Source organism: Streptomyces katrae (assembly GCF_000717655.1).
Classification (GTDB): Bacteria; Actinomycetota; Actinomycetes; order Streptomycetales; family Streptomycetaceae; genus Streptomyces; species Streptomyces katrae_B.
This window is the reverse complement of record NZ_JNZY01000043.1, coordinates 1-112,385: the sequence shown is the minus strand read 5'-3', so window position 1 is coordinate 112,385 and position 112,385 is coordinate 1. Positions and strand designations below refer to the sequence as shown.

Below are 112,385 nucleotides of genomic sequence, written 5' to 3'. Positions count from 1 at the left end.
CGTCCGCTCCTGGACGCGCCCAAGCCGCTGCCCCGGACCCACCTGATGCTGAGCGTGGCCGTGGGCGGGGAGACCTACCTCGCCGACGTGGGCTTCGGCGACGAGGGCCCGCTGGAGCCGATCCTGGTCTCCGACGGGATCGTCTCCGAGCAGGGCGGCTGGGTGTACCGGCTGGCCCGCGAGGAGGGCACCGACAAGGAGTGGGTGCTCTCGCTGAAGCGGGACGACGGCTGGTTCCCCCTGTACTGGTACGCCACCGAGGCGCACCACCACATCGACTGCGTGGTGGCGAACTACTTCATCTCCACGCACTCGAGCTCGCCGTTCACCGGCCGGGTCTTCCTGGAGCGGATCGCGGAGGACTGGCGGCTGAACCTCAACCACCGCAAGCTCACCCTGACCCGGGCCGACGGCACGGTCGAGGTCCGGCACGTGGCGGACGGGGAGGTGCGCGAGCTGCTGGCCAAGCAGTTCGGGATCGAGCTGACCGAGGAGGAGGCCGCGGTGGTCGTCGCCGCCCTGCCGGCCCCCGAGCCCTCCTGAGCCCGCCCGTACGGACCCTGCGGGGCCCGTGGCGCGCACCCGGCCGGTGCGCCCCGCGGGCCCCGTTCCGTTGCCCGGGCAGGCGCTGGGCGCCGTACGCGACGAGGCATGCGCGACAAAGCCGTACGGGCCCGGCCGGGGGGAGCCGGGCCCGTACGGCGGACGCCTGAGGGGGGGCGCCGAGGGGGTGGAGCGCGGTGCGGGGATGTGCGGGGGAGGTGCGGGGGTCAGCGGGGCTGGACGGCGATGCGGGTGGCCTTGCCGGTGGAGGCGCCGCTGGTGACGAAGGAGCCGTCCAGGTTGTTGATGGTGAACGCGAAGTCGAAGTTCGCGGTGTTCTTCCCCGTCACCGAGATGTTGGCCTTGAAGGTGATCGTGGAGGCGGCCTTGCCGTCCGCGCCGATCAGGAAGGCGACGTCGGTGTCGGAGTAGGTGCCGCAGCCGGTCTGGCGCCACTCGCCGTGCGAGGCGGTCGTGGTGTTGTTCGGCGAGGTGAAGTTGACGACGCCGGAGGTGGCCGTGGCGCTGCCGTAGTAGCTGCCGAGGAAGATCTCGTGGGTGTTGTCGTCGACGACCTTCCAGCTGCCCGGCAGGGTGTAGCAGCTGCTGCCGCCCTCGACCGCGGCGTTCGCGGAGCCCGTGACGGCCGTCGCGGTGGCGAGCGCGGCGACGCCCGCGAAAACGGCGACCTTGATACGGGTGCTCTTGCGCATGTGATTGTCTCCCATGGAATGGATGAGTATTCCTGCAATTCCCATGATGGCCCGTCGAATTCATAAGAGGTATGGACCAGGTGCCGATTCGTCAGGTCGACAGAAAACCCCTGCGCCGCACGCGAAAACGCGCGGCACAGGGGCCTGTCAATGAGAAAGGGGAATTCAGTCGATCTGCATGACGATGCGCACAGCCGGATCGACGTCCGGCTGCTTCGGCATGGCGGCCGGGTCGATGACCAGGCCGAAGTCCTCCTCGTACGCGGCGTGCAGGGCGGCGTCGTCCGCCAGCTCCACCGTCACGGTGCCGTTCTCGTCCGTACGCGTCAGCTCCCGGCCGTTGACGGTGACCCGGCCGGCCTCGTTCTGGATCGAGCAGATGAGGTTGTGCAGGAACACCGAATCGGGCGCCGTGCGGTACCACCACAGGGTCGGGTAGAAGTCCTCGATCCGCACCGGCCGCTCGTCGAGCCGGTACTGGATCTCCCCGTTCAAGTGGACCTGCAGGAATCCCTCCTCGGGCCGGGTCACCTGGTAATCGCCGTGCGGGTCCTTCTGGACCTCCGCCGATCCGGTCTCCAGCGGGAACCGGCTGTTCTTGCCGAAGCCCACGTCGATCAGCCAGTCCCGGTCCTCCAGGCGCACGCGCAGCGCCAGGTGGCACAGCGGGGCGCCGAACTCGCCGCCGAGGAAGACCTGGCCGGCGAGGATCTCCACGGAGAAGCCGAGCGCTTCCAGGAGGTGCCCGAAGGCCGGGTTCAGCTCGTAGCAGCCGCCGCCGCGCCGACGGGTGACGATCTTCTCGTACAGGAACTCCCGCTCGAGGCTGAGCTCGGCGCCTTCGACGTGGTAGTCGACGTTCTCGAAGGGCACCGACAGCACGTGGCGCTCCTGGAGGTGCCGCAGCGCGTGGATGTCGGCCTTCTCCGGCCGGCGCGCGCCGATGCGCTCCAGGTACGCGTCCACCATCGCATCGCTGAGCATGGTCTTCGTCCTCTCCTCGGTCATCGGGACCACCCGGTCGGCGGGATGTTGTGGTTCACGCGGAACACGTTCTGCGGGTCGTACGCGTCCTTGACCGCGACGAGCCGGGCGTACGTCGCCTCGTCGTACGCCGAGCGCAGGTGCCCGGGCGTGCTCTCCAGGGCGCTGATGAAGCTCAGGAACGGGCCGCCGATGCGCCAGGGCTCCATCGTCTCGATCAGCCGCTCCTGGAACTCCCGTACGTCCTGGATGTGTTCGGGCCAGACCGGCGCGCCCGCGAACAGCGTGTACGCGGTCTCGCGGTGCGGCAGCGCGTTGGGGTGCTCGGGCTGCCGGCCCAGGGCGCCGCCCAGGTGGCGCAGCTCGATGCCGGGGCGGACCGCGTCCACCCCCTCCTTGATCAGCGGCAGCAGGGTGTCGATCGCCGCGTCGTCGAGCTCCCGGATGCGGGTGGAGCGCTCGTAGTAGACGAACGGGACGGTCGGGTCCATGTTGATCTCGGCGACCCGGGTGTACGGCATGTCCGCGACGGTGTCGAGGACGGCCGGCGCGATCTCCCGCAGCGGCCGCACCAGTTCCTCGCCCTCCGCGACGGGCCCGTTGTAGGCGATCCGGATGTGCGCGAGGAAGCGGCCGCGGACCGGCTCGGGCAGCACGTCGATGTCGGGGAAGCGCATCACGGCGATCGAGGACTGCATCGCGTCGGGGACGGTGCGCGTCCAGTCGCGCCAGGTGCGCAGGATCTCGTCGATGTGCTCGCCGGGGAGGAACAGGCCGCCGCCGTAGAGCCGGGCGACGGGGAAGAGGCCGATCTCGATGGAGGTGACCACCCCGAAGTTGCCCTTGCCGCCGCGCAGCGCCCAGAACAGGTCCGGGTGCTCCTCGGGGGACACGAACCGCAGCTCGCCGTCCGCGGTGACCAGGTCGATGTTCTTCACGTGGTCGGCGGAGTAGCCGTACGAGCGGCCGAGCGGGCCGAGGCCGCCGCCCAGGGTGTACGAGACGACGCCGACGCCCGGGGAGGCGCCGTTGAGCGGGGCCAGGCCGAAGGCGGCGGCCTCCTCGATGACCCGGCTCCACTGGACGCCGGGCTCGATGCGGGCGGTGCGGGTGCGCGGGTCGATCCGTACGCCGTCGAGGTTGCGGGTGTTGATCAGCAGGGCGCCGTCGGCGGGCAGTGCGACGCCGTGCCCGGTGGCCTGGACCGCGACCGCGATGCCGTGGCGCGCGGCGAAGCGCACCGAGGCGAGGATGTCGGCGGTGCCGTCGGCGAGGACCACTGCGGCGGGCCGGGCGTCCGGCAGGATCCGGTTGAAGCCGAGCGCCTCTTCCTGGTACGCGTCGGTGCCGGGCAGCAGCAGCGGCCCGCGCAGCTCGGACGCGAGCGCGGCGAGGTCGTCGGTGGTCACGGCGGTGGTGGTCACTGAGGTGGTTCCTTTCGCGGGCGGGATGCTCACTCGGCGGCCTTGCCGGCGGTGCGCAGGCTCGGGAGGGTGAGCGCGGTGAGCAGCACCACGACGCCGCCCAGCCAGGCCACGGTGATCAGCTCTACCTGGTCGACGATCAGACCGCCGACGAGCGCGCCGAGGGCGATGGCCAGGTTGAAGACCGACACCCACAGGGCCGAGGCGGCCTCCATGGCGTCGGGCGCGGACTTGAGCATCCAGGTCTGCAGGCTGACGGAGACCCCGCCGAAGGCCAGGCCCCACAGGACCAGCAGGGCGATGCCGCCGGCCTGGCTCTTGCCGAGCAGCGGGAACAGCAGCATCGCGGCGGCCAGCGCGACGATGATGACGGCCATCGTGCGGCCCAGGTTCTTCGCGACGGCCGCGCCGGCGACGAAGTTGCCGATGATGCCGGCGACGCCGAAGCCCAGCAGCAGGACGCTGATCAGGTCCTCGTCGATGCCGGAGACCTGCTGGAGCATCGGGCTGACGTACGTGTACGCGGCGAGGTGCCCGGTGACGATGAGGGCGGTGGCGATGATGCCCGAGCGGACGCCGCGGTTGGCGAACTGGCCGATCAGCTCGCGCACGCTGACGGGCTTGGTCGCGGGCAGCGAGGGCAGCAGGACCAGCAGGGCGACGAGGACAGCGAAGGCGAGGACGCCGAGCGTGGCGAACGCGGTGCGCCAGCCGGCCAGTCCGCCGATCAGGGTGCCGGTCGGCACGCCGAGCACGTTGGCGGCGGCGACGCCGCCGAAGATGAGCGCGGTGGCCCGGGGGATCGCCGCCGGCTGCACCAGCCGGAACGCGAGACCGCCCGCGACGGCCCAGAAGCCGCCGATGGTGATGCCGACCAGGACGCGCGAGGCGAGCAGGATCCCGAAGTTGGGCGCGAGGACGGTGACCAGGTTGGCGACCGCCATCACGGTCATCAGGCCGACGAGCAGGAAGCGGCGGTCCATACGGCCGACGATCACCGGGATCAGCGGCGCGGACAGCGCGGCGACCAGGCCGGGCACGGTCACCATCAGGCCGGCCGTGCCCTCGGAGACGTGCAGGGCGCCGCCGACCGAGGTGAGCAGGCCGATGGGCAGCTGCTCGGCGGTGACGAGGGTGAAGATGCCGACGGCGACGGAGACGACGGCCAGCCAGCTCTTCAGGGAGGTGGGTTCCGGCGCCTGCGCCGGTGCGGCGGCCTCGGCGGGTGTTTCGAGTGTTGCCATGACAAGAACCTCATTCGTGTCTCTGGGGGCGGGGGGCCGCGCCGCCGGGAGCCGGCAGGTCGGCCGCGGGGCAGGTCAGGTGCGCGGGACCCAGCCGGACTCGTCCCAGAACCGCAGCTGCCGCAGCTTCGACGTGGTGGCGATCTCCGCGACCTGCTCACCGCCGAGGACCAGCGTGCTGGGGTGCTCGGGATCGAAGACCGGCCACGCGGGGCTGCTCGGGCCGGTGGGCACGCCGTCACGGGCGAAGGCGGCCACCAGGTCCATGAAGGTCTCGGAGACGGCGCGCTCGTGCGGCCCGTCGTGGAACAGCGGCATGCTCTCCGGCACCGGGTAGGTGGCGGAGATGGCCGCCGGGTCGCCGTACGTGCCGAACAGGAACGGCGAGGTCGCCTCGTGCGGGGTGCCGTGGTGCGGCGGCCGGACGGGGTACGCGAACTCCATGACGTACTGCGGCGAGCGGCCGTGCCGGGCGTGCCGCTCGGACAGCCGCATGATCTGGTAGCGGAACAGCGCGTCGCCCCAGATCTCCGTCCACAGCGACAGCGGGTCCAGCGGGAGCCCGTCGGCCTCGGCGGCCTCCCGGTAGGCGGCTATGCAGGCGTCGGCCAGCTCGTACGGGGCCTTGTCCATCCCCTTCTCCAGAACGCCGCGCACGGCTTCGCGGAGCTCGGCCGCGTCGGTGGGCGGCGGGGTGGGGGTGGGCTGCGGCGGGCAGGGGCCGGTGTAGAACGAGCCCTCGGTCCGGGCGTGCACCGCCATGACCGGCACCTCGGGGGTGGGCAGTTCGTAGTCGAAGGCGCTCATCCAGCGGCCGTCGACGACCGGGCCGCGGAACTCGCGGCCGCTGCCGACCTCGCGCTCGCCGGGCAGCCCGCCGAACACCTCCTCCCAGGCGCCCATCAGGGCGGCCGCGGGGACCTCCCGCAGGCCCGGCACCGTCGTGCCGAGCCGGCGCGCGACCGACTCGTACGCCCGGCGGGAGTCGGCCGGGGACAGCGAGGTGGACGGCTCCCACACGTGGCAGGCGCTGATCGGGACGATGCGGCGGATGATGCCGCGCAGCTCCGGCAGGAGGGCGAGCTGCCAGGTGCTCGCCCCGCCGGCGGAGGTGCCGGCGACGGTGATGTTGCCGGGGTCGCCGCCGAAGGCCGCGGCGTTGTCGTGGACCCAGCGCAGCAGCGCCACCTGGTCCTGGAGGCCCCAGTTGGCGAAGTCGCCGGTGTCGGGGTCGGTGAACTCCTCGTGCAGGCCGAAGCCGAGTGCGCCGAGGCGGTAGTTGAAGGTGACGACGACGAGGTCGCCGCGGTCGGCGAGGCGGGCCCCGTCGTAGACGGGCAGGCTGCCGCCGCCGACCATCCAGCCGCCGCCGTGGATGTAGACGAGCACGGGCCTGGCGCCCTCGGCGTCCTCCTCGGCGGTGGCGCCGCCCGGCGCCTGCGCGGTGGGCGCGGCCGGCGTCCAGACGTTGGCGTACAGGGAGTCCTCGGCGCTGCCGGGGATGATCGGCTGGAGCGATTCGGGGGCGAACGCCGTGGCGTCGCGCACCCCGTTCCACGGGACGGCCGGCCGCGGCGAGGCGAAGCGCAGGCCGCCGACCGGCGGCGCGGCGTACGGGATGCCGCGGAAGACGGACAGCCGTCCGCAGCGCTCCCCGGCGATCACGCCGGCGCTGGTGTGCGCGAGCACGGACCCGGCTTCGGCATCGTTGTCTGGCGAAGGGCGGTGGGCGGCTGAGGTGGCCATTGCCGTGGGTTCTCCATCGTCATCGGCGGGCGGTCAGTCACGCCGACTCCACGGTGCCCATTCGGACCGAATGTGCCGCGTCGGATGACTCCGGACCATCCGATGCTGGTAACCGCGCGAGAACCCCGCAACAAACGGAACGGCACTGTGTCAGGTACCGGGTTGTCCGTCAGATCGATTCGGCAACGACGGGTGGCCGTGTATTTTCATTCGGCGTACGCTGCCGGGTTCGAATCGTCAAGGAGAATGCGATGCTGGACGACGCAGGAGTGGCCGAATACCTCGGCCGGATCGGCGCGAAAAGGCCGGATAAAGCCGATCTCGAGGGTCTGCGCCACCTTCAGGAGCGGCATGTCCTCTCGGTGCCCTTCGAAAACATCGACTACCACCTCGACCGCGAGATCCACCTCGGCGAGCAGGTCGTCGACAAGATCGTGCGGCAGCGCCGCGGCGGCGGCTGCTACGAGGTGAACACGGCCTTCGCGGTCCTGCTCGACGCCCTCGGGTACCGGGTCGAGATCCTGCCGGGCCGGGTCTACCGGCCGGACGGGCTGGGGCCGGCCATGTGCCACCTCGCGCTGCGGGTGACCCTGGACGAGCCCTGGCTGGTCGACGCCGGATTCGGCCGCAACAGCCGCCACCCGCTCCGCTTCGCCACCACTGACGTGCAGCGCGACCCCAACGGGGCGTACCGGGTCGCGCCGGCCGCGGCCGGAGGCTTCGACGTGTCCCTGGAGGGGAACGCGCTCTACCGGATCGACGACCGCCCCTGCCGCCTCGAGGACTTCGGGCCCACCCTGTGGTGGTGGCGCACCAGCCCCGACTCGCCCTTCCTCCAGGAGCTCTTCTGCTCGCTGCCGCTCGCGGACGGCCGGGTCACGCTCAAGGGGAACCGCCTGGTCAGGGTCGAGGGCGGGGTGCGCACGACCGAGCAGCTGGAGGGCGACGAGCAGATCCTGGCCGCCTACCGCGGCCACTTCGGAATGCTGCTCGACGAACTCCCGAAGACGGTGGCGCAAACCGGACCGTCGGGATCCAGCTGACCTGACACAGACAGTTGACGGACTCACCCGAATACCGTGGACCGGCTGCTGCAGCGGGGCGCACGATGCGAAGAGTACGGCGTTACTCCGTATCCGGAAGGAGCATTGTGTCCATCGTTGATCCCTTGCTGGAATTTCCACTCGACACCCAGCCGGACCCCGACGAATTCCTGCGCGCCGCCCTGCGGTGGCATTTCTCCCCGGAAACGGGTTCGCCGTTCTGGCTGGAACGCGCAGGAACTCTCGGATTCGATCCGCTGAGCGACATCGGCGGATTCGCCGACCTCGGCAGGTTCCCCAACCTCGCCAACGAACTGCGCCACGTACGGGCCGAGGACCTCATACCCCGCGGTTACGGTGAGAAGCCCGAGGTCGTGGGCGTCTACGAGAGCGGCGGCACCACCGGCGCCCCCAAGCGCATCGTCCTGCTCCGGGAGTGGCTGGACCGGCTGCTCGCCTGGAGCAGCGCCCAGCTGGACCGCCACGGCGTCCCGCAGGACGTGAACTGGCTGGTCGTCGCCCCGACCGGGCCCCACATGGTCGGTGACGTGATCAAGCGGCAGACCGCCTTCCGCGGCGGCCTCGCCTTCACCGTCGACCTCGACCCGCGCTGGGTCAAGAAGCTGATATCCGACGGCAAGGGCGCCGAGGCGGGCGCGTACGCCGAGCACATCGTCGACCAGGTCGCCTTCCTGCTGCAGACCCAGGACATCGGCGTCCTGATGTGCACGCCGCCGGTCCTGGAGCGGCTCGCCCGCCGCGACGACCTCGCCAAGCTGATCGACGAGAAGGTCAAGGCGATCAACTGGGTCGGCACCCAGATGGACGCCGACACCCGCTACCTGTACCGCACCGAGGTCTTCCCCAAGGCCCACCTGTACAGCGGCTACGGCTCGACGATGATCCTCGGCAACGCCAGCGAGCGCCCGGGCCTTTCCGACGACGACCCGTGCATCTACGACCCGTTCTCCCCCCACATGATCTTCGACGTGGTCGACCCCGAGTCCCGCGAGACCGTCCCGTACGGCGATCGCGGCCAGGTCGTCATGCATCACATCAGCAAGAGCCTGTTCATGCCGAACAACCTCGAGCGCGACTACGCGACCCGTGTGCCCGGCCCCGAGGGCATCTGGCAGCTCGGGGACTCCGTGGCGGACATCGCGCCGGTCCAGGAGTTCGACAACGAGACCGTCATCGAAGGGGTCTATTAATGAGCGCCGGGAGCGCCGGTCTGATCACGCTGGACGCGCTCGGGCCCGCCGGACCCTTCCGCGCCCGCAAGCGCATGACCGTCACCGACGTGACGGGCGCCCCGGTCGCCGAACTCAGCCTGGTCCCGAAGCTGTTCGTGACCCGCGCGATGGACGCCCTGCGCAAGGCCGGCTCGCTGCCGGCCGACGAGCGGACGGCGGCGCTGGCCCGCGCCGGGAAGATCTTCGCCGAGGAGACGATCGACGGGCTGTCGTTCGCCGAGTACGAGCACACGGTCGCCCGGGTCTCCGGCGTCCCGATCGGCGTCGTGCAGGCCGCGACCGCCGCCATCATCGAGGCGACCGAGCAGTCCCGGTTCGCCGCGTACCAGGCCCGGCCGACCGGCGCGGTGGACGACTGGCGCGCCGGGGAGACCCGTACGGGCAGCGCCGTGTGGACCCGGCGCGGCGACGTGTTCGCCGTGCACGCCGCAGGCAACCACCCTGGCCCGCACTCGCTGTGGGTCGAGGCCCTCGCCCTCGGCTACCGCGTGGCCGTACGGCCCTCGCGCCGCGAGCCGTTCACCCCGCACCGGCTGATCTCGGCGCTGCGGGCCGCGGGCTTCGGCAACGACCAGGTCGTGCTGCTGCCCACGGACTACGAGGCGGCGGACGAGATCCTGCGCAGCGCCGACTACGGCCTCGTGTACGGCGGCGACGACGTCGTGCGCAAGTACGCGGGCACCAACGTGCTGCCGCAGGGCCCCGGCCGCTCCAAGATGCTGGTCCCGGCCGGTGTCGACTGGCGCGACCACCTCGACACCATCGTGGACTCCATCAGCCACCAGGGCGGTGTGGCCTGCATCAACGCCACCACCGTGCTCATCGACGGCGACCCGGCGCCGCTCGCGCAGGCCATCGCCGAGCGCCTCGCCACGATCCCCAGCCTGCCCCCGGAGGACCCGAAGGCCGTCCTCGCGGTGCAGCCGGTGGAGGGGGCGCGCGCGATCGAGAAGTTCCTGCTCGCCAAGGCGGCCGGGACCACCGCGCACCTCGGCGGCGACGGCATCGTGGAGGAGCTCGGCGACGGGAGCGCCGTACTGCGCCCGGCCGTGCACCAGCTCGAGCGGCCGGACGCCGAGCAGGCCGGCATCGAACTGCCCTTCCCCTGCGTGTGGGTGGCCCCGTGGTCGCCCGCCGACGGGATCGGCCCGCTGCGCAACTCGCTGGTGCTGACCGCGTTCACCGAGGACGAGGCGCTGATCGACGCGCTGCTCCAGGAGCCCACCATCAGCAACGTCTACCTGGGCGACCACCCGACGTACTGGATCCGGCCGGGCGTTCCGCACGACGGCTACCTCGGCGAGTTCCTGATGCGGACCAAGACCGTCATCCGCGACTGACGTACCCGAGGGGTCCGGGCCCCGGCCCGGACCCGCTCGCGTACGGCGCACCGCCGCGCGGGCACGGGTCTCCCGCCTTCCCTTTCTTCCCGTCACCCACTCATCCCGTCACCCACAAAGGAGCGTATTTGTCATGTCCATGAATGGAACGGCCGGGTCCAGACCTGTGGGACCGCCACGGCTCCCCTCGCTGACCGGACTCCGCTTCCCCGCGGCCCTCCTGGTCTTCTTCTTCCACGCCTCCCTCGGGGTGCCGTGGATCCGCCTCTTCGAGGACGACGCGGCGAACGACGCGTTCGCCAAGTACGCCTCGCAGGCCGGCGCGCTCGGCGTCACGTTCTTCTTCGTGCTCAGCGGCTTCGTCCTGACCTGGTCGGCCCGCGACCAGGACACCATGCGGGCCTTCTGGCGCCGCCGCTTCGTCAAGATCTACCCGAACTACGTGATCACGTGGGCGCTCGCGCTGCTCACGTTCGCGGCGGTCATGACGAAGCCCTGGCAGGCCGTGGTCAACCTGCTCATGGTGCAGGTGTGGGTGCCGGACTTCGCCACCAACTTCAGCGTGGACCCGCCCAGCTGGTCGCTCGGCGCCGAGGCGATCTTCTACCTCGCCTTCCCGGTGCTGTTCCTGCTGATCAAGAAGATCGACCCGGCGCGCCTGAAGTGGTGGATAGCCGGCGTCGTCGCCGCCATCTGCCTCACCCCGACGCTGACCTACGCGGTCATCCCCGGCGGCGGTATGCAGATGCCCGGCGCCGACGGCACCTCGACCGTGCAGTACTGGTTCGCGTACGTCCTGCCGCCCGTCCGGCTGCTCGACTTCGCCCTCGGCATCCTGGTCGCCCGCGCCGTGATCGCGGGCCGCTGGCGCAACATCGGCACGACCTGGTCGGCGCTGCTGCTGGCCGTGAGCTACGCGGTCGCCATGAACGTGGAGCACCTGTACGCGCAGCGCTCGGTCACCCTGGTCCCGATCGTGCTGCTGATCGCGGCCGTCGCCACGCGCGACGCGGAGAACAAGCCGACGCCGTTCAACAACCGGTTCATGATCTGGCTCGGCGAGATCTCCTTCGCCTTCTACCTGCTCCACTACATCGTGCTGGCCTACTCCCGGGAACTGCTCGGCGACGCGCTCTACTCGACCCCGGTCGGCATCGCCCTGATCGCCGCACAGACCGTCGTCGCGGTGCTGCTCTCGTGGGCCCTGTACGCCTGGGTGGAGGCGCCGATCACGCGCCGCTTCTCCAGCTCCCGGAAGGCCAGGGCGGCGAAGGCCGCGGCGGCCGAGGCCGCCGTCCGGGGCGCCGGCCCGTCCGACTCCGAGGGCCGCACCCTCGAGACCGTCTGACCGTCTGACCGCGGTTCCGCTCCACCGCACGGCTGCGCCGTCCCCACCGGCGCCCCCACCGGCCCTGCCCTGCGCCGCCCTTCGGGTTCCCGGGACCCCGAAGGGCGGCGCCCTGCGTACCGGGTACTGCCTCCTTCAGGCGGCCCCGGCCAGCAGCCGGTGGCCCGCCGCGGGCAGGCCCAGGCCCACGTACGGGCGCAGCTCGCCGTACGCGCGGGCGTCACCGACGAGGATGCCGCCGAGCAGGGTGCTGCAGTCCGCGTCCAGCACGAGCTTCGCGTACGTCCCCGCCGCCTCGTCCAGCCGGCTCAGCTCCACCGCGCCCTCGGCGGCCGCATGGGCGTCGCCGAAGCTCGCCACCTCCACGCCGAGCAGCTTGAGGCGGGTGGACAGGTCCGCCTCCCCGAACGGCTCCCCGCCCAGGCCCAGCAGCTGCCGGGCGACGGAGGCCGCCATCCGGTACCCCGGTGCGGCCAGCCCGTGGCAGCGGCCCGACACGGCCGCGCACTCGCCGATCGCCCAGATCCGCTCGTCCTGCGTCCGGCACAGCTCGTCCACGAGGAACCCACCGCGCCCGCCCGTGGCCAGGCCCGCCGGGCCCGCGAGCTCGTCCCGCGGCCGCACCCCCGCCGAGAACACCACGACGTCCGCCTCGAGGGAGCTGCCGTCGGCCAGCACCACCGAGGCCACCCGGCCGTCCGGGCCCGCCGTGATCGCCGCCGTCGCCACACCGCAGTGGATCCGCAGCCCGCGCTGCGCCACGCGCCGCCCCAGGACACCGCCGCCTGCCGCGTCCACCTGCAACGGCATCAGCCGCGGGGCCAGTTCCACCACGTGCGGCTCCATGCCGAGCAGCCGCAGCGCGTTCGCGGCCTCCAGGCCGAGCAGCCCGCCGCCGATCACCACGCCGGGGCGGCCCGGCACGGCGGCGGCGCGGATCGCGTCGAGGTCGCCGAGCGAGCGGTAGCCGAAGCAGCCGGGCAGGTCGTGGCCCGGCACGGGCGGCACGAACGGCCGCGAGCCGGTGGCCAGGACGAGCGCGTCGTACGCGACCACATGGCCGGCGGTGGTGGTCACCGTGCGCGCCGCCCGGTCCACGGCGGCCACGCCGGTGCTCAGCCGCAGATCCAGCAGCGGATCGTCCAGGAACCCGGGCCCGGCCAGGGCCAGCTCCGCCGCGCTGCGGCCGTCGAGGTACGAGGACAGCGCGACCCGGTCGTACGCGGGATGCGGCTCCTCCCCGAGCACCACGATCCGCCAGGCACCGGCGGCGTCGAGACTCCGCAGCTCGGCGACGAGCCGGTGCCCGGCCATGCCGTGCCCGGCGACGACGAGGGTTCGAGCGGTACGGGTCATGACGTGCTGCCCCCTTCGGGCCGTACGGCTGCACACAGCGCGCGGACGACGTCCGTACAGCCGCCGCAGCCGGTGGTGGCGCGGGTGGTCGTGGCGATCTGCGCCAGGTCGGCGGCGCCGGCCCGGCAGGCCTCGGTGACGGTGTGCTTCGTGACGTTGTTGCAGCGGCAGACGACCGCGTCGCCGGGGAGTTCGCCGGCCCCCGGCGCGGCCGGTGCGATGCCGAGCAGGAGCTCCAGGCGTCCGGCCGGAACCGGCAGGCCGAGCTCGTACAACCGGCTCACGGCGGCGATGGCCCGCGGCAGCCCCAGCAGGACCGCCCCGGTGATCCGCTGCCCGTGCAGGGTGAGGCGGGCGTACCGGCCGCGCGCCGGATCGTTGAACGCGACCACCTCCGCGCCCTCGGCGGCCGCCCCGCCCCGCCCCAGGGCGACCAGGTCGAGGCCGGGCACCCGCAGCCGGGTGATCTGCCGGGTGCCGCCGTACGCCGGGGCGGCGCCGGTGAGCTGCCGGGCCAGCGACTCGGCCTGCGCCCACGCGGGTTCGAGGTGCCCGGCGGTGTCGCCCGGGTGGGCGGCGCAGTCGCCGATGGCGTGGATGTGCGGGTCGTCGGTGCGCAGGAGGCCGTCGACGACCACGCCGGTGCGGACGGTGAGCCCGGCCCGGCGGGCGAGCCCGGTCTCGGGGACCGTGCCGGTGCACAGCAGCAGGGTGTCGGCCGCGAGCACGCGACCGTCGTCGAGGGTGAGCTTGCCGGGGCAGTACGCGGCCGCCGTACGGCCCGCATGGACGTCGACCCCGAGGCCCTCCAGGCGCCGGGTGAGCAGCGCGCCCGCGGCGGCGTCCAGCCGCCGGTGCAGCGGATGCGGCCCGCGGTGGACGAGGGCCACCTCGTGCCCGGCCCGGCGAAGCGCGGCGGCGGCCTCGACCCCGAGCAGCCCGCCGCCCAGGACGACGGCGGCTCCCGGGGGCGCCGCGGCGCACCGCGCGGCATCGGCGAGGGTCCGCAGCGCCGTCGCGCCCTCGGCCGGCAGCCCCGGGATCCGGGGGACGGCCGGGCGGGACCCGGTCGCCAGGACCAGGGTGTCGTAGCGGTGCACGGAGCGGGCCGTGCCGTCGGTGGCGTGGACGAGCCGGCGCGCGCGGTCGATCCGGGTCACGGTGACCCCGGTGTGCAGGCGGATGCCCGCGGGCAGCACGGGCAGGGCGAGGGCGGGTGCCGGCAGCGTCCCGTCCAGGACGGAGCCCAGCAGCGCCCGCTGGTACGGGGCCTGCGGCTCGGCGCCGAGCACGGTGATGCCGCCCCGGTGCCCGTGGTGGTGCAGCCGCTCCGCGAACCGCTGTGCGGCCGGGCCGCCGCCTACCACCAGCACCTCGCCCGCGCTCACGACCCCGCCCCGGCCGGCTCGATCCGTACCGCGCACACCTTGAACTCCGGCATCTTGCTGCGCGGATCGAGCGCCGCACTCGTGATCAGGTTGGCCCGGCCCGCCCCGGCGAAGTGGAACGGCAGGAACACCGTGTCCGTCCGCAGCGAGGGGACCAGCCGGACCCGGGCGAGCGTGCTGCCGCGCGCCGAACCGACCTCGGCCCACCCGCCGTCGGTCAGCCCGTACCGCCCGGCCGTGTCGGGGTGGACCTCCACGAACGCCTCCGGCGCGGCCGCGGCCAGCTCCGGGACCCGTCGGGTCTGCGCACCGGACTGGTACTGGGCGAGCACCCGCCCGGTCGTGGCGTACAGCGGGAACGCGGCGTCGGGCGTCTCGGCCCCGTCGCGGTGCTCGACCTCGGCGAAGCGGGCCAGCCCGTCCGGGTGGGCGAAGGCGTCGAGGAACAGGCGCGGGGTGCCGGGGTGCGCCGCCCCGCCCCCGGCGGTCTCGGGGCACGGCCAGTGCAGCGCCTCACCCGCGTCGAGCCGGTCGTAGCTGATGCCGGAGTAGTCGGCCCGCCCGCCCTGCGAAGCCCGCCGCAGCTCCTCGAACACCTCGCGCGGCGCGGTCGGGAAGCGGCCCGCGGGCTGGCCGAGCCGGACCGCGAGGCCGTGCAGCACGTCCAGGTCGCTGCGGGCCTCGCCGGGCGGGGACAGCAGCCGCCGCCTGCGCAGCACCCGGCCTTCGAGGTTGGTCATCGTGCCCTCCTCCTCGGCCCACTGGGTCACGGGGAGGACGACGTCCGCCAGCTGCGCGGTCTCGGACGGCACGAAGTCGGCCACGACCAGCAGGTCCAGGGACTTCAGCCGCTCTCCGATCCGGGCCGCGTGCGGCGCCGAGACCACCGGGTTCGAACCGAAGACGAGCAGGGCCCGCGGTCCGCCCTCCGTGCCGAGCGCGTCGAGGAGTTCGTACGCACTGCGCCCGGGGCCCGGCAGCTCATCGGGCTCCACCCCCCACACCGCGGCGACGTGGGCGCGCGCGGCGGGGTCGCTCAGCATGCGGTAGCCGGGCAGCTGGTCGGCCTTCTGGCCGTGCTCGCGCCCGCCCTGGCCGTTGCCCTGGCCGGTCAGGCAGCCGTAGCCGCTGCCCTCGCGGCCGGGCAGGCCGAGGGTGAGGGCGAGGTTGATGAACGCGGCGACCGTGTCGGTGCCCTTGCTGTGCTGCTCGGCGCCGCGCCCGGTCAGCACGTACGCCCGCTCCGCGCCGGCCAGCAGCCGGACGGCCTCGCGCATGTCGGCGACCGGGACCCCGGTGACCCGCTCCACCCGCTCGGGCCACCAGGCGGCGGCGCGCGCCCAGGCGGCGTCGAAGCCGGTGGTGCGCTTGTTCAGGTAGCCCCGGTCGGCGTGTCCCTCGACGACGGCGAGGTGGAACAGGCCCAGGGCCAGCGCGAGATCGGTGCCGGGGGTCGGCTGGAGGTGCAGGGCGGCGCCCTCGGCGGTGGGGGTGCGGCGCGGGTCGATCACGATCAGCGCCGCCCGGTTCAGGTGGCGCATCAGCGGCGGCATGGTCTCGGCCGGGTTGGCCCCGGCCAGCAGGATCACGTCCGCGCCGCCGAGGTCGGTGACGGGGAACGGCAGGCCCCGGTCCAGCCCGAAGGCCGCGGAGCCGGCGGCGGCCGCCGAGGACATGCAGAACCGGCCGTTGTAGTCGATCTGGCTGGTGCCCAGCGCGACCCGGGCGAACTTGCCCAGCTGGTAGGCCTTTTCGTTGGTGAGTCCGCCGCCGCCGAACACGCCGACCGCGTCGGGGCCGTGCCCGGCGCGGATCTCGCGCAGCCGGGCGGCGATCGTGTCGAGCGCGGCCTCCCAGGTGGCGGGGGCGAGCACGCCGTCCGCGCCGCGCACCAGGGGCCGGGTGAGCCGCCCCGGGGTGTCCAGCAGCGCGGGTGCGGTCCAGCCCTTCTGGCACAACCCGCCCTGGTTCACCGGGAACTGCGTCGGCTCGACGGTCGTACGGCCTGCCGCGCGCGTGAGCCGCGTACCGCACTGCAGCGCGCAGTACGGGCAGTGCGTGACGGCCTCGGAGGAGGCGGTGGTCTCAGACACGGGAGGCCCCGGTCCGTACGCGCTCCGGCACGCCCCCGCCGGCCGGCCGCCTGCGCAGGTAGACCGCCCGGGTGACCAGGATGCACACCAGGTAGAAGCCGAGGAAGGCGGCGAAGGCGGGCTCGCCGGACCCGGCGGGGCCGCTGTACGCACTGCGGAAGACCAGGTTGACCCCGACCCCGCCGAGCGCGCCCACCGCGCCCGCGATGCCGATGACCGCACCCGACAGCCTGCGGGCCCGGGCGAAGGCCGCGCTCGCGTCGTGGCCGGAGGTGACCTCCTCCTCCGCCTGCCGGGCGAAGACGGCCGGGATCATCTTGTACGTCGAGCCGTTGCCTATGCCGGTCAGCACGAACAGGACGGTGAAGCCGGCGACGAAGAGCCCGTACGAGCCCTGCGCCGAGGCCAGCAGCAGCACCGTGGTGCCCGCCGCCATCGCGCAGAACGTCAGCAGCGTGACCCGGGCCCCGCCCCACCGGTCGGACAGCAGCCCGCCCACCGGCCGGAACAGCGAGCCGAGGAGCGGCCCGAGGAAGGTGTACGAGGCGGACTCGAGCGGGGTGGCGCCGAACTGGCTCTGCAGCACCAGCCCGAAGGCGAAGCCGTAGCCGATGAACGAGCCGAAGGTGCCGACGTAGAGGAGCGAGATCCACCAGGTGTGCGGGTTGCGGGCGGCCTCGCGCTGGGCGCCGGGGGCGCTGCGCACGGCCGCGAAGTTGTCCATCTTCAGGGCGGCGAGCAGCGAGGCCGCCACGATGAGGGGGAGGTAGACGGCGATGACGTACGCGGGGTGGGTGCTGCCCGCGGTGGCGATGACGAGCAGGCCGATCAGCTGGATCGCGGCGACCCCGAGGTTCCCGCCGCCCGCGTTGATGCCGAGGGCCCAGCCCTGCAGGCGCTGCGGGAAGAGGGCGGTGATGTTGGTCATCGAGGAGGCGAAGTTGCCGCCGCCGACCCCGCCGGCGGCGCCGATCAGCAGGAACACCCACAGCGGGGTGCCGGGGCGCTGCACGAAGTACAGGGCGGCGAGGGTGGGGACGAGCAGGACGCCCGAGGCGAAGACGGTCCAGTTGCGGCCGCCGAAGCGGGTCACGGCGTAGCTGTAGGGGAGCCTGAGGGCGGCGCCGACGAGGGTGGGGACGACGACGAGCAGGAACTTCTGGGCGGGGGTGAAGCCCAGGCCGATCTCGGGTGACATGAAGAGCACGAGGACCGACCACATGCTCCACACCGAGAAGCCGATGTGCTCGGAGAGGACGGAGAGGATCAGGTTGCGGCGGGCGGTCTGCTTGCCGGAGCGCTGCCAGAACTCCTCGTTCTCGGGGTCCCAGTCCTCGATCCAGCGTCGGGTTGCCGGCCGTGCGGGCCGTGCGGGCGGCGTCATGGCTTCTCGGCTTTCTGTTCGGCGGCTGACTCTTTGAACTATACAGTTCAGTTCAGTTAACCGCCATGGCCGATCCGGGGATTTCGGATTTCAGTTCGGCCGGGTCAGCGCGCGGTCCACCAGCGGGCCCGCGCCCCCGGTGTACGTACCGGGATCGCACAGCCGGGCCAGCTCGTCCGTGCTCCGGTGTCCCTTGAACACCGGCTCCTCGGCGAGCAGTTCGTACAGGGGCCGGCCGCTCTCCTCGGCCGCGGCCGAGACCCGGGTCAGCAGCTGCTTCGCGGCTGCCTTGCCCAACTCCGGTGCGAGCACGGCCGCGATCCGCTCGGAGACCACCTGACTGCCGGTCAGCAGCAGATTGGCGCGCATCCGCTCCGGCCGGGCGGTCAGCCCCTCGGCGAGCTCCACCGCGGTGTGGGCGGCGCCGCCGACCAGCCGCAAGGACTCGCGCAGCAGCTGCCATTCGGCGTGCCAGGCCCCGGCCGAGCGCTCGTCCTCCGAGACCAGGCACTGCACGAGCCCGGTGGCGAGGACGGGGACCTGGAGGGCGGCGCTGCGCAGCAGCGTGCTCAGGACCGGATTGCGCTTGTGGGGCATGGCCGAGGAGCTGCCGCGGCCGGCCACGGCGGGCTCGGCGACCTCGGCCACCTCGGTCCGGGCCAGGTTCTGCACGTCGACCGCGATCTTCCCGAGCGCGCCGGCGGTGAACGCGAGCGCGGCGGCGAGATCGGCGACCGGGGTGCGCAGTACGTGCCAGGGCAGTTCGGGGCGGGCGAGTCCGGTCTCGGTGGCGAAGGCCCCGACCAGGTCGTCCAGGTACGCACCGGGCTCGAGCGGGGGCCCCGCGCCGTCGATCCGGGCGTATTCGAGGTAGCCGGCCAGCGTGCCCGCCGCGCCGCCGAGCGACACCGGCAGCCCGTCGTCCTGCACCCGGGCCAGGCGCCGTTCGGCGTCCAGGACCAGCTGCCGCCACCCGGCCGCCTTCAGCCCGAAAGTGGTGGGCACGGCCTGCAGGGCCAGCGTGCGGCCCGCCATCGCCGTGTCCCGGTGCTCACCGGCCAGCCGGGCCAGGGCCTCGGCGGTGCGGGCCAGGTCGGCCCGGATCAGGCCCAGGGTGCGGGCGGCGACCAGCATGGCGCCGGTGTCGAAGATGTCCTGGCTGGTGGAGCCGCGGTGCACGTACTCGGCGGCTCCGGTGCCCTGCGTGTCCTGCTCCGCGACCACCCGGGTGAGCGCCTGCACCAGACCGACCACCGGGTTCGCGGTCTCCCGGGCGGCCAGGGCCAGGGCCCGCAGGTCCAGGTTCTCGGCCCGGGCCGCCCGGGTGATGGCCTCGGCGGCGGCCTCCGGGAGGGTGCCGAGTCCGGCCTGGGCCCGGGCCAGGGCGGCCTCGGCGTCGAGCATGGCCTGGAGCCAGGCCAGGTCGGAGACGGCTTCCTCGGCGGGGGTGCCGGCCCGTACCGGCGAGAGCAGGCCCGCGTCGGTGAGCGCGTCCTGCGCCGCCCGGCTCGTACCAGCCGTGCTCATACCAAGACTCCGGTCAGGTCGGTCTCGGCCGGCAGCGGCGCGACACCGCTGGGGACCACGCTCGCCGCCGGGAGGGCCAGGACCGAGCGGGCGATGGCGTCGGAGTCGCCGAGGGTGACCGAGTCGACGCCCGGGCGGATGCCGGCCGCGGTGACCCAGTGCACGGACTCGGTGGGCACACCGTACGCGAACCGGCGCGGGTGGGCCCGGCCGCGGGCGTCGAGCAGCCGGTACGGGCGCTCGGTGACGGCGAGGCCACCGGACTCGTAGCTGCTGCCGTCGGCGCCGGCGATGCGGTACGTGGTGCACTGCTCGGTGTCGAGCAGGTGGCGCAGCAGCGGGTCGTCGGTGCGCCGCAGGTCGGGCTCGGGCAGCCGGGCCTCGATCAGGACGGTGGCGCGGACGGCGGGGCCGGGCACGGTACGGGACTGGGCGATGAAGGTGGCGTCGGCGCCGGCGGCGGTGTCGACGCGGATCTCGGTCCCCGGACCGGTCAGGACGAGCACGCCGGCGTCGATGAGGGCGATCATCTCCTCGATCCGGGAGGCCGGCGGGCCGATGGAGAGGAAGGCGTTGAGCGGCGTGTACCAGCCTTCGAGGTCGTCGCGGTGCGAGTCGCCGTCCAGGCCGCCGTGGTCGACGGCGAGGCGGATCTCGTTGCGCAGGTCGCGCATCACGTCCAGGGCCGCCTTGAGCGGGCCGCTGAGGTTGCCGGCCCTGGCCTCCGCGACGTCCTTGGCCAGGTACGCCACCAGCCAGTCCCGGAACTCCTCGCGGCTGGTGAACTCGCGGTCGCCGTACGGCCGGGAGAGCTTCTCCCAGTCCCAGCGCTGCTCGTCCTCGATGCCGTAGACGTCCAGCAGCGAGCCCCGGTCCTGCGCCGAGGCCAGCGACAGGTAGCGCTTGGTGAAGCCCTCGCGTTCGGCGCCGCGGCCGCGGCTCTCCAGGAGGGTGCCGTAGTACACGCTCTCCGTCTCGCGGGATATGAGCGGCCACAGGTCCGCGGAGAAGCTGATGCCCTCCCCGTCCTCGGAGCGGCGGCGCATCTCGGCGATCTTCTGCGGGGTCAGCAGGCGCGGCAGGTAGCGGCCGTACGCGCCCTTCTCGTTCTCACCGCGGGCGTGGTACGGGATGCCGCGCCGCGAACTGGCGTACAGGACGGGCTCGTTGCCGGAGGGCCGGTAGACCAGGCGACCGTCCTCGGCGCGGCCGAAGGTGCCGCCGCGGCCGGCGGTGAAGAGCGCCATGTGGTCGAAGAAGTTGAGACCGAGGCCGCGCAGCAGGACGTTCTCACCGGGCCCCACCACGTTCAGGTCCAGGTCCGCCGGGTTGGCGGGCGTGACGTACGTGAGGTGGTGGATCCGGGCCAGGCTCGCGGTCTTCGCCTCGCGGGGGGTCAGCCGGGCCGGTACGTGGCCCTGCGCCATCACGATCGCGTCGAGGTCGTTGAGCCGGGTGCCGTTCTCGAGGCGGACGCCCTGCTGCCCGCCGGTGGTGCCGTGCGTGTCGGCCATGGCCACGGCCCGGGAGCGGTGCACCTCGACGGTGACGTGGGCGGGGGCGTTGCCCACGACGCGCTCGAAGGTGGCGCGCAGGTAGCTCCCGTAGAAGGCGCGGGTGGGGTAGGTGTTCGGGCCCAGCCGGCGGGCCTCGGCGAGGGTGGCCTCGTCGGCGGAGTCGCAGGCGATGTCCTTGGCCCATTCGTACAGGCTCGGGCCGGGCTCGATGGGCCCCTCGGTACGGACGCTGTCGTCGGTGTAGATGGTGATCTGGGAGGCGACCGTGTTCATCAGCAGGTGCTGGGACTGGTCGGAGCGCCAGACCTGGCCGGCGCCCGGCGCCGACGGGTCGACCACGTGGACGGTGACCGCGGAGTGCCGGGGGTTCCTGCGCTCGTTGGCGCACAGGCGCTCCAGGACGGAGAGGCCGCGCGGGCCGGCGCCGATGATGGCGACCTGGTGCCGTCCCTGCTTCTGACCCTGGTTCCGGTTCATCGCTGCTCTCCGTTCGGGGCGGTGTTCTCGGTGGACTGGTCGCGTGTGCGGGCGCCGTGCATCCAGGCCACGTAGTCGTGGAGCTCCTCGGGTGTGTACGAGGACAGCTGGTCGTTGCGGGCCGAGGCGGCGGCTCCGGAGGTGTGCCAGAGCTTGATGCTCTCCCGGGCGAGGAGCTGGATCCGGGCCGTGCGCTCGCGCCGCTCGGCGTTGAACTTCTGGAAGCGCTCGGGGAGTTCGTCGCTGCCGCAGTCGAGCAGGTCGCCCAGGATCACGGCGTCCTCGAGGCCCTGGCAGGCGCCCTGCGCCACGTAGTGGAGCATCGGGTGGGCGGCGTCGCCGAGCAGGGCGACCCGGCCGTCGGTCCAGGTGTCGACCGGGTCCCGGTCGACCAGCACCCAGGACTTCCAGCCCTCGCCGAGGGCGAGCAGGCGCTGTGCGTCCTCGCCGAGGGCGGCGAACTCGCGGCGGATGTCGCCCGGGGAGGCGGGGACCCCGGCGAGCGTCTCGGTCGCGTTGTTGTCGCTGCTGGCCGCGAGGTTGAGGTACTTGCCGCCGGCGATCGGGTAGTGCACGAAGTGGCAGTGGGGCCCGGTCCACCAGGTCACCGAGGTGAGGTGGCGCAGCTCCTCGGGGACCTGCTCCATCGGGATGACCGCCCGGTAGACGGTGATCCCGGAGTTGCGGGGTGCGCCGTCGCCGACGAGCTGGGCGCGGATCGCGGAGTGGATGCCGTCGGCGCCGATCAGGGCGTCGCCGGTGATCCGCTCGCCGTCCTCGAGGAGGACGCTGGCGCCGGTCTCGTCCTGCTCGTACCCGACGGCGGTGACGGCGCTGCGCAGTTCGATGGAGTCGTCGGCCCGGCAGGCCTCGAGCAGCTTGGTGTGCAGTTCGGCGCGGTGGACGACGGCGTACGGGTTGCCGAACCGGGCGCGGTAGCGCTCGGTCAGGTCCATGCTGACCACGTGCCGGCCGGTGACCCCGTCCATGAACCGGAGCTCGTCCATCTGTACGGCGGTGGCGCGGACGGCGTCCCCGAGGCCGAGGCGGTCGAGGGCGTGCAGGCCGTTGGGCGCGAGCTGGATGCCGGCGCCGATCTCGGCGAATTCGGGGGCGCGTTCCAGGACGAGGACGCGGTGTCCCTGGCGGGCGGTGGCGAGGGCGGTGGCCAGCCCGCCGATTCCTCCGCCGACGATGATCAGCTTCGACATCAGACGTTCTCCTCGGTGCGGTCGGCGGTGGCGCCGGCGGTGGCTCCTGCGGTCAGCAGCCGGGCGAGCTCCAGCCGCTTGATCTTGGTGGTGGCGGTCTGCGGCAGTTCGGACTGGCGCCACTGGACGGGCTCGGCCATCGGGGGCAGTCCGGCGACGGCGGCCTTCCAGGCCTCGGCGTCGAGGGGCTTGTCGTCCTTGGTGCAGACGACGGGGACGGCGCGGCCGCTCTCGTCGGGGATGATGATGACCTCGGCGAGCTCGTCCAGCCGGGTGAAGAGGGTGTCCTCGGCGGCGAGGGTGGAGCCGAAGCCCTCGATCAGGTCGACCTCGCGGTCGAGCAGGTGCACGCAGCCCCACTTGGTGCGGTAGCCGACGTCGCCCATCCGCCACCAGCCGTCGTTGACCTGCTTGTCGTAACGTTCCTGCTCGCCGAGATAGGTGACGATCCGGCCGTCGCTCTTGACCTCGATGAAGCCGGGGTTGGTCTCGGAGGGCGGCAGCCCGTTGCGGCTGACGACGCGGACGTCCGTCATGCCGGGGAAGGGCATGCCCACGCAGCGGCCGTCGGCGTCGAGCCCGCGGCGCTTGGAGAAGGAGCGTGCGACGGCCGGGCCGATCTCGCTCTGCCCGTAGAGCTGGCCGAAGACCGGCGCCTTGCGCTTCGTCGCGCCCAGCAGCCGCTGCACGGTGCGCGGGTGGATGGCGTCGAAGGTGCTGCTGAAGAGCTTGACGTTGGCCAGCGGCCCGCGGGGGTCGTCGGCCATCTCCTCCCACTCCATGAAGGAGTTGGGGTGGGCCTCCAGGATGCCGGGGCGCAGCCGGGCGAAGAGGTCGGCGGCCTGCTTGGGGTCGGAGTCGGCGAGGACGACGATCGGGAAGCCGCGGAAGAGGGAGATGGCGAGGGCGGTGATGAGCCGCGAGTGGACGAAGGAGACGTGCATGGCGATGGTCTCGCGGCCCGGTATGAGCGGCTTGGTGATCGCGGCCTGCGGGCGGTAGCGCGCCTCGAGGGTGGCGCCGGTGTGGACGGCGAGCTTGGGGGTGCCGGTGGTGCCGGAGGTGTGCGTGATCAGGGTGGGGTGCTCGGGCGGCATCGTCACGGCGGGGACCCGGGGGACGCCGGCGAGCGAGGCGAGCTCGGTGGCGTCCTGGTAGCTGCCGGAGGTGAGCAGGACCTGCCCGGCCTCCTGGAAGACCGAGGAGGGCAGCTCCGTCTCCAGCTTGTTCTGGTCGGTGAGCAGGTAGGGCTGGTCGGTACGGCGTACGAGTTCGGCGACGGTCTCGCCGTCGAGCTTCGGCGACAGCAGCACCGGGACGGCGCCGATGCGGGCGACGGCGCAGGCCAGCAGGGTGATGTCGAAGCCGTCGGACTTGTAGACGACCACTCGGCGGCCGGGCCGTACGTCCGCGGCCCAGAGCCTCGAGGCCATGTCGTCGATGAGGTCGGCGACCTCGGCGACGGTCGCCCGGCGCCCCAGGCCCGGGGCTATGTCCAGGTCGTGATCGAGGATCACGACGTTCGACGGGTGCTTTCTCGCGGCCCGCTCGAAGAGCGTGCCGAGCCGGATTCCCTTGTTCCCGATGCGCTGCAGAATCATCGCCTGGACCTTTCCCGAGTAAGTTGCAAGGACGATCAGTTACGGAAGAGCAGAGGAAGAGAGAGAAGGCTCAGGAGGCGGTCGCCGGCCGTTCCGTCTCGATGACGGCCTTGATGCGCTCGAGGGTCGCGGCGAGGTCGCCGGCCACCTTCTCGCCCCACTCGGCGAAGAACTGCTGCTTCTGCTCCTCGTCCATCTCGGCGGTGATGCCGCGGATCCCTTCGGTGGCGGAGCCCATCCGGAAGTGGTGGACCAGGAGGCTCCCCTTGCCGTCCGCCTCGATGGAGAAGCCCCAGACGCTGTCCTGCTTCTCGCCGGAGCTGTTGTGCATGGCCCACTGGAAGGTCCGGCCGGGCTCGGCGGCGACGACCTCGGCGTACGTCGTCCACTTGCCGCGCACCACCGGCGCCCAGGAGACGACGTCCTCGCTCCGCTCGTTCTCGCCGCGGAACACCGAGCCGACCGCGCCGGGGGCGCCGGTGGTCCACTCGCCGCCGAGGCACTCGGGGCTCCACTCGCCGCTCCGGGCCAGGTCGCTGACGACGGCGTAGACCTCGGCCGGCGTGGCGGAGACGTGGACCTGGGCCCGGGACCGGAAGAGGGGAGTCTGGGTGCCGCTCATGGGTGACCTCCTGTGGCTGAACCGTGGTGAGTGCTTGCTGCTGCTGGTCTCAACTGCGCTGTCGGGCGCCGTGTTTGGCGCTCTCAGCTAGATGAACCATACAGTTCAGTTCAACTGAACGCAACGGTACAGTTCAGTTGGGTCCTAGACTGGACCCGCACCTTCGAGGAACAGGGACCGACATGACCGCAAGGACCAGCGCCACCGAAGCCCAGCAGCAGCCCGTGCCCACCGGTGCGCGCGCAGCGCGCAAGCGCGAGGCCATCCTGGAGGCGGCCCGCACGGTGTTCCTGCGCGAGGGCTTCGGAGCCGGGGTGGACCAGCTCGCCGCCGAGGCCGGCGTCTCGAAGGTCACCATCTACAACCACTTCGGCAGCAAGGAGAACCTGTTCAACGCCGTGATCGGGCAGACGCTCGACGAGGCGCTGGAGGTGGCCCAGTCGGTGATCCAGGCCCGGCTCGCCGAGTCGGACGACGTCCGCACCGACCTGCTGGAGGCCTGCCGCACCTGGGTCGCCGGTCTCACCACCCCGGAGGTGCTGGCGCTGCGCAACGTGATCGCGGGGGAACGCCACCGCTTCCCGGAGCTCGGCGCCACCTGGCAGGAGGAGGGCCCCGGCCGCCAGCACGCCGCCCTGGCCGCGGCCCTGGGCCGCCTCGACGACCGCGGCCTGCTGCGCATCCCGGACATGGAACTGGCCGTCCTCCAGCTCTCCGGCCTGGTCCTCTCCCCCCACCTGGTCTACGGCGCGTACGGCACGGCCCTGGACGAGGACCTGGCGGAACGCCTCATCCAGGGCGGGGTGGACATGTTCCTCCACCAGTACGCGGTCAACACGTAGCCTTCGACGGGGAATCGACGCCGAACGAGGGTGGGGTCGCATGCAGCTGAACGTCGTGGTCGCCGAAGGGGACTGGGCGGCGGTCGATTACGGGACGTACAGCGGCGGGGCCGCGAGGACCCTGGAGTGGCGGCTGAGACTCCGCAACTTCGGGGCCGATGCGGGACTCGACCGCTGGCGAGCACTCGACCGGCGCATCCACGGGGAGGTCCTGGCGGTCGACGTTCCCGACGCCGGCTCGATCGACGTCCGCACCCTGAAGGTCCGCTGCCTGGACGAGGCTCGGCGCGCGGGGACCCTCCGTCCGGAGGCCGCTTCCGACGCTGATCGGCCGCCGGACCGGAACCCCGTCCTGGGCACCTGGCTCACCGACGCGGCGACGGACGAACGCCTGCCGGATGCATTACCCCTGCGGAGTACGGAGCTGTCCGATGGGGATCTGATCGTGCTCTCCGTCCTGCACCCGGCCCAGGCCGACTACATGCTGGCCGCGCCTTCCCACGCGGACGAGCTGCTCAGCTGGCTGCCGCTGGCGGAACGGGCGGTGGCGCCCGCCGGCGGCCCTCGCCTGTGGGGTGTCCTGCTCTACACCGAGGCCGACGCCGAGCTGGCCACGTACGTGCGGACCCACTTCGACGACCTGAACGTCCTGTCCGGCCCCGCCACCCGGGTCTTCGCCGTGGAGCGGCGTGCCGACCGGGCGGCGGCCAGGAAGTACTGGCGACGCCACATGGAGCCCGAGCTGTACCGGGTCATGAACGCGGTCCGCTGGCTCCGGTGGACTCCGTACGATCCGCAGGGTGCGTACGAGATCGCTTCCCGACTCGGCATCGGATCCGAACGCCTCCCCTGCCTGGCGTTCTTCCACGCGCTCGACGGCCCGGTCCATGAGGGGGAGAAGATCGTCTTTTCGATCGAGCAGACCTCGACCGCATACTTCCGGCTCCTCTTCGGCGGCATCAACCGGGTCCTGAGTTCCGTGGAAGCCGCGGACGGGCTGTCCCCGCGCTCGAACGATGCGGCGGCCTTCGCCGCTGTCCGCCGGGCCGAGGGCGCGATCAAGGCCGCCCTGCGGCCGGCCGTCCCCGCCACCGGCAACGTCGTCGTCATCTCAGGAGCAGGAATGTCGGAGAACTTCTACTTCCAGGGCGAGAACACCACGTTCATCAACCGGCCCCAGGACATTGTCGTCAGGGACTTCCAGAACAACCACGCCACGACGCCCGGCGGCGACGACCTCACCCGGCTCCTCGAGCTCGTCCTGACGAGCCGCGACGTGCCCGATCCCGACAGGGAGGAGGCAGCGGCCGCCATCCATGCCCTGGCCCGCCAGGCCGCGGAACCGGAACCGGACGCTCCGGCGGCCCTGACCCGCATTGACCGACTCCGTACACTGCTCTCCGCCGGCGCCGACATCGCCCAGCCCGCTCTGGCCCGAATACGCCCAGTATGCGGACGCTCCTCCGCCTTGCGATGCACCGCATCCGACGCCGCGCGCTGATCCACCGGGGATTACGGGACAGCCCTTAGACGGGTGCTCCGCGGTCCGGGCGCCGACGGGATCCGGTGCGGATCTCAGTCCTCGTAGCGGCCCAGGCGGTCCGCCGCGTAGTCGTCGAAGGCCTGGTCGATCTCCTCCGGAGTGTTCATCACGAACGGGCCGGCGCGGAAGACCGGTTCGCCGATCGGCTCGCCCGTCAGGAAGAGGAGGTCGGCGCCGACCGGGCCCCCCTCGACGCACACCGTGTCGCCGTCGTCGCCGAGTACGGCCAGTTCGCCGTCGGCCAGCTCGCTCGAGGCGACCTTGCCGCTGCCGGACAGGACGTACACCGCCGCGTTGCGGCCCGCCGGCGCCGGGAGTACCGCGCTCGCGCCCGGGGCGATGGAGGCGTGCACGACCGTCACCGGGACCTGGGTGTCGAAGGGTCCGGTCACGCCGAGCGCCGAGCCGGCGATGACCTTGAACCAGGAGCCGTCCACGTTCCGGACCACCGGGATCTGCGCAGCGCCGTGGTTCTGGGTGCGCGGGCGCAGCCCCTTGCGGGCGGCGGGCAGGTTCACCCAGATCTGCAGGTTGTGCTGGAGGCCCCCGGCCGCGCGGAAGGCGTCGGTCGGCTGGGCGGAGTGCACCACGCCCGCGCCCGCCGTCAGCCACTGGACCCCCCCGGGCGGTACGACCCCGCGGTTGCCGGTGGAGTCCGCGTACTCGATGTCGCCCTCCATCACGTACGCGATGGTCTCGAAGCCGCGGTGCGGGTGGTCGGGGGCGCCCTTGGGTTCGCCCGGGCCGAGGTCCACCGGGCCGACCTGGTCGACCATCAGGAAGGGGTCCAGCTGCGGGATCTGCGGCGTGGGGAAGGGGCGGCGGACCGGGAAGCCCTCGCCCTCGAGGGTGTGGACCGGCTGCAGTACGTCGATCACCGAGCGGGTCGCGGACGTGGTCGCGGCGGTGGTCTCGACAGCGGAAACGTGCGTGGTCATGATGCCTTCTCTCCCTCGGCGAATGAACCGTACAGTTCAGTTCAGTTCGTGTGTCAGTTATACGGGAGGTCCCGTCCTCGATCAAGCCCTGCGGACCGTCCCGTCCGCCGATAACTGACAGATACCGCCCACCGCCGTTGTCGGCGCATCGCCTGCGCGGACAGACTCCTGCCCATTCACCGACGTTCACCTCGCAGGGGCGTGCCGGACACGGCATTCGCTGCGCATGTCACCTTTGCGGAAGGACAGTTCATGCCCGAGCTCAAGATCCTGGCCATCTCCGGCAGCCTGCGCGGCGCCTCGTACAACAGCGCCCTCGTGCGCGCCGCCCAGAAGTTCGCCCCCGGTGACCTGGCCATCGAGATCTACGAGGGCCTGCGCGACATCCCGCCCTACGACACCGACCACGACGTCGAGCCCGCCCCGGTCGCCGTGGCCGACCTGCGGCGCCGCATCGCCGAGGCGGACGGCATCTTCATCGCCACCCCCGAGTACAACTACGGGATCCCCGGTGTCCTGAAGAACGCCCTGGACTGGGCGAGCCGCCCGGCCCTCAACTCCTCGCTGACCGGCAAGCCGATCGCGATCGCCGGCGCCGCGCAGACCAACTTCGGCACCGTGCGCGCCCAGCTCGCGCTGCGCCAGATGTTCCTGTGGACGGACTCCAAGGTCGTCGGCAAGCCCGAGCTGATGATCTTCCGCGCCCAGGAGCGCTTCGACGACGGCGGCAACCTGACGGACGAGACCACCATCGAGATCCTGCAGGGGCTGCTCTCCGCGCTCGGTACGAAGATCCGCGAGACCCGCGCGAACGCGGCCGCCAACCTCTGAGCCCGCACCACCCCCACCGGCCGGAGTCGCCAGCTCCTGCTCGATCCCCCCTCTCCGAAGGGCCGCTCACACCCCCCGTAGCGGCCCTTCGGTCTTTCCCGGGTCCGCCGGCACCGGGAGTTGACGAAGCCTTCGCGGCGCTCTGCGCGAACCCGGGAGCACTTGCGAGGATCGCCTCATGCGTGCAGCTTTCATCGAAGAACTGGGCCCCGCCGAGAACATCCGCTACGGCGAGATGGCCCCTCCGGCCCCCGGCCCGACGGACGTCCTGGTCGAGGTCGAGGCGGTGTCCGTCAACCCGGTGGACACCTTCGTGCGGTCCGGGCTGTTCCGCACCCCCGTCGAGTTCCCCTTCGTGATCGGCCGCGATCTGGTGGGTACGGTCGTGTCCGCCGGCCCCGGCGCCGCGGGCTTCGCCCCCGGGGACCGCGTCTGGTGCAACAGCCTCGGCCACGGCGGCCGCCAGGGCGCCGCCGCCGAACAGGCCGTGGTCCCTTCCGACCGCCTCTACCGGCTGCCCGCCGCCACGGACGCCGCCGAGGCCGTCGCGGTCGTGCACCCCGCGGGCACCGCGTACCTCGCGCTGTTCACCCACGGCCGGGTCCGTCCCGGCGAGACCGTCCTCGTCGCCGGCGCCGCCGGGAACGTGGGCAGCGCCCTGATCGTCATGGCCGTCGAGGCCGGCGCCCGGGTCGTCGCCACCGCCGCTGCGCGCGACGCCGAGCACTGCCGGGCGCTCGGAGCCGAGACCGTCCTCGACTACGGCGACCCCGAACTGACCGCCCGCATCCGGGAGTCCAGCCCGCAGGGCATCGACGTCCACATCGACACCTCGGGCACGAACGACCTGGCCGCCGCCGTCGCACTGCTCGCCCCCCGCGGGCGGATCGTGCTCCTCGCCGGCGCCCGCTCCCAGCCGGTCCTGCCCGCCGGTCCGCTCTACATGAAGGACGGCTCCGTCGTCGGCTTCGTGATCTCGCACGCCACGTCGGCCGAACTCGCCGAGGCCGCCGTCTCGATCAACCGCCTGCTGGCGAACGGCAAGCTGCGCGCCCGTTCCATCGAGCGGGTCCCCCTGTCGGAGGCGGCCCGTACGCACCGGCGCATCGAGGACGGCGAGCTGCACGGCAGCCGCGTGGTGTTGCTGCCGAAGGAATCCTGACGGCGGAAGCGCCGGAAGCGCCGGGAGCACTGGTGGCAGAGGCGGCCGCAGAGGCGCCGGCAGACCTGACGGACTGGCCCTGCGGCGCCTCCCGCCGCTGATGCCGACTGCCAGACTCGCGGCATGGACGACTCCCCAGAGGCCCAGGCCCAGGCCCGGGTGAAGGCCCAGGCCCATGCCCACGCCGAGCCCCTGGCCGCCCCGCCTCCGCGGAACACCTGGGCGCGGTTCGCGATCCTCGGCGCCCTGCAGCTCATGCTCAACGCCTCGGTGTCGGTGACGTTCGCCGCCGGTCCGGCCATGCAGCGGGAACTCGGCCTGAGCCGGATCGACCTCATCATCGACAGCGCCGCGTACGGCCTGGCCTTCAGCGGGCTGCTGCTGCTCGGCGGGCGGCTCACCGACCGGATCGGGCAGCGCCGGCTGTTCACCCGGGGCACGGCCCTGTTCGCCGTCGCCTCCCTCGCCGCGGCGCTGGCCCCCAGCTCGCACACCGTCCTCGCCGCCCGTTTCCTCCAGGGCTGCGGCGCCGCCCTCGCCGCCCCCGCGGCCATGGCCCTGCTGCGGGTCGTCTTTCCCGAAGGCAAGGCCAGGGCCACCGCGCTGGCCCGATGGGGGCTGCTGGCCAGCCTGGGCGCCGCCGTCGGCATCGTGCTCAGCGGGGCGCTCGTCGCCTGGCTGAACTGGCGGTGGAGCTTCGGACTGCTCGCCGCCGCGGCCGCCGCCGTACTGGCCCTCACCCCCCGGTCGCTGCCGGCCGGGCCCGCGCCCGTACGGGTCCCCGTGGACCTTCTCGGCGCCGTACTCGGCACCCTCGCGCTCTCCACCCTCGGCTACGGCTTCGTGATGGTCGGGCCGCACGGCTGGGCCGCGCCGCAGGTCCTGGCCCCGCTCGCGCTGGGCGCGGTCCTGCTCGCCGTGTTCGTCGCGGCCCAGCAGCGCGTCCGCGCGCCCCTGCTGCCGCCCGGCTTCCTCGCCTCGCGCTACCGGGCGACCGCGCTGGTCTGCGCGCTGCTCGGCCCGGCGATCGGCGCGAGCACCGCCTTCCTGCTGGCTCTCTACTTCCAGCAGGTACGCGGCTATTCGGCGCTGCAGAACGCGCTGGCCTTCATCCCGTACAGCGCGATGCTGCTGGGTGTCGGCTTCGTCGCGGGCCGGATCGTCGCCCGCCTCGGCATCCGCGCGGTGGCGGTGGGGGGACTGGCGGTCATCGCCGCCGGCCTGTTCCTGATCGGCGGCGTGGGGCTGCGTACGGGCTCGACGCCGTGGGTCCTGTCGGGCCTGGTCGTCCTGTCGGCCGGCATCGGCACGCTGATGTCCGCCGCGGTGCCGGGGGCCGTCAGCGGGGTCCCGGAGGAGCAGTCCGCCCTGGCCGGGGCGGTGGTCAACACGGCCATCCTGGCCGGACCCACCATCAGCCTGGCCCTGATCACCTCGGCCGCCGACGCCCGGACGGCCTCCCTGCTGGCCGCCGGGGACCCGGCGGCCGCCACGGGCGGGTACGCGTTCGCCTTCGAGGCGGCCTGTGCGGTGTTCCTGCTGGCCATCGGCCTGGCGCTGTACGGCCTGGCGCCCGCCCGCCGAGACCGCCGACCCCGCCGGGGCGACCGGGCGGGCCGGATCGGGCAGGCCGGCCCGAGGACCGCCGACCGGCAGGCAGAGCGCTCCTCCACTCCGGCCTGACCAAGGGGGGCAGGCCGGGGTGGGGGTCCGACAGCCGTCGCGATCACTCAGGGTGAGGGTGTCACGAGGGTGCAGCACAGCTGAAGGGTGAAGCGATCAGTGCAGGTCACAGGGTGGGGAGCGCCGAATTCAAGGCGTTTCGCCGGGGTGTGCGGGCCGGTCTCCGGTTGCCGGATGTGACGGAGTGGCCGTGAGTGGACAGGGGCAAGTCCCGTGCCCCCGACATGTCCCGTGTCCCACGTCCCATGTCACCACTCTGCCTCTGAACAGGAGAGAGAACTTGCACCGCATCACCCGCTACACCCTCCCCGCCGCCCTCTGCGTGACGCTGCTGTCCGCGTCCCCCGGCCTGGCCGGGGCGGCCAACGCCCCCGCCAAGCCGTCGGCACCCGTGGCGAAGAAGTCCATCCCGGGTACCGAGGCGCTGACCGCGCAGGTGCAGGCCCTGGGCTCCGCAGGCGTGCTGATCACGCCCGTCACCAACTTCCTCGGGGAGGTCCTGAAGTCGCCGGACGGGAAGCTCCCGGAGGCGACCCTGGCCGCGCACAAGCAGAAGATCGACGCGGCGCTCGCGGGCCTGAAGCAGACGTTCGCGGCGGCGGCCCCGGCTGCGCAGGCCAAGCCCCCGGCCGACACCCCGGCGGAGCCGGTGGTGCTGCCCAAGCCGCCCGCGGAGGTGGCGAAGCCTCCGGCCGATGCGGTCAAGCCCCCGGCGGAGGCAGCGAAGCCGCCCGCCGAGGCGGCGAAGCCTCCGGCGGAGGCGGCCAAGCCCCCGGCCGAGGCCGCGAAGCCGGTGGAGGCGGCCAAGCCTCCGGCCGAGGCGGTCAAGCCGGTGGAGGCGGCGAAGCCCCCGGTGGAGGCGGCCAAGCCTCCGGCCGAGGCCGCGAAGCCGGTGGAGGCGGCCAAGCCTCCGGCCGAGGCGGTCAAGCCGGTGGAGGCCGCGAAGCCTCCGGTGGAGGCGGCGAAGCCCCCGGTGGAGGCGGCCAAGCCTCCGGCCGAGGCGGTCAAGCCGGTGGAGGCCGCGAAGCCCCCGGCCGATGCGGCGAAGCCTCCGGCCGAGGTCGCGAAGCCGGTGGAGGCCGCCAAGCCGGTGGAGGCCGCCAAGCCCCCCGCCCAAGTGGCCAAGCCCCCCGCCGAGGTCGCCAAGCCCGTCACCCTCCCGGCCGCGGTCCCGGCGCCCCTGCCCGCCGTCGCCCCCGTCTCCGCGCGGGCCGGCAGGGCCGGTGCCCCCCTCGACGCCGTCGCCGCCGCGGTCGACCACCTCAAGGCCTCCGTCGACGAAGTCGCCAAGGCGGCCGGCCCCTGCGGCTGCACGACCAACGCCAAGGACAAGGCCTCGGACGTCGTGAACGACCTCGGCACCACCCTGGTCGCCCTGTTCACCGGGCTCGGCCTGCCCGGCATGCAGGCGGCCGCCCCGGCCCCCGCCCCGGACCCGGCCGAGTAGCTCCGCGCCGAGTCCCCGTCCGCCCCCGGTGTCCCTGCGACCCCGGGGGCGGACGCGGGTACCCCGTACGACCCCCCGTACGACCCCCCGTGCGACTGCGCGACCTTGCAGACACCCTTGACGCGCCCCGCGCCCGGATGGACGCTCCCGGACCTCGCATCCGAACGGTTGCAGCTGGGGGGCCGGTATGCCGGAGCAGTCTGTCGAGCCCGAGTCCGATTCTGTCCAGACGGCGGGGGAGCTGCGCGCGCAGCTCGTGCAGCACGGAGCGCGCTGGTCCGTCATCGAGCACCTCGCCGACGAGGAGGCCGTGCCCCGGCCCTCCCTCGGCCTGGAACCCGGGGCGAACCTCACGCCCGCCGAAGAAGCAGGAGCCATCGATCTGCGGGGGCTCATCGGGCACGAGAGCGGCAATCCGCATCTCACCCGCCGCCGCGCCGCCCACGGCCTGCTGCCCGAAGCACGACGGGGGCCGGTCGCCGGAGCGCGCCCCGCCGCCGTCGACTGGCGGACCCGCTGGGGCTGGCCCTGGATCACCAAGGTCAAGGACCAGAACCCGTGCGGCTCCTGCTGGGCCTTCGGGGCCGCGGGCCTCGTCGAGTCCATGGCCCGCATCGAGCACAACGTCTGGGCGGAGCGGTCCGAGGGGGACGTCCACGACGGTCTGAAGTTCACCTGCGGCCAGGGCTCCAACCCCGAGACCGCCCTCGACTGGGTCAAGACCAACGGCGGCCTCGCCGATCCGGACTGCTGGCCCTACTCCCCGCCCCCCTCCACCGTCCCCGCCGACCGCCGCGATGCCTGGCGGGCCGAGTACACGCCCAGCTGGGACCGGTCCGGCCGCACCGTCCGGATCACCGACTACGTCCGCCTCGGCGACGTCGAGCAGCAGAAGGTCTGGCTCGACACCGTCGGCCCGCTGACCGCCTGCTTCGACGTGTACGACGACTTCTTCGGCCTCGGCTCCGGCGTCTACCACCGCACCAGCGACCGCCTCGCGGGCGGCCACTGCGTGCTGATCGTCGGCTACGACGACGCCGCCGGCTGCTGGCTGTTCAAGAACTCCTGGGGGCCGGGCTACCACGTCGGCGGGTACGGGCGCATCGCCTACGGCGAGGTCAACATCGACCACTGGGCCAAGTGCGGTCTGCGCGGCACCAACGTCGACCCGTGGAGCAAGCGCCGCCTGCACGCCGGCAACGTCTACGAGAGCGGGAACGGCCGAGCCCACCGCAACTTCGAGATGCTCGCCACCGCCGGCGGCGGCCGCCTCCAGCACTGGTGGCGCGAGGGCGACGCCCCCTTCCGGTGGGCCCGCGCCAAGTCGTACGCGAACGACGCCTCCGGCCAGCCCGCCTTCACCGGGACCACCTACAACCGCAACATGGAGTCCCTGCACGTGACCACCGGCGGCCGGCTGCGCCACTGGTACTACGAGCAGTCCGCCGGCGTCTGGCGCGACGGCGGCGCCTTCGGGCCGGGCGACGCCGCGATCGGCTCGACCCCGGCGTTCATCCAGAGCGACTACGGCAAGCCGGGCAACTTCGAGGCGGTCGTCCGCACCGCCGACGGCCGGCTGGGCCACTGGTGGCGGATCAACGGCGCCCCCTGGACCTGGAACGACGGCGGCCGTTTCGCCTCCGGCATCGCCCATTTCGGGCCCGCCCTCGTCCAGACCCGCAGCCGCCACCTCGACCTCGTCGCCACCCGTACGGACGGCCGGATGCAGCTGTGGTGGCGCGACGACCCGAACGGGTTCGCCTGGCGCCCCGGGGAGGTCTTCGGCAGCGGGATCACCTCCGCGCCCTGCCTGATCGAGGCGCAGTACGGGGCGGCCGACGAGGACACCGCCGGGAACTACGAGCTGTGCGCGGTCGTGGCGGGCGGCCGCATCGAGCACTGGTGGCGGGGCAACGCATCCGGCTCCGCCTGGAGCCGCAGCGCCGTGTTCGGTCACGACGCGCTCGCCGTCACCGGGATGCTCCAGGGCAGTTTCGGGTTCATCCTGGAGGTCATCGTCCTGCGCACGGACCGGCAGCTGCAGCACTACTGGCGGGACGGCGCGGGCTGGCACGAGGGGCCGGTGATCGGCCCGGCCTGAGCGGGGAGGTCGTCGCGGGTGGAAGTGCGCAGGGTCGCCCTCGGCGCCGGTGAGTCGTACGAGCTGCGGCTCACCGGGCGCGGGGCGCGCGGGTACGTGTGGACCTGGCAGGTCACGGGGGACGCGGACGCCGTCTCCGTGAGCGACGTGAGCGGGGCCCCGCCGCCGCCCGCGGAGGTCCTCCCCGGCGCTCCGCTGGAGCGCACGTACGTCGTCCAGGGCCGCTGTCCGGGCGGGCGGGCCCGGATCCGCTTCGCGCAGATCCGGCCGCCGTACCCGCAGGAGGCCCCGTACGACGAATTCCTGCTGGAGGTGGAGGTCACGAGCGCGGCCCACGCGGGCTGAGCGCCCAGTGCTGTACGGCCTCCAGCGGGCCCCGGTCGAAGCGGCGCAGCCAGAGCCCGGAGCCGGCGGCCAGGACGAGGCTCACCGCCGCCCACAGGCCCATCACCCACCAGGGCCCGCTCCCGCCCAGCCGGTCGGCGAGGCCCAGCCCGATGCCGTAGCAGAGCAGCATGCAGAGCAGGTTCTGGCCGACGTAGCAGGACAGGGCGGTCCGCCCGACGCAGCCGAGGGCCCCGGCCCCGGGGACCCGGAACCGGTCCAGGGCGCAGCCGATCAGGCCGATGTACCCGACGGCGATCAGCGGGGCGATGCCGTACCGGCCCAGGGCGAAGAAGTCGGCGCCCCCGAGCGCGGCGGCGGCGCCCAGCGGCAGCCCGAGGCCGAGCCCCCATCCGGCCATCCGGACCCGGAGCCGACGCCCTTCGGCGCTCGCCCCGAAGGCCCCGGCGCGGTAGAGCCGGACCCCCAGCAGGAACAGGAAGACCAGGAGCCCGAAGGAGAAGACGGGCTCGATGCGCAGGGCGGGGGCGTGGCCGAGCCGGAACGCGATCTGCTCGAGGTAGCCGCCGTGGGCGTACAGCCGGACCGCGGCCGGATCCGGGGCCTGCGGCGGCCCGGATTCCGGCTCGGCCAGGTTCCCGAGCGTCAGGAGGCCGATCAGCGTCAGGTGCACCCCGCCCGCGGTCCACATCGCCACGCGCCGCACCTTCTCGGAGCGGGCCAGCAGCCAGGCCACCAGCAGGGCGGTGACGGCGTACCCCATCAGCACGTCCCAGGCGAAGACCAGGACGAAGTGGACGGTTCCCTCCAGGAAGAGGAACGCGGCGCGCCGAGGGTAGCGCCCGGGCCACGGCTCGCCACGGCGCACGGCGGAGTCGTACTGGATGGCCAGGCCCACCCCGAACAGGATCGTCAGGAGGGACAGGAACTTCCCGTCGGCGAGGAACCGGAACACGGTCTCGGCGATGGTGGCGGCGGACGGGTCGGCGACCGGGTCGGGCAGGTCCAGGCCGCCCTGGAGCACTCCCCACTCGGAACCGGGGGAGGCGAAGATCCAGACGTTGGTCATGAGCGTGCCGAGGATGGCGGCGCCGCGCAGGACGTCGAGGAGCGGGAGCCGGGTCGAGGTCGCCGGGCGGGCGACGATGGTGGTGTGGGCCATGACTTCAGCGTCGCGGCGCGCGGGGCCCCGTACGTCCTGCGGGCGGACGAAGCCCCGGTACATCCTTCGATGCAGCGGCGCGGGGCGGCCGTCCACATCCCGGACGGAGCGACCGGTGCACCCCTCATGTATCTATCCTGTGCGCATGCCGCCCGCCGCGCCCGCCGCCCCACCCACTGCCACGGCCGCAGAACGCGTCTACCGACACGTCAAGCAGGCCGTACTGATGGACCGTCGCTACGAGGGCGGCACCCTCCTCACCGAGGGCGAACTCGCCGACGCCGTCGGGGTGTCGCGTACGCCGGTCCGCGAGGCGCTGCTGCGGCTGGAGACCGAGGGGCTGCTGAAGCTGTACCCGAAGAAGGGCGCGCTGGTGCTGCCGGTCTCCGCGCAGGAGATCACCGACGTCATCGAAACCCGGCTGCTGGTCGAGGAGTTCACCGTGCGCAGGGCCGTGCCGGCGCCGCCCGGCCTGCTGGAGCGGCTCGCCGAACTGCTGGAGGAGCAGCGCCGGCACGCCGCCGAGGGCGACCTCGCCGCGATGATGGCCGCCGACCGGGGCTTCCACGCCGAGATCGTGCAGCGCGCCGGGAACGCGATCCTCTCCCGCCTCTACGACCAGCTCCGCGACCGCCAGCTGCGGATGGGCGTGGCCCTGCTGCACGCGCACCCCGAGCGCGTGGAGCGGACGCTGGCCGAGCACGCGGAGATCCTGGCGGCGCTGCGGGCCGGGGACGCGGAGACCGCGGCCGCCGCCGTACGGGGCCACGTGGGCCGGGTCGAGGCGCTGGTGCGGGGCGCGGGTGCGGGCCGTCATGACCGGTGACCCGCGGGGCGGCCGCACGGCGGTGGCGGTCTGGTCCATAGGCGTCGCGGTCTACTTCGTCGCGGTGATCTTCCGTACCAGCCTGGGCGTGGCCGGCCTGGAGGCGGCGGACCGCTTCCACGTCAACGCCTCCGCCCTCTCGACCTTCTCCCTCCTCCAGCTCCTGGTCTACGCGGGCATGCAGATCCCGGTCGGCCTGCTGGTGGACCGGCTCGGCACCAAGAAGGTGCTGACGCTGGGCGCGGTCCTCTTCACGGCCGGCCAGATCGGCTTCGCGCTCGCGCCCTCGTACGGGATGGCCCTCGCGGCGCGCGCCCTGCTGGGCTGCGGCGACGCGATGACCTTCATCTCCGTGCTGCGCCTGGGCACCCGGTGGTTCCCGGCCCGGCGCGGCCCGCTGATGGCGCAGCTGGCGGGCCTGGTCGGCATGGCCGGCAACCTGGTCTCCACGCTGGTGCTGGCCCCCGTCCTGCACGGGGTCGGCTGGGTCCCGGCCTTCGCGGGCAGCGCGGTGGCGGGCGTGGCGGTCCTGATCCCCCTCGTCCTCTTCCTCAAGGACCACCCGGAGGGCCACGAACCGGCGTTGGCACCGTCCGGGGACGGGGGCTTCGTACGCCGCCGGATCCGGGACTCCTGGAAGGAACCCGGTACCCGGCTGGGCCTGTGGGTGCACTTCACGACCCAGTTCCCGGCGATGGTGTTCCTGCTGCTGTGGGGGATGCCCTTCCTGGTCGAGGACCAAGGGCTGGCGCGGACCACCGCGGCCGGACTGCTGACGCTGGTGGTGGCCTCGAACATGTGCTTCGGGCTCCTCTACGGCCAGCTGATCGGCCGCCGCCAGTCGGCCAGGATCCCCCTGGCGCTCGGCACGGTCGCCTTGACGGCGGTGCTGTGGGCCTCGGTCCTGGCCTACCCCGCCCCCCACGCCCCGATGTGGCTCCTGGTCACGCTGTGCGCGGTCCTGGGCACGTGCGGCCCGGCGTCGATGATCGGCTTCGACTTCGCCCGCCCGGCGAACCCGGCGGAACGCCAGGGCACCGCGTCGGGCATCACCAACATGGGCGGCTTCCTGGCGTCGATGACGACCCTGCTGGCGGTCGGCCTCCTGCTGGACGCCACCGGCGACGACTACCGGATCGCCTTCTCGTCGGTCTTCGCGGTCCAGCTCCTGGGCCTGACCCAAATCCTCCGCCTCCGTCCGGCGGCCCTGCGAGCGGAACGCACCGGCCCTCCGGCCGCCGCAGCAATCCGCCCCGCCCCGGACTCCACCCCGACCCCGGCCTGACCGGCACAGTCGCCCGACGGCCCGGCGACTTCAGGGGCGAGGATCGCCCCCACGCCGTACCCGCCCGCGATCCGCTGCACCGGCAGCCGTTCGACCCGGGCACCGCGGAGCGGCATCGCGTCGCGCGGAAAGGACAGGATGATCGCCGGACCCGGCTCCCCTCCACGTCCGGGACGGCCACCGACTCCATCGGCAGCGAGGTGTCCCGGAGCGCCACGCTCTCTACGGGGTGACGGCGAAGTTCGCCAGGATGGCCGCGGCCAGCTCCGGGTCGCCCTCCGTCTTCACGCGGTCCGCGACGGCGCCCGGCCGGACGCGCCCCGCCGCGAGGCGGACGTACGTCTCCCAGTCCATCGTCAGCGTCACCGCCGGGCCCAGCGACGGCGTCCCGTCCACGGTCCCGCGCCCCTCCGCGTCCACCCGTACCGTCCGCATGAACTCCACCGGGCCGTGCACGTCGATCACCACCGCAGAGTTCGCCGGCGCACCCGCCAGCTTCGCGACCACCTTCGGCAGCCCGGCCAGCAGGATGTCCCGCGCCACGTACGCCCCCGGCGAGTCCCAGTTCCCCGGCACGCCCAGCGCCGCCCGCAGGTCCTGCTCGTGGATCCACACGTCGAACGCCCGCAGCCGCAGCGCGAACTCCAGCGTCACCTGGTCGCCCAGCGGCCCCCGCACCATGGTGTCCGGGTCCCGCTTCTCGTTGCGCAGCTGACGCGACCGCCGGATGATCGTGTACTCGAGCTCCGAGGTCATCTCCGGCGCGGTGTGGTGGCGCCGGACGTCGACCTGCACCTCCATGTACCGGGTGAACTCGTCGACCACGTGCCGCAGATCCCGCGCCACGGTGTGGATCGGCCGCGGGTCCCCGAGCTGCTCGCACTCGATGCCGATGATGTGTGACACCACATCACGGACGGACCAGCCGGGGCACGGCGTCGCCCGGTTCCACTCGCCCTCCGTCAGGGGGAGGACCAGCTCGGATATCGCCTCGATGGAGTGCGTCCACGCGTCGGCATAGGGCTGGAGGCTGGGATGCGGCTGGACGGTCAACGGGACCCCTCGCGTGCTGTTCAGTGGCGCGTTTTCTGGAAGCAGTGTGGACTGCGTCCAAAACTACGCTGCCGGTGAGCACCCCGGCAGTGCTTTCGTGTGACGATCGTAGGCCCGAGTTGACGGCTTGAATGCCAGGACGGTGGTACTGTGCGCGCCTCGCTGATCCAAATCGCGGTGACCGACGGGGAGTCGGTCGCTTCCCGACGCGCCCGGGTGGCCGATCTCGTACGGGATCAGGCCGGCTCGGATCTGGTCGTCCTGCCCGAACTGTGGACGGTGGGTGCCTTCGCGTACGAGCAGTTCGAGACCGAGGCCGAGCCGCTGGACGGCCCGACGTACGAGGTGATGTCCAAGGCGGCGAGCGACGCCGGGGTCTGGCTGCACGCCGGATCGGTCGTGGAGCGCGCGGGCGACGGCTCGCTCTACAACACCGCCCTCGTCCTCTCCCCGTCGGGCGAGCTGGCCGCCACGTACCGCAAGATCCACCGCTTCGGCTTCGACCAGGGCGAGGCCGTGCTGATGACGGCCGGCGACTCCCTGACCACCGTGACCCTGCCGGAGCAGACCCTCGGCATCGCCACCTGCTACGACCTGCGCTTCCCCGAGCTGTTCCGCGGCCTGGTCGACGCCGGGGCCACGACGATGGTCGTGGCAGCGGGCTGGCCGGCCCGCCGCCGCGCCCACTGGACCCTGCTGAACCGCGCGCGGGCCGTGGAGGACCAGTCGTACGTCCTGGCCTGCGGACTGGCCGGTACGCACGCGGGCGTCGAGCAGGCCGGGCACAGCCTGGTGGTGGACCCCTGGGGCGAGGTCCTGGCCGAGGCGGGCCCCGCCGAGGACGTCCTCACGGTCGACCTGGACCCGGCGAAGGTCACCGAGACCCGCGACCAGTTCCCGGCCCTGAAGGACCGCCGCCTGGGACGCTGACCGGACGGCCCTGCACGGTGTCCTCGCGCTCCTTCTCGGCCATGCGGATCACGCCGGCCGCTGGCGTCCAGTTCCGTGCCCTCGGCCGGCGTCACGAGGTAGTGGTTGCGCAGCAGGGAGAGCCGCTTGCGGCGGATCACGGCGAGCCGGCGCTCGTCCCGCTCCAGCGTCATCGCGTCGCGCAGGCCGAACAGCTTCTCCCGCAGCGTGATCAGGATGTGCCCGTCCGGGTCCTTCAGCTCCAGGGTGTCCCGGACGCGCAGCGCCTTCCCGTCGACGAGGAACGCGTGCCTCCCGTCCTCGTCCTCGATCCAGCAGTCGTCCCCGAGGGCCGGCATTTTGTCCCGAACCAGGTATTTCATGCCCGCATCGCTGCCCGCGATAGGTTGCGGCCATGCCTCTGCTCTATGTGACCGACCTGGCGTATCCGGCACGCGGCCGCCGGTACTGCGACGAGGACATCCTCCTCACCTCCCGCCTGCGCGAGCACTTCCCGCTGGCCCTGTGCCATCCGCTGGACGCGGCGGGCATGATGGCCGGCTTCGACGCGGTGATCGTCCGCAACAGCGGTCCCGTCCTGCACTACCAGGAGGCGTACGACTCCTTCCGCGCCGCCGCCCTCGCCGCCGGCACCCGCGTCTACAACCCGCTCACCGGCCGCGGCGACATGGCCGGCAAGCAGTACCTCCTCGACCTGACGGCCGCCGGGTACCCGGTGATCCCCACGATCGACGACCCCGCGGACCTCGCGCTGCTCCCCGCGTCACCCTCGTACGCGGTGAAGCCCAAGCAGGGCGCCGACTCCATAGGCCTGACCTTCACCCCCCACCCGGCCGGCCCGGCGGGCGAGAACCTCATCCAGCCGCGCATCGACTTCGCGTACGAGGTCTCCTTCTACTTCGTCGACCACGCCTTCCAGTACGCCCTCCACGCCCCGGACCCGGCCCGCCGCTGGGAGCTGAAGCCGTACGAGGCCACGCCGGCGGACCTCGACTTCGCCCGCAGCTTCATCGAGTGGAACACCCTCTCGCACGGCATCCAGCGGGTGGACGCCTGCCGCGCACCCTCGGGCGAGCTGCTCCTGGTCGAGCTCGAGGACCTGAACCCGTACCTCTCCCTGGACCTCGTGTCCCCGGCGGTGCGGGAGGCCTTCGTCACCGCTCTCACAGAATCCCTTCACTCCTTCGTCACCGTCTGATGTCAGAGGCAGATGCCACGCTTCCCCCATGGACAAGCAGACGTTCTGGAAGCTGATCGACACGGCCCGGTCCGAGGCCGGACCGGACCAGGTGGCGTCGCGCACCGCGGAGTTGCTGGCGCGCTGCCCCGAGGCCGAGATAGCCGCCGCCCAGCAGGTCCTGTGGGACCTGCTGGCGGAGTCGTACCGCAGCCCGCTCTGGGCCGCGGCCTACGTGATCAACGGCGGCTGCTCGGACGACGGCTTCGACTACTTCCGCGGCTGGCTCCTGACCCAGGGCGAGGAGGCCTTCGCCCGCGCCCTGGCCGACCCCGACTCCCTGGCGGACCACCCCGCGGTGCGCGAGGCGGCGGCGGAAGGCCTGGAGCTGTGGGACGAGGAGGCCCTCTCGATCGCCTGGACGGCGTACGAATCGGCCACGGGCCGCGAACTCCCGTCGGACTCCTTCACGATCAGCTACCCGCCGCTGGACCCGGCTTGGGACTTCGACTTCGACGACACGGCGGAAACCTCCACCCGCCTCCCCCGCCTGAGCGCCCTCTTCGACTAGAGCCGCCGGTGTCGAGATTGATTCCGAACGGCTCCGGCAGCCGGACGGTCTCGCCGAACGGATGCGGCCCGTCGACCCCGCTGTACCCGAACCGCGCCGGCCCGGAGAACACGGTGACGGTCTTGTCGAGCCGCGGGTGGGCCGCCGGGCCGGGACGGCGGGATGGCAAGCTTGAAACATGAACGATGCCGCCCCGGCGCCCACCCCCGCGCCCCGCCGTGCCCGTCTCCGTGCCCCCGAGCTGATCGGCAAGGGTGGCTGGCTGAATACAGGGGGGAAGGATCTGACCCTCGCCGACCTGCGGGGACGGATCACCATTCTCGATTTTTGGACCTTTTGCTGCATCAACTGCCTGCACGTCCTGGACGAGCTGCGGGAGCTTGAGGAGAAGCACCGGGACACCGTCGTGATCATCGGGGTCCACTCGCCGAAGTTCGTGCACGAGGCCGAGCACGCGGCCGTCGTCGATGCCGTCGAGCGGTACGAGGTGCACCACCCCGTGCTGGACGATCCCGAGCTGGCGACCTGGAAGCAGTACGCCGTACGGGCCTGGCCGACGCTCGTCGTGATCGACCCCGAGGGGTACATCGTCGCGCAGCACGCCGGTGAAGGGCATGCGCATGCCATTGCGCGGCTCGTTGAGGAGCTCGAGGCCGAGCACGAGGCCAAGGGGACGCTGCGGCGCGGCGACGGCCCGTACGTGGCGCCCGAGCCGGTGGCGACCGACCTGCGGTTCCCCGGGAAGGCGCTCGTGCTGCCGTCCGGGAACCTGCTCGTGTCGGACTCGACGCGGCACCAGCTCGTGGAGCTCGGCGCCGACGGCGAGAGCGTCGTACGGCGCATCGGCAGCGGCGAGCGCGGCTTCGGACCGGGCGCCTTCAGTGAGCCCCAGGGCCTGGCCCTGCTGCCCGAAGGTTCCGTCGTCGTCGCCGACACGGTCAACCACGCGCTGCGCCGCTTCGACCCCGCGACCGGCGCCGTCGAGACCGTCGCCGGCACCGGGCGGCAGTGGTGGCAGGGGTCCCCGACCTCCGGGCCGGCCCTGGAGGTGGACCTGTCGTCCCCGTGGGACGTGGCCTGGTGGCAGGGCAAGGTGTGGATCGCCATGGCGGGCGTGCACCAGCTGTGGACCTGGGACCCCGAGGCGGGGACCGTGGCCGTCGCCGCGGGCACGACCAGCGAGGGCCTGCACGACGGGCCCGCCCTCGAGGCCTGGCTCGCGCAGCCGTCCGGGCTCGCGGCCGCCGGGGACCGGCTGTGGATCGCCGACTCCGAGAACAGCGCCCTGCGGTACGTGGAGCCCGACGGCGACGGGTACGCCGTACGGACCGCCGTCGGGACCGGCCTGTTCGACTTCGGGCACCGCGACGGTGACGCCGGCCAGGCCCTGCTCCAGCACCCCCTCGGGGTGACCCCGCTGCCCGACGGCTCGGTCGCGGTGTGCGACACGTACAACCACGCGCTGCGCCGCTTCGACCCGGCGACCGGCCAGGTCTCCACGCTGGCCACCGACCTGCGGGAGCCCAGCGACGCCGTGCTGGTCGGCGAGGACATCGTGGTCGTCGAGTCGGCCCGGCACCGGCTGACCCGGCTGCGGCTGCCGGAGGAGGCCGTACGCGTCGACGCCGTCGCGCACCGCACGCAGCGGGCCGCCACCGAGGTCGCCCCGGGCACGCTCCGGCTCGACGTGGTGTTCCAGGCGCCGACCGGGCAGAAGCTCGACACCCGCTACGGGCCGTCGACCCGGCTGCTGGTCTCCTCGACCCCGCCGGAGCTCCTGGTGGCGGGCGAAGGGGCCGGGACGGACCTGTTCCGGGAGCTGGCCCTGAACCCGGACGTCACCGAGGGCGTCCTGCACGTCTCCGCCATGGCGGCGTCGTGCGACGACGACCCGGCGAACGAGTACCCGGCCTGCCACGTGCACCAGCAGGACTGGGGCGTACCGGTGACCGTCACGGCGGAGGGTACGAGCCGCCTCCCGCTCGTGCTGGCCGGCATGGACTCCTAGGAGTGCTTTGTTGGGTGGTGTCCGGCTCGGGCCCCGCAGCGGGGCCCGAGCCGGACGGGCTCGGCCTCCGCGCTTCCGGTGCTGCGCCTTCTCGCTCTTCTCGACGCCGGCGGCCGGCAGGTTCGGGTCGGTGCCCGTGAGGAAGGCGGCGCTGGGGACGTAGACCGTGAGGTGGAGGACCGCCACCGAGGCGGGGCCGGACAGCCCCGTCCTCGGGTCCGCGACGGCGGGCAGGGTCACGAGGAGCCGTCTTTCGCCGCGCCGTTCCACCGCCCGAAGCCCGGGTCCGGGCCCACCGCCCGAGCCCCGCCCGAGCCCGCGCCCCGTACGGCGGCGCGGTGGCGTCAGCCCTCCAGGAAGGCCACCAGCGCGTTCGCCAGCAGGTGCGGGTCGTCCGCACCGCACAGTTCGCGGGCGCTGTGCATCGAGAGGATCGCGACGCCGATGTCCACCGTCTGGATCCCGTGGCGGGCGGCCGTGATCGGGCCGATCGTCGTGCCGCAGGGCATCGAGTTGTTCGAGACGAAGGTCTGCCACGGCACGCCGGCCCGCTCGCACGCCGCCGCGAACACCGCGCGCCCGCTGCCGTCCGTCGCGTACCGCTGGTTGACGTTGACCTTCAGGATCGGGCCGCCGTTGGCGCGCGGGTGGTGCGAGGGGTCGTGCCGCTCCGCGTAATTGGGGTGCACGGCGTGGCCGGTGTCCGCGGACAGGCAGACGGTGCTCGCGAAGGCTCGCGCGCGGTCCTCGTACGTGCCCCCGCGCGAGAAGACGGAACGTTCCAGCACGTTCCCCAGCAGCGGGCCGTCCGCGCCCGTGTCCGACTGCGAGCCGGTTTCCTCGTGGTCGAACGCGGCCAGCACCGGGATGTGTTCCAGCTTGTCGGAGGCCGCGGCGGCGGCCAGCGCCGCGACGCCGGCGTGCACCGAGAGCAGGTTGTCCATCCGCGGGCCGGCGACGAGCTCCCGGTCGCGCCCCAGGTACGACGGCGGCTCGACCGAGTGGACCATCAGGTCCCAGCCGGCCACCGAGCCCTGCGGCAGGCCCTCTTCCTCCTCCAGGAAGGCGATGAGGTCGCCCTCCTGGACCTCGCCCAGGCCCCAGATCGGCTGCATGTGGCGCTGCTTGTCGAGCTTGAGGCCGTCGCTGTTGACCGACCGGTCCAGGTGGACGGCCAGTTGCGGGACGCGCAGCAGTGCGCGGTCCACGTTCACCAGCCGCTCGCTGCCGTCGCGCAGGCTCAGCCGGCCCGCCAGGCCCAGGTCCCGGTCCAGCCAGGTGTTGAGCAGGGGGCCGCCGTAGATCTCGACGGCGATCTGCCGCCAGCCCTGTGATCCCGTGTCAGGCAGCGGCTTGACGCGGAGGTTGGGGGAGTCGGTGTGCGCGCCGATGATCCGGAACGGGGTGTGCGCGGCCGCGCCCTCCGGGACGAACCAGGCGATGAGTGCTCCGCCGCGGAGGACGAACCGGCCCCCGCTGCCCGAGTCCCAGGCGTCCGTTTCCGACAACTGCCTGAAGCCTGCCTTTTCCAGCCGCTCGGCCGCGTTGGCCACGGCGTGGTACGGCGACGGGCTGGCCGTCAGGAAGGTCATCAGATCGTCGGTGTGTCCGCGGTCGAAGCGGGCGGGAGAGCTCATGTGGTTCACCTTAACGACGGTCGTGTGCGCCATGGTCGGACTGCGGCGGATAGCCGGATCGCCGGGGCCGCGGGCTGTGTGGTCCACTTCCCGGCGGCTTTTCAGCCCGGCGGGCGCTCGAATCGGCGCTGCAGCTGCCGGCGCTCGCCCCGGCGGATGCGCGGGAGCATCTCCGGGGTCGTCGCGGAGCGCTGCGCGCGTCTCTTGCGTCCGGCGCAGAAGATACAGGCCTCACCGGGCGGCGCGTCCGGATCGATGGGTGCGCCGGGGTGTTCGGAGCAGCCGGAGGCGTTGCGGGGGCGGGACAGTTCGCGGGCCACGATGAACGCCCGGTGGAGATCGTCGGCGATCCGTACGAACTCCTCGGCGGGGGAGGAGAAGCCCAGGTGGAAGCGGCGGTCCTCGACGGTGCGGAGGTGGTCGCGCAGGGCCTGCAGGGTGTACGGGGGGTCGGGCACGGGATAGCCCAGCCGGCGCTGTTCCCCGGCGGGCGGGGCGGCGGCGGCCGCGCGGGCGCCGCGGCCGCCCTGGGAGCGCAGCCCGAGGCGGCGCCGGTCGTTGCAGATCAGGCAGCGGCCCCAGCCGTCGGGTGCCTCGGGGTCGAGGGCCCCGTTGGGGTGCTCGGAGCAGCCGGTGTAGCTCTTGGCGGGGGCGAGCCCGGCGGCGGTCTGGAACGCGGTGTAGAGGGCATCGGCGACGGCCTCGTACTCGGCGGGGTGGGCGCCGTCGTACAGCTCCCGCAGATGGTCGCCGAGGCTGCCCAGGGCGGCCTGCAGCTCCTTGAGGGCGTACGGCCGCCCGGTCGGGACGGAGTACCCCCTGCTGTTGCCGTGCTGCTCTGCTGGGCTCATGCCTACGAGCGTCCCACGAACCACCGACAACCTGTGAATGCCGCCGGTGGGCCGCCGGTACGCGGGCCCGTACGTGCCCCGCGCGCGGGCCCGTGCCCGGCCGGTACGCCGACGGCCGGACCCCCTGCAGAGGGTCCGGCCGTCGGCGTGCGCGTGCCGGTGCGGCGGCGCAGCCGGGTGACTAGAACGCGGCCTCGTCGAGCTCCATCAGGGAGTTGTCGACGCCCTCGGCCAGCGCGCGGGCGACCGAGACGTTCGGCAGGACCTGCGAGGCGAAGAACTTCGCGGCCGCGATCTTGCCGGTGTAGAACGGGACGTCCTTCGCGGAGGCGCCTGCCAGCTTCTCGGCGGCCACGGCCGCGCCCTTGAGCAGCAGGTATCCGACGACCACGTCACCGGACGCCATCAGCAGGCGGGTGGTGTTCTGGCCGACCTTGTAGATGTTCTTGACGTCCTCGCCGGTGGCGGTGAGGTCGACGATCATCTGGCCGACGATGGCCTCCAGGTCGACCGCGGCCTTCGCGAGCGCGTCGCGGGCGCCGGCCAGCTCCTCGCCGCCGGCGGCCTCGGCCAGGAACTTCTTGATCGTCTCGGAGAGGACGTTCAGCGAGGCACCCTGGTCGCGGACGATCTTCCGGAAGAAGAAGTCCTGGCCCTGGATCGCCGTGGTGCCCTCGTAGAGGGTGTCGATCTTGGCGTCCCGGATGTACTGCTCGATCGGGTATTCCTGGAGGTAACCGGAACCGCCGAAGGTCTGCAGGGACTGTGCGAGCTGCTCGTACGAGCGCTCCGAGCCGTAGCCCTTCACGATCGGCAGGAGCAGGTCGTTCAGGCCGATCTCGGCGGAGGCGTCCTCGCCCGCGGCCTGCTTGACCTGGATCGCGTCCTGGACGGAGGCGGTGTACAGGACCAGGGCGCGCATGCCCTCGGCGTACGCCTTCTGCGTCATGAGCGAGCGGCGCACGTCGGGGTGGTGCGTGATGGTGACCTTGGGCGCGGTCTTGTCCATGAAGTTGGCCAGGTCCGGACCCTGCACGCGCTCCTTGGCGTACTCCAGGGCGTTCAGGTAGCCGGTGGAGAGCGTCGCGATGGCCTTCGTGCCGACCATCATGCGGGCGAACTCGATGATCATGAACATCTGGCGGATGCCGTCGTGCTTGTCGCCGATCAGCCAGCCCTTGGCGGGGTGCTGGTCGCCGAAGGTCATCTCGCACGTGTTGGAGGCCTTGAGGCCCATCTTGTGCTCGACGTTCGTCGCGTACACGCCGTTGCGCTCGCCCAGCTCGCCGGTCTCCCAGTCGAAGTGGAACTTCGGGACGAGGAAGAGGGACAGGCCCTTGGTGCCCGGGCCGTGGCCCTCGGGGCGGGCGAGGACGTAGTGGAGGATGTTCTCCTCCATGTCGTGCTCACCGGACGTGATGAAGCGCTTGACGCCCTCGATGTGCCAGGAGCCGTCCTCCTGCTGGATGGCCTTGGTGCGGCCGGCGCCGACGTCCGAACCGGCGTCCGGCTCGGTGAGGACCATGGTGGAGCCCCAGCGCTTCTCGACCGCTATCTGCGCGACCTTCTTCTGCGCCTCGTTGCCCTCTTCGAAGAGGATGCCGGCGAACGCCGGGCCGGAGGAGTACATCCAGATGGCCGGGTTCGAGCCGAGCAGCAGCTCCGCGTAGGCCCAGATCAGGGAGCGGGGCGAGGTGGTGCCGCCGATCTCCTCGGGCAGGCCCAGACGCCAGTACTCGGAGTCCATGAAGGCTTCGTAGCTCTTCTTGAAGGAAGCCGGGACGGGCGCGGTGTTGGTGGCCGGGTCGAAGACCGGCGGGTTGCGGTCGGCGTCCGCGAAGGATTCGGCCAGCTCGTTCTCGGCGAGGCGGGCGATCTCGGACAGGACGCTCTTGGCGGTGTCGGTGTCCATCTCACCGAACGGTCCGGTGCCGTACAGCTTGTCGCGGCCGAGCACCTCGAAGAGGTTGAACTCGATGTCGCGGAGATTCGACTTGTAGTGCCCCATGGCGACGGCTCCGTTAAGGCTCGGGAAGACAGGTTCCTCGTACATACCGATCGGTAATGTCATGATGCTACCCGCGGGTAATAAGGCGCAACCCCCTACCCGCCGACTGTGACCAGGGTCAAGCCGCAACCCTGGCGGGAATGCGCGTCCACGGGGCGCGGGGCGCTCGGTAGGCTTCGCCCCATGTACGGCTACGACCAGAACGTGAGCGCAGGGCAGCAGTACGCCGCCCCGCAGCAGATGGCCGGCGGGTACGGCGAGCAGCCGCTGTACCCCGAGCCCTCGCCGCCGTCGCTCGCCGACGCGGTGCGGGCCTTCACGACCGGGTCGCTGTCCGCCGAGGACTTCCAGCAGATCTTCGCCACGTCGAAGGTCTACTGCCCGCGCGGCGAGACCCCGGGGTTCCTGGCGCTGCACAACACGCAGCAGCCGGTGATCCCCATGTTCACCACGCTCAAGGAGCTCCGCCGGTACGCCGGCAAGGAGTCCAAGTACTTCGTGATCACGGGCGCCGAGGTGATCGACCTGCTGCCGACCGGGTACGGCTTCGTCCTCGACATGGAGGGCGACCACCGGATGGTCTTCGACGCGAAGGCCGTGGAGCAGATGGTCGACTTCGCGATGCGCCGCATGTACGGCTAGGCCGGGCGCCGTAGGTGCAGGTGAACGGCTTCGGGCCCCGGGGAAATATCCCCGGGGCCCCTTCTGTTCTGTCGGGTGTGGCAGAAAGTTCGAGTTTCAACTAAACTCGACGCAGAAGGAGGTTCCGACCATGCCTGCAGTGACTGTGGAGAACCCGTTGACGCTCCCCCGCGTCGCCGAGCCCGCCCCGGAGACCGCCGCCCGCAAGGTGCTGGCCGTCACGACCGCTCCCGGTGGGTTCGAGGGCGAGGGGTTCCCGGTGCGCCGCGCGTTCGCCGGGATCAACTACCAGTACCTCGACCCGTTCATCATGATGGACCAGATGGGCGAGGTGGAGTACGCGCCGGGCGAGCCCAAGGGCACCCCGTGGCACCCCCACCGCGGCTTCGAGACCGTCACGTACCTGATCGACGGAACGTTCGTCCACCAGGACAGCAACGGCGGCGGCGGAGTCATCAACGGCGGTGACACCCAGTGGATGACCGCCGGCTCGGGCCTCCTGCACATCGAGGCCCCGCCGGAGTCCCTCGTCGTGTCCGGCGGCCTCTTCCACGGCCTCCAGCTGTGGGTGAACCTCCCCGCCTCCGACAAGATGATGCCCCCGCGCTACCAGGACATCGGCGGCGGCCAGGTCCAGCTGCTGTCCACCCCCGACGGCGGCGCCCTGCTCCGCGTGATCGCCGGTGACCTGGACGGCCATGCCGGCCCCGGCATCACCCACACCCCGATCACGATGATCCACGTGACCGTCACCCCGGGCGCGCAGGTCACCCTCCCGTGGCGCGAGGACTTCAACGCCCTCGCGTACGTCATGGCCGGGCGCGGCAGCGTCGGCACCGACCGGCGGCCCCTCCACACCGGGCAGACGGCGGTCTTCGGCGAGGGCGGCTCGATCACGGTGCGGGCGGACGAGTCCCAGGACTCGAACACCCCGGACCTGGAGGTCATCCTCCTCGGCGGGCGCCCGATCCGGGAGCCGATGGCGCACTACGGGCCGTTCGTCATGAACAGCCGGCAGGAGCTCCAGCAGGCCTTCGACGACTTCCAGGCGGGCCGGCTGGGGACCATCCCCACCACCGCCCGGGAGCGCACGAAGTCGGCGGAGCAGCACTCCTGACCTCGGCCGCGTCGGCAGACCCCGGCCGACCGCGCCCGGCCGCGCTAGCGGCGCAGGGCCTCCGCCGGCTGCGTACGGGAGGCCCGCCAGGCCGGGTACAGGCCGGCCAGCACCCCGGTGACCAGTCCGATCAGCGGCGCCACGGCGACGGTGAGCGGCGACATCACCGGGGTCCAGTCGCGCAGCGCCGACACCCCGACCACGGTCAGGGTGCCGAGCGTGGTGCCCACCAGGCCGCCCACCGCACCCTGGGCGGCGGACTCGGCCAGGAACTGGGCGGTGATGTGCCGTCCGCGGGCCCCCAGGGCCCGGCGCAGCCCGATCTCCCCGGTCCGCTCCAGCACCGCGACGAGCGTGGTGTTGGCGATCCCGACCGCGCCGATGACCAGGCAGATCGCCGCCAGCAGCAGGAACAGCTGGTCGAGGTCGGAGGTCACCCCCGCCCGCAGGGTCTTCGGGTCCGGCGGCGGCGCGGGCGTCAGCCAGTCGGGATGGTCCGGGCGCAGTGCGAGCGGGAGTTCCGAGGCCACCTGCCGGGCCGCGCCGAGCTCGGTCACCACCAGCATCCGGGCCCGCTGGGCGTTGTCCGGCGGCCCCCACAGCTTTTCTGCGGTGCCCCGGGGCACGATCACCGACAGCAGCAGGTCCGGCTTGCGGTCCGCCCCGCTCGCGATGCCGATCACGGTGAACGGGTGCTCGCCGATGAACACCGCCGGGCGGCTCTCCAGCGTGGTGATGCCGAGGCGCGCCGCCATCGCCGAGCCCACCACCGCGACTTGCTCGGTGCGCCCGTCGTGGAAGGCGTCGTACGCCCGGCCCGAGCCCAGCGTGAGCCCGGCCGCGCGCAGCATCCCCGGGGAGGCCGCGACCACCGGGATCCGCTCGCCGGCCGCCCCCGCGACCGGGGCGGACCGTACGGTGGTCTCGCCCAGCGGAACCGGCCAGAACACCCCTGCGGCGCGCACCCCGTTGAGCGTGGCCGCCCGGGCGTCCGCGTCAGCGGGGAAGGCGAGGGGCACCTGCCGGGCGAGCTGGGGATCGCCGCCGCCGGCGGTGTCCTGGACGCCGACCTCGGTGGCCGTCAGCGCGTTGAAGCGGCTGTCGATCTGCGAGGAGGCAGTGGCCGTCAGGCCCAGGATCGCCACGAAGGTGCCTACCCCCAGGACGGTGCCGAGGCCGGTCAACGCCGAGCGGGCGGGCCGCTGGAGCATCCCGGCCAGGGCCTCGGAGAGCAGGTCGCGCAGGGACAGCCGGGACGGCGTGATCGCGGTGTCGGCCCGCCTCCTTCGCCCGGTGGTGCTTCCGATGCTCCTCATGCGGGCACTGATGCTCCTCATGCCGGGACGACCTCGCTCAGGACCCCGTCGCGGATGGACACCGTCCGCCGGCCGCGGGCGGCCACGTGGGGATCGTGCGTGATGACCAGCAGGGTCAGCCCGTCGGCGTGCAGTGCGTCCAGCAGGGCCAGTACGGCGCCCGCCGTGGCGGTGTCCAGGTTCCCGGTGGGCTCGTCGCACAGCAGCAGCGAGGGTTCGGCGACCAGGGCGCGGGCGATGGCCACGCGCTGGCGCTCGCCGCCCGACATGCGGGTCGGGAGATGCCCGGTGCGGTGGCCGAGGCCGACCCGCTCCAGCGCCGTACGGGCCCGGTCGTCGCGCTCCGCGCGCGGGACGCCGTTGTAGACCATGGCGAGGCGGACGTTCTCCAGGGCGGTGCGGTGCGGCAGGAGGTGGAAGGACTGGAAGACGAAGCCGATGCGCTGCCCGCGCAGGGCGGTCCGGTCGCGGTCGCGCAGGGAGCCGGTGTCGATGCCGTCGAGGAGGTACCGGCCGGTGGTCGGGGCGTCGATGAGCCCGGCGACGTTCAGGAAGGTGGACTTCCCGGAGCCGGACGGGCCGACCACGGTCACGTACTCGCCGCGTCCCACGGTCAGTTCGCAGGGCCGCAGCGCCTGGACGGGCGGCGGTCCGGGGTAGGTGAGGCCGACGCCCTCGAAGCGGACGACCGGGGCGGGATCGGGCGCGGCGCCCGGCGCGGCGTCCGAGTAGGCCTCCGCGGCGGCCTCCGCGGCCGGGTCCGCGTCCGGGCGGGCGGCGGTCACGGCTTCGCCTGCGCGACGAGCACCCGGTCGCCGTCGGCGAGCGTGCCGCCGCCGACCGGCTCGACCTGGACCATCCCGTCGGCGGACATCCCGGCCCGGACCTCGACCCGGCGCCGGGCGTCCGCGGCGGCGGGGTCCTTGCCCAGCACCGTGACGGTGGTCCGGCCGTCGGCACCCGCCGAGACGGCGGAGAGCGGTACGACGAGCACCGGCTCCCCGGAGGAGGCCGCGGTCACGGTGAGCCGTACGCCCTGTCCGGAGAGCCGGGGGCCGAGGGCCTGGTCGGGCTTGACGGTCAGTGCGTAGCCGCCGGAGTCCTGCGTGGCGGTCGGCGGGTTCTGCCCGGAGCCCGCGCCGGAACCCGAGCCGGAGCCGGAGCCGCCGCCCGTTGGCGAGCCTGCCGCGGCCGGGGTCGGGTCGGTGGCGACCGAGCCGACGGTCCCGGTGGCGGTGAGCCCGGTGGCCTCGGACAGCACCTCGACCTTCATCCCGGCCTTGACCAGGTCTTTCTGATGCGCCGGAAGCGAGGCCCGGATCACCGGGGCGCCCGCCGAGAGGGTCAGCAGCCCGTCCGGGACGGGTTCGCCGACCGCGGCCTTGACCGCGTCCACGCGGGCCGGGAAGCCCTTGACGAAGACGAGCTCGTCCGCCGGGACCATCGGACCGGCCGCAGCCCGGGCCGCCTCCAGGCGGGTGGTGGCCTTGGCCAGGTCCTGCTGCGCGAAGGTGAGTTGCTGCTGCGCCTCGGCGGTGTCGCCGCCACCGGCCGTCTTGGCCTTGGCCAGGGCGGTCTTGGCGGTGGTGACCTGCCGCTGGGCCGTGTCGGCGGCGTCCTCCGCGGCCTGGAGCTTCTCGGCGTCGCCGGGGTCGGCCGGCCGAGGGGTGTAGCCGAGCGCGGCGTAGAGCGCGGTGACGGCGGCCTTCGTACCGGTGCCGTACGTGCCCGCCGGATCCTTGCCGGTGGCGTGGCCCAGCGCCTTGAGCCCCTCCTGGAGCTGCCCGACGTCCTTGCCGGTGGCCCCGGGCTTCAGATCCCGGTAGACGGGCAGGGCCCCGGCCAGCGCGAACACCGGCCGCCCCGACACCTCGACCAGTACCTCGCCGGCCTGTACGGCGGCCCCGGGCTGTTTGCCGACCCGGGTGACCACGGGTTTCCCGCCCGCCCCGGTGGCAGCGGCGGCCCCGGCCCCCGGGGACACCGTCAGCGACTGCTCGGCGGTGACCGTGCCCCGTACGACCACGGACGAGGTGAGAACCCGCCGTTCGACCCGGTCGGCCAGGACGGACGCGGGCGGCGCCGCGGCATCGGCCGCGACCTGGGCGGGGGACCGGATGGCGCCGGCGAGGACCACTCCGGCCCCGGTGAGGGCGACGGCGCCCGCGACGACCCCGATCAGGATCCGGCGCCGCCGGCTGAGCGAGGCCCGTACGTCCCCGGTCCCGCCTGCGGCGTCCGGCTCCTCGGCGGCGTCCTTCTGCGCGGCGTCGTTCTCGGCGGCGTCCGGCTCCTCGGGGGCGACGGCCTCTTGATGTTTCACGTGAAACCCACTTCTTCGTTCAGCAGTTCTCGCCGAGCACCTCGAGGGAACTCACCTTCCACGGCGCGCCCTCCTTCTCGCGGGTCAGCGTGAAGGCGCCCATCTGGGTCGGCTTGTCCTGGAGTTGGTCGACGGGCTGACCGGTCTTGGCGTCATGGATGAGCCAGCGGTCCAGATCGACGCAGTCGTGCAGGATCCGGGTCTGTGCGCCGGGGGCTTCCACGCCGTCGATGCGGTGACCCACCTCGCCGAGCAGTACCTGGCCACCTGTCTTCGAATGGGCGAGGTTGTCGCGGAGCTCCTGCAACTGCTGCCCGGTGGCGACCCGTTCGACGGCTGAATCCTGGGGATCGGGCGCCCGGTTCGCCGCGAGCCAGGTGGCCCAGTACGTGTCGTACGCCTGCTGCACGTCCGGGCTCGGCGGTTCCAGCGCCGACCGGGTGCTTGCACCCGCCGGGGAGGCGGAGGGGGCCGCGGATTCCGCGGTGCACCCCGTGGCCAGGAGGAGCGCCAGAGCCGCCGTGACGGCCGGCAGCAAGCCGGAAACCGCGGCCCGAGGGCCGGCCGGGGCCCTCACGCCGAGCCGTCCTTCAGGATCTTCTCCGCATATTTGACCTGCTCGTCCAGGCGCTTCTTCTCCTGGTCCAGATCCTGCTTGCGCCGTTCGATCAGGCCCTTCTGGTAGGCCGTCAGGACCGCGTTCCAGGTGTCCGTGAGCTTCGTCTTCTGCTTGCAGGACACGTCCGTGGTCGCGGCGGTGATCTCCTCGGAGGTGACGGGCCCGGTCCACCGGGTGCCCTCCATCTGCTGGAGCTCCCAGGGCGTCTTCACCTGGAACCCCGCGTCGCGCATACAGGTGCTCCACTGCGTGATGCCCGCGACGATCCGGCTGTCGCCGCGCGCCCGGTCACCGGCCTGCTGTGTGAGCTGGTCGACCAGGCTGTTGCCGGCCGGGGCCGCGGAGGGGCCCGTGGTGGTCCTCGGGTACAGCTTGCGGTCTGCCTCGCCCGAGCAGCCGCCCTCCGGGGCGCCCGGATGGGCGGGTCCGCCGTCCTGCGGGCCGAACAGGGCAGCCGTCTCGTTCGGGTCACGCTTCTTCTCGCCGGCCGCGTCGCGGTCCGGCAACGCGCCGGTCCGGTACCCGTACTTCTTCGCGGATTCGGCGTCGACCAGGCCGATTCCGGTGGTGGCCCGGTGCGCACCGGCGCTGGTGACGTAGGTGCTCGCGTTCTTGAAGGAGGCGAAACCGACGCGGTGCATACAGGCCTCGGTGAGCAGGTCCTGCGCCTGCCGGAGCACCTTCGCCTGGTTCTGGTCGAAGGCGTAGGCGTCGAGCGGGAGGACGGCGTTCGCCGGGTCCGCCTGAGGCGTGACGCTCACCTGTGGTTCGGCCGTGGGACCGTCCGGTCCCTCCTGTTTCGCCGCCGGTTCGGCGGTGCAGGCGCCGAGCGCCAGGATCGCGGCGGCACCGGCCAGCAGCAGGGGCAGCCGTTGGCGTGCGTGGAGCACGATCAGCCTTTCCGTGGTGGTCTGGTGGTCGTACACTGCCCGGCACGCCCGGGGCCGGGACCGATTCCAGCGGTCCCGGCCCCGAGCGGCTCAGAGCGCCGATCAGCAGTGATTGGCCGCCCACTTGGTGAGCAGGGTCATCGAGCTGTAGCCGGTGACACCGGTGTTGTTGTTCTTGTGCCGGTCCCACCACTGGTTGCCGTTGATCACGGTGCCCGACTTGTAGCAGATGGGCGTGATGGTGTGGCTCCGGTAGCCGAGGCCGTTGACGGAGGACGAGGTGGTGGAGTTGGAACGGATCCGGACCCCGTCCTCGGTGTAGTCGCCGGCGTGGGCCACGGACACGGAGCCCATGACGATCGTCGCGGCGGAGAGTGCCACTGCGGTGAACCTTGCTGCCTTGCGCACGCTGTCTCCTCTTGGATATCGGACACGTCGTGGTGCAGCCGAGAGGAAGACTCCGCGGCACAAGTGCTGCAGCGGCCCCCCGGTCCGGTGAATGACGATGGCACGAAGACGAATGCCGTACCAGGGGGATCCGGGCGTGCGGCGGAGACCGGCTTGAATGCTGCGTTTCGGGGCGCGTGGCCGGTTACACGGACTCTTCAGATCCTTTTGGGCATTTCCGCAGGAGGGGGCCGTGGCCGGAAAACGGACGCCTCGGGTTCTCCGCGAACGGATGATCGGGGACCGCTTCGCGGTTGTCCTGAAACCCTCGTTACTCCGGCTCCTCGTGTTCCTCGGGGCGCTCGGCCCCCGCGTAGCGCCCCCGGAGCTCCGACACCACGCCGAACGCGGCCGCCGTCAGCGGTACGGCCAGCAGCATGCCGAGGATCCCGGCGACGCTGGCGCCCGCAGCGATGGCGAGCAGGACCACGGCCGGGTGCATCTGCACGGTGCGGCTCTGGATCGCCGGCTGGAGGACGTGCCCCTCCAGCACCTGTACGGCGACCACCACGCCCACGGCCCACAGGGCGATGATCCATCCCCGCTCGGCGAAGGCGACGAGGACGGCCACCGCGCCCGAGATGAAGGCGCCGAGGTACGGGATGTACGCGCCGACGAACACCAGGGCGCCGAGGCCGACGGCCCCGGGGACGCGGAGCACGAGCAGACCGATGGTGATGCAGACCGCATCGATCAGGGCGATGAAGGTGGTTCCGCGCATGAAGCCCTCGACGGCCGCGAAGGCGCGGCGGGCCATGGCCTCGACGGTGTCGCCGGTGGCGTGCGGCGCGAGCGAGCGCAGCGTTCCGGCGGCGCGGTGGGAGTCGCGGAGGAAGAAGAACATCAGCAGCAGGGCGAGGACGGCGGTGGCGAGCATCTCGCCGACGACGCTGATGCCGGTGATGACGCCGGAGGCGGCCGTACCGCCGAACTTGGCCAGCAGCTCCTTGGCGTGGGAGGCCAGGTCCTCGAGGGAGGTGCCGGCGGCCCCGAAGTGCTCGGCGAGGCCCTGCCCGGCCTGCTTGAGGGAGCCGGCGATCTGGTCACCGGTGCTGATCAGAGCGTGGACGACGACGTAGGTGGCGCCGCCGAACACCAGGAGCACGGTGAGGCAGGTGAGCGCGGCGGCGAGCGAGCGGGGCACGCCCGTCCTCACGAGCCGCCGGTGCATCGGCCCGAGCAGGGCCGCTCCGAGCAGTGCGAGCAGTACGGGCGTGACGGCGGCCTTGAAGGTGATGCACAGCCACACGCCGACGGCGACCACACCGGTGACCAGCAGCGCGACCGTGCACCAGGCGGCCAGCCGCCTGACCGGCGGGGGAAGCAGAGTCAGCATCAGAAGTCGTCCTTCGCCTGTTCGTGCATCTCGAACCAGATCGACTTGCCCTCGCCGCGCGGGTCCACGCCCCAGGCGTCCGCCAGCATCTCCATCAGCAGGACGCCCCGCCCGCTCGACGCCATCTCGCCCGGATGCCGCTTGTGCGGCAGCTCGTCGCTGGCGTCCGCCACCTCGATGCGCAGCCGCCGCGTCCCCAGCTCGCCCACCGCTTCCGCGACCAGCAACGCGTCGCCGTCGGTGTGCATGAGGACGTTCGTGACCATCTCGGAGACCATGAGCACCGCCGAGTCCACCTGCTCCTCGTCCGCCCAGTCGTGCAGCAGCTCCCGGATCTGCCGGCGTGCGCCCGCGATCCGCTCCGGCTCCGCCTGCGCCACGGTCAGCACCGTGCGGCGCGCCGGCCGGGTCAGCTGCGCCGCCGCGGCGCCGCAGCCGCAGTCCGCGCCGTCCCGGCACAGCAGGACGACGGCTATGTCGTCCTCGCGCCGGTCGGCCAGCGGACCGGTGGTGTGGTGCGAGGAGGGCCCGTGCACGGCTTGGACCAGCAGGTCGGCGAGCTTCTCCAGGCCGTCGGACCCATGGGTCCCGGGGTCGTGCGTCTCGGATTCCAGGATCGCCCGCAGCCGTGCCCAGCCCGTGTCCAGGTCGTGCCCGCCGGTCTCGATGAGCCCGTCGGTGCACAGCATCATCGTCTCGCCGGGCTCCAGCGTGAACCGCGTCGTCGGGTAGTCCGTGTCCGGGACGATGCCGAGCGGGAGCCCGCCGGCGGTCGGGCGCATCAGCACCGTGCCGTCCGTCATCCGGATGACGGGGTCGGGGTGGCCGGCGCGGGCCACCTCCAGCAGCCCGGTCTCGGGGTCGCACTCGACGTACAGGCAGGTCGCGAAGCGCGGGCTGCCGAAGTCGGACTCCTCGTACGAGTTCGGCCCCTTCGAGGAACCCAGCCCCGACAGGAAGCGGGAGGCGCGGGAGAGCACCGCATCCGGCCGGTGGCCCTCGGAGGCGTACGCGCGCACCGCGATCCGCAGCTGGCCCATCAGCCCGGCGGCCCGCACATCGTGCCCCTGGACATCTCCGATGACCAGGGCGAACCGCCCCGAGGGCAGCGGGATCATGTCGTACCAGTCGCCGCCGACCTCGAGCCCGCCGCCGGTGGGGACGTACCGCGCGGCGATCTGCATGCCCGGGATGTCGGGGCCCAGCGCCGGCATCATCGACCGTTGCAGGCCGGTGGTGAGTTCCCGCTCGGATTCGGCCACGCCTGCCCGCTGGAGGGCCTGGGCCAGCATCCGGGCCACCGTCGTCAGGACGGACCGCTCGTCCGGTGAAAAGGACACGGGGTGCTTGAACGCAGCCATCCAGGCGCCCATGGTGCGCCCGGCGACGATCAGGGGGAGGAAGGCCCAGGAGATCCGGCCGAAGCGCTGGGCGAGCGGCCAGGTGGCCGGAAAGCGCCGTTTGTAGTCCTCGGGGGAAGGCAGGTAGATCGCCCGCCCGGTCCGGACGACCTCGGCGGCCGGGTAGTCCGTGTCCAGCCGCATGTCCGTGAAGGGGTCCTCGTCCCCCGGACCGTGCCCGTGGTGCCCGATGATCGACAGTCGGTCCCCGGCCACGCCGAAGACCGCCAGCCCGTCGGGGCTGAAGCCGGGCATCGAGAGCGACGCGGCGACCCGCAGCACCTCGGCCGTTGACCGGGCCTCGGCGAGCGCCCGCCCCGCGTCCAGCAGGAAGGCCTCGCGCGAGCGCCGCCAGTCGCCGGTGATCGGGGTGTGCACGGCGGTGGTTCCGGGCTGCGGCTCGGCGATCTCCTGGATGGTGCCGATCAGCTCGTAGTCGACGCGGCCCTCGACCGAGCGGTTCTCGACGGGCTTGGAGCGGCTGCGCACGGTACGCAGCACCCGCCCGTCCTCGTCCATGATCCGCAGCCGGGCCTCCGCGAGGGTGTCCTCGGCCACCGCGAGATTGACGATCCCGTTGATCTCGTTCCAGTCCACCGGGTGAAACCGCGACCGTACGGCGACCTCCGGCAGGACGACGGGCTCCGCGGGCAGCCCGAGGAGCCGGGCGGCCTCGCTGTCGAGAGTGACCGTCCCGGAGGCGTTGTCCCATCGCCACAGGCCCGTCGCGATGGCGGCCAGGACGTCCTCGGTGCGCACCCGGTCATCTTTACAGGTCATCCTCCCGGCGTGCCTGTTCACAGGGGGTGCCGGGCACTCCCGCACGGCCCCCGGCCCGGACGGTAACCTTGTGAGGGTTGAATCCACCTTGGTATCGCGAAGAACTGGATGACTGATGCATCGGTACAGGTCCCACACCTGCGGCGAGCTCCGCGCCTCTGACGTCAACGCCGACGTCCGGCTGAGCGGCTGGCTGCACAACCGTCGAGACCTGGGCGGCATCCTCTTCATCGATCTGCGCGACCACTACGGCATCACGCAGCTCGTCGCCCGCCCCGGCACCGCCGCGGCCGCCGTCCTGGACAAGCTCTCCAAGGAGACCGTCGTCCGCGTCGACGGCAAGGTCGTCTCGCGCGGCGCCGAGAACATCAACGCCGACCTGCCCACCGGCGAGATCGAGATCGAGGCCGCCGAGGTCGAGGTGCTCGGCGCGGCCGCCCCGCTGCCCTTCACCATCAACACCGACGACGGTGTGAACGAGGAGCGGCGCCTGGAGTACCGCTTCCTCGACCTGCGCCGCGAGCGCATGCACCGCAACATCATGCTGCGCTCGGCCGTCATCGCGTCGATCCGCTCCAAGATGGTGGCCCTCGGCTTCAACGAGATGGCGACCCCGATCCTCACCGCGACCTCGCCCGAGGGCGCGCGTGACTTCGTCGTCCCGTCCCGCCTGAACCCGGGCAAGTTCTACGCCCTGCCGCAGGCCCCGCAGCAGTTCAAGCAGCTGCTCATGATCTCGGGCTTCGACCGGTACTTCCAGATCGCGCCGTGCTTCCGCGACGAGGACGCCCGCGCCGACCGCTCGCCGGGCGAGTTCTACCAGCTCGACGTCGAGATGTCGTTCGTCGAGCAGGAGGACGTCTTCCAGCCGATCGAGCGCCTCATGACCGAGCTCTTCACCGAGTTCGGCAACGGCCGCGAGGTCACCTCGCCGTTCCCGCGGATCCCGTTCCGCGAGTCGATGCTGAAGTACGGCAACGACAAGCCCGACCTGCGCGCCAAGCTGGAGCTCGTCGACATCACCGACGTCTTCGAGGGCTCGGAGTTCAAGGCGTTCGCCGGCAAGCACGTGCGTGCGCTGGCCGTCCCGGACACCGCCGCGCAGCCGCGCAAGTTCTTCGACGGCCTCGGCGAGTACGCCATCTCGCTGGGCGCCAAGGGCCTGGCGTGGGTCCGCGTGGGCGAGGACGGTTCGCTGACCGGCCCGATCGCCAAGTTCCTCACCGAGGAGAACGTCAAGGTCCTCACCGAGCGCCTGGGCCTGGTCGCCGGCCACGCCGTGTTCTTCGGCGCGGGCGAGTTCGACGAGGTCTCCAAGATCATGGGCCCGGTCCGGGTCGAGGCCGCCAAGCGCGCCGGCCAGTTCGAGGAGAACGTCTTCCGGTTCTGCTGGATCGTCGACTTCCCGATGTACGAGAAGGACGAGGAGACCGGCCGGATCGACTTCTCGCACAACCCCTTCTCCATGCCGCAGGGCGGGATGAAGGACCTCGAGGAGAAGGACCCGCTCGACATCCTGGCCTGGCAGTACGACATCGTCTGCAACGGCATCGAGCTGTCTTCCGGCGCCATCCGCAACCACGAGCCCGAGGTCATGCTGAAGGCCTTCGCGATCGCCGGTTACGAGGCCGAGACCGTCGAGCGCGAGTTCGCCGGCATGCTGCGTGCCTTCCGCCTCGGCGCCCCGCCGCACGGTGGCATCGCCCCGGGCGTGGACCGCATCGTGATGCTGCTGGCCGACGAGCCGAACATCCGCGAGACCATCGCCTTCCCGCTGAACGGCAACGCACAGGACCTGATGATGGGCGCGCCCACCGTCCTCGAGGAGTCCCGCCTGCGCGAGCTGAACATCGCGCTGCGCAAGCCGGTGGAGACGAAGCCGGCGGAGGCCAAGCCGGTCTCCGAGGCCGTCCACCCGGACGCCGCGCGGTAACCGCCCGTACGTACGGCGAAGGGCCCGGGATCCGATGGATCCCGGGCCCTTCGCCGTACGGGGCTTCGGGGCTCAGAAGCTCTGGAGCAGGCCCTTGACCAGTGCGGTGGAGGTCAGCTCGGCGGGGGCGGGGCCGGCGTGGAAGAAACCGGCGTTCCCGGCGTCCAGCTTGCGCAGGAAGTCGAAGGCCTTGGCGTCGTGGTCGCCGAAGGCGACGAACTGCCAGTGGACGCCGGGTGCGGAGGCGGCGGCGTCGGCGAGCGCCTGCTTGGCGGGCCGGACGCTGTCCGGGGCGCCGTCGGTCTGGAACACCACGAGGGCGGGGTGGTCGCCGCCGTCCTTCTGGTAGCGCTCGATGACCTGCTCCACGGCGCGGTGGTAGCTGGTGCGGCCCATGTGGCCGAGCTCGGCGTGGCGGGCCTCGACCCAGGCGCCGTCGTGGGCGTCGAGGGTCAGGTCGGCGGTGCCGTCCACGTCCGTGGAGAAGAACACGGTGTGGACGGTCGCCTCGTCGTCGAGGTGGGCGGCGAGGGCGAGGGCGTGGTCCGCGAGGTGCTGGGCGCTGCCGTCCTTGTAGAACGGGCGCATCGACCCGGACCGGTCAAGGACCAGGTACACCTTGGCCCGCGCACCGGCCTTGCCCTTGCCCCGGAGCACCTGTCCGGCGGCCTTGTAGGCCCCGGCCACCCCGGGCGCCTGCCGCTTCACGACAGCCAGGGCATGAGCGGGCCCGTCGGCGCCGACCTCGGCGACGACGTCCTCGACCTCGACGACCGGCTCGGCGACGATGTCCTCGATCTCGGCGACCGGCTCGGCCGCGGGGGCCTCGGCCTCGGCTGCGACGACCTCGACCTCGACCTCGACCTCGACCTCGGGCTCGGCCACGGGCTCGGCCGGGACCTCGGGCTCGGCTTCGGCCACGGGCTCGGCCGCGACCTCGGGCTCGTCAACGGTCTCCGGCGCGGGGGCCTCGGCCTCGGCGGCCACCGGCTCGGCCACGGCCTCTCCGGCCGCTTCCTCGGCCGCAATGACCTCGGCGGCGGCCGCTTCCGGCTCCGGCTCGACGACCGGCTCCGCCCCGGGGCTCTCGGCCTCGGCTGCGACGACTTCGGCCACGGGGGCCTCGGCCTCGGGCCGTACCTCGGCCACCGGCTCGGCGACGGCCTCGACAACGGCCTCCGGCGCGGGGGCCTCGGCCTCGGCTTCTGCCACAACCTCGGCCTCGGCCTCTACCGCGGGTTCGACCGCCGCCTCAGCAGCGGCCTCGACCACTGCCTCGGCCGCGGGCTCGGCCACGACTGCCTCGGCCACCGGCTCTGCGGTGACTTCCTCCGGCTCGGCCTCGGCCGCGACGGGCTCCGGCTCGGCGACCGGCTTCGCCGCAGCCGGGGGCTCCTGCTGTACCGACCCCGGCATGGGGCGGCGTGCCTCCGGGACCGTGGGGTCCGGCGCCGGGGCGGTGAGAAGGGTCCCCGGTTCGCGGTCCCGCGGAGCGGACTGCGGGGGAACCGTCGGATTGTCGAAGGACGCCGCGACCAGTTCGGCCGCCACGTCCAGGGGGGTGCGTTCCGCCTGGCTCGGGACGGCTGCCGATCCGCCGTCCGTCGTCTCCGGAACCGGCTCGGCAGACCGTCCGAACACCTTGCGCAACAAGCTCCGAATACCCATGGGCCAGGCCTTTCGCATGAGTGCGTGCGTCATTTGTCCGTGCTGCGCGGTTGATCCCTGCCCAGAGTGGACACGTAAGGTTATCGGCCGCTTGGCTGGAACTTCGGCAGGGGCGCCCTTCGTGGCGCCCGGCCCGCCCAGCACACACCCCATCTTGCCGAACTCCCGCACCGACGTGCCCGGTTCACCGGGCGTTCATCCCGTCGCCGCCGCATCGGCGCAACTCGCGCCTACCGTCACGGCTGGATCCGACCGACATGACGTCGGCGCCCGTGCATCTACGGAGGACATTCGTGCGCAAGCTTCTGCCGCTCATAGGCAACCCGCATGGGGGCGGCCGTTCCGCTCTCACCTGTCGCTACCGCTGTGGTGACGCCTGCTTCCACGAGGTGCCGAACAAGAGCGACAACGAGTACGTCGGCGACGTCATCGCCCGTGCCTACTCCCGCCGCTCGATGCTGCGCTCCGCCGCCGTCGTCACGGTCGCCACCGCCGCCGGTACCGCCATCACCCTCGGCGGCAACGGCTCTCCGGCCACCGCCGCCCCCGCCGCCGACGCCCAGGGCGCCGGCGCGGACGCCGCCCAGGGCGCCGGCGCCCGCGGTCTGCGCTTCAAGGCCGTCGCGCCGAACACCGACGACCGGGTCACCGTCCCCGAGGGCTACGAGCAGAACGTGGTCATCCGCTGGGGCGAGCCCATCATCAAGGGCGCTCCGGGGTTCAACGCCGACAAGCAGACCGCTGCCGCCCAGGCCGGCCAGTTCGGCTACAACAACGACTTCCTCTCGCTGCTCCCGCTCGGCGGCGACTACGAGCGCCAGCAGCTCCTCGTGGCCAACCACGAGTACACCGACGAGATCCTCATGTTCAAGGGCTACGACCCGGCGAACCCGACCCGCGAGCAGGTCGAGATCGCCTGGGCCGCCCACGGCCTCGGCGTCGTCGTCGTCCAGGAGGACCACCGCAGCGGCAAGCTGACCGCGGTCAACCGCCACCAGCTCAACCGCCGCCTCACCGCGACCAGCGAGTTCAAGCTCACCGGCCCGGCCGCGGGCAGCGCCCTGGTGAAGACCTCCGTCGACGCGACCGGCACCAAGGTCCTCGGCACGCTCAACAACTGCTCCGGCGGCACCACCCCGTGGGGCACCACGCTGCACGGCGAGGAGAACTTCAACCAGTACTTCGCCAACGCCGGCCAGGTCACCGACGCCACCCAGGCCGCCCGCCTGAAGCGCTACGGCGTCACCAGCGGCGCCACCGAGCGCAAGTGGGAGCGCTTCGACAAGCGCTTCGACGTGCTCCAGGAGCCCAACGAGTCGCACCGCTTCGGCTGGGTCGTCGAGCTCGACCCGTACGACCCGAACTCCACCCCGCGCAAGCGCACCGCTCTGGGCCGCTTCAAGCACGAGGGCGCCCAGCCCCGCCTGACCGAGGACGGCCGTCCGGTCGTCTACATGGGCGACGACGAGAAGTTCGACTACTTCTACAAGTTCGTCTCGTCGAAGCAGATGAAGAAGGGCAACTCGCGCGAGGCGAAGGAGCACAACCTCACGCTGCTCGACGAGGGCACCCTGTACGTCGCCAAGCTGACCGGTGACTCCCCGGCCACGGAGATCGACGGCTCCGGCAAGCTCCCCTCCGACGGCCGGTTCGACGGCTCCGGCGTGTGGATCAAGCTCCTCACCTCCTCCCCCTCCGGCAACGTCTCGCACGTCGAGGGCATGACCGCCGAAGAGGTGGCCGTCTTCACGCGTGAGGCCGGCGACAAGGTGGGCGCGACCAAGATGGACCGCCCCGAGGACATCGAGCCCTCGCCGCGCACCGGCCGCGTGTACGTGGTCCTCACCAACAACAGCGACCGCGGCAAGGCCGGCAAGGCCGGTGCGGACGAGGCCAACCCGCGCAACCTGAACAAGCACGGGCAGATCCTGGAGCTCGCCGAGAACTTCGACGACCCGGCCGGTGACGGCTTCGCCTGGCGCCTGTTCCTGGTCGCCGGTGACCCGAAGGACCCGTCCACGTTCTTCGCGGGCTTCCCGAAGGACCAGGTCAGCCCGATCTCCTGCCCGGACAACGTGACCTTCGACCCGCACGGCAACCTGTGGATCTCCACGGACGGCAACCAGCTCGGCTCGCACGACGGCCTGTTCGGCGTCGCCACCGCCGGTGACCGCCGCGGTGAGCTGAAGCAGTTCCTGACCGTCCCCCGCGGCGCCGAGACCTGCGGCCCGCTGGTCCAGGACAAGCGCGTCCTGGTGGCCGTCCAGCACCCGGGCGAGATCGACGGTGCGTCCGTCGAGAAGCCCCAGTCCGTGTGGCCCGACGGCCCCGGCAAGATCGTCCGTCCGGCGGTCGTGTCCGTCTGGCGCAAGGACGGCAAGAACATGAGCGTCCGCATACTGGGCGTATTCGGGCGTTCCGACAACGCGGCGAGGCGGCGTAGCCGGCGTCGTGCACCCGCCGGGGATTGCGGGACAGCCCTTAGGCGGATGTTCCATCCGTCAGGCGGCCCACGGGGAGCCTGAGCGTGGTCACCGCCCCGCCGTCGGGTGCGTTGGCGAAGCCCAGGGCGATCTCCAGGACCGCCGCCTGGCCGGCCGCGATCGTCAGCCCCAGCCCATGACCCCGGCCGCGGCCCGGGTCCCCGGTGCGGAACCGCTGCGGGCCCTGCTCGATCAGCTCGGGCGGGTAGCCGGACCCGTGGTCGCGCACGACCACCACCGGGCCCTCGACGGTGACCTCGACCGGTGGTTCCCCGTGCTTGTCGGCGTTGACCAGCAGATTGGCCAGGATCCGGTCCAGCCGTCGCCGGTCGGTGAGCACCACCGCGTCCCGGACCACCCGTACCGAGGCCTCCAGACGGGTCGCCGCGACGGCCCGCTGCACCGCCCGGCCGAGTTCCACCCTGGTCAGGTCGGCCCGCTCGACGCCCGACTCCAGCCGGGAGATCTCCAGCAGGTCCTCGGTGAGCAGGTGCAGGGCTTTGAGCCGGTCGTTGATCATCTCTTTGGGGCGGCCCTCCGGCAGCAGGGCCGCCGCGGCCAGCGAGCCGGTGAGCGGGGTGCGCAGCTCGTGCGCGACGTCCGCGGTGAAGCGCTTCTCCGCCTCGATCCGCTTCTGCAGGGACTCGGCCATCGAGTCGAGCGCCTGCGCCACGTCCCCCACCTCGTCGCGGTGGCGCGGCAGTCGCCGGCCACCGCTGTCCGCGCCGTGCGGACGGTCCTCCTCGGCGGGGAACCCCACGCGCGCGTCCAGGTCGCCGGCGCTGATCCGGCGGGCCACGGCGGCCGTGGTCGTCAGTCGCCGGCTGATCCGGTGGGCGAGGAACACGCCGGCCAGCGCGACCACTGCGGCCGCCACCGCCGAGGAGGCGAGGATCGCCGTGTCGATGTCCCGCAGCCGGTGGCGGGTGCTCTCGTACGGGATCCAGACGGTGAGGGCCTTGCCGTCGGCGGGTGCGGCGGCCCACATGACGGGTGTGGCGTCGTGCTCGCCGACCATGCTGCCGGTCAGGCCGCGTGCCACCAGTTTCCGCAGCGGACCCGGCAGGCCGGGCGGGTCGAGGGCGAGGTTCACGTCGCCGTGTGCGGTGCCGTACTGGTAGTGGGCGAGGGCGTGCTCCAGCTCCCGGTCCGCGTCCTTGCGCACTTCCCCGACGATCTGCTGCGCGACGACGTTGTGGACGAGGATCCCGAGCACCGCCGCGACCGCGCAGGACACCGCCGCGACGGTCAGGGCGATCTTCCAGCGCAGGCTGCTCATGACCCGCATCGCGGCGCGTCCCCTTCAGACCCTGCTCGTCGAGCACGGGATGCCGCTGTCCTTCGTGCCGGCGCATTCGTCGAGCGTGAGCTGGGCGAGGTTCATGATCCCGGCCTTCGGGTCCCACACGTAGTCGGAGACGGAGACCTTGTCCGGGTTCGAGGTGGGCTCGCGGACCGCCAGGTGTTCGGCGGCCACCTCCACGCCCTCGAGCACCCCGCGCCGGGACAGGATCCGTGCGATGGACCCGTCGTCGCGGACGGTGTAGACGCGCAGTTCGCTGATCCGGCCGTCGACGTCCAGGGCGGTGATCAGCTCGTCCCGGCCGTTGCCCGTCACGTCGCGCAGGACCGCGGGCCGCACCGGGCAGTACGGACCTCCGTCCACAGCCTGTGTACACGACGTGAGCCGCTGCACCGCCCGGGGGTCGACGAGGCGCCCGGTCCCGCCGTCCTCGGCGGTGGCGGCGGTGATGTCGGCCCGTACGACCTCCACCGCGTTCACGCCCTGCATGCTGAGGTTCGCGACCTTGGGCAGCCCCGGCACCACGGCGGCCTTGCCGGGCTGCTGGCCCGGTCCGGGCGGGTCCGGGTGGATGTTCTCCCACAGGGCCTCAGGAGCGTGCGCGGTGCCCAGGTCGCCCTCGTCGCGCAGCCCCTCCACATCGGCGCACCCGGCCGTCGCCGCGAGGAGGGCGGCGAGGACCGGGGCCACTGCGCGGCCGCGCGGGGAGAGGCGCCTCATGCACCGATGCTCTCCCGCCCGGGCCGTGCGGGCCCGGCCCCGGGGCCATTCGGGCGACGGTCCCGGTCCGGCGCCGCTGGACGGTCCGCCGGCCTCAGTGGTCCGCGGAGGCGATCGCGCGGGCCGCCGCCACCTCGTGGCGCACCGGGGCCAGGACGGAGGTCTCGTCCCCGGGCCGCGGGGACGCGGGCCGCAGCTGAGCCGGGCTCCGGGCGGTGCGCACGCCCTCGGCGAGGGCGTGCAGGTCGGTGATGACGCCGGCCACTTCCTCGTCGCGGGGGGCCTGGGCGCCGTGGTTGACCCGGACCCGGGCGGCGGTGGTCGCGTCCACGATCCGCTCGACGGCGACGACCAGCGGCCACCAGGCGGCGGCCCGTGCCCCCGTCGGTGGCGGCTCGGTCAGAGCCCGCTGGAACTCGTTCCGTACGCCCGACATGTCCCGGTAGATCCGTCGCCGGGCCTGGAGCCGGGCGGTCCGGGCGGCCTGCCGCCCGGCCTCCGTGTCCGGATGGCCCCCGAAGGCCCGCTCCACGTACCGGGCCGCATCGTCCACGGTGTCGGCGAGCCGGTCGCCGATCCGGGTGTGCCAGCTCTCGGGCCACAGCAGATAGCCGAAGACGAGCGTGATGGCGCAGCCGATCAGGCTGTCCAGCAGCCGGGGCCGGATCAGGTCGAAGCCCTGGTGGTTGAGCAGGTCCGAGAGCAGCAGGATCACCGGGGTGATCGCGGCGGTCTGGAAGGCGTACCCCTTGACGGAGAACGCGGGGATCAGCGCGGCGAGCACCACCATCACCGGCACGTCCCACCAGCCGCGCGGCACCTCGGCGAGCACGGCGGCGGCCACGACCAGTCCGGCCGCCGTCCCCAGGGCGCGCAGCAGGGCCCGGGAGAACACCGAGCCGAAGTCGGGCTTGAGGACGAAGGTGACGGTCAGTGCGATCCAGTAGGACCGCTCGACCGGCACCAGGGAGACCAGTGACTGGGCCAGCCCGATGCACAGGGCGAGGCGCAGCCCGTACCGCCAGGAGGCGCCGGACAGCATCATGTCGCGCACGGCCCGCCGGGCCCGGACCGTCAGCGCGGCGGGCCGGCCGAGCCGGTCGTCGACGTTGTGCAGGTCCGGTTCGGGCAGGTGCACGATGGCCGCCGCATGCCGCACGGCCGCGTCGAGGGCCCGTTCGGCGGGGGTGTGCGGCGGGGGCAGCTCCAGTACGGCCTTCCCCGTGCGGCCTTGTTCCACGGCCCGTGCCAGGTCCCGTACGGCCGCCGGGATCTCGGGCGGCAGGGGCCTGCCGCGCAGGTGCATGGCGGGTGCGGCCTCGACCAGTGGGATCACCACGTTCAGCTGGGCCAGCATCCGTACGAGGGCGGGGCTGCGGCCGTGCACCCGGGCCCGGCGGCCCAGCACCAGGTCGTAAGCCTGGTTCAGGGCATGCGTGACCTGCCGGCGGCGCTCGTCGTAATCCGGTCCGCCCGCGGCTTCCAGGGCGTCGGCGAGGGCCCGGTAGGTGGCCGCCACGGCGACGCGCTCCGGTTGCCGCCCGCGCAGCGGCCAGCCCAGCAGGGTCAGCAGGAGGACGAACAGCCCGCCCGCGGCGAGCAGCAGCGGGGCCGTCCACCAGGGCCGGGGGAGCGGCAGGCCGGCGCCGACCACGGCGTTGAGGAGCAGCAGCAGCCCGGAGACGGAGGCGACCGTGCCGATCGAGGAGATCATCCCGGAGACGAGGGCGGTCAGGGTGAGGACGCCGACGGCGAGCCAGCCGTGGCCGAAGACCAGGGTGCCCAAGGCGACTCCGGCCGCGCCGAAGAGCTGCGGCACGGCGATGTTCAGGATCCGCATTCGGTAAGCGTCGGCGGTGTCGCCGATGACCCCGGACAGGGCGCCCATCGAGACGAGGGCCCCGTATTCGGGCTCGTTCAGGGCGAAGCCGACGGCGAGCGGGGTGGCCATCGCCATGCCGGCTCGCGCGGCCGCGGCCCAGGGGATCGGGGCGGTGCTCGGCCGCAAGCCGTTGAGCAGCCAGGCGGGCGGGGCCAGCGGACGGTGCCGGGGGCGCCCGGACGGTATCTGTTCGGTGCGTTCGGTGCTCATTCAGCTTCCGTGCGGCCGCTCGGGAATCGGTTCTTCTGCGCTGTTCCGTGGTCTTGCGCTCTTCTTGCGTTCTTCTGGGGCGGTCTGAGTGCGTTGGTTACCTTCCGAGCTTATGGGGTGCGACGTAGCCGGCCCGTCAACCAGGCGGCGAGAGCGGTGCCGAGCCCGATCGCCAGAATCACCCAGGCAGTGGTGCGCAGGAACGCGGTGAGCGCGTCGTACACCGCCGCGGCGGCCGCCCGGTCGATGTCGGCCGGCAGATCGTCCAGCGTGAGCCGCCGGCACAGGGCCACCGCGATCCACAGCAGGACGGCGCCGACGGCGATGCCCAGGCCGGTGGCGATCACGGCGCGGCGCCGGCGGACGGCGACGGCGATCGCCGCCGCGGCCAGCACCACGGTCAGCACGGGAAGCCAGATGCCGGCGATCTGCAGCATGCGGAAGCCCTTCCGGAGCGCGCCGAGGTTGTCGTACTCCATGACCTTCACCGATACGTGGGTCACGGGGATGCGGTCGGCGAACGGCACTCCGTCGGCGACGAGTTCCCCTTTGATCTGCTCGATGACGGGTGCGAGGTCGATGGCGACCGCGTTGCCGTCGCCGGTGGTGAGGGCGTGGAGGAAGGCGGCGTGCGCGGCGCGGTTGGCCGCGTCCCAGGCGGTGCGGTAGGCGGGGGTGCCGGCGAAGGAGCGCAGGGCCTCGCCGAGGAGGGCGTCGACCCCGCCCTGGAACGGGCCGGCGTCGATCTGCCCGGCGAGGGCGCGGCGCGCCTGGGTGACGACGACGCCCTGGACGGCCGTGTTCTCCGCCAGCGGGGACATGGCGGCGGTGTACCGGTCGGCGTCGCCCAGCTCGCGGTCGGCCCAGTACGCGACGGCGCCGGCGGGCACGAGGACGGTCACGAGGACGACGAGTACCGCCGAGAGGAAGGTGCGCACGTCACCAGGGAAAGCCTCGGCGGTGCGGGGCGCGAGCGGTGCTGCTGCGGGCGGGTGGCCGGCGTTCGGGCGGGGCCGGTGGCGCGCCGGGCGCGTGGTGCCCTTGCGGAATGGATTCTGGATGCCTAGTGTCCAGGTTATGAGGATGGGTGAGGGCGTCGAGTGGGCGCTGCACAGCTGCGTCAACCTGGCCTGGGCCGGTGCCGGGCGGGCCGTCCCGGCGGCGCGGCTGGCCGCCTGGCACGACCTTCCGGCGGCCTACCTCAACAAGCAGCTCCAGGCGCTGGCCCGGGCGGGCATCGTGACCTCCACGTCCGGGCCCCGGGGCGGCTTCCGGCTGGCCCGCCCGCTCGCCGAGATCACGCTCATGGACGTGGTCGCCGCCGTCGAAGGCACCGAGGAGGCTTTCCGGTGCACGGAGATCCGGCAGCAGGGGCCGGGCGGCGCCCCGGCCGCGGACGACGGCCCCGCGTGCGCGATCGCGCACGCCATGAGCCGGGCCGAACTGGCCTGGCGCCAGGCCCTCGCCGCGGAAGACCTCGACGGGATCCGGCGCCGGGCCGAACAGCAGGCGCCGCATGCCGCGTCCCGGCTGCGCGCCTGGCTCGCGGCCGCAGACCGGCCCACCGCACGGCCGACCCACCCGGACAACTGACTCTGGAGCTCGGAATGACGCGCAGCATCACCAACCCGGCAGAACTCCACGACCCCAGCGGCTTCGGCTACAGCCACATCGTCTCGGCCCCCGGCGAGCAGGTCTTCATAGCCGGCCAGTACGGCTCCGACGAGAGCGGCCACGTCGTCTCCGAGGACTTCGGGGAGCAGGTCGAGCAGGCCTTCGCCAATCTGCGGACCGCCCTGGCGGCCGTCGGCCTCGGCCCCGCCGACGTCGTCCGGCTCGGCACGTACATCGTCGGGCACGACCAGCAGAAGCTGGAGATCCTGCTCAAGCACCTGCACGCCACGTGGGGCACCGAGTTGCCCGCGCAGACCCTGATCGGTGTCGCCTCGCTCGCCCTGCCCGGGATGCTCTTCGAGATCGACGCCGTGGCGGTACGCGGCCGCTGACCCGGCGGTCCGCTGATCCACTTGCCGGTCGGGGGCGGCGGGTGTGCCCTGGATGATGGGAGAGAGGAGCCCTGTCATGGCACATGCGGCACCCACCGCCCAGAGGCGGCACCTGCAGGCGGGTGGCATGGACGAAGCGAGCCGGGGCCAGCTGACGCGGGCCCTGCTCCTCGGACTGGTCTACGGCGTCTGGGCGGCCTTCATGCAGCGCCAGACGGGACCCGTAGATGCGGGCAACGTCTTCTACGGAATCCTGTGCGGCGCCCTCTTCGCCGGCATCATGTTCGCCCTCGCCCGCGTCGGCCCCCGGCTGAAGCGGGAGGTGCACGCCGCGGCGTACGGCGTCTTCGCCGGTATCGCCGTGGGCTACCTGAACAGCCTCACCGAGCACTCGGTCCTCCGTGCGAGCTGGATCGGCCTGATCACCGGCGCCGGTGTGGGGCTGGTGGCGTTCTACCGCTTCTACCAACGCGAGGCCTGAGCCGGAAGCCGAGGCAGGCGCCGCCCCCCGTACGGGAACCGGCGCCTGCCCGCATCCCGGGGGTCAGTCCTCCGGCGAGGACTCGGAGCCGGTGGCGGAGGTGGCCACCGCGGCCACGGAGGCGGCGGAGGTGTCCTCGCCATCGCTTCCACGGCTCGGCGGCTTCGGGGCCGACGGGGTGTAGCGGGTGACCTCGGCGCGGAGCATGGCGTTCAGGGCGGCGTACGGGTCGATGGGCATGCCGGAAACCTCACGGTGTTCGGGAGTGTGTGGGGGGTACGACGCGCTGCTGCTCGGCCCGCTCAGCAGCGCAGGACCACACTCCGCACCATCCCCGCGGACGGCATCGGCCCGGCCGTCCCGTAGGAATCGGCGCGCATCGTCTGACCGGCGTGTTTCACGTGAAACACCGGCCGCGGCAGCTGCCGTACACCGGGCAGCCCGCGCACGACGAGGCGTACGGCGGGGCGCACTTCGGGATCCGTGGCCGGATCGGACTCGCCCTCGACGGGGGCGCTCGGCGCGCCGGACCCGGTGCGCTCGACCGCGGCGGCTGCCGCTGCGGCCGTCGTGACGGCGGGACCGGACGCGAACAGGCACAGCAGCACGACACAGGCTGCCGAAAGGGCCCTGGCCAGTGCCGTGCGTGCATGCCGTGTCCCGCTCATGCGAGGGGTCTGCCCCGACACGCCGGACGACTCCCCGACCGTGGCCCAGAAGCCCCCGACCGGAGGACGAAGACACCCCCCTCGGATGACAGGAAGCCGGGGCGGCTGCCCGTACACGGGGCGGTCGGGGGCCTTCGGGGGCGGCCGGGGGCCTTCGGGGGCGGTCGGGGAGCAGCTCCGGCGGGGTCAGCGGGTGCGGTGCCGGCCGGTCAGCCGCGCGAGGACCGTGGTCTCGCCGCTGACCAGCCGCAGTTGGGCCCGCCCGGGCCGCTGCCCGCGACCGCTGACCCCGCCGGGCGAGACCCGGTCGACGGTGAAGACGGCGGTACGGCCGTCCGCACGCGCGATCTCGACGGTCAGCCCGCGTCGCAGCTCACCGAGGCGCAGGTCGGCGGCCGTGACCACGGCGGTGCCGGCCGAGCCCGGGGCCGGGGTGTCCTGGTCCCAGGAGGCCTCCTCCCCGTCCCCGTCCCCGTCCCCGCCCAGCGGCAGGTCGACCCCGAGACTCGGGACGTGCAGCCGCAGCGGCCGGCTCGCCCGCAGCGGTGTGATGGCGGCGGCCCGCGCAGGTCGGGGCCCCTTTGCGGAGGCGTGCTGCCCGGAGTGCTCCAGCTGCTCGACGAGCCGACGGTGACCGGACAGGCCCAGCGCCCGCGAGGGCAGCGCGTCGGCGGCAGTGGCCGCGGTGGGCCGCGCGCCCTCGGTGCTCCGCAACATCCCTATGCCGGTGCCCAGCAGAGCCACTGTCAGCACGCCGACCACCCACTTGGCGCGGGGCATGGAATTCCCTCCTGGTCGATGCCCCGGCTCCGGCGGCCGGGTCTCCTGAGAGCAGTGGAACCCCTCTGTGCCCGTCAGTACCGGTTACAACGCCGGAGACTGACGCAACGTCACAGGCGTGTCGCCACTCCACCCCAGACGTCTTCCCAGCTGGTGCCGGGTACACCGCCCCCGTCCCGAGGATTGCGCAGGATACGGCCGAACGAGGAGGACACGCCCCGCTCGGGTGGGCACGACCCATGGGCCCGGGGCGTGAGGGAACGGGGCGCGCGGGAGGTCACCCGAGGACGAAAGCGACCGCCGCCGCCCCCATGAGGGCGGCGGCGAGGTGGATGGCCGGGTGGCCGTGGTCGCCGAACCAGAGGTGGCGGGCCAGGCCGCCGAGGGCGGCCAGGGCCGTGATGATGCCGAGCTGGGCCAGCAGCGTGGCGGCGGTGAAAGGGGCCAGGAGCAGCAGAACGGTGTTGAGCCAGAACGGGACGGCGCCCGTCCAGCCGCGCCATTCCCAGATCGCCGTCTGCATGTACTACCGGCCCCCTCATCGTCAGCTCGCGGGCTGTACAGCCTCCTGGGGTGCGTTGGCCGGGACAAGGGCCCGTTCGGCAAGAAAACCGAAGACCAGGCCGAAAGTCGTCCACATCGCGACCTGGATGGCCACGGTCGCGAGGCGGAACTGCCAGACCAGGGTGGCCGGGAAGTCCGCCGGGACCTCGTTGATGCCGGGCAGGACCGCGTAGGCGATGGCGACCACCGCGACGAAGCCGACCGAGGCGATGATCGAGGCGTTCCAGTTCCCGAGCTTGGGTGCCAGACGCCGGCCCAGGATGAGCGCGCCCGCGGACAGCAGCGCGCTCAACGCGATCATCAGGATGTAGAGGGTGGTCCTCCGGACGACGGTGTCGGGGTCGCCGACGGCCGGAGGGTTGGAGGGGTACTTGAGGAACGGCACCAGGTTGAAGGCGACGAACAGGCCGCCCGAGACCAGCAGGGCCGTGGCCCGCGGGCCGAAGCGGCCGATGCGGCCCAGGGCGTAGCAGAAGACGAGCGCGGCGATGCCGCCGAGCGCGATCCCGTACAGGAGCGTGCCGGTGCCGAGGCCTGCCGTGGCCTGGAGGGCCCGGCTGACCGGGGCCGCCTCCTCGCCGTGGTCGTGGGCGGCGTGCCCCGCCTCCTCGATGGCGATCGCCGCGTCGACCTTGGACTCGCCGAGGACGTAGGCGACGAGGAACGCGGCGACGCCTGCGAGCAGACCTGCCAGCATGCCCCGGACCAACAGGACGCGGGGGGAAAGGGAGTTCATGGTGGTACTTCCCTTGCTGAGGTGGAGATCAGTGGCAGGGGAAGCCGAGGAGGTGGCGACCGTCGTGCATCCACTCGTGGACGGTGTCGCCCTCGAAGAGCGCGGTGGCGCCCTGCTCGGCACCGACGAGGTAGAGCAGGACCAGCATCAGGACGCCGGCGAACAGGGCCCAGGGGGCGAGCGCGGAGAGCGAGATCGGGGTGACGGCAGGGGCCGTCGTGGGCACGGCGGAGTGAGCCATGGCAGAACCTCCAGAGGGAACACGCGTCCCGGTCAGTGGTGCTAGCGACGACATGGCGGGTCTGACTTCTCCTCCCCCTCCGGGAGGATTCACAGTGGCGCGACCGTGCCGGATTTTCACCGGTGCTTCCGTCATACCGTCGTCTTTTTAGGTTGTCGTCCGAGACCGTACCGCGTTTAGGCTCCCCTTATGAAGAGCGCCGTAGTACGAGTTCAGTTCGTGAGACGTCCGTTCGAGGACGCCTCACGGCAGGTCCGCTTCGGCCACGGCGACCCCTGCCCGCAGTACGCGGGCCTGCAAGGCCCGGACGCGGGGGAGTGGGCGGGGCGGACCCTGGACGAGGTCGCCGCCGAGGATCCGGCCGCCGTCCGGAGCTGGCTGACCGACCCCGACTACGCGCCGCCCGGCGGGGAGTCCGTCACCGCGCTGATCGCCCGCGTCGGCGCCGCCCTCGCCGCTCTGCCCGCGGGGACCCATCGCGCCGTCGTCGAGCAGGCCGTCGTACGGGCGGCCGTCGTCTCCGCGCTGGAGCTGCCGGCCACCGCGTTCTGGCGCCTCGACGTACGCCCGGACACGGTGACCAGCCTCACCGGGCGGCTCGGGCGGTGGAACCTTCAGCTCGGGCAGCCGGTCGAGAAGTAGCGGCTCAAGCGACGATCCAGTCGCTCGTCGCGATCACCGGCTGCACGCCGTCGCGGTGCACGGTGCCCTCGATCAGGCCGTACATCCGGTCCGCCGCGAAGTAGACCTCATTGTCGTTCTTGAGGCCGAAGGGCTCCAGGTCGACGAGGAAGTGGTGCTTGTTGGGGAGGTTCAGGCGTACTTCGTTGACCCGCGGGCAGTGGTCGAGCACCCGCTCGGCCATCTGGTTGAGGGTCTGCTGCAGCGAGTACGAGTAGGTCTCGGCGAACGCTTCCAGCATGTTCTTGCGGACCTTCTTGTACGACTGGTCCCAGTCGTACGAGGTGTCGTCGCCGGCCAGCGCCGAGTGCGCCCAGCGCGCGGTGACCTTCGTCGCCAGGATGCGGTCGTACGCCTCCTTGAGCGTCGTGTACTTGTCCTTGATGTAGCCGTGGAACTCGGAGTTCGTCGAGTTCATCACCGTCAGGTCCTGCAGACCCGAGATGACCTGCAGACCGGTCGTCTCGCTGTACGTGATCTGCGCGGTGCGCACCTCCTGGCCCTTGCGGACGAAGGAGTGCTGCTCCTTGCGCGTCGGGACCGGGATCCGCTCCCAGGCGTACTCCTCGATCCGGATCTGCGCCTCGCGGATCGGCGACTGGGAGGAGACGAAGTGTTTCGCGAGCAGGATGCCGAAGGCCTCGGGGGAGGCGATGCCGTGCTCCTTGCCGAAGGCGTACACCGTGTTCTTGGTGGTGTCCGTCGGCAGGCAGTTGGCGTTGTCGCCGGTCAGGTGCACGTCGCGGAACTCGCCGCGGAGCGCCACCGAGACGTTGAGGTCGCGGATCTCGTGCCAGGACCCGTCGCCGCCCTTGCGGGTGACCTTGACGATGCGGTTCTCGGCCTTGCCGTACTGGTTCTGCGCCAGGACGTGCTTGCTCATGGTGTCTTCCTTCGGTGCCTCGGGAACACGGAGTCCGGTGGTCTGGATCCCGTACGCCCGGCGTCCAGCGCCCGCCCCCGACCGCAGGACGTCCCGCTCCCCGCCGTTCGGCCCCGAGGGGCCGCCCCGGGACTGACGTGCATCCCGGTCCGTAGGTGCTGCTTCGGATTGCACCATGCGCGAAAGGCGTTGTTACCCGCACAGATCATCCGAACCCCGGCACCCACGGCTTGGGCGACCGCACAGCGCAGCAGGTCAGACGGTGTGCGTATCCGCGACCGACAGCGCCTCGTCGAGGAGGGCGAGGCCCTTAGCCACGTCCTGCGGGCTGATGTTGCAGGGCGGGGCGACATGGATGCGGTTGCCGGCGGTCAGCGGCCACAGCCCGCCCTTCTTGCAGGCGGCCGCGAACTCGGCCATCGGGGCGTTGTCCGCCCCGGAGGCGTTGTACGGGACGAGCGGTTCGCGCGTCTGCCGGTCCCGTACGAGCTCCAGCGCCCAGAACGTGCCCAGACCGCGGACCTCCCCGACCGACGGGTGCTTCTCGGCGAGGGCGCGCAGGCCCGGCCCCAGCAGCTCCGCGCCGGTGCGGGCGGACTGCTCGACGATGCCCTCCTCCTCCATGACGTTGATCGTCGCCACGGCGGCCCCACAGGCCAGCACGTGCCCGGAGTACGTCAGCCCGCCCGGGTAGGGCCGGCGGGCGAAGGTCTCGGCGATGGCTGCCGAGATGGCGACCCCGCCGAGCGGGACGTATCCGCTGGTCACGCCCTTGGCGAAGCAGATCAGGTCGGGGGTGACACCCCAGTGCTCGGAGGCGAACCACCGCCCGGTGCGGCCGAAGCCGACCATGATCTCGTCGAGGACGAACACGATGCCGAAGCGGTCGCAGAGTTCGCGCACACCCGCCAGATAGCCGTCCGGGTGCACGAGCACGCCGGGGGCGCCGCCGACGGTCTCCAGGATGATCGCGGCGATGGACTGCGGGCCCTCGAAGACGATCGTGTCCTCGAGGTGGCGCAGGGCGCGCTCGCACTCCTCGGCCTCGGTGGCCGCGTAGAAGGGCGAGCGGTAGGCGAAGGGCCCCCAGAAGTGCACGACACCGGCGGTCGCGCTGTCGTTGCCGAAGCGGCGGGCGTCACCGGTCAGGTTGATCGCCGTGGAGGTGGCCCCGTGGTACGAGCGGTACGCGGACAGCACCTTGGGCCGGCCGGTGTGCAGCCGGGCCATCCGTACGGCGTTCTCGACTGCCTCGGCGCCCGCGTTGGTGAAGAAGATCTTGTCGAGGTCGCCCGGGGTGCGCTCGGCGATCAGCCGGGCCGCCTCCGAGCGGACGTCGACGGCGAAGCCGGGCGCGACGGTGCAGAGCTTCGCCGCCTGCTCCTGGATGGCCGCCGTCACCTTGGGGTGCTGGTAGCCGATGTTGGTGTAGACGAGGGCGCTCGAGAAGTCGAGGTAGCGGTTGCCCTGGTAGTCCCAGAAGTACGAGCCTTCAGCCCCGGCCACGGCGAGCGGGTCGATGAGCTCCTGCGCCGACCAGGAATGGAAAACGTGCTTCCGGTCGGCGTCTTTCACGGCGGCGAGCGCGTCGGCAGCTTCTGCGTTCATGTCCCGAGCGTAGTTGTCCACGATGCGGACCCCCGGGAGGGTCGAAGGCCTGTCCGCCCCATCCGGGCGGGCGGTGTTTCACGTGAAACACCGCTGCGTGCCCGAACGGTCAGCGGATTGTCAGCGGGTGCCCGCGGGTGTCAGCGGTCGCTCAAGGGGCTGTCAGCGGGGGCGTTCATGGTGACGGCGTCAGGAAGACGCGACCAAGAAACGGGCGAGCGACATGACCTCACACTCTGGCCGGCCGGCCATCACGGCCACCGGACTGCGCAAGGCGTACGGGGACAAGACCGTCCTCGACGGAATCGACCTGCACGTCCCGGAAGGGACGATCTTCTCGCTGCTCGGCCCGAACGGGGCCGGCAAGACCACCACCGTGCAGATCCTGTCCACCCTGATCGGCACCGACGCCGGGCACGTGCGGATCGCCGGGTACGACCTGGCCACGCACCCCGACGCCGTACGGGCGGCCATCGGCGTCACCGGACAGTTCTCGGCGGTGGACAAGCTGCTCACCGCCGAGGAGAACCTGCTCCTGATGGCCGACCTGCGCCACCTCGGCAAGGCCGAGGGCCGCCGGCGGGCCGCCGAACTGCTGGAGGCCTTCGATCTCGTCGACGTCGCCCGCAAGGTGGCGCTCACCTTCTCCGGCGGCATGCTGCGGCGCCTCGACCTGGCGATGACCCTGATGGGCAGCCCGCAGGTCATCTTCCTCGACGAGCCGACCACCGGTCTCGACCCCCGCAGCCGCCGCGCGATGTGGCAGATCATCCGCGAGCTCGTCGCCGACGGCGTCACCCTCTTCCTCACCACCCAGTACCTGGAGGAGGCCGATCAGCTCGCCGACCGCATCGCCGTCCTCGACCACGGGAAGCTGGTCGCCGAGGGCACCGCGCACGAGCTCAAGCGGCTGGTCCCCGGCGGCAACATCAACCTCCAGTTCGCCGAGCGCGGCGGGTACGAGCGCGCCGCCCGCAGCTTCGGCGAGGCGTCCCGCGATGCGGAAGCCCTCACCCTCCAGATCCCGAGCGACGGCGGCGTGCAGTCGCTGCGGGCACTCATCGACCGGCTCGATGCCGAGTCCATCGAGGTCAGCGGCCTGACCGTGCACACCCCCGATCTGGACGACGTCTTCCTCGCCCTGACCGGGCGGGCCGTCACGCCCGTCGCCCCCGGCACCTCCGCCGCCCCCGTCGTCGCCCCCGTTCAGACCGCCAAGGAGTCCGCACGATGAGCACCTTCAGCGCCCCCGCCCCCGTGCCCGCCGCCACCCCCGGCCCCGCCGCCACCCCCGCCCCGCTGCGCGACGCGGCGACGATGCTGCGCCGCAACCTCAAGCACGCGCTGCGCTATCCCGGGCTCTCCGTGGGCACCATGGCCGTGCCCGTCATCTTCCTGCTGCTCTTCGTGTACGTCCTCGGCCGGCCGCTCGCCGCGGGCATCGGAACCGGCGCCGCCTACATCAACTACCTCGTCCCCGGCATCCTCCTGATGACCGTGACCGCCGCCTCCACGTCCACCGCGGTGTCCGTCTGCACCGACCTCACCGAGGGGATCGTGGCCCGCTTCCGCACCATGGCCATCTCCCGCCCGTCGATCCTCGTCGGCCGTGTGATCAGCAGCGTGCTCCAGACCCTGGTCAGTGTCGGCCTCGTCATCGGCATCGCCCTGCTGATGGGCTTCCGGCCCTCCGCCGGGCTCACCGGATGGCTCGCCGCCCTCGGCCTGATCACCCTGCTCACCTTCGCCGTGACCTGGCTGGCCGTCGCCCTCGGCACCGTCAGCAAGACCCCGGAGGGCGCCAGCAACATCGTCCTGCCGCTGGCCTTCCTGCCTTTCGTCGGCAGCGCGTTCGTCCCCACCGGCTCGATGCCCACCGTGGTCCGCGTCTTCGCCGAGCACCAGCCCTTCACCCCGATCATCGAGACAGTCCGGGGCCTGCTGATGGGCACCCCGATCGGCGACGACGGGATCGTCGCCGTCGCCTGGTGCCTCGGGCTCACGGTGGCCGGGTACTTCTGGGCCACCGGGGTGTTCAACCGCCAGGCCGGCTGAGGGTGGGCGCCGCCAGCTCCCGTACGGCCTCCGCGCTCGAAGCCACGCCCGACGCCGCAACCGATTCCGCACCGCCTCGCGCCGCCTCGGTGAACCCCTCACCGAGCGCGGCGCGCGCCGCGTTCTCCACCCGCCCCGCGTCCGGACGCCCGTGGTCCGGGCCGCCCCGTACCGCCAGCGCCGCCGCCAGCAGCCGGGCCGCCTGCTCCGGCCGGTCCTCGCGTACGGCCTGGTCCGCGACGCCGATCAGCACCTGGGCCACCGTCGGCGCGTGCCCGGAGCCCAGCGCCAGGTCCAGCGCCTGCGCGCGGTGGGCCCGCGCCGTGTCCAGCTCGCCCTCCGCCGCGTCCAGGTGGGCTCGTGTGTCGAGGGCCATCGCGCGGAACACCGGATGGGCGGAGATCCCGGCGATCGCCGCCTCGGCCCGCGCCAATTCGGCCCGCGCCTCCGGGAACCTCCCGGTCCACCACGCCAGTTCGGCCTTGCCGTGCGCCAGTACCGCGACCGACTCCGGCCAGCCCGCCGCGGCGGCGTCCTGCTCCGCCCGCGCCAGGGCCGCCGCGCTGGCCGCCGGGTCGCCGGCCAGCCAGGACAGCTGCGCCTGCCGGATCAGCGCGTGCAGCCGGTCCTCCAGCACCCCGATCTCGCCGACCACCTCGACCGCCTGCTCGTAGTGGCCGAGCGCCGCCGCGAAATCGCCTCGCCGCGCCACCAGGTCCGCCAGCACGGTCAGCGCGAAGGAGGCGCCCCACCGCTCCCCGAGCGCCCGGAAGCCGGCCAGCGCCTCTTCGATGGCCTGCTCGGCCTGGGCAGGCGGGCCGCCGGCGCCGAGCAGGGTCCGGGCACCCTCCAGCCGGCCCTGGGCCCGTACCCACGGGTCCGCGTCGGCCAGCAGTTCGTCCCAGGTGTCCGCCGGCGCCGGCCGGCCCCCGGCGGCACTGCGCAGCATCCGGTCGACAGGCCGGAGGAACCGCACCACCGGATGCCGGCTGTCCGTCCGCTCGGCGAGCCGCAGCGCCTCGCCGAGCAGCGCTGCCAGCTTCTTCTCGTCGCCGACCCCGGCCGTCGCGAACAGGACGGAGAGCGCGTACGCGACGACCAGGTCCTCCTCCTCCGCTGCACCGCCCGGCAGCGCCAGCGCGGCCGCCGCCAGTTCGGCGCCCTCCGCCTTGTGGCCGCTGAGCCACCAGTACCAGCCCGCCGCCGAGACCAGGCCCACGGCGGCCCGCGCGTCGCCCGCCGCGATCGTGCCGCGCAGCGCCGCCTTCAGGTTGTCGTGCTCGACGGCCAGCCGCGCGAGCCACTCCAGCTGGTCGGCCCGGCGCAGATGCGGATCCGCGGTCCGGGCCAGCCCGGTGAAGTACGCGGTCTGCGCCCGGCGGACCGGCTCCTGCTCGCCGGCCTCGGCGAGCCGCTCCAGGCCGTACGCCCTGATGGTCTGGAGCATCCGGTAGCGGCCGTCGCCGGCGGTCACCAGCAGCGACTTCTCGGTCAGCGAGGTCATGAGGTCGAGTACGTCCCGTACATCGACCCCGTCAGCCACGTCCCGTACGTCGACCACGTCGGCCACGTCCCGTACGTCGGCCACGTCGGCCACGTCGACCGGCTCGATGCCGGTGGAGCCGCCCCTCGCGGTGTCCGCGCACACGCGCTCCGCCGCCTCCAGCGTCACGCCGCCCGGGAACGCCGCCAGCCGGCGCAGCAGGGCCTGTTCCGGTCCGGTCAGCAGCTCCCAGCTCCAGTCCACGACCGCCCGCAGCGTCCGGTGCTGGCGCGGGGCCGTGCGGGCGCCGCCGGTCAGCAGCCGGAACCGGTCGTCGAGCCCCGCCGCCAGCTGCTCGGCGCTCATCGTGCGCAGCCGTGCCGCGGCCAGTTCGATGGCCAGGGGCATCCCGTCCAGCGCGCGGACGATCCGGGTCACGGCGGCTGCCGTCTCCTCGCCGACGGCGAAGCCCGGCCGGGCCGCGGCCGCCCGGTCGCCCAGCAGCCGGACCGCCGCGTACGACATGGCCCCGGCGGCTCCCGCGTCCTGCGGGGGGAGGGCCAGAGGCTCGACCGGCCAGAGCGCCTCGCCGGTGAGGCCGAGCGGCTCCCGGCTCGTCGCGAGGATCCGCACCCCGGGGCAGGCTCCGAGCAGCCGGTCGGCCAGGGCTGCGGCCGCCTCGATCAGGTGCTCGCAGTTGTCGAGGACCAGCAGGGCGGTCCGGGTGCGCAGCGCCGTGACGAGCCGGTCCAGGGGCTCGCCCGGCGCCGAAGCCTGCTCGCGCAGGCCGAGTGCGGACAGTACGGCCTGCGGTACGTCGGCCTCCGCGCTCAGCGGTGCGAGCTCGACCTGCCAGACGCCGTCGGGGAACCGGCCGAGCAGCGGACGGGCCGCCTCGACCGACAGGCGGGTCTTGCCGGCGCCGCCGGGCCCGGTGAGGGTGGTGAGCCGGTGCTCCCCGATCAGCGCGGCGACCCGGGCGAGGTCGGCGTCGCGGCCGACGAAACTGGCCAGTGGGGCGCGGAGGTTGGTCGCGGGCGCGGCAGGGGCGGAGCCGGCCGCCGACGCCCCCGCCGGAGCGGGCTGCGGTACGGGCTGGGCCGGACGTACGGGCTCCTGCCCGGGCTGTTCCGCCCGTACGGGCTGTACGGGCTGTACGGGCTGTACGGGCTGTACCGGCTGTACGGACGGCAAGGACCCTACGGGCGGCACCGGCCGGGGACCGCCGGCGACCTCGCCGCGCAGTACCGCGGTGTGCAGCGCGGCCAGCTCCGGCGACGGGTCGGCGCCGAGTTCCTCGGCGAGGGCCTCGCGGGCCCGCCCGTACGCGGCGAGCGCCTCGGCGGGCCGGCCGGCCGCGACGAGCGCCCGCATCAGCGCCCCGACCAGCCTTTCCCGCAGCGGGTGTTCGGCGACGAGGGAGGCCAGCTCCCCGGTGAGCTCCCGGCCGAGTCCCAGTCGTAGATCGGCCTCGATGCGGTCCTCGAGCGCGGCCGCCCGCAGCTCCGTCAGCCGGGTCACCGGCGCCCGGAAGAAGGCGGAGCCCGCCACGTCCAGCAGGGCCGGTCCGCGCCACAGCTCCAGCGCCTCGCGCAGGGTCCGGGTGGCGGTGGCGGGCTCGCGTGCCAGCGCTGCCCGCCCGGCCGCGGCGAGCCGTTCGAACCGGACCGCGTCGACGGCGTCGGGCTCGACGAGGAGCCGATACCCGGCCGGATGCGAGGCGATCTGCACCCCCGGCAGCGCCCGGCGCAACCGCGACACGAGCGCCTGGAGGGCGTTCGGCGCGCCCAACGGCGGGTCACGGTCCCAGATCCCGTCGATCAGCAGCTCGGAGGAGACCACCCGGCCGGGTTCGAGCGCGAGCAGCACCAGCAGGGCGCGCAGCCGCGCCCCACCGACACCGACGACGTCCCCGTCCCCTGTCCGGACTTCCAGTGGCCCCAATATCGCGATCCGCATGATCGCCATTGTGCGGCCCGCACGCGGCTCACTTCGATCCCTCTGCGACGGTTGCCACGGTTGCGACGGTGGCCGGAAACGGCACGGGCAGAGCATCCGGCCGGAATCCATGCGCACATGACGCACCACCCGGTTACCGTCCATGCGTGCACTTACGATCAACGACGCTAGGACGTGACAGGTGAGCGAACAGGACGCTCTGGCCCGGCGCTTCGAGGATTACCGCCCCCATCTGCGGTCCGTGGCCTACCGGATGCTGGGCTCCATCGGCGAGTCCGAGGACGCCGTGCAGGAGGCCTGGCTGAAGCTGAGCCGCTCGGACGTCACCGCCGTGGAGAACCTGGGCGGCTGGCTGACCACCGTCGTCGGCCGGGTGTGCCTGGACATGCTGCGCTCGCGCACCACGCGGCGCGAGGATCCGCTGCAGGACCGGGACGGGTACGTCCGGCTGCCCGACCCGGTCGTCACGGGGCTCGCAGCCATCGATCCGGAACACGAGGTCCTCGTCGCCGATTCCGTGGGCATCGCGCTGCTGGTGGTCCTGGAGACCCTGGCTCCCGCCGAGCGGCTCGCCTTCGTCCTGCACGACCTGTTCGCGGTCCCCTTCGACGAGATCGCCCCGGTCCTCGGCCGTACGGCAGCCTCGACCCGGCAGCTCGCCAGCCGCGCCCGCCGCCGGGTACAGGTGGCGGCGCCCGCCCCCGACGCTGACCTGGTGCGCACCCGGGAGGTCGTGGAGGCCTTCCTCACCGCCTCGCGCGGGGGGAACCTCGACGCGCTCGTCGATCTCCTCGACCCCGATGTCGTGGCCCGCTCCGACGGCGGCGCGCTACGCCCCAGCGCGGTCCGCCGCGGCGCGAGGGACGTCGCCTCGAACGCCGTCATGTTCGCCCGGTTCGCCGCGGCCGCACACCCGGTCTTCGTCAACGGATTTCCCGGGGTGCTCGCCTTGGCGGAAGGCAAGCCGATGTCGCTCATGGCGTTCACCGTCAAGGACGGAAAGATCGCCGCGCTCGACATCCTGACCGATCCGGAGCGACTCGCCAGGATCGACCTGGGGTCCGTCCTCGGCGACTGACCGCAATTCGTCTGAACCGCCCGGCCCGGTTCCGGTCTTGCCGAGGATCACCAGCGAATCCTCGGTGGACCGGGAAGGCTTGCATTGATTCGAATATCAATAACCGGGTCGATCGTCGGTATCTTCGCTTGAACCCTTGCGCTTCCTGGGCGGTTTGGGCAGGATCTGGTTCCTGTTCAGCCGCCCGGTCGTGCGAACCGCAACCGGGCCGCCTCAGGAAGGGCCGGGAACGCCACCGCGAAGCCGCCCGCTTTTCCTGCGCGCCGGGCGTCCTCCGAGGATTTCCCCGGTCCCGTTTAGGCTCCCCCATTGCCTTCCCTCTCCCGCCTTCCTTTTTCCGTCCCCCTTTCCTTCCTCATTCCCTCCCCCTTTCCCTTGGTCCGCCTCCAGGAAAGACGTGATCGTGAGCAAGCACTCTGGTGCCGGAGGGAGTCTGCGGGCCGATGCGCTGGGCACGTTCGACTCCGTCGTGATGGCCGTGGCGGGCTGCGGCCCGGCCTACACCATCGCGGGCACCTTCCCCGCACTGATAGCCGCCGTCGGTGTCGCCGGCCCGGCCGTCCTCCTGTACTGCGCCCTCCCCGTCCTCGGGATCGCCCTCGCCTTCCGTCACCTGGGCCGCCTCGACCCGAACGCCGGGGCCTCGTACGCCTGGACGGGCCGGTCGCTGCATCCCTTCCTCGGCTTCCTCAGCGGCTGGGCGCTCGTCGTCTCCGCCACCGTGTTCATGGCCTCCACCGCCCTTCCGGCCGGCGCCGCGACGCTGTCCCTCTTCGGGACCCCGGCGGCCGGCCACACCGCCCTGGCCACGGCCGTCGGCGCGCTCTGGTTCCTGCTCATGGCCGGTGTCGTGATGTACGGCGCCCGGATCAGCGCCCATGCCCAGACCGCCGTCACCGGGACGCAGCTCGTACTGCTCCTGGCCTTCGCCGTCGCCGCCCTGTCCAAGGACGGCAACGTGGCGGACTTCTCGCCCTCCTGGTTCGGCTTCGGCCACTTCGACGGCCAACACCACTTCGTGACCGGCGCGTTGATCGCCGTGTTCGCCTACTGGGGCTGGGACGTGACCGGCAACCTCGGCGAGGAGACCCGGGGCGGCCGCCGCGGCTCGGGGTTCGGCGGGGTGATCGGCGTCGTGACGTGCTTCGCCCTGTTCGTCGTCTTCACGATCTCCGTCAACATCCTCGTCGGCACCGACGTCGTACGGCAGAACCCCGAGTCCTTCCTCACCGTCCTCGGGGACGCCGTCTGGCCCGGCTGGGGCGGCCGGCTGCTCGTCCTCGCGGTGCTGCTGTCCACCGTCGCCACGCTCGAGACCTCGCTGCTCCAGGCCACCCGCACCCTCTTCGCCATGGGCCGCGACCGCACCCTCCCCCCGGCGTTCGGCCGCATCCACCCGGGCCGGCAGACCCCTTGGACCGCCACCGCGGTCGTCGCGGGCGTCGCGCTCGCCTTCACCGTCGCCGCCAACCTGGGCTCCGGTGCGGGCTCCGGATCCGGAGTACGGCTGCTCGCCGACGCGGTCAGCGGTGTGGGCCTGCTGATCTGCTTCTACTACGGCCTCGCCGCGTTCTCCGCCGTCGTGGTCCACCGCAGGCAGCTCTTCGCGTCCGTGGGGAACCTGCTCCTCATCGGCCTGTGGCCGCTGGGCGGCGGACTGTTCATGGTGTGGATCTTCGTACGGTCCCTGACCGAGCTGAACGCCCTCGCCCTCGGCATCGGGCTCGGCACGCTCGTGCTGGGTGTCGTGCCGATGCTGAGGTACCGGCAGCACGGCCGCTCGTACTACGAGGCGGTCCCGCTGGACCCCGCACGCGCCCGGGCCGTGGACGCCTCGTACGGGGTCACCGACCTGGACCCCTCCCCCTCGCGGGCCGGCACGGGCCGCTCCGACGAACTCCTCACCGACTTCTGAGCCGTCGGCCCTTCGTCCGCAGTCCCGCAGGACCCCAGATGGTTGGTCCGTCGATCCGAGGAGGGTCCCGTCCGCATGGCCATGGCCTGGAAACGCCGCCGCTCCCCCGCGGCACCGCAGTACGATCCCGCATTCGGCGACAAGGCCCTGTCGGAGGCCTGCCAGGACGTCGCCGCCGGCCGCTGGCAGGGCCTGCGCGACCTGCTCGCCGCCGGTGCGCCCCGCGACTGGGACCGGCGCAGCCACCGCATCCGGCTGCTGGCCGACGCCGCCGCGGACCGGCGGGTGGCGGAGGCCTGGCAGGCCTCCGAGCCCGACAGCCCCGACGCGCTCGTGCTGCGTGCGGACATCGAGGTGATGCGGATGTTCGCGGTCGCCCGCCGCGGGACCATGCCGGCCGTGAACCGCCTCGACTGGACCGCCCGGATCTGCCTGCGGGCCTCCGAAGCGGCCCCGGAGGACCCGCATCCGTGGGTCTCGCTGGTGACCCTGGCGCGGCTGTACGAGGGCGGCCACGCCGCCATGGGCCGGTGGTGGCAGGAGGTCTGCGCCCGCGATCCGTACCACCGGGAGGCGCACCACCAGGGGCTGCGCTACATGTCCGCCCGCTGGCACGGCTCGCACGGCCAGGCCTACAACTTCGCGCGGGACCGCGCGGCAGCCGCCCCGCTGGGCTCGCCCCTGGCGGTCCTGCCGCAGGTGGCCCGGGCGGAGCAGTACCGGCACCGGGCCGAGAGCGAGGGCAGGAACAGCCTGGACCTGCTGCACCACTGGAGCGGCGACGCGGCGCGCTGGGACCTGCGGACGACGATGGAGCGCTGGATCGGCTCCCGTACGGCCCCGCAGGCCCAGGACGTGGCCGACCTCAACCACCTGGCCCACGGGCTGGTCCACGCCGACATGCTCGCCGAGGCGGCCACGGTCTTCGACCTCCTGGACGGCCGCGCCACCCGCGTCCCGTGGGCGTACACCGGCGACCCGGAGCAGCAGTACGTCCGCTGGCGCGCCCGCACCCGCCGCACCGCCGCCCGCTGAGCGGGCGGCGGCGTGAGGAGGACGCCAGGACGGCCCTCCTCCCCGACCCCGACGGGTGGGCCGGCTACGGGCTCAGGGCGCCCAGGCGGCTGCCCCGGAGCCGGATTCGGCATCGGACTCGGCGTCCGTCAGGATCGCCTTGCCCATCTCGGCCGAGATCGCGGCGAGCAGGGCCGCCTTGCGGGCGGCGAAGAAGCCGTCGAAGTCGTCGGACCGCATGAGCGCGGGGCCGGCGACATGGGTGCGGACGTGCGCGTCCAGTTCCTGCGGGCCGATCTCGGCGGTCTTGGCCAGCTGCGCGAGGTAGGCGGAGGGGGCCTGGCTGCCGATGATCCGGTTCGTTCGCGCCGTCAGGGGAGTCTTGTTGACGATGGAGTTGTAGACCTCCGGCTTGAACCCGTTCTGCTCGCACCACGCCTTCGGGAAGACGTGGTGGATGTCGACGGCCTCGTCGAAGTAGTCGGTCACCTTCACCGGTTCGCCCGTCCGCCAGTCGGCCGCCCCGGCCTTGAGCAGCAGCGCGTAGATGCCCTTGTACGCGGCGCTCTGGCGGGTGCGCAGGGTCAGCAGCCGGCCCGGCGCGAACTGCGCGGCCGTGATGGTGCGCGGCTCCTGGTCGCTGCCGCGGATCCACTCCACGACGTCCGGCAGGTCCTGGCTGAACCGGGTCTCGGTCGAGCCCCCGTACAGCTCCCCGAACACTCCGCACCAGTACCAGCGGGCGAGCTTGCGCTGGGCGCCGGCCGGCTCCGCCGCGCTCCCGGCGGCGGCCAGGACGGCGGCGAGGGGGATGAGCTGGGTGCCGTACGGCAGGAACTTCGTGTCGAAGAAGTGCTGCTGGTGCAGGAACTTCGCGGCCTTCTTGAAGCCCTCGACGACGGCCGGCGCGTGCTCCTCGTAGTCCTTCAGGGAGAGCGCGAGCATGTCCTTGCGCTTGCAGCCGACCCGGGGAAGGCGGTCCTCCTCGGTGACGTGCGCGGCTTCCGCCACGCGCCGCCGGTAGGTGGCGAGCAGGGTCACGGCCTGGAGGAAGTCGGTGTTGGAGACCTCGCGCAGGATGCGGTACTCGGGTGCCTGCCAGGCGGCGCGGCACACGCGTTCCCAGTGGTCGCGCAGATCGAACTCGTCCGCCGCGTAGGTGGCGGTGAGCAGCTCGAAGACGGTGAGCGTGACACCGCCGGTGTTGACCTTCTCGAAGACCTGGCAGACGGCCTGGCGCTCGGTGGCCTTGCCGAGCTCGATGACGGGGACGTGGTAGAGGATGAAGGGCTTGATGAAGGCCTTCTCGAAGTCCTTCCACAGCCGCCACTTGGCCTTGTCGTCCCAGTGCTCGGTGAATCCGTCCTCCCAGTCGTCGGAGTCCAGCACGGAGCTGACGGGGAAGAGGAGAGCCGCGTACTCCTTCTCCCGGGTGGAGAGGTCGATCTGCACCTCGCCACGGAAGTTGACCACCTTGCGGGATGCGGGCAGGAAGCGGATGGCGTCCTCGCGGTCGGTGAAACCGTCCAGGACCTTGCGCATGTCGACGTAGAACCAGCCGGACACGGCCTGCTTGCGGACGTCCTGGGTGGCTACGGGCCGGTCGAGCTTGAGCGACTGGAAGAGGGAGGTCAGCCGCTGCTGCCCGTCCAGGACCAGCGACTCCGGCTCCCGGGGTCCCGGAAGCGTCGCGCCTTCGATCGGGCGGTACTTGAAGCGGACGTCGCCTCCGGCGCGCAGCGTCATGAGGGTGCCGAGGGGGTAGCCGAGGGATATCGAAGCCAGCAGACTCGCGATGTTGGGGTAAGGCCAGACCCAGCCGCGCTGGAACTCGGGCAGCTGCGCCCGGCCGTCCTCGACCTGCTGCAACAGGTCGCGCAGCGGTCGCTTGTCGATGCTGAATGCTTCCTCGGCCACATCGGCTCCTTCGGGCACGGCGCTCTCGCGTCTCACGGTGTGACGCGCCCGACAGTACTGGGAGTGCGCCGGTGCCGGGCGGGCATCGCCGCAGCTGACCGACCGGTGCACGCCCGTCCCGGCAGGACCGGCCTCAGCCCGCCGCCTTCTCGACGAGCGCGCCGATGCGTGCCTCGTCGGTGGCGGTGAGCTCCGTCAGGGCGTAGCTGGTGGGCCACATGGTGCCGTCGTCGAGGCCCGCCTGGTCGCTGAAGCCGAGCGTCGCGTACCTCGACTTGAACTTCTGTGCGCTCTGGAAGAAGCAGACGACCTTGCCGTCCCTGGCGTACGCGGGCATCCCGTACCAGAGCTTCGGGGAGAGGCCCGGCGCGCTGGCCTTGACGATGGCGTGGACGCGTTCGGCGAGGACGCGGTCCGCGTCCGGCATCTCGGCGATCTTCGCGAGGACGTCGCCCTCCGCGTCCGCCTTGGCCGCGTGCGCACCGCGGCGCGCGGTCGTCTTCAGCTCCTTGGCGCGTTCCTTCATCGCGTCGCGCTCATCGTCCGTGAATCCGTCGTACTTCTTGTCCGCCGCGGTGGTGGTGCTCTGGGTGGACGTCTGCGCCGTGTTCTTCATTGCAGGTTCCTCTCGCGGGTCCCGGAAGCTGAGCGGCCGGGGTCGGGCGGGGCCGGAGGGTGCAGCGGGTGCAGCGGGTGCAGCGCAAGCGGCGCGGCGGTCAGCCGAGCCAGCGGCCGTCGCGCATGAGGGTGCGTCCCTGCAGCTCGTCGGCCTCGCGCCAGGCCTGGATGCGCTGCGGCCGGATCAGGAAGTACTGGTAGGGCTCCTCGAGCTCGCGCGGGTCGAAGCCGGTCCTGGCCGCGAACGCGTCGCCCGTCTTCGGGTCGAGCCCGGCGAGTTCCACCAGCTCGGCGGTGCCGTCGACGAGGACGACGTCGCGCGTCGGCCCGAGGCCGAGCCGTACCCGGCCGTCCGCCAGCAGGTTGCGGCCGGTGACCGAGGAACGCGGCGTCGCGATCAGGAACGCGGCTCCGTCCCAGAGGTACGAGAGGGGGATCAGGTGGACGCCGGGGGAGCCCGTCGTCGCGACCCAGAGGTCGACGTCGGTCTCCAGGCGCGCGCGGGTGTCCCGCAGCCTCTGCTCGAGCCCACGCGGCGGCGCGCTTGTCATGCTTCCTCCAGTCGTACGGTGCTCATCGGTCGGCGGTGAGGGGCCGGGCGGTGCGGACCTGCGGTGGCGGCCGGTGCCGGGTCCGCGGTGACGGGATCAGGGCGTGGGCGCCATCGACGCGGCCTCCCAGGCGAACCCGTCCGGGTCCGTGAAGGAGCCGGCACCGCTGCCCAGTACGAGCCGGTGGGACCCGGCGCCGTCGGCGGGGACCCCGAGTTCCTTGGCGAGGGCGCGGCGCCCGTACAGCGCCAGCTTGATGCCGCCCGAAGGGGCGCCGAACTGGACGTACTTGCTGCCGAAGCTCTTCTCGACGACGAGGCCGTGGCCGACGTAGAACCGCTTGCTCGCGGACACGTCCGCCGAGCCCAGCAGGAGCACGATCTCGTCGATCTGCCGGGTGTCCGCGCCGGTGTCCTTCTTCGCCGACGTGGCGACCTTCCAGAGCGTCCCGTCGGGGGCCCGTACGACGCCGCCGTAGCCCCAGAAGGACTTCGAGGCGGGTTTCACCGTCGTGGCGCCGGCGTCGAGGGCGGCGCCGATGAACGCGTTGACGGTGGCGGGCTGGGACACCGTGAGCGCCAGGGCGAAGCCGCGGAAGCCGGATGTCGGTGCCTCCGAGGCCTGCAGGCGCACCCGGGCGCCCAGGCCGAAAGCGGTGTAGAAGCGGTCGGCGGCCGTGTGGTCGGCCACCTCGAGGGTGACGGATGCGGGGGAGTTCATGCAGATCACGCTAGTTCCGGCTCGGCCGCCGGTGCTTCTCGATTCCTGACGGGTCTGGTGACCTGCTTCGCCACGCACGACGGTATGCCGGCCGCCCCGTCCGCGGCGCGGCGCCGGTAGACGCTGGGCGGCATGCCGACCAGCTCGGTGAAACGGGTGCTGAAGGTGCCCAGCGACGAGCAGCCGACCGCGAAGCAGACCTCGGTGACGCTGAGGTCGCCGCGGCGCAGCAGCGCCATCGCGCGCTCGATGCGCCGCGTCATCAGGTACGAGTACGGCGACTCGCCGTAGGCCAGCCGGAACTGGCGGCTGAGGTGCCCGGCCGACATGTTCACGCCGCGGGCCAGGGCCTCGACGTCGAGAGGCTGCTGGTACTCCCGGTCGATCCGGTCGCGAACGCGCCGCAGCCGGGCGAGGTCGCTCAGGCGCTGCGCGGCGGTAAGTGCGCTCATCCACGCAGGATGGCACATGAGGCAACTCCGTTCATCGATGTTCGCGATCAACGCGCCTGCCTGCAACTGCCGGGCGGCGGCGGGGTGTTCGCTGGTGAGGGGGAGTGGGCGGCAGCCGGGGTCAGCGCAGCTCCTGGATGCGGACCAGGTTGCCCGCGGGGTCGCGGAAGGCGCAGTCGCGCACGCCGTACGGCTGCTCGGTCGGCTCCTGGACGACCTCGGCGTCGGTGGCCTGCACCTTCTCGAAGGTGCCGTCGAGGTCCCGGGTGGCCAGCAGGATCCAGCCGTAGGTGCCCTTGGCCATCATCTCGGCGATGGTGCGGCGCTCGTCCTCGGTGATCCCGGGGTCGGCGGCCGGCGGCGCCAGGAGGATGGACGTGCCGGGCTGGCCGACGGGGCCGACCGTGATCCAGCGCATCTTGCCCTGGCCGACGTCGCTGCGGACCTCGAAGCCGAGGGCGTCGCGGTAGAAGGCGACGGCGGCGTCCGGGTCGTCGTGCGGGAGGGCGGTCGTGTGAATGGTGATGTCCATGACCATCACGCTAGCCGCGGCGCGGCGACCGGGCTTCTCGATTCCTGATCCGTCGAGGCCACGGCTCACGCCGCCGGCTCAGACCGCCGGAGCGGCGGCCCATCCGACGAGCGGTGGCCGCACCTGGGCGCACAGGCCCGCGGGGGTCCGTCATCGGACCACCGGACGACATCGGGGCCGCGCGCAAGGCGGCCCGCCCGCCACCTCGAGCGGCTGATCGCGCAGTACGGTCACCGGCCGATGGCGTGGGCGGCCGCGGCCAGTGCCGCCTCGGCCTCCCGTACCGTCCGGCGGACGATCTCGCCGGCCGGCAGGACCTCGTGCACGAGGGCGGTCGACTGGCCGGTGAAGGGCAGGTACTCCTCGCCGCCGCCGGCCCGGATCGCGGCCATGACGCGGGGCACGATCTCCTCGGGGTCGACCTGCTCGGGATGCTCGCGCAGGGCGTCCACCAGCGGCGTGCGCAGGCAGCGCGGTACCCCGGCGCTGCCGGGGCGGTTGAACGGGGGCAGGATCCGCTCGCTGCCCTCGACCCGCACCGCGTCCGCGGCGGCGGAGTCGACGATCCGGCTCTTCCACGCCTGCGACACGCTCATCTCCGACGATGCGAGGAAGCGCGTCCCCATGAGCACGCCCTGCGCGCCCAGTACCAGGGCCGCGGCCAGGCCCCGGCCGTCGGCGATCCCGCCGGCCGCGAGGACGGGTACGTCGTCCGCCAGGTCCACGACGTCGGGGACCATCACCATCGTGCCGACGTCCCCGCCGTGGCCGCCGGCCTCGCCGCCCTGCGCGACCAGCACGTCCGCTCCGGCCCGCAGTGCCTCGTCGGCCTGACGGATGTCGGTGACCAGCTGGATCCAGAGGATGCCGGCGTCGTGCGCCCGGGCGATCAGGTCGGGCGCCACCGCGAGGTGGAAGGAGATCGCTGCCGGCCGTTCCTCGATCGTGGCCTGGAACGCCTCCTCGTTGAGGGGGCGGGTCGTGTGGTTGATCGCGAAGGGCCGGTCCGTCAGCTGCCGCAGCCGGGTCCACTGCTCCTTCAGGTCCGGCAGGGGCCGTACGGCGGTGCCCAGACTGCCCAGGCCGCCCGCCCGGCACACCGCCGCGGCGAGATCGACCTCGTCCCAGGGGCCGAAGGCCGCGCAGACGACCGGGGCGTCGATACCGAGAAGTCGGCATACAGGGGTGGTCAGCATCCTGCACCTCCAGCACCTGCGCCCGGCCCCGGCGCTGAGCGGCGCCGTCCGCACCGCGCGCTCCTGCGTCCATCGTCCCGCGGCCGGACGCGCGTGTCCCCCTGGGCGCCGTCACCGGCCCCAGGCAGCGTGAGGCGGTACGAGAGCGGGGAGGCCGCCGTCGCGGTCACCGGGCTCGCACCCGCTGCACCGGCGTCGCCGTGGAGGTCCGTGGGACCACACCGTTCGCCCGGCGTGCGCGTCCCGCACATCGGCCGATGATGGGAGTACGGCCGAACGCGGGGAGCTGGGCATGACGGGTTGGCGCGTCAGGGACTACACCCAGGACGATCTCGAAGCGGTGATCCGAGTCGACGCCGAGAGCGGCACGGCCGAAGAGGCACCTCTCTTTCAGCTCTCGGACGCCGTGGCGGCCCTTCAGGCCCTCCACCCGGCGGTGGTGGCCACGGCGGACGAGGTGGTGGTCGGCGCCGCCGTGAGCAGGGTGGAGGGTGACCGGGCGTGGATCCTGCGCATCTGCATGGCGCCTGCCTGGAGGCACCGGGGGCTGGGCAGCGACCTGATCACGGCCCTGGAGCACCGGCTGTACGCCGGTGGCGTCCGAACCATGCACGCCGTCCTGCCCGACGGCGAGACCGGTGCCACCGCCCTGCACAACTGCGGCTTCGGCGCCCGTCCGGGCCTGGTCTTCTTCGAGAAGCGCGGGCGGGTCACCCCTCAGGCGGTCAGCATGCTCGCGTCGCTCGGAGCGGAGCTGCCGCCAGGGGGGCTGTGGCAGAAGGTCGCGGGCATGCAGAGGGAGAAGCAACTCATCGAACGGCGCCTGGTCCTGCCACTGGCCCACCCCGGGCTGGCCGCCCAGCACGGGGTGGAGTTGCCGCGGGCGGTGATGCTGTTCGGTCCCCCCGGGACCGGCAAGAGCACGTTCGCGCACGCAATTGCCAGCCGTCTGGGATGGCCCTTCCTCGAACTGTTCCCCGCCCGGCTGGCCGCCGAGTACGGGCTGGCGAGCGGGCTGAACCGGCGCTTCGACGAGAGCGCCCGGCTCGACCACGTCCTGGTCTTCATCGACGAGGTCGAGGAGATCGCGGGGGCCCGGAGCGGCGCGGACGCGACCGCGGTCGGCGTCGTCAACGAACTGCTCAAGGCGATCGTCCGGTTCCGGAGCCAGGACGGTCGGCTGCTCGTCTGCGCCACGAACGACGTGACCACGCTCGACCCCGCGTTCCTGCGGCACGGCCGTTTCGACTACGTGCTGCCGATCGGCCCGCCCGACGACCGCGCGAGGACCGCGCTCTGGGAGAGCTACCTGGCCCGAGCGGGCGCCGAGGCCGACAGCGCGGTGCTGTCGGCCGCCAGCGAGGGGTTCACCCCCGCCGACATCGCCCATGTGGCGCGTACCGTCTCCCAAGTCCAGTTCGAGCGCACCTTCGACACCGGAGTCCGGGCCCGCCCCGGCACCGAGGACTACCTGCGCACGATCGGCGACACCAGGCCCACGGTCAGCGCCGCCATGGCCGAGGAGTTCGCCCACCAGACCGAGAAGTTCGCCCGCATCTAGTGCTGCGTCCGGGGAGGTTGGCCCGGGCGTCGTGACCCGGTGAACCCTTCCGGTCCCGGAGTGACTGGGGACCGGCCGGCCTGTGGGCGTGTCGTGCGCTGTTCAGAGCCCCTCGTCGTGCAGGTCCTCTTCGCGCAGCAGGTCGTCCTCGTGGCGGCGCGAGGCCTCCTTCTGGCCGGGCTTCTGTCCCTTCTCGCGGGAGTGCCTGCCCGGCTTGGGCTGCGCGGGGTCTCCGGGGCGATGGTGCTCCTGCGCCTCGCGGCCCTTGCCCGAGTCCTGACGCTTTTCCTGCGAACCGTCCATGACGGCGGCTCCTCTTGGCGTGGGGTACGGCTTCCTCTGATCACGCTGACACGTACGGCGACGGTCGGCATCACGTCGACTGCGAAGCGAGGCACACGGATGACGCCTCCCCCTTCGTGTGAGGGGGCCGGGCACGCCGTGCCGGGCCCCGTCGGTGTATCCAGGCCCCGGCCTGTCGAGGCGCTCGCGCTGTCCCTCTCCCTGTGGTCAGGAGAGAGAAGCAGGCTTGCGGGGCGGGGGGACGGCGCGGAGGAGCTCCCACAAGGGGCGGGATCCGGTGGCCCACTGGGCGAGGAGGTGGCGGTCGACGAGGTGGAGGCGCTGGGACTTGGCGAAGTCGAGGGCGGGCTTGGAGAAGCGGCCGTTGGTGAGCATGACGAGGACGTCGCCGCCGTGTATCTGGCGGCCGGTGCCGTTGAGGACCTGGAGGTCGGGGGTGCCGACCGCGGATCCGGACCAGCCGGCCTTGCGGTGCTTGCACTGGATCACCCAGCGGCGGCCGTAGGGGTCGGTGGCTTTGACGTCCGCGCCGTTGTCGCCCCGGCCGCCGACCTTCTGCGCGTCGGCGCAGCCGTCGCGGTGCATGAGGTCGCGTACGGCGAACTCGAAGTCGTTGTGGTGGAGGCTGTCGAGGTGCTCGACGGCGTAGCGCAGGCCCTGGACCCGGACTCGTTCCCATCGGGCTGCTTCCTGGCGGCGGCGCATCCACAGGGCGCCCGCGCCGGCTCCTGCCAGCAGCAGGAGGGCCACGACCCAAGGATGGGCGGCCAGCCACGCCAGGATCGCCACGACCAGGCTGACGACCGCCAGGGCCGCCAGCCCGAGGAGGCCCAGCTCCTCCGAGCCCCTGCTCTTGCGGCGCCGCGAGGTGCCACCGCGCCTCCGCCGCCTTGCGGGCGGCCGCCGGGTCACCGGCCGCTCCCCGCGCTGGGGAAGACGATCGGATAGGAGACCGTCGGCACCGGCTGCGGCGCCGGCTTGTTGTCCCATGCGGGCCACTTGATCGGGTAGACCACCGTCGATTGCGGCCGGGGTAACTCCTGACCCGGCTCCGCACCCGGCCCTGCGGTCGTGCTGCCGTTGCCGAATACGAAGACTCCGGCCACGAACACGCCCAGCATTGCGGTTTCCCGCCGCGCACCCGCCGGGAGCCGGACATGGCCCGTGACGGGCGTGCCGTCGGACCGCACGTAATCCCTGATCCAGGGCACAGCTGCATCCCCCTCACCCTCCGTGTTGCGCCTCCCTGCGCACCACTGACCCATGAAACCACTCGCCACTGACAGCGCGTCGCTGTTTGATCACCAGTTGCGATCACCTGTTGAACGGTGGGCGTCTGCCTGCGTGTCGGACGCGGCGCGCCTCTCCCGTCGCCCCGGGGACGGGGGCGCGGTCCGGAGCCCGTCGCCGCGAACCAGTGGGCCTCGGTGCCGAATACGCCCAGTATGCGGACGCTCCTCCGCCTTGCGATGCACCGCATCCGACGCCGCGCGCTGATCCACCGGGGATTACGGGACAGCCCTTAGGCGTCGACCGACGCAGGGTCGAGGGAGTCGACGTCCTCCATGAAGGACAGCATCCGGGCGTTGACCATGTCGGGGTGGTCGATCTGCGGGCCGTGCCCCGTCCCGGTGATGATCTCGGCGCGGGCTCCGGGGATGAGGCGCGGTACGCGTTCCAGCTGCCGCTTGGGGTGTACCAGCAGGCTGTGCTTGCCCATGATGACGTAGAGCGGGGTCCGGATGGATCGCAGCGCGTCCTCGGCCAGCGGCAGCGGTGCGGGCCGGCGGATCCGGTACGCGCGGGCGCCGAGCTGGATCCACTTGCGCATCTCGGGTACGGCGATGACCGGCTGGTCCAGCCACCTGGCGAGCCGGGGACGCAGCGCCTTCGGGGCGAAGGTGGCGAACAGGCTCACGAAGACCCAGGCGAAGAAGCGCAGGCCGACCTTCTCCAGGCCGCCCGGGTCGAGGGCGGTGACCGAGGCGAGCCGTGCGGGCCGCCGGTGGGCTTGGTTGAGCACCAGCCAGCCGCCGTAGGAGGAGCCGACAAGGTGGACCCGGTCGAGGCCGAGCGCCTCGAGGGCCTCGTCCATCCACTGGGCGGCGCGTTCGGGCTGCCACATGGGCTCGCGGTGGACGCTGCGCCCCGCGTCCCCCGGGGTGTCGAGGGCGTAGACGGGGCGGTCAAGGCTGAGCCCGGGGGTGTTGGGGTACCACATCGCCGAGCTGTAGCCGGCGCCGTGGATCAGGACGATCGGGGTCCGGGAGTCCGCGGCGGGGTCCGAGGGCCCGTACCGGTAGACGTGGGTGGTGCCGAAGCTGGTCTCCACGTCCGTCTCGGAGCGGGCGGGTGCCCCCATCGCGTAGAGGACGTCGGCGGCGGCGAAGTAGCGGTCGCGCAGGGCATCGTTGACGTAGCGGCCGACATCGCGGCGTACGCGGGCGGTGTTCTCGGGCACGGCGGCACCTCCTGTGAAGATCCGTTCTTCGTGGTACGACCGTACCATGTTGATGGTACGGCGGTACCATGACGGGGTCCAGGGAATCTGGGCTGCGAACCCCTCACCCACGGGCGGAGACACCGGCAGATGCCAAAACGCGTTGATCACGAGGAGCGGCGCGCCCAGATCGCCGAGGCGCTCATCCAGGTCGCGGGGCGGCGGGGGCTGCATGCCGTCGGCATGCGCGACGTGGCCGCAGAGGCCGGTGTGTCGCTCCGGCTCGTGCAGTACTACTTCGAGACCAAGGAGAAGCTGCTCTTCTACGGTCTCCGCCACCTGACCGGCCGCTTCACCGCGAGGGTGGGTGCCCGCTTGGCCGCCGCCGGCCCGGACCCGGGCCCGCGCGCCACGGTGGAGGCACTGTTGTCGGCCTCGCTGCCGACCGACGAGGAGAGCCGTACGTTCCACCTGCTGTACAGCTCCTACGCGATCCTGTCCGTGACCGACGAGGCGCTGGCTGCGCAGCCCTTCATCGACAACCCCGTCGCCGCGGAGAACGCCCTGACCGGACTGCTCGAGCAGGCGCAGGGAACCGGCCTGGCCGACCCCGACGCCGACGCGCGCACGGAGGCGATCAGCCTGCTCGCGATGGCGGCGACCCTGGGCACCAGCATCCTCGTCGGCCAGCGGAGCCCGGAGTCGGCGAGCGCGGTGCTCCGCCACCACCTGGACCGGATCTTCACGACTGCCGACGCGTCCGAGAGGGGAGCGGGATCGAACTGACGCGTCGCGAAGTACCCCGCTTCCGGCGCCGGCACCCCGCCGGTCGGTGCTGCGGCGCTGGGCCTGCTTCGCGCGTGCAAGCAAGACAGCTCAGCTGACCTCCTGCCTGGACTCGAAGCGGACCCCGCTCTGCGCGACACGCGTCATGCCACAACGTCGGCGTCCTGGTCAGGTCCTCCCCCGTAACGGAGGTTTCCACGACTAGCCTCCGCATCATGCTGCGTATCGCCGACACCCGCACTGGCCGCCTCGTGGAGATCCCGTCCGCACACCGCCACCTGCTGCGCATCTGCGTCCATCTGCCGGTCGTCGAGAGCGGGATCGGCGTGGTGCACCTGCGGGCGCCCCTGGTCGGCGACGTACTGGCGCGCGCCGTTGAACTGCACGGCCTGCAGTCCCTCACGGTCCTCACCACGCCGGACCTGCCGCACGGGCAAGCCGAGGCACTCGATCGCGCCATGGCCGTGCTCGGCATCCACCCGCCCGCCACCGTCGGTGCGCACCTTCCGACCGAGGCACCCTGCGCCGCTGCCGACGTGCACGTGCTCGCGTACGGCTCCGCCATGCAGGACGCCACCGGCGGGGTCCGGATCGATGTGGGCCGGGTGAGCGCAGCACCACCGGACGGGGGAGTCCCCGACCGTGTCCCCCTCCTCGCCTCCGGCCCCCTGGACGCATTCGTCCCGGAGGGGACCGATCCGCTGGCTGTGAGGATGCTGTTGCTCGGCCACGCCCACCGCATGCCGGTCACGATCACCAGCGCCGCGCTCGCCGAGGCCCGGCAGGCGCTGCGGCACTGGCGGCAGCAGGTGGCCGACTGGGCGCAGCAACCGTCCCGGCCAGTCCCTGCCGACGTGCTGAGACAGGGCCAGGCCGCGCTGGCCGATGATCTCGGTGTCCCCGCTGTCCTGGACACGCTGGCCCGTGTGGCGGAGCGCGCCGACCTGCCGGCGGGTGCCAAGTTCGAGACGTTCGCCTTTCTCGACCGCGTCCTGGGGCTGGATCTCGCGCGCGAGGTCGGCCACCAGCACCACGCGACGTCATGATGTCGGGCAACGTGCGGCGCCCGGCCGTCCTGCGGCACGCCAAGTCGGCCCGGCCGCCGGACGTGGCCGACTCCGAGCGGCCGCTCGCCCCCCGTGGCCGCCGCGACGCTCCAGCAGCCGGCCGCCGGCTGCGCGAGACCGGCTGTGTTCCCGACCTCGCCGTGTGTTCCTCCGCGGCACAACCCCGGCGCAGGGCTGGTTCTGTTGCTTGCTGGTGAGGGGGACGGCTACGCGCCGGAGCAGACCTGTGCGAAATCGCCGCCCGGCTGACGGACATGGTCGTGCCACGCGGCGCGAACCCTTGACGGCACGGCACGGCACGGCACGGCACGGCACGGCACGGCACGGCACCGGTCGGTACACGGGCTCAGCCGCGCTCTTCCTCCTCTGCCTCCATGCGCCGGATTCCCTCGTGGGTGAGGGTGACCATTGCGGGGGTGTTGCCCGGTTCCCAGTCGACGGTGATCAGTCCTTCGCCGGCCAGGTAGGTGCAGGCGGCGGCCAGGTCCTCTTCCGGTACGTGGAGGTCGTGCCGCAGCTGCGCTCCGGTGATGCCGAGGAGGCGGTTGCCTTCGACGGCTTCGTACAGGACCCGGAGCACCTGTTCGCGGTAGGTCTTGCGTTCGCGCAGTGTGGCCATGACCGCGTCCTCTCGTGTGCGGAGCCGGGCTCCGGGGCCGGGGCTCTCAGGTCTCGTCGGAGTGGGCGCCGGTACCGACGGGGGTCCTGCTGGTGGCCGGCCAGGAGCGGGCGGGGCCGGCGGGTGTCGCCGTGTCCACGGTGAGGTGGAGGCGGGTGTCGCCGTCGAGGCCGGGATGATCCGTACCTCGGCGTGCCCGAGTGACGGCAGTGTCCAGGTCTCGATCTACTTCACGTGGGCGTGGTTCCCTTCGGAGTGGGCGAGAGGCCGACGGTCGGGGCGCCGAAACGCCCCGACCGCTGCCCCCGGTCGGAGGAAGGTCTGCTCCTCACCGGTCGGCATCGGTGTGGTGGGCTCGACGACTGGTGTCGTCCGGCAGGCCGGGAGGCCTCGGCAGGGGGTCGGTGAAGTGATAGGCCTCGATCCGCGCGTCGTGCTGGGCGTTGAGCAGGTGGATCCAGCGCATTCCGATGGCGATCGCGAGAATGATCACCGCGATGAGGACGATGGTCTCCACGGAGCTCACCTCCAGCCGTTGGCGGGCAGGGGGAGGGCGCTTCGGCCCATGGGGTTCCCGAAGGGGGACATGCAGGCCCCGCCTTCGCCCTCCCAGGCGGCTTCCCGGCGGCGGGCGTCGCGGATGCCGCGCCCGATGACGGCTTCGTTGGCCATCAGGACGCCCGCCGTCAGGACGCTGCCGGGGATCGCCGCGGCGGCCATCAGACGGGCAGCGGCGGCGGGTTCGCACTCGGGCGGGATGACGAGGAGGTCCCAGCGGCCGACGGTGTAGGAGAGCAGGATCAGTTTGTCGGGGTCCTGTTCGGTGAACCAGCCCACGTGCACGGTGCGGGCGCCGACGGCAACCGTGTGCGGTACGACGGGCCAGCGGGTGGGGTTCACGGTGACGCGGGTTATGCGCCCCCAGGGCTCGTCCAGAGCGGCGGCGAGAGCCGGGAGCTCGGCTTCGAGGTCACGGGAGTACGGCCACCAGGCACCGTCCAGCTGACCGGCGAGCATGGTGTTCGGCGTAAGGGACAAGCGCGCCGGGCGCGTGGGTGCAGGTGTGCCTGCAACAGCGCGGTCAGGTGTCGTCGTGGCCATGACGCGGACCCGTCTCCAGGCCGGCCGAGGACGGCCCGGTGCAGTGATCGCCGGAAACGACGTCCGCGAGGGAGCGGGTGTACGGAATACTCCCGGTGCTTCGAGCCTACTCCGGTCCGAGGCCGAGGGGGGTGTTGGTTGGCGGGTAATTCCGGCCGCTCGACCGCAGCGGCGGAGCACCGTGAGACAGGCGCACCGATTGCTGGAAGATTGCTTCTTCCTCCGCGGGCAGGACGTCGTCGGTGCCGAGGGCAGGGTCCTTCTTCAGAGCGCCGATGCGGTGCCCTTTCGCGTCGAGGACGGCACAGTCGCGCCACTCTCGTACATCGGCTGAATGGATCATGCCTCACCCCCTGCGGCGTGATGACGGTGACACAACGACCCCGGCGCATTCATACGCCGGGGTCGCCCTTCCGGACGCCACACGTGAGAGTGCGACGACCTATTTATCAGGATATGCCCCCTGGTAACCATCCGACAGCAGAGATGTGTCCCGCCGATACGGGCCAGCGGTCGACATGGAGTCAGCGCACCTCGATCGACAGGATCTTGGTAGGCAGCCCGGCAGCGTAGCGCCACGAGGAGTCGCCCGAGGTGAAGCCTTCCTCCGCGTGGTTGGCGCAGGGGCCCGGGCCGTCCGGGCCCGCCGGCGGGGCTCCGCCGTCATCCCCTCGCGTCCGGGCCCATGCCACGCCGTCGTCGGGGAAGGCGGCGGGCGCGGTCACCGTGCCGGTGGCCGGCTCACGGCTTCGACAGGCGGCCTGACTGAGCCGCCCGGCCCGGGCTGGGTCGGGACGAGTGCGGAATCTCCCCGGGTCGGAGCCTGCCTTTTTCTGAAGCCTGCCGGCTGGAAGGTTCGCGGCCACAGGTGCGCCAAGGACCGGTAGAAGCGATCCGGAAGGAAAACGGCATCCGCGACGATCATCACTCCGGAGAAGATCGGAAGCCCCAAGAGGACTGCGATCCCGAGGTGCAGGCTCACCAGCATGATCAGGACGGGGTATTTGAGCCTGCCGAACAGGACGAACGGGAACGCGACCTGCAGCAGCACCGTCAGGTAGCCGGCAATGGCGATGGCGACCGGGTGGGCATCCAACAGGAGGGACAGCGCGGGCCACGGCCGGAAAAGGTCGAGGTTCAGCACGTAGTGGAGGGCGGTCCCGTTGCCCCAGGAGCCGCCCTGCACCTTGTACAGGCCCGCGGATCCGTAGAGGAAGCAGACCTGGGCTGCGATGACGAACATGCCGCAGTTGTGCAGCACGGTGGTCGCGGTGCGGCCGAACTCGCGGAACCGGCTCCGGTGCCGCCCGCCGTCCGCTGCCGGACTCGCCTTCCTGCGTGCGTCCAGGGACCAGCGGCGGCCGGACGCGGTGAAGACCAGGTACACGGCCATGAGGAGGAAGAGGTTGTCGCCTCCGTCCGTCATGAAGACCGCCCGAGCGTGGAAGGACGCCACCACGACCGCGAACAGCACGGACACCGCTCTGGTCCGCCAACCCAGCATGAACAGCGCGGACGTCACGACAGCCGCCGCGTAGCAAGCCTCGAAGTACGCCCGGCTGTCGGACAGCGTGAGGATGCTGAACCACTCGGTCTGGTCGAACAGCTGCCGCGCCAGCGCGGGCGTCCACGGCGACCCCGGCCCCCAGATCTCGTCGCGGTGCGGGAACTCGCGCAGCAGGAAGACCAAATAGAGCAGCCCGTACCCGATGCGCAGGACCGCCGCGGCGTACAAGGAGACCGGCCGCTCGATCAGCAGGGCAATGAGCACGCCCATGCGGTCGAGCATGTGCTGCCCCGCCGGTCGGGTGGGCGTGGCTGCCGGTGTCGGCTCAGTCTGTTCCATGCGGGGCCACCTTCCACCAGGGCAGGTAACGGGTGTCGATGGGCGCGGCCTGGCGGGTAGCACCTGATGCGTCCGGGGCAGCGACGGGGAGCGTGATCACCCGAAGCTGGATGGAGTCGAAGGAGCCGCGCCGGTGGGCGGCGACGCGGTCCGCCGCGATGTTGCGCAGGTACGTCTGCATCATCACGGCCCGCTCCGAATGCGGCTCGTCGTCACCGCCGAACGCTTCGAGGTAGGAACTCCAGGCCCGGCGCAGCATGTTCTGCGCCGTGTGGCTCGGGAAGGGGTCGTGCTCGACGGCGGAGTCGTCCACAGCGCTCAGGTCGAACCAGCCGCTCATCCTCACACTGCCGTCAGGGGCGGTGTGCCGGGTCCTCGCCGAAATCTGCCGGTTGACCGACTCGGGATCCGGGGCGAAGAGGCGCCAGTTCTGCTCGAAGAGCGGATAGACCCACGCGTTGATCGGCCCGCTGTACAGCTGTGAGACGGCATTCGGCGGCGCCACATGCAGGAAGACCAGGAGCACGTGGATGAGCGTCGTCGCCAGGCACAGGACGATGACGGCTCCTGTTCCCGCCCCCAGCCGGCGTCGCGGCCCGGAATCACCCGAGTACGACTCCGGACCACCGCCGTGGCCGCTTTCTGCCGGCCCGGATCCTGAGTGCTCCCTTTCCTTCACGTCCGCTGACGTGACACCACCCGGCACGACCCCACCCGGCCTTCCCATCCAGACTGCTCATCCATCCGCTCCTTCCGGCTTGCGCGAGCGGCGCGCGACGGGATCGAGGACGATCCGTCGCGCGCCACCCGTCCTACTCGCGTGTCGTGCGTGACTGCCTGGGCATTCAGACCGCCGAGAGAGCTACGCGCGACTCACCGTCTTCGATCCGCCCTGCGTGCGGAGTACTCACTCGTCGCGTCCCCAGCCGTCGTGCTCGCCGTGCTGATCGCGATCCCCGTGGTCGGGTTCCTTGGGCTGACCCTGGTCGGGTCCTTCGTGGTTCCCGTGGTCGGCCCCCTCGTGGTGCCCGTCGTCGGGCCCGCCGTGATCCCCGTGGTCGGGCCTGCCCTGCTTTTCGTGCTTGTCGCCCTTGTCGCCTTTGTCGCCCTTGTCGTGCTTATCGCCCTTGTCGTGCTTATCGTGACCGGGCCAGCCGGGGATGTCATGGCTAGGCCAGCCAGGCTTGCCGGGCTTGCCGGGCGGCTTGGGAATGCCGCCGGTCACGCCACCGTTGGTTCCGCCCGTCGTCGCGCCCGTGACGCCACCCGTGGCGGTACCTGCAATGAGGCCTCCACCCGTCGTCACCCCACCGAGTACGCCGCCGAGCAGGCCGCCATTGGCGCCGCCCGTCGTCGCGCCGCCGAGTACGCCGCCGAGCAGGCCGCCAGTCGCGGTGCCACCCGTCGTGGGGGTGCCACCTGTCGTGGGGGTGCCACCTGTCGTGGGGGTGCCACCTGTCGTGGGGGTGCCACCTGTCGTGGTGCCGCCCGTCGTGGTGCCGCCCGTCGTGGTGCCGGCGATGACGCCGCCCGTGACCAGACCGCCCGTGGTTCCGCCGGTGGTGCCTGCGTCACACGTCCCACGGTTGATCGTGTTGGTGTCCATCGTCACCGCGCCGTTACGGGCCAGCGCGCGTCCGATGATGTCCGCGCCCGTGTTCAGAGTGATCGAGGTCAGCGCCATGATGGTGCCGATGAAGTTGGTCTCCGTGCCGAGGGTGGCCGAACTCCCGATCTGCCAGAAGACGTTGCAGGGTGATGCCCCGTTGATGAGGGACACGTTGCTGGAGCTAGCCGTGGTCAGACCTGAACCGACCTGGAACACCCACACGGCGTTGGGGTTGCCCTGGGCGTTCAGGGTGAGGGTGCCGGTGAGCCCGAGAGTGGAGGGGGCGGTGTACACGCCGGGAACCAGCGTCAGGCCGCCGGCGTCCGGCGGAAGGATTGCGTCCGTGGACTGTCCGGCGGCGTTGTTGTACGCCACGACCAGGTCGCTCTTGGCCTGGAGGCCCACAGGGTCAACCGGGCCGGAGTGCTGGGTACCGAACACGATGCCGGGCGGGAATCCGCTGATGGCCGTTTCTGGGCTCACTCCGAGGTCGCCGGTGATCACCGACGGCCCGGTGTTGGTGATCCCCGAGCCGGCCAGCACGGCAAAGCTGGCGGCCGTGCCCAGAGGTACGGGTGTTGCGATCGCATTCGCCCGGGTCGGCGTCACCGCGACCACGGCAGTGGCGATCACCGTGGCGAGGACCGTCGCGATCCAGGCTGGCGTTGTGCGCCTTAGCGCCGCGCCAGAAGTATTCAGCGTCATCGAGGGGCCAACTCCTGTGAGTGGATGGTGGCGTAATTGACGGTCTCGGCCGCACAGGACCGTCTCACTGTCGCTGGCATATTACGCAGAAACTTACAAAGGGCCGGGATTTGCTCGGCGATTTCCGCGCCAACCGCCATTCGCGCCGACGGGCCGATAATACAAATAGCCGAAAGGGCTTAATGGTCCTCGTGGAGGAAATCGCGTATTCCTGTGCGTCCTTGGCCTGAGCTGCGAGAATTCAAGAGGCGGCAGCGGAACCGAACCGGTTGGCGGCAGTGCGCGACACGGCATCAAGGCGGACCCAACTCCCTCTGGGCCATGGCAGTCTGCTCGCCAGGACAAGGTTCTCGGAGCGGAGGAACACACCCCGTGGGCGTCACCATCAATCCCACCGTCAGCAGGCGTCGGTTGGGATCGGAGCTACGCCGGCTCCGGCAGGCCAGCGGTATGACGACGCAGCAGGTGGCGGAGCGACTGCTGATCTCCCAGCCCAAGATCAGCCTCCTGGAGAACGGACACCGCCTCATCAAGCCACGCGACGTGCGTGATCTCTGCCAGCTGTACGGAGTCCAGGACCAGCGGCTCGTCGGCGACCTGATGCAGCTGGCCGGGGAATCGGGCCGAAAGGGCTGGTGGAACACCTACGGCGACATTGCGCACGGCGCCTACATCGGCCTGGAGGCTGAGGCCTCCGCGATCCGGACCTACGAGCCCCTGGTGATCCCGGGCCTGCTGCAGACCCCCGCCTACGCCCGGGCGGTCATCGCAGGAACGATCCCTCACGCCACCGCCGACCAGACCGCCACCCGCCTCCAGGTACGGCTGCGGCGCCAGGACCGACTGGGCACCCCCGACAACCCGCTGCGCTTGTGGGCCGTGCTGGACGAGTCGGCTCTGCGGCGCGTCGTAGGCAGCCGCGAGGTCATGCGCGAGCAGCTGGAGCATCTGACCCAGCTCGGTGCCCAGCCGCACATCACCGTGCAGGTTCTCCTCCACGAGGCGGGGGCTCATCCGGGTGTCTCAGGACAGTTCTCACTGCTCGAGTTCGCCGACGCCACCGATGTGAGCGTGGTGTATCTGGAGAGATTCACCAGCGACCTCTATCTGGAGAAACGATCCGACGTGCGGCTCTACGGAGACATGTATGCACATTTGCAGGCCCAGGCCCTGAGCCCGGACAGCACTCGGCAGTTCATCACGGAAGCCATCAAGGCGTACGTCGGCACGGAATTCCGCCCGGACTGCTGCCTGTTACCCCCGCCGCATCCGTGATCGCCGTGCGGTACAGCCGCGCCATCTTCTGTGCGCGGGGGCCGAGGACACTCACATGCGCCCGCACCCCCGAGGTGGCCTCGCCAGGGCAGGGGCGTACGAGCAGGCTCGGACTCCCGGTGGGGCGGGTTTCCGAAGGCCGCGACGCGGGTGATGCGTCGCTCAGACCCTCGTCCATGCGTCGAGGAAGGCCTTGCGTTCGGCCGGATCGGCTGATTTGTGGTCCGCGTGCAGAACGCGCCAGGCGGTGAGTTCGAGGTCGCGGAGCCACAGCTCGCCGATGACCTGCGTCTTGAGGTCGGGGAGGTGGTCGGACTCGGAGAGTGCCTGGCCGATGACCTCTCCGGCTGCGATGCGCTGGGGCGGGGTCATCTCGTCGACAGCCGACAGGATCTGCCCGGCCAGACCGGTGCCCTCTCCGGCCAGCGAACTCAGGACCCACGACTTGATGTTGGCGGGCAGCAGATAGAGGGAGCCCGAAGACCTCCACAAGTCGGACCAGAAGCGTTCTCCAGCCTCCGTGGGAGCGGGGAGCGCGGCCAGCAGTCCGAGGAGGTGCGCGGTGGCCGCGTACCCGTCGGAGTGGGCCGATGCGACGACGGCGATGTCGGCAACGCGCTCCACGTCGATTCGGCCGGCTTCGAGACGTGGGTCCAGTCCCAGCCGCTGTTCCAGCTGATGGGAGAGGGGGACGGATGCGTGGGAGCGGAACTCGGGAAGCATCGGCGATCCTTGAACGTAGGAGAGCGGAGAGGCTCGTTCGGAAGCCCTGATCGTTCCCACGGCCCGCCGAATTACACGACTTTCACGACCTCAGTCGGTGGCAGACCGCCAGGAGCGGACCATGAGGCGGGTGAACGGGCCACGTTCGCCGAGCCGTCCGGGGGATCCGGGGCGGACCTCTGGGACGGCTGTGGCGGGCGGGCTCCTAGCATGAACGCATGGTTGCCAGTGATGCCCAGCACTCCCAGCCCGGACGGGAAGCAGTGTCCCGAGACGACGCCGAAGCCGACAGCGCTTCTTCCGCAGCAGGGGTTGGAGGACACGGGGACTCCCACCCGGTTACCGATCTGGTCGAGCGAGCGGCCGATCTGGTGGAGCCGATCAAGCCGAAGCTGCGGGGCTGGCTACACGCCGGAATGGTCCCCGCATCGCTGGCCGCGGGCATCGTCCTCGTCTGCCTGGCAGGGAAACCGCACGCGGCCCTGGCCTGCACCGTGTACTCCGTCACCGCCTGGCTGCTGTTCGGGACGAGCGCCGTCTACCACCTCGGCACCTGGGGACCACTCGGCGAGGCCGTTCTGCGCCGCCTCGACCACGCCAACATTTTTCTGATCATCGCAGGAACCTGCACCCCGCTGGCTGTGCTCCTTCTCTCCCCTGACCAGCAGTCCGTCCTCCTGTGGATCGTGTGGACGGGCGCACTGGCGGGCATCGCCTTCCGTGTCCTGTGGGTCGGAGCTCCCCGTTGGCTGTATACCCCCTGCTACCTGGCCCTGGGATGGGCACCGGTGTACTACCTGCCCGACTTTCTGCACAGTGGCGGGGCGGCCGTACTCGCCTTGATCGTGACCGGCGGGCTCCTCTACAGCGCGGGTGCGGTTGTGTACGCCCTCCAGCGGCCCGACCCGTCACCCCGCTGGTTCGGTTACCACGAGGTGTTCCACGCCCTGACCGTGGCGGCCTTCACCGCGCACTACCTCGCCATCTTCCTCGTCGCCTACTGACCATGACGTCGTTCTGATGCGCGCATGGCTTGGACTGGCACGGCACCCATCAGGCCACGCGCAGCGCTGACGCCGGGGCGGATCTCACAGAAGCATCAGCGCCTGAACAGCGCTCCGTCCACAACCCGGCTTGCAGCCACGACCCGACGAGGACGACCGAAGCGGGGCGGTTGCGCGAACGCCGCCCCCCGGCCGCGCGGCACGCCGATGCCTGCGGGCACCCTCGCCTCAGGCCGAGGGCGGCGGTGCGGTTGATTCGGCGGCGCGGCGGTATTCGGCGTTGATGCGCTGGGCTTCCTCGAGCTGGTCCTCGAGGATGATGATGCGGCAGGCGGCCTCGATGGGGGTGCCGTGGTCGACGAGTTCGCGGGCGCGGGCGGCGATGCGCAGCTGGTAGCGGGAGTAACGGCGGTGGCCGCCCTCGGAGCGGAGCGGGGTGATCAGGCGGGCTTCGCCGATGGCGCGGAGGAAGCCCTGGGTGGTGCCGAGCATGGCGGCGGCCCGGCCCATGGTGTAGGCGGGGTAATCGTCGTCGTCGAGACGGTCGAACGAGTCGTCTGCTGTCATTGAACCTCTCTCATGGAACGCATGGAGGGGCCCTGGTGCCGTACGGCACCAGGGCCCCGAAGGAACTACTACACCATCTGCCGGCCCTGATACTGCGCCGACCCTGTGTTTCCGCCGACCCGACCGAGGTGCTGCCGGGAGTGCGGGGATCGCGGTTGCTTGACCGGAGACCACCTCACTATCGATGTCCTGCGGTACCCGGGCTCAGACTTCCGCCCGGGCGATCCTGATGGTGCTCGGCTCCTCCGTTCTTCCCTCGGTGATCAACTGCTGCTACTGCTCTACTGCGTACTGCTGGTGGCCTGATCCAGCGCCACTCTTCGGCAGCCAGCCCCGTTGCCCGTCCTGCGCGTCGCCGTCCTGCAACAACCCTGGCTTCGGAACTCCACCACCGCACCGTCATGCGAACTGCAACTGCGGGTACTGCTGCCCGGCAGTTCGTCTCTGCCGGGCCCTGCTGTCTCTCTGGGCTACGAGAGAAACCATAGCCAGGCCACCGCCCAATGTCTACTCCAGCCACCATAGATTTTCGTGCTCGCCGAGGAGAGCTAGACCTTCACGGTCGCCCCGGGATCGCAGACGGACGGCACGGCAGTTCAGGGGCTCGGGAGGGGCGCAGCCGAGCGCGTGGGATCCCCCGCGTGCTCCACGCCGGGCTGTTGCAGAGGCACGCGATGTCGCGCGAGCCGTCCTCGACGGGTCACCCGTCGGGCCTACGGCGGCAAGACGGTCAGTGCTCTGCTCGACGGATAGCGCTACCGGTCGAGAGGACAGGACGGCCGGTGCATAAAATCGGGTCTCATGTCGAAGCCTGACGAGCTGCTCGTTGACGTTGCCACCCTGGTGGAGTCCGGGCAGAGCAATCAGATGTCCCTGACCGTGGTCACCGGTGGCACTGTCATCACCGGTCGGCTGGCCCCCGAAGCCGTGTGGAGGCAGCGGGTGTCGGAGGTCCTGACAGACTCCGCCCGCCTGGGCGAGTTCGCCGCCATCTTCACCGCAACGACACCCCGGGAAGGGCCGCCCACCCATCTGCACTTCCACGTGGCCCGCATCCTTCAGGGCACGGTGGGCATCCCGGAGACGGGTGGGATGTACCGCGTCTCGATCGCGGACGTCAGCGCCTGGACCGTGGGCGACTTCAGCTACTCCGACCACTGACCGGCGTCGCGCAAGAAACCCCTGGGTACGCGGGAGGGCCCGACCGGCGCGCGCCGGTCGGGCCCTCCTCGCTGTTCGGGTGCCGGCTCGCACCGGTCCTGTCCGTCAGACGGTCACCGGGATGCCGAGCATCGCGGAAGCCTGTTGGAGCGGGCTGAGGACACGCGTGGGCACGGAGGCCCGGGGAAGGCCGCGGCAGGTGAACCCGAGCTGGGTCATGGCCCGGAGGACTTCGCCGGAGCTGAAGTCGCGGCGGTCCTGGCGGGTGATGACCTGACCGACCTGCTTGACGGGGTAAGTACGCCGGCCGATGATCACGGACTCGCCGATGACCTGCTCGGGCTTGACGCCCTTCATCGACTCCAGGACACCGCTCTTGGTCAGGTCGAACGGAAAACGGGCGATGACACAGCGCATGTTGCCTCACAGGAAGTAGAAGGGGATGGTCGTGCTGCCGTGAGGCGGTTCAGCGGGCCAGGGTGAGGACGCCCAGAGCGCTGCCCTGCTCGTCGACGACGGGCAGGGCAGCGAGCCGGCGGTAGCGCATCGCGTGCTCGGCTTCGGCCATCGCGGTGAGGGGCGAGGTGAACGGCCCGCGGTCGCCGAGGACGTCGCGGAGACGGACCTGGTCCGTGTACGCGGCGCTGTCGCGGACGGCGCCGAGCTGGGCGGGAGTGAACAGCCCCGTGCACAGGCCGTCCTCGTCGCAGACGAGCAGATGACCCGCGCGGGCACTGGCCATGACGGCCAGGGCCACCTCGACCGTCATGTCGTCACAGACCTGTGGACCGGCCGCCTCCATCCCGTCGTCCACCGTCCGTCGCACAGGATGGGCGTTCGCCGAGCGGGGCTGCATCTGGACCAGCGTCAAAACGTGCCTCCTGCAGAGATGGGTGAGTTTCCTGATCACGTGGTTCTCAGGCCGCCGCATCGAAGGCGGACTGCCGCACGCTCACACGCCGGACCGTCGAAGCGGGCCGACGCCTGCCGCGGGAGGCCGCGCTGCGCTTGGCGCGTTCGACGACCGGTGCGGTGATGACGACGGGGATGCCGGAGGGGGCCTGGGCGCCGGTGATCCGGCTCAGGGCCTCTTCGCCCGAGCGGACCTGGGTGGTCTGCGGGGTGATCCCGGCGGCCTGCATGAGGCGGGTCATGTCGCGTCGCTGGTTGGGGGTGACGAGGGTGACGACGCTGCCG

Annotated in this window: 103 protein-coding genes, 3 pseudogenes and 1 riboswitch (1 of these 107 running past the window's edge); of the genes and pseudogenes, 39 read left to right on the top strand and 67 right to left on the bottom strand. The window is 72.2% G+C overall.

Going from position 1 to position 112,385, the window contains the following annotated elements; translation table 11 throughout:
• On the top strand, positions 1-543 hold the 3' portion of the coding sequence (locus tag IF09_RS0133880) for an arylamine N-acetyltransferase family protein (RefSeq protein WP_037636747.1). 312 nt of this gene lie to the left of the window's left edge; 543 of the gene's 855 nt are visible here — the last part of the coding sequence; its start codon lies off the left edge, out of view; the stop codon is at positions 541-543.
• Positions 544-770: 227 nt separating this feature from the next.
• Here the strand turns inward: IF09_RS0133880 and IF09_RS0133875 are convergent, their stop codons facing one another.
• The 5 genes from IF09_RS0133875 to IF09_RS0133850 all read right to left on the bottom strand — a co-directional run bounded on the left by IF09_RS0133875 (position 771) and on the right by IF09_RS0133850 (position 6,654).
• Positions 771-1,256, bottom strand: coding sequence for a hypothetical protein (locus IF09_RS0133875; protein ID WP_030302433.1), 486 nt, complete (start codon positions 1,254-1,256; stop codon positions 771-773).
• 165 nt (positions 1,257-1,421) lie between these two features.
• A complete protein-coding gene (locus IF09_RS0133870; protein WP_234321248.1) occupies positions 1,422-2,264 on the bottom strand; it encodes an arylamine N-acetyltransferase family protein in 843 nt (280 codons plus the stop codon).
• Positions 2,261-3,664: an FAD-binding oxidoreductase gene (locus IF09_RS0133865; RefSeq protein ID WP_037636745.1), complete on the bottom strand. Its 1,404-nt coding sequence runs from the start codon at positions 3,662-3,664 to the stop codon at positions 2,261-2,263. Before IF09_RS0133865 ends, IF09_RS0133870 begins: the two co-directional genes overlap by 4 nt.
• A gap of 29 nt (positions 3,665-3,693) precedes the next feature.
• Positions 3,694-4,908 carry an MFS transporter gene (locus IF09_RS0133860; protein WP_030302429.1) on the bottom strand — a complete coding sequence of 405 codons (1,215 nt, stop codon included), beginning with the start codon at positions 4,906-4,908 and terminating at the stop codon, positions 3,694-3,696.
• Between the two features lie 75 nt (positions 4,909-4,983).
• A complete protein-coding gene (locus IF09_RS0133850) occupies positions 4,984-6,654 on the bottom strand; it encodes a carboxylesterase family protein (protein WP_037636742.1) in 1,671 nt (556 codons plus the stop codon).
• A 251-nt stretch (positions 6,655-6,905) separates the two neighbouring features.
• Here IF09_RS0133850 and IF09_RS0133845 point away from each other — a divergent pair, with 251 nt between their 5' ends.
• The 4 genes from IF09_RS0133845 (at position 6,906) to IF09_RS0133830 (ending at position 11,638) form a co-directional block, all read left to right on the top strand.
• Positions 6,906-7,697, top strand: coding sequence for an arylamine N-acetyltransferase family protein (locus tag IF09_RS0133845; protein ID WP_030302426.1), 792 nt, complete (start codon positions 6,906-6,908; stop codon positions 7,695-7,697).
• A gap of 107 nt (positions 7,698-7,804) precedes the next feature.
• Positions 7,805-8,908 carry an AMP-binding protein gene (locus IF09_RS0133840; protein ID WP_030302424.1) on the top strand — a complete coding sequence of 368 codons (1,104 nt, stop codon included), beginning with the start codon at positions 7,805-7,807 and terminating at the stop codon, positions 8,906-8,908.
• Positions 8,908-10,290, top strand: coding sequence for an aldehyde dehydrogenase family protein (locus IF09_RS0133835; RefSeq protein WP_030302423.1), 1,383 nt, complete (start codon positions 8,908-8,910; stop codon positions 10,288-10,290). Before IF09_RS0133840 ends, IF09_RS0133835 begins: the two co-directional genes overlap by 1 nt.
• Before the next feature lie 133 nt (positions 10,291-10,423).
• A complete protein-coding gene (locus IF09_RS0133830; RefSeq protein WP_106975197.1) occupies positions 10,424-11,638 on the top strand; it encodes an acyltransferase family protein in 1,215 nt (404 codons plus the stop codon).
• A gap of 135 nt (positions 11,639-11,773) precedes the next feature.
• On the opposite strand, the gene IF09_RS0133825 is transcribed toward IF09_RS0133830, so the two are convergent.
• The 9 genes from IF09_RS0133825 to IF09_RS0133780 form a co-directional block, all read right to left on the bottom strand.
• On the bottom strand, positions 11,774-12,994 hold the full coding sequence (locus tag IF09_RS0133825; protein ID WP_030302418.1) for an FAD-dependent oxidoreductase: 1,221 nt from the start codon (positions 12,992-12,994) through the stop codon (positions 11,774-11,776).
• Positions 12,991-14,382 (bottom strand): FAD-dependent oxidoreductase, encoded by a 1,392-nt coding sequence (locus tag IF09_RS0133820; protein ID WP_234321247.1) that lies wholly within the window; start codon positions 14,380-14,382, stop codon positions 12,991-12,993. The genes IF09_RS0133825 and IF09_RS0133820 overlap by 4 nt, the downstream gene beginning before the upstream one ends.
• Positions 14,379-16,475, bottom strand: coding sequence for a molybdopterin oxidoreductase family protein (locus IF09_RS0133815; RefSeq protein ID WP_030302416.1), 2,097 nt, complete (start codon positions 16,473-16,475; stop codon positions 14,379-14,381). The genes IF09_RS0133820 and IF09_RS0133815 overlap by 4 nt, the downstream gene beginning before the upstream one ends.
• Positions 16,468-17,859, bottom strand: a complete 1,392-nt coding sequence (locus tag IF09_RS0133805; RefSeq protein WP_051833369.1) for an MFS transporter — start codon at positions 17,857-17,859, stop codon at positions 16,468-16,470. Before IF09_RS0133805 ends, IF09_RS0133815 begins: the two co-directional genes overlap by 8 nt.
• 90 nt (positions 17,860-17,949) lie before the next feature.
• On the bottom strand, positions 17,950-19,386 hold the full coding sequence (pcaB, locus tag IF09_RS0133800) for a 3-carboxy-cis,cis-muconate cycloisomerase (RefSeq protein ID WP_030302414.1): 1,437 nt from the start codon (positions 19,384-19,386) through the stop codon (positions 17,950-17,952).
• Positions 19,383-21,380 carry an FAD/NAD(P)-binding protein gene (locus IF09_RS0133795; protein ID WP_051833368.1) on the bottom strand — a complete coding sequence of 666 codons (1,998 nt, stop codon included), beginning with the start codon at positions 21,378-21,380 and terminating at the stop codon, positions 19,383-19,385. The genes pcaB and IF09_RS0133795 overlap by 4 nt, the downstream gene beginning before the upstream one ends.
• The gene (locus IF09_RS0133790; RefSeq protein WP_030302411.1) at positions 21,377-22,591 is read right to left on the bottom strand and encodes an FAD-dependent oxidoreductase; all 1,215 of its coding nucleotides are present in this window, start codon (positions 22,589-22,591) and stop codon (positions 21,377-21,379) included. Before IF09_RS0133790 ends, IF09_RS0133795 begins: the two co-directional genes overlap by 4 nt.
• Complete coding sequence (locus IF09_RS0133785; protein WP_051833367.1) at positions 22,591-24,192, bottom strand: class I adenylate-forming enzyme family protein; 1,602 nt, start codon at positions 24,190-24,192, stop codon at positions 22,591-22,593. The genes IF09_RS0133790 and IF09_RS0133785 overlap by 1 nt, the downstream gene beginning before the upstream one ends.
• Positions 24,193-24,262: 70 nt before the next feature.
• Positions 24,263-24,814: an SRPBCC family protein gene (locus IF09_RS0133780; RefSeq protein WP_030302407.1), complete on the bottom strand. Its 552-nt coding sequence runs from the start codon at positions 24,812-24,814 to the stop codon at positions 24,263-24,265.
• Between the two features lie 182 nt (positions 24,815-24,996).
• Between IF09_RS0133780 and IF09_RS0133775 the strand changes: the two genes are divergently transcribed.
• Positions 24,997-25,656, top strand: a complete 660-nt coding sequence (locus IF09_RS0133775; protein WP_030302405.1) for a TetR/AcrR family transcriptional regulator — start codon at positions 24,997-24,999, stop codon at positions 25,654-25,656.
• Between the two features lie 40 nt (positions 25,657-25,696).
• Positions 25,697-27,157, top strand: a complete 1,461-nt coding sequence (locus IF09_RS47590) for a hypothetical protein (RefSeq protein WP_030302403.1) — start codon at positions 25,697-25,699, stop codon at positions 27,155-27,157.
• A gap of 74 nt (positions 27,158-27,231) precedes the next feature.
• Here IF09_RS47590 and IF09_RS0133765 read toward each other — a convergent pair whose 3' ends face one another.
• A complete protein-coding gene (locus IF09_RS0133765) occupies positions 27,232-28,137 on the bottom strand; it encodes a pirin family protein (RefSeq protein ID WP_051833366.1) in 906 nt (301 codons plus the stop codon).
• A 252-nt stretch (positions 28,138-28,389) separates the two neighbouring features.
• Between IF09_RS0133765 and IF09_RS0133760 the strand changes: the two genes are divergently transcribed.
• From IF09_RS0133760 to IF09_RS0133735, 6 genes are all read left to right on the top strand, one after another.
• On the top strand, positions 28,390-28,968 hold the full coding sequence (locus IF09_RS0133760) for an NADPH-dependent FMN reductase (protein ID WP_030302398.1): 579 nt from the start codon (positions 28,390-28,392) through the stop codon (positions 28,966-28,968).
• Between the two features lie 178 nt (positions 28,969-29,146).
• Positions 29,147-30,130, top strand: coding sequence for an NADPH:quinone reductase (locus IF09_RS0133755; protein WP_030302396.1), 984 nt, complete (start codon positions 29,147-29,149; stop codon positions 30,128-30,130).
• A 123-nt stretch (positions 30,131-30,253) separates the two neighbouring features.
• Positions 30,254-31,813 (top strand): MFS transporter, encoded by a 1,560-nt coding sequence (locus IF09_RS0133750; RefSeq protein WP_051833365.1) that lies wholly within the window; start codon positions 30,254-30,256, stop codon positions 31,811-31,813.
• Between the two features lie 280 nt (positions 31,814-32,093).
• The gene (locus IF09_RS48365) at positions 32,094-33,260 is read left to right on the top strand and encodes a hypothetical protein (protein WP_051833364.1); all 1,167 of its coding nucleotides are present in this window, start codon (positions 32,094-32,096) and stop codon (positions 33,258-33,260) included.
• 187 nt (positions 33,261-33,447) lie between these two features.
• Positions 33,448-35,361: a C1 family peptidase gene (locus tag IF09_RS0133740; protein WP_030302389.1), complete on the top strand. Its 1,914-nt coding sequence runs from the start codon at positions 33,448-33,450 to the stop codon at positions 35,359-35,361.
• Between the two features lie 18 nt (positions 35,362-35,379).
• Positions 35,380-35,706 (top strand): protease inhibitor I42 family protein, encoded by a 327-nt coding sequence (locus IF09_RS0133735; protein WP_030302387.1) that lies wholly within the window; start codon positions 35,380-35,382, stop codon positions 35,704-35,706.
• On the opposite strand, the gene IF09_RS0133730 is transcribed toward IF09_RS0133735, so the two are convergent.
• Positions 35,681-36,868: a DUF418 domain-containing protein gene (locus IF09_RS0133730; RefSeq protein ID WP_030302386.1), complete on the bottom strand. Its 1,188-nt coding sequence runs from the start codon at positions 36,866-36,868 to the stop codon at positions 35,681-35,683. The two genes, IF09_RS0133735 and IF09_RS0133730, sit on opposite strands and share 26 nt — an antisense overlap.
• Before the next feature lie 145 nt (positions 36,869-37,013).
• Between IF09_RS0133730 and IF09_RS0133725 the strand changes: the two genes are divergently transcribed.
• Both IF09_RS0133725 and IF09_RS0133720 read left to right on the top strand, forming a co-directional pair.
• Entirely contained in the window at positions 37,014-37,694 is a 681-nt protein-coding gene (locus tag IF09_RS0133725; RefSeq protein WP_030302384.1) for a GntR family transcriptional regulator, read from the top strand.
• Entirely contained in the window at positions 37,684-38,979 is a 1,296-nt protein-coding gene (locus IF09_RS0133720; RefSeq protein ID WP_078613620.1) for an MFS transporter, read from the top strand. The genes IF09_RS0133725 and IF09_RS0133720 overlap by 11 nt, the downstream gene beginning before the upstream one ends.
• 222 nt (positions 38,980-39,201) lie before the next feature.
• Here the strand turns inward: IF09_RS0133720 and IF09_RS0133715 are convergent, their stop codons facing one another.
• Complete coding sequence (locus IF09_RS0133715) at positions 39,202-40,032, bottom strand: maleylpyruvate isomerase family mycothiol-dependent enzyme (protein WP_030302381.1); 831 nt, start codon at positions 40,030-40,032, stop codon at positions 39,202-39,204.
• A 150-nt stretch (positions 40,033-40,182) separates the two neighbouring features.
• Between IF09_RS0133715 and IF09_RS0133710 the strand changes: the two genes are divergently transcribed.
• Positions 40,183-40,962 carry a carbon-nitrogen family hydrolase gene (locus IF09_RS0133710; protein ID WP_030302379.1) on the top strand — a complete coding sequence of 260 codons (780 nt, stop codon included), beginning with the start codon at positions 40,183-40,185 and terminating at the stop codon, positions 40,960-40,962.
• Positions 40,963-41,015: 53 nt separating this feature from the next.
• Here IF09_RS0133710 and IF09_RS43820 read toward each other — a convergent pair.
• Positions 41,016-41,324: pseudogene (locus IF09_RS43820) on the bottom strand (LURP-one-related/scramblase family protein); the annotation flags it as partial.
• A gap of 32 nt (positions 41,325-41,356) precedes the next feature.
• Here IF09_RS43820 and IF09_RS0133700 point away from each other — a divergent pair.
• The 3 genes from IF09_RS0133700 to IF09_RS0133690 all read left to right on the top strand — a co-directional run bounded on the left by IF09_RS0133700 (position 41,357) and on the right by IF09_RS0133690 (position 44,718).
• A complete protein-coding gene (locus IF09_RS0133700; RefSeq protein ID WP_030302374.1) occupies positions 41,357-42,160 on the top strand; it encodes a hypothetical protein in 804 nt (267 codons plus the stop codon).
• 28 nt (positions 42,161-42,188) lie between these two features.
• Positions 42,189-42,710, top strand: a complete 522-nt coding sequence (locus tag IF09_RS0133695) for a DUF4240 domain-containing protein (protein ID WP_030302372.1) — start codon at positions 42,189-42,191, stop codon at positions 42,708-42,710.
• 178 nt (positions 42,711-42,888) lie between these two features.
• Positions 42,889-44,718 carry an NHL domain-containing thioredoxin family protein gene (locus IF09_RS0133690; protein ID WP_030302370.1) on the top strand — a complete coding sequence of 610 codons (1,830 nt, stop codon included), beginning with the start codon at positions 42,889-42,891 and terminating at the stop codon, positions 44,716-44,718.
• Positions 44,719-45,062: 344 nt separating this feature from the next.
• Here IF09_RS0133690 and IF09_RS0133685 read toward each other — a convergent pair whose 3' ends face one another.
• From IF09_RS0133685 to IF09_RS0133675, 3 genes are all read right to left on the bottom strand, one after another.
• Positions 45,063-46,355, bottom strand: coding sequence for a M18 family aminopeptidase (locus tag IF09_RS0133685; protein ID WP_030302367.1), 1,293 nt, complete (start codon positions 46,353-46,355; stop codon positions 45,063-45,065).
• Between the two features lie 101 nt (positions 46,356-46,456).
• The gene (locus IF09_RS0133680) at positions 46,457-47,206 is read right to left on the bottom strand and encodes a hypothetical protein (protein WP_030302365.1); all 750 of its coding nucleotides are present in this window, start codon (positions 47,204-47,206) and stop codon (positions 46,457-46,459) included.
• A 181-nt stretch (positions 47,207-47,387) separates the two neighbouring features.
• A complete protein-coding gene (locus IF09_RS0133675) occupies positions 47,388-49,214 on the bottom strand; it encodes an acyl-CoA dehydrogenase (RefSeq protein ID WP_030302363.1) in 1,827 nt (608 codons plus the stop codon).
• A 183-nt stretch (positions 49,215-49,397) separates the two neighbouring features.
• Here IF09_RS0133675 and IF09_RS0133670 point away from each other — a divergent pair, with 183 nt between their 5' ends.
• Positions 49,398-49,856 carry an SseB family protein gene (locus IF09_RS0133670; protein ID WP_030302361.1) on the top strand — a complete coding sequence of 153 codons (459 nt, stop codon included), beginning with the start codon at positions 49,398-49,400 and terminating at the stop codon, positions 49,854-49,856.
• A gap of 130 nt (positions 49,857-49,986) precedes the next feature.
• Positions 49,987-50,973 (top strand): pirin family protein, encoded by a 987-nt coding sequence (locus IF09_RS0133665; protein ID WP_030302359.1) that lies wholly within the window; start codon positions 49,987-49,989, stop codon positions 50,971-50,973.
• A gap of 44 nt (positions 50,974-51,017) precedes the next feature.
• Here IF09_RS0133665 and IF09_RS0133660 read toward each other — a convergent pair whose 3' ends face one another.
• The 8 genes from IF09_RS0133660 to IF09_RS0133625 form a co-directional block, all read right to left on the bottom strand.
• Positions 51,018-52,289 carry an ABC transporter permease gene (locus IF09_RS0133660; RefSeq protein ID WP_030302356.1) on the bottom strand — a complete coding sequence of 424 codons (1,272 nt, stop codon included), beginning with the start codon at positions 52,287-52,289 and terminating at the stop codon, positions 51,018-51,020.
• Positions 52,290-52,306: 17 nt separating this feature from the next.
• Entirely contained in the window at positions 52,307-53,074 is a 768-nt protein-coding gene (locus tag IF09_RS0133655) for an ABC transporter ATP-binding protein (RefSeq protein WP_078613614.1), read from the bottom strand.
• A complete protein-coding gene (locus tag IF09_RS46025) occupies positions 53,071-54,612 on the bottom strand; it encodes a hypothetical protein (protein ID WP_051833363.1) in 1,542 nt (513 codons plus the stop codon). The genes IF09_RS0133655 and IF09_RS46025 overlap by 4 nt, the downstream gene beginning before the upstream one ends.
• 19 nt (positions 54,613-54,631) lie before the next feature.
• Complete coding sequence (locus tag IF09_RS0133645; RefSeq protein ID WP_158710128.1) at positions 54,632-55,150, bottom strand: hypothetical protein; 519 nt, start codon at positions 55,148-55,150, stop codon at positions 54,632-54,634.
• A 35-nt stretch (positions 55,151-55,185) separates the two neighbouring features.
• A complete protein-coding gene (locus tag IF09_RS0133640; protein ID WP_158710127.1) occupies positions 55,186-56,121 on the bottom strand; it encodes a hypothetical protein in 936 nt (311 codons plus the stop codon).
• A gap of 102 nt (positions 56,122-56,223) precedes the next feature.
• Complete coding sequence (locus tag IF09_RS0133635; RefSeq protein WP_133897412.1) at positions 56,224-56,529, bottom strand: hypothetical protein; 306 nt, start codon at positions 56,527-56,529, stop codon at positions 56,224-56,226.
• A 310-nt stretch (positions 56,530-56,839) separates the two neighbouring features.
• Positions 56,840-57,904: an AI-2E family transporter gene (locus tag IF09_RS0133630; RefSeq protein WP_037636735.1), complete on the bottom strand. Its 1,065-nt coding sequence runs from the start codon at positions 57,902-57,904 to the stop codon at positions 56,840-56,842.
• Positions 57,904-60,063, bottom strand: coding sequence for a SpoIIE family protein phosphatase (locus tag IF09_RS0133625; protein WP_030302336.1), 2,160 nt, complete (start codon positions 60,061-60,063; stop codon positions 57,904-57,906). Before IF09_RS0133625 ends, IF09_RS0133630 begins: the two co-directional genes overlap by 1 nt.
• A gap of 136 nt (positions 60,064-60,199) precedes the next feature.
• Here IF09_RS0133625 and aspS point away from each other — a divergent pair, with 136 nt between their 5' ends.
• Positions 60,200-62,017, top strand: a complete 1,818-nt coding sequence (aspS, locus tag IF09_RS0133620) for an aspartate--tRNA ligase (RefSeq protein WP_030302334.1) — start codon at positions 60,200-60,202, stop codon at positions 62,015-62,017.
• A gap of 72 nt (positions 62,018-62,089) precedes the next feature.
• Here the strand turns inward: aspS and IF09_RS46560 are convergent, their stop codons facing one another.
• A complete protein-coding gene (locus tag IF09_RS46560; RefSeq protein ID WP_030302332.1) occupies positions 62,090-63,685 on the bottom strand; it encodes a VWA domain-containing protein in 1,596 nt (531 codons plus the stop codon).
• Positions 63,686-63,978: 293 nt separating this feature from the next.
• Between IF09_RS46560 and IF09_RS0133610 the strand changes: the two genes are divergently transcribed.
• Positions 63,979-66,210, top strand: a complete 2,232-nt coding sequence (locus tag IF09_RS0133610; protein WP_078613613.1) for a PhoX family protein — start codon at positions 63,979-63,981, stop codon at positions 66,208-66,210.
• Here the strand turns inward: IF09_RS0133610 and IF09_RS0133605 are convergent.
• From IF09_RS0133605 to IF09_RS0133590, 4 genes are all read right to left on the bottom strand, one after another.
• Positions 66,167-67,447: a HAMP domain-containing sensor histidine kinase gene (locus IF09_RS0133605; RefSeq protein WP_324606887.1), complete on the bottom strand. Its 1,281-nt coding sequence runs from the start codon at positions 67,445-67,447 to the stop codon at positions 66,167-66,169. The genes IF09_RS0133610 and IF09_RS0133605 overlap by 44 nt on opposite strands.
• Positions 67,448-67,471: 24 nt before the next feature.
• Complete coding sequence (locus IF09_RS0133600) at positions 67,472-68,191, bottom strand: hypothetical protein (RefSeq protein WP_051833361.1); 720 nt, start codon at positions 68,189-68,191, stop codon at positions 67,472-67,474.
• Between the two features lie 94 nt (positions 68,192-68,285).
• A complete protein-coding gene (locus IF09_RS0133595; protein WP_078613612.1) occupies positions 68,286-70,283 on the bottom strand; it encodes an FUSC family protein in 1,998 nt (665 codons plus the stop codon).
• Positions 70,284-70,393: 110 nt separating this feature from the next.
• Positions 70,394-71,221 (bottom strand): hypothetical protein, encoded by an 828-nt coding sequence (locus IF09_RS0133590; protein ID WP_030302322.1) that lies wholly within the window; start codon positions 71,219-71,221, stop codon positions 70,394-70,396.
• A gap of 145 nt (positions 71,222-71,366) precedes the next feature.
• On the opposite strand from IF09_RS0133590, the gene IF09_RS0133585 reads away from it, so the two are divergent.
• The 3 genes from IF09_RS0133585 (at position 71,367) to IF09_RS0133575 (ending at position 72,770) form a co-directional block, all read left to right on the top strand.
• The gene (locus IF09_RS0133585) at positions 71,367-71,876 is read left to right on the top strand and encodes an RrF2 family transcriptional regulator (RefSeq protein WP_078613611.1); all 510 of its coding nucleotides are present in this window, start codon (positions 71,367-71,369) and stop codon (positions 71,874-71,876) included.
• Between the two features lie 14 nt (positions 71,877-71,890).
• The gene (locus IF09_RS0133580; protein WP_030302318.1) at positions 71,891-72,289 is read left to right on the top strand and encodes a RidA family protein; all 399 of its coding nucleotides are present in this window, start codon (positions 71,891-71,893) and stop codon (positions 72,287-72,289) included.
• A gap of 76 nt (positions 72,290-72,365) precedes the next feature.
• Entirely contained in the window at positions 72,366-72,770 is a 405-nt protein-coding gene (locus tag IF09_RS0133575; protein ID WP_030302316.1) for a hypothetical protein, read from the top strand.
• 63 nt (positions 72,771-72,833) lie between these two features.
• On the opposite strand, the gene IF09_RS46020 is transcribed toward IF09_RS0133575, so the two are convergent.
• From IF09_RS46020 to IF09_RS0133545, 6 genes are all read right to left on the bottom strand, one after another.
• Entirely contained in the window at positions 72,834-73,010 is a 177-nt protein-coding gene (locus IF09_RS46020) for a hypothetical protein (protein WP_158710126.1), read from the bottom strand.
• Positions 73,011-73,072: 62 nt separating this feature from the next.
• Positions 73,073-73,438: a hypothetical protein gene (locus tag IF09_RS0133565; protein WP_158710125.1), complete on the bottom strand. Its 366-nt coding sequence runs from the start codon at positions 73,436-73,438 to the stop codon at positions 73,073-73,075.
• 186 nt (positions 73,439-73,624) lie between these two features.
• Positions 73,625-74,218 (bottom strand): class F sortase, encoded by a 594-nt coding sequence (locus tag IF09_RS42170; RefSeq protein ID WP_051833359.1) that lies wholly within the window; start codon positions 74,216-74,218, stop codon positions 73,625-73,627.
• Between the two features lie 277 nt (positions 74,219-74,495).
• A complete protein-coding gene (locus tag IF09_RS0133555; protein ID WP_030302311.1) occupies positions 74,496-74,741 on the bottom strand; it encodes a hypothetical protein in 246 nt (81 codons plus the stop codon).
• A 21-nt stretch (positions 74,742-74,762) separates the two neighbouring features.
• Positions 74,763-75,518 (bottom strand): CbtA family protein, encoded by a 756-nt coding sequence (locus IF09_RS0133550; RefSeq protein ID WP_030302310.1) that lies wholly within the window; start codon positions 75,516-75,518, stop codon positions 74,763-74,765.
• A 28-nt stretch (positions 75,519-75,546) separates the two neighbouring features.
• On the bottom strand, positions 75,547-75,759 hold the full coding sequence (locus IF09_RS0133545) for a CbtB domain-containing protein (protein WP_030302308.1): 213 nt from the start codon (positions 75,757-75,759) through the stop codon (positions 75,547-75,549).
• A 36-nt stretch (positions 75,760-75,795) separates the two neighbouring features.
• Positions 75,796-75,944: riboswitch (cobalamin riboswitch) on the bottom strand.
• Between the two features lie 34 nt (positions 75,945-75,978).
• Here IF09_RS0133545 and IF09_RS42165 point away from each other — a divergent pair.
• Positions 75,979-76,401: a histidine phosphatase family protein gene (locus IF09_RS42165; protein ID WP_234321246.1), complete on the top strand. Its 423-nt coding sequence runs from the start codon at positions 75,979-75,981 to the stop codon at positions 76,399-76,401.
• A 4-nt stretch (positions 76,402-76,405) separates the two neighbouring features.
• Here IF09_RS42165 and pucL read toward each other — a convergent pair whose 3' ends face one another.
• Both pucL and IF09_RS0133530 read right to left on the bottom strand, forming a co-directional pair.
• On the bottom strand, positions 76,406-77,323 hold the full coding sequence (pucL, locus tag IF09_RS0133535) for a factor-independent urate hydroxylase (protein WP_030302304.1): 918 nt from the start codon (positions 77,321-77,323) through the stop codon (positions 76,406-76,408).
• A 255-nt stretch (positions 77,324-77,578) separates the two neighbouring features.
• Positions 77,579-78,931, bottom strand: a complete 1,353-nt coding sequence (locus IF09_RS0133530) for an aspartate aminotransferase family protein (protein WP_030302303.1) — start codon at positions 78,929-78,931, stop codon at positions 77,579-77,581.
• A 223-nt stretch (positions 78,932-79,154) separates the two neighbouring features.
• Here IF09_RS0133530 and IF09_RS0133525 point away from each other — a divergent pair, with 223 nt between their 5' ends.
• Together IF09_RS0133525 and IF09_RS0133520 are read left to right on the top strand one after the other, a co-directional pair.
• A complete protein-coding gene (locus IF09_RS0133525) occupies positions 79,155-80,165 on the top strand; it encodes a daunorubicin resistance protein DrrA family ABC transporter ATP-binding protein (protein WP_030302301.1) in 1,011 nt (336 codons plus the stop codon).
• Positions 80,162-80,986 (top strand): ABC transporter permease, encoded by an 825-nt coding sequence (locus IF09_RS0133520; RefSeq protein WP_030302299.1) that lies wholly within the window; start codon positions 80,162-80,164, stop codon positions 80,984-80,986. The genes IF09_RS0133525 and IF09_RS0133520 overlap by 4 nt, the downstream gene beginning before the upstream one ends.
• Here IF09_RS0133520 and IF09_RS0133515 read toward each other — a convergent pair.
• Positions 80,967-84,428: an AfsR/SARP family transcriptional regulator gene (locus IF09_RS0133515; protein ID WP_030302298.1), complete on the bottom strand. Its 3,462-nt coding sequence runs from the start codon at positions 84,426-84,428 to the stop codon at positions 80,967-80,969. The two genes, IF09_RS0133520 and IF09_RS0133515, sit on opposite strands and share 20 nt — an antisense overlap.
• A gap of 181 nt (positions 84,429-84,609) precedes the next feature.
• Here IF09_RS0133515 and IF09_RS0133510 point away from each other — a divergent pair, with 181 nt between their 5' ends.
• From IF09_RS0133510 to IF09_RS0133500, 3 genes are all read left to right on the top strand, one after another.
• Positions 84,610-85,506: a sigma-70 family RNA polymerase sigma factor gene (locus IF09_RS0133510; protein ID WP_030302297.1), complete on the top strand. Its 897-nt coding sequence runs from the start codon at positions 84,610-84,612 to the stop codon at positions 85,504-85,506.
• A 403-nt stretch (positions 85,507-85,909) separates the two neighbouring features.
• Positions 85,910-87,421, top strand: a complete 1,512-nt coding sequence (locus IF09_RS0133505) for an APC family permease (RefSeq protein WP_030302293.1) — start codon at positions 85,910-85,912, stop codon at positions 87,419-87,421.
• A 75-nt stretch (positions 87,422-87,496) separates the two neighbouring features.
• Positions 87,497-88,456 carry a hypothetical protein gene (locus tag IF09_RS0133500; RefSeq protein ID WP_324606886.1) on the top strand — a complete coding sequence of 320 codons (960 nt, stop codon included), beginning with the start codon at positions 87,497-87,499 and terminating at the stop codon, positions 88,454-88,456.
• Positions 88,457-88,528: 72 nt separating this feature from the next.
• On the opposite strand, the gene IF09_RS0133495 is transcribed toward IF09_RS0133500, so the two are convergent.
• From IF09_RS0133495 to IF09_RS0133465, 7 genes are all read right to left on the bottom strand, one after another.
• The gene (locus IF09_RS0133495; protein ID WP_051833357.1) at positions 88,529-90,352 is read right to left on the bottom strand and encodes a GmrSD restriction endonuclease domain-containing protein; all 1,824 of its coding nucleotides are present in this window, start codon (positions 90,350-90,352) and stop codon (positions 88,529-88,531) included.
• Positions 90,353-90,485: 133 nt separating this feature from the next.
• A complete protein-coding gene (locus IF09_RS0133490; protein ID WP_030302284.1) occupies positions 90,486-90,968 on the bottom strand; it encodes an iron chaperone in 483 nt (160 codons plus the stop codon).
• A gap of 100 nt (positions 90,969-91,068) precedes the next feature.
• Positions 91,069-91,521, bottom strand: coding sequence for a pyridoxamine 5'-phosphate oxidase family protein (locus IF09_RS0133485; RefSeq protein ID WP_030302281.1), 453 nt, complete (start codon positions 91,519-91,521; stop codon positions 91,069-91,071).
• A 96-nt stretch (positions 91,522-91,617) separates the two neighbouring features.
• Positions 91,618-92,241, bottom strand: a complete 624-nt coding sequence (locus tag IF09_RS0133480) for a glyoxalase (protein ID WP_030302279.1) — start codon at positions 92,239-92,241, stop codon at positions 91,618-91,620.
• 5 nt (positions 92,242-92,246) lie between these two features.
• Positions 92,247-92,693 carry a helix-turn-helix transcriptional regulator gene (locus tag IF09_RS0133475; RefSeq protein ID WP_030302277.1) on the bottom strand — a complete coding sequence of 149 codons (447 nt, stop codon included), beginning with the start codon at positions 92,691-92,693 and terminating at the stop codon, positions 92,247-92,249.
• Between the two features lie 121 nt (positions 92,694-92,814).
• Positions 92,815-93,225: a VOC family protein gene (locus IF09_RS0133470; RefSeq protein WP_030302275.1), complete on the bottom strand. Its 411-nt coding sequence runs from the start codon at positions 93,223-93,225 to the stop codon at positions 92,815-92,817.
• Positions 93,226-93,455: 230 nt separating this feature from the next.
• On the bottom strand, positions 93,456-94,421 hold the full coding sequence (locus IF09_RS0133465; protein WP_030302273.1) for an NAD(P)H-dependent flavin oxidoreductase: 966 nt from the start codon (positions 94,419-94,421) through the stop codon (positions 93,456-93,458).
• Between the two features lie 292 nt (positions 94,422-94,713).
• Here IF09_RS0133465 and IF09_RS0133460 point away from each other — a divergent pair, with 292 nt between their 5' ends.
• Positions 94,714-95,982: an ATP-binding protein gene (locus IF09_RS0133460; RefSeq protein WP_030302271.1), complete on the top strand. Its 1,269-nt coding sequence runs from the start codon at positions 94,714-94,716 to the stop codon at positions 95,980-95,982.
• A 102-nt stretch (positions 95,983-96,084) separates the two neighbouring features.
• Here the strand turns inward: IF09_RS0133460 and IF09_RS0133455 are convergent, their stop codons facing one another.
• The 4 genes from IF09_RS0133455 to IF09_RS0133440 form a co-directional block, all read right to left on the bottom strand.
• Positions 96,085-96,285, bottom strand: coding sequence for a hypothetical protein (locus tag IF09_RS0133455; protein WP_030302268.1), 201 nt, complete (start codon positions 96,283-96,285; stop codon positions 96,085-96,087).
• A 207-nt stretch (positions 96,286-96,492) separates the two neighbouring features.
• On the bottom strand, positions 96,493-97,197 hold the full coding sequence (locus IF09_RS0133450) for a restriction endonuclease (RefSeq protein WP_030302266.1): 705 nt from the start codon (positions 97,195-97,197) through the stop codon (positions 96,493-96,495).
• Positions 97,194-97,406 (bottom strand): hypothetical protein, encoded by a 213-nt coding sequence (locus IF09_RS46555; protein WP_051833355.1) that lies wholly within the window; start codon positions 97,404-97,406, stop codon positions 97,194-97,196. Before IF09_RS46555 ends, IF09_RS0133450 begins: the two co-directional genes overlap by 4 nt.
• Before the next feature lie 401 nt (positions 97,407-97,807).
• Positions 97,808-98,746, bottom strand: coding sequence for an alpha/beta fold hydrolase (locus IF09_RS0133440; protein ID WP_030302261.1), 939 nt, complete (start codon positions 98,744-98,746; stop codon positions 97,808-97,810).
• A 129-nt stretch (positions 98,747-98,875) separates the two neighbouring features.
• Here IF09_RS0133440 and IF09_RS0133435 point away from each other — a divergent pair, with 129 nt between their 5' ends.
• From IF09_RS0133435 to IF09_RS47580, 3 genes and pseudogenes are all read left to right on the top strand, one after another.
• Complete coding sequence (locus IF09_RS0133435) at positions 98,876-99,511, top strand: TetR/AcrR family transcriptional regulator (RefSeq protein ID WP_030302259.1); 636 nt, start codon at positions 98,876-98,878, stop codon at positions 99,509-99,511.
• Between the two features lie 215 nt (positions 99,512-99,726).
• Positions 99,727-100,557: a hypothetical protein gene (locus tag IF09_RS0133430; RefSeq protein WP_037636729.1), complete on the top strand. Its 831-nt coding sequence runs from the start codon at positions 99,727-99,729 to the stop codon at positions 100,555-100,557.
• Positions 100,554-100,748, top strand: a pseudogene (locus IF09_RS47580) (SixA phosphatase family protein); the annotation flags it as partial. The gene IF09_RS0133430 and the pseudogene IF09_RS47580, both read left to right, overlap by 4 nt.
• Positions 100,749-100,924: 176 nt before the next feature.
• Here the strand turns inward: IF09_RS47580 and IF09_RS0133425 are convergent.
• From IF09_RS0133425 to IF09_RS0133390, 8 genes are all read right to left on the bottom strand, one after another.
• Positions 100,925-101,197 (bottom strand): hypothetical protein, encoded by a 273-nt coding sequence (locus IF09_RS0133425; RefSeq protein WP_030302255.1) that lies wholly within the window; start codon positions 101,195-101,197, stop codon positions 100,925-100,927.
• Positions 101,198-101,525: 328 nt separating this feature from the next.
• Positions 101,526-101,714 (bottom strand): hypothetical protein, encoded by a 189-nt coding sequence (locus tag IF09_RS41065; protein ID WP_158710124.1) that lies wholly within the window; start codon positions 101,712-101,714, stop codon positions 101,526-101,528.
• 5 nt (positions 101,715-101,719) lie between these two features.
• Positions 101,720-102,298, bottom strand: coding sequence for a DUF5994 family protein (locus IF09_RS0133415; protein ID WP_030302253.1), 579 nt, complete (start codon positions 102,296-102,298; stop codon positions 101,720-101,722).
• 106 nt (positions 102,299-102,404) lie between these two features.
• On the bottom strand, positions 102,405-102,641 hold the full coding sequence (locus IF09_RS47575; protein ID WP_234321245.1) for a hypothetical protein: 237 nt from the start codon (positions 102,639-102,641) through the stop codon (positions 102,405-102,407).
• Positions 102,642-102,822: 181 nt separating this feature from the next.
• Positions 102,823-103,023: a hypothetical protein gene (locus IF09_RS0133405; RefSeq protein WP_030302247.1), complete on the bottom strand. Its 201-nt coding sequence runs from the start codon at positions 103,021-103,023 to the stop codon at positions 102,823-102,825.
• On the bottom strand, positions 103,020-104,087 hold the full coding sequence (locus IF09_RS0133400) for an HTTM domain-containing protein (RefSeq protein WP_030302245.1): 1,068 nt from the start codon (positions 104,085-104,087) through the stop codon (positions 103,020-103,022). The genes IF09_RS0133405 and IF09_RS0133400 overlap by 4 nt, the downstream gene beginning before the upstream one ends.
• Positions 104,088-104,130: 43 nt before the next feature.
• Positions 104,131-104,670 carry a DUF5819 family protein gene (locus IF09_RS0133395; RefSeq protein WP_324606885.1) on the bottom strand — a complete coding sequence of 180 codons (540 nt, stop codon included), beginning with the start codon at positions 104,668-104,670 and terminating at the stop codon, positions 104,131-104,133.
• Between the two features lie 381 nt (positions 104,671-105,051).
• A complete protein-coding gene (locus IF09_RS0133390) occupies positions 105,052-106,386 on the bottom strand; it encodes an ice-binding family protein (protein ID WP_063607461.1) in 1,335 nt (444 codons plus the stop codon).
• Positions 106,387-106,830: 444 nt separating this feature from the next.
• On the opposite strand from IF09_RS0133390, the gene IF09_RS0133385 reads away from it, so the two are divergent.
• Entirely contained in the window at positions 106,831-107,733 is a 903-nt protein-coding gene (locus IF09_RS0133385) for a helix-turn-helix domain-containing protein (RefSeq protein WP_051833353.1), read from the top strand.
• A 162-nt stretch (positions 107,734-107,895) separates the two neighbouring features.
• On the opposite strand, the gene IF09_RS0133380 is transcribed toward IF09_RS0133385, so the two are convergent.
• A complete protein-coding gene (locus IF09_RS0133380) occupies positions 107,896-108,456 on the bottom strand; it encodes a hypothetical protein (RefSeq protein WP_030302238.1) in 561 nt (186 codons plus the stop codon).
• Positions 108,457-108,674: 218 nt separating this feature from the next.
• Between IF09_RS0133380 and trhA the strand changes: the two genes are divergently transcribed.
• Positions 108,675-109,460 carry a PAQR family membrane homeostasis protein TrhA gene (trhA, locus tag IF09_RS0133375; RefSeq protein WP_078613608.1) on the top strand — a complete coding sequence of 262 codons (786 nt, stop codon included), beginning with the start codon at positions 108,675-108,677 and terminating at the stop codon, positions 109,458-109,460.
• 228 nt (positions 109,461-109,688) lie between these two features.
• Here the strand turns inward: trhA and IF09_RS0133370 are convergent, their stop codons facing one another.
• Positions 109,689-110,027 (bottom strand): MerR family transcriptional regulator, encoded by a 339-nt coding sequence (locus tag IF09_RS0133370; RefSeq protein ID WP_030302233.1) that lies wholly within the window; start codon positions 110,025-110,027, stop codon positions 109,689-109,691.
• 801 nt (positions 110,028-110,828) lie between these two features.
• Between IF09_RS0133370 and IF09_RS0133365 the strand changes: the two genes are divergently transcribed.
• The gene (locus tag IF09_RS0133365) at positions 110,829-111,188 is read left to right on the top strand and encodes a hypothetical protein (RefSeq protein WP_030302231.1); all 360 of its coding nucleotides are present in this window, start codon (positions 110,829-110,831) and stop codon (positions 111,186-111,188) included.
• Positions 111,189-111,293: 105 nt separating this feature from the next.
• Here IF09_RS0133365 and IF09_RS0133360 read toward each other — a convergent pair whose 3' ends face one another.
• From IF09_RS0133360 to IF09_RS0133350, 3 genes and pseudogenes are all read right to left on the bottom strand, one after another.
• Positions 111,294-111,605: an SCO5918 family protein gene (locus IF09_RS0133360; protein WP_030302220.1), complete on the bottom strand. Its 312-nt coding sequence runs from the start codon at positions 111,603-111,605 to the stop codon at positions 111,294-111,296.
• Between the two features lie 49 nt (positions 111,606-111,654).
• A complete protein-coding gene (locus IF09_RS0133355) occupies positions 111,655-112,059 on the bottom strand; it encodes a CBS domain-containing protein (protein ID WP_030302218.1) in 405 nt (134 codons plus the stop codon).
• Between the two features lie 46 nt (positions 112,060-112,105).
• A pseudogene (locus IF09_RS0133350) lies at positions 112,106-112,385 on the bottom strand (ATP-dependent helicase); the annotation flags it as partial.

Excerpts from the sequence above, each read along its gene's own strand:
- IF09_RS0133875 (WP_030302433.1), bottom strand. The coding sequence starts at position 1,256 with ATGCGCAAGAGCACCCGTATCAAGGTCGCCGTTTTCGCGGGCGTCGCC.
- IF09_RS0133870 (WP_234321248.1), bottom strand. The coding sequence starts at position 2,264 with ATGACCGAGGAGAGGACGAAGACCATGCTCAGCGATGCGATGGTGGAC.
- IF09_RS0133860 (WP_030302429.1), bottom strand. The coding sequence starts at position 4,908 with ATGGCAACACTCGAAACACCCGCCGAGGCCGCCGCACCGGCGCAGGCG.
- IF09_RS0133850 (WP_037636742.1), bottom strand. The coding sequence starts at position 6,654 with ATGGCCACCTCAGCCGCCCACCGCCCTTCGCCAGACAACGATGCCGAA.
- IF09_RS0133845 (WP_030302426.1), top strand. The coding sequence starts at position 6,906 with ATGCTGGACGACGCAGGAGTGGCCGAATACCTCGGCCGGATCGGCGCG.
- IF09_RS0133835 (WP_030302423.1), top strand. The coding sequence starts at position 8,908 with ATGAGCGCCGGGAGCGCCGGTCTGATCACGCTGGACGCGCTCGGGCCC.
- IF09_RS0133830 (WP_106975197.1), top strand. The coding sequence starts at position 10,424 with ATGTCCATGAATGGAACGGCCGGGTCCAGACCTGTGGGACCGCCACGG.
- IF09_RS0133825 (WP_030302418.1), bottom strand. The coding sequence starts at position 12,994 with ATGACCCGTACCGCTCGAACCCTCGTCGTCGCCGGGCACGGCATGGCC.
- IF09_RS0133805 (WP_051833369.1), bottom strand. The coding sequence starts at position 17,859 with ATGACGCCGCCCGCACGGCCCGCACGGCCGGCAACCCGACGCTGGATC.
- pcaB (WP_030302414.1), bottom strand. The coding sequence starts at position 19,386 with ATGAGCACGGCTGGTACGAGCCGGGCGGCGCAGGACGCGCTCACCGAC.
- IF09_RS0133795 (WP_051833368.1), bottom strand. The coding sequence starts at position 21,380 with ATGAACCGGAACCAGGGTCAGAAGCAGGGACGGCACCAGGTCGCCATC.
- IF09_RS0133790 (WP_030302411.1), bottom strand. The coding sequence starts at position 22,591 with ATGTCGAAGCTGATCATCGTCGGCGGAGGAATCGGCGGGCTGGCCACC.
- IF09_RS0133785 (WP_051833367.1), bottom strand. The coding sequence starts at position 24,192 with ATGATTCTGCAGCGCATCGGGAACAAGGGAATCCGGCTCGGCACGCTC.
- IF09_RS0133780 (WP_030302407.1), bottom strand. The coding sequence starts at position 24,814 with ATGAGCGGCACCCAGACTCCCCTCTTCCGGTCCCGGGCCCAGGTCCAC.
- IF09_RS0133775 (WP_030302405.1), top strand. The coding sequence starts at position 24,997 with ATGACCGCAAGGACCAGCGCCACCGAAGCCCAGCAGCAGCCCGTGCCC.
- IF09_RS47590 (WP_030302403.1), top strand. The coding sequence starts at position 25,697 with ATGCAGCTGAACGTCGTGGTCGCCGAAGGGGACTGGGCGGCGGTCGAT.
- IF09_RS0133765 (WP_051833366.1), bottom strand. The coding sequence starts at position 28,137 with ATGACCACGCACGTTTCCGCTGTCGAGACCACCGCCGCGACCACGTCC.
- IF09_RS0133760 (WP_030302398.1), top strand. The coding sequence starts at position 28,390 with ATGCCCGAGCTCAAGATCCTGGCCATCTCCGGCAGCCTGCGCGGCGCC.
- IF09_RS0133755 (WP_030302396.1), top strand. The coding sequence starts at position 29,147 with ATGCGTGCAGCTTTCATCGAAGAACTGGGCCCCGCCGAGAACATCCGC.
- IF09_RS0133750 (WP_051833365.1), top strand. The coding sequence starts at position 30,254 with ATGGACGACTCCCCAGAGGCCCAGGCCCAGGCCCGGGTGAAGGCCCAG.
- IF09_RS0133740 (WP_030302389.1), top strand. The coding sequence starts at position 33,448 with ATGCCGGAGCAGTCTGTCGAGCCCGAGTCCGATTCTGTCCAGACGGCG.
- IF09_RS0133730 (WP_030302386.1), bottom strand. The coding sequence starts at position 36,868 with ATGGCCCACACCACCATCGTCGCCCGCCCGGCGACCTCGACCCGGCTC.
- IF09_RS0133725 (WP_030302384.1), top strand. The coding sequence starts at position 37,014 with ATGCCGCCCGCCGCGCCCGCCGCCCCACCCACTGCCACGGCCGCAGAA.
- IF09_RS0133720 (WP_078613620.1), top strand. The coding sequence starts at position 37,684 with ATGACCGGTGACCCGCGGGGCGGCCGCACGGCGGTGGCGGTCTGGTCC.
- IF09_RS0133700 (WP_030302374.1), top strand. The coding sequence starts at position 41,357 with ATGCCTCTGCTCTATGTGACCGACCTGGCGTATCCGGCACGCGGCCGC.
- IF09_RS0133695 (WP_030302372.1), top strand. The coding sequence starts at position 42,189 with ATGGACAAGCAGACGTTCTGGAAGCTGATCGACACGGCCCGGTCCGAG.
- IF09_RS0133690 (WP_030302370.1), top strand. The coding sequence starts at position 42,889 with ATGAACGATGCCGCCCCGGCGCCCACCCCCGCGCCCCGCCGTGCCCGT.
- IF09_RS0133685 (WP_030302367.1), bottom strand. The coding sequence starts at position 46,355 with ATGAGCTCTCCCGCCCGCTTCGACCGCGGACACACCGACGATCTGATG.
- IF09_RS0133680 (WP_030302365.1), bottom strand. The coding sequence starts at position 47,206 with ATGAGCCCAGCAGAGCAGCACGGCAACAGCAGGGGGTACTCCGTCCCG.
- IF09_RS0133675 (WP_030302363.1), bottom strand. The coding sequence starts at position 49,214 with ATGGGGCACTACAAGTCGAATCTCCGCGACATCGAGTTCAACCTCTTC.
- IF09_RS0133670 (WP_030302361.1), top strand. The coding sequence starts at position 49,398 with ATGTACGGCTACGACCAGAACGTGAGCGCAGGGCAGCAGTACGCCGCC.
- IF09_RS0133665 (WP_030302359.1), top strand. The coding sequence starts at position 49,987 with ATGCCTGCAGTGACTGTGGAGAACCCGTTGACGCTCCCCCGCGTCGCC.
- IF09_RS0133660 (WP_030302356.1), bottom strand. The coding sequence starts at position 52,289 with ATGAGGAGCATCGGAAGCACCACCGGGCGAAGGAGGCGGGCCGACACC.
- IF09_RS0133630 (WP_037636735.1), bottom strand. The coding sequence starts at position 57,904 with ATGCTGACTCTGCTTCCCCCGCCGGTCAGGCGGCTGGCCGCCTGGTGC.
- aspS (WP_030302334.1), top strand. The coding sequence starts at position 60,200 with ATGCATCGGTACAGGTCCCACACCTGCGGCGAGCTCCGCGCCTCTGAC.
- IF09_RS46560 (WP_030302332.1), bottom strand. The coding sequence starts at position 63,685 with ATGGGTATTCGGAGCTTGTTGCGCAAGGTGTTCGGACGGTCTGCCGAG.
- IF09_RS0133605 (WP_324606887.1), bottom strand. The coding sequence starts at position 67,447 with ATGAGCAGCCTGCGCTGGAAGATCGCCCTGACCGTCGCGGCGGTGTCC.
- IF09_RS0133600 (WP_051833361.1), bottom strand. The coding sequence starts at position 68,191 with ATGAGGCGCCTCTCCCCGCGCGGCCGCGCAGTGGCCCCGGTCCTCGCC.
- IF09_RS0133595 (WP_078613612.1), bottom strand. The coding sequence starts at position 70,283 with ATGAGCACCGAACGCACCGAACAGATACCGTCCGGGCGCCCCCGGCAC.
- IF09_RS0133585 (WP_078613611.1), top strand. The coding sequence starts at position 71,367 with ATGGGTGAGGGCGTCGAGTGGGCGCTGCACAGCTGCGTCAACCTGGCC.
- IF09_RS0133580 (WP_030302318.1), top strand. The coding sequence starts at position 71,891 with ATGACGCGCAGCATCACCAACCCGGCAGAACTCCACGACCCCAGCGGC.
- IF09_RS0133575 (WP_030302316.1), top strand. The coding sequence starts at position 72,366 with ATGGCACATGCGGCACCCACCGCCCAGAGGCGGCACCTGCAGGCGGGT.
- IF09_RS46020 (WP_158710126.1), bottom strand. The coding sequence starts at position 73,010 with ATGCCCATCGACCCGTACGCCGCCCTGAACGCCATGCTCCGCGCCGAG.
- IF09_RS0133565 (WP_158710125.1), bottom strand. The coding sequence starts at position 73,438 with ATGAGCGGGACACGGCATGCACGCACGGCACTGGCCAGGGCCCTTTCG.
- IF09_RS42170 (WP_051833359.1), bottom strand. The coding sequence starts at position 74,218 with ATGCCCCGCGCCAAGTGGGTGGTCGGCGTGCTGACAGTGGCTCTGCTG.
- IF09_RS0133555 (WP_030302311.1), bottom strand. The coding sequence starts at position 74,741 with ATGCAGACGGCGATCTGGGAATGGCGCGGCTGGACGGGCGCCGTCCCG.
- IF09_RS0133550 (WP_030302310.1), bottom strand. The coding sequence starts at position 75,518 with ATGAACTCCCTTTCCCCCCGCGTCCTGTTGGTCCGGGGCATGCTGGCA.
- IF09_RS0133545 (WP_030302308.1), bottom strand. The coding sequence starts at position 75,759 with ATGGCTCACTCCGCCGTGCCCACGACGGCCCCTGCCGTCACCCCGATC.
- pucL (WP_030302304.1), bottom strand. The coding sequence starts at position 77,323 with ATGAGCAAGCACGTCCTGGCGCAGAACCAGTACGGCAAGGCCGAGAAC.
- IF09_RS0133530 (WP_030302303.1), bottom strand. The coding sequence starts at position 78,931 with ATGAACGCAGAAGCTGCCGACGCGCTCGCCGCCGTGAAAGACGCCGAC.
- IF09_RS0133525 (WP_030302301.1), top strand. The coding sequence starts at position 79,155 with ATGACCTCACACTCTGGCCGGCCGGCCATCACGGCCACCGGACTGCGC.
- IF09_RS0133520 (WP_030302299.1), top strand. The coding sequence starts at position 80,162 with ATGAGCACCTTCAGCGCCCCCGCCCCCGTGCCCGCCGCCACCCCCGGC.
- IF09_RS0133515 (WP_030302298.1), bottom strand. The coding sequence starts at position 84,428 with ATGCGGATCGCGATATTGGGGCCACTGGAAGTCCGGACAGGGGACGGG.
- IF09_RS0133500 (WP_324606886.1), top strand. The coding sequence starts at position 87,497 with ATGGCCATGGCCTGGAAACGCCGCCGCTCCCCCGCGGCACCGCAGTAC.
- IF09_RS0133490 (WP_030302284.1), bottom strand. The coding sequence starts at position 90,968 with ATGAAGAACACGGCGCAGACGTCCACCCAGAGCACCACCACCGCGGCG.
- IF09_RS0133485 (WP_030302281.1), bottom strand. The coding sequence starts at position 91,521 with ATGACAAGCGCGCCGCCGCGTGGGCTCGAGCAGAGGCTGCGGGACACC.
- IF09_RS0133480 (WP_030302279.1), bottom strand. The coding sequence starts at position 92,241 with ATGAACTCCCCCGCATCCGTCACCCTCGAGGTGGCCGACCACACGGCC.
- IF09_RS0133475 (WP_030302277.1), bottom strand. The coding sequence starts at position 92,693 with ATGAGCGCACTTACCGCCGCGCAGCGCCTGAGCGACCTCGCCCGGCTG.
- IF09_RS0133470 (WP_030302275.1), bottom strand. The coding sequence starts at position 93,225 with ATGGACATCACCATTCACACGACCGCCCTCCCGCACGACGACCCGGAC.
- IF09_RS0133465 (WP_030302273.1), bottom strand. The coding sequence starts at position 94,421 with ATGCTGACCACCCCTGTATGCCGACTTCTCGGTATCGACGCCCCGGTC.
- IF09_RS0133460 (WP_030302271.1), top strand. The coding sequence starts at position 94,714 with ATGACGGGTTGGCGCGTCAGGGACTACACCCAGGACGATCTCGAAGCG.
- IF09_RS0133455 (WP_030302268.1), bottom strand. The coding sequence starts at position 96,285 with ATGGACGGTTCGCAGGAAAAGCGTCAGGACTCGGGCAAGGGCCGCGAG.
- IF09_RS46555 (WP_051833355.1), bottom strand. The coding sequence starts at position 97,406 with ATGCTGGGCGTGTTCGTGGCCGGAGTCTTCGTATTCGGCAACGGCAGC.
- IF09_RS0133435 (WP_030302259.1), top strand. The coding sequence starts at position 98,876 with ATGCCAAAACGCGTTGATCACGAGGAGCGGCGCGCCCAGATCGCCGAG.
- IF09_RS0133430 (WP_037636729.1), top strand. The coding sequence starts at position 99,727 with ATGCTGCGTATCGCCGACACCCGCACTGGCCGCCTCGTGGAGATCCCG.
- IF09_RS0133425 (WP_030302255.1), bottom strand. The coding sequence starts at position 101,197 with ATGGCCACACTGCGCGAACGCAAGACCTACCGCGAACAGGTGCTCCGG.
- IF09_RS0133415 (WP_030302253.1), bottom strand. The coding sequence starts at position 102,298 with ATGGCCACGACGACACCTGACCGCGCTGTTGCAGGCACACCTGCACCC.
- IF09_RS47575 (WP_234321245.1), bottom strand. The coding sequence starts at position 102,641 with ATGATCCATTCAGCCGATGTACGAGAGTGGCGCGACTGTGCCGTCCTC.
- IF09_RS0133400 (WP_030302245.1), bottom strand. The coding sequence starts at position 104,087 with ATGCTCGACCGCATGGGCGTGCTCATTGCCCTGCTGATCGAGCGGCCG.
- IF09_RS0133380 (WP_030302238.1), bottom strand. The coding sequence starts at position 108,456 with ATGCTTCCCGAGTTCCGCTCCCACGCATCCGTCCCCCTCTCCCATCAG.
- trhA (WP_078613608.1), top strand. The coding sequence starts at position 108,675 with ATGGTTGCCAGTGATGCCCAGCACTCCCAGCCCGGACGGGAAGCAGTG.
- IF09_RS0133370 (WP_030302233.1), bottom strand. The coding sequence starts at position 110,027 with ATGACAGCAGACGACTCGTTCGACCGTCTCGACGACGACGATTACCCC.
- IF09_RS0133365 (WP_030302231.1), top strand. The coding sequence starts at position 110,829 with ATGTCGAAGCCTGACGAGCTGCTCGTTGACGTTGCCACCCTGGTGGAG.
- IF09_RS0133360 (WP_030302220.1), bottom strand. The coding sequence starts at position 111,605 with ATGCGCTGTGTCATCGCCCGTTTTCCGTTCGACCTGACCAAGAGCGGT.